General features: G+C 30.1%; 110 protein-coding genes, 1 tRNA gene and 2 rRNA genes (1 of these 113 running past the window's edge). 84 read left to right on the top strand and 29 right to left on the bottom strand.

Annotated elements, in window-relative coordinates; all coding sequences use genetic code 11:
* From BN2665_RS02595 to BN2665_RS02640, 10 genes are all read left to right on the top strand, one after another.
* Positions 1–123 (top strand): 23S ribosomal RNA (locus BN2665_RS02595); the annotation flags it as partial.
* Positions 124–188: 65 nt separating this feature from the next.
* Positions 189–305: ribosomal RNA gene (gene rrf / locus BN2665_RS02600) — 5S ribosomal RNA — on the top strand.
* Between the two features lie 33 nt (positions 306–338).
* Positions 339–413, top strand: a tRNA-Asn gene (locus BN2665_RS02605).
* Between the two features lie 291 nt (positions 414–704).
* A complete protein-coding gene (locus BN2665_RS02610; RefSeq protein ID WP_055665561.1) occupies positions 705–1691 on the top strand; it encodes a polysaccharide deacetylase family protein in 987 nt (328 codons plus the stop codon).
* A gap of 92 nt (positions 1692–1783) precedes the next feature.
* On the top strand, positions 1784–2476 hold the full coding sequence (locus BN2665_RS02615) for a response regulator transcription factor (RefSeq protein WP_055665562.1): 693 nt from the start codon (positions 1784–1786) through the stop codon (positions 2474–2476).
* The gene (locus BN2665_RS02620; RefSeq protein WP_055665563.1) at positions 2466–3875 is read left to right on the top strand and encodes a sensor histidine kinase; all 1410 of its coding nucleotides are present in this window, start codon (positions 2466–2468) and stop codon (positions 3873–3875) included. The genes BN2665_RS02615 and BN2665_RS02620 overlap by 11 nt, the downstream gene beginning before the upstream one ends.
* A 72-nt stretch (positions 3876–3947) precedes the next feature.
* Positions 3948–5441 carry a hypothetical protein gene (locus BN2665_RS02625; RefSeq protein ID WP_055665564.1) on the top strand — a complete coding sequence of 498 codons (1494 nt, stop codon included), beginning with the start codon at positions 3948–3950 and terminating at the stop codon, positions 5439–5441.
* A gap of 122 nt (positions 5442–5563) precedes the next feature.
* Complete coding sequence (locus tag BN2665_RS02630) at positions 5564–6943, top strand: TldD/PmbA family protein (protein WP_055665565.1); 1380 nt, start codon at positions 5564–5566, stop codon at positions 6941–6943.
* Positions 6944–6955: 12 nt separating this feature from the next.
* A complete protein-coding gene (locus tag BN2665_RS02635) occupies positions 6956–8308 on the top strand; it encodes a TldD/PmbA family protein (RefSeq protein ID WP_055665566.1) in 1353 nt (450 codons plus the stop codon).
* A gap of 122 nt (positions 8309–8430) precedes the next feature.
* Positions 8431–9795, top strand: coding sequence for a hypothetical protein (locus BN2665_RS02640; RefSeq protein WP_074042204.1), 1365 nt, complete (start codon positions 8431–8433; stop codon positions 9793–9795).
* A gap of 34 nt (positions 9796–9829) precedes the next feature.
* On the opposite strand, the gene BN2665_RS02645 is transcribed toward BN2665_RS02640, so the two are convergent.
* Positions 9830–11677 (bottom strand): LTA synthase family protein, encoded by a 1848-nt coding sequence (locus BN2665_RS02645; RefSeq protein WP_055665568.1) that lies wholly within the window; start codon positions 11675–11677, stop codon positions 9830–9832.
* A gap of 234 nt (positions 11678–11911) precedes the next feature.
* Here BN2665_RS02645 and yedF point away from each other — a divergent pair, with 234 nt between their 5' ends.
* Positions 11912–12490 carry a sulfurtransferase-like selenium metabolism protein YedF gene (yedF, locus tag BN2665_RS02650; RefSeq protein WP_154674846.1) on the top strand — a complete coding sequence of 193 codons (579 nt, stop codon included), beginning with the start codon at positions 11912–11914 and terminating at the stop codon, positions 12488–12490.
* A 58-nt stretch (positions 12491–12548) separates the two neighbouring features.
* Here the strand turns inward: yedF and BN2665_RS02655 are convergent, their stop codons facing one another.
* Positions 12549–13397: a hypothetical protein gene (locus BN2665_RS02655; RefSeq protein ID WP_055665570.1), complete on the bottom strand. Its 849-nt coding sequence runs from the start codon at positions 13395–13397 to the stop codon at positions 12549–12551.
* Positions 13398–13532: 135 nt separating this feature from the next.
* On the opposite strand from BN2665_RS02655, the gene BN2665_RS02660 reads away from it, so the two are divergent.
* Together BN2665_RS02660 and BN2665_RS02665 are read left to right on the top strand one after the other, a co-directional pair.
* Positions 13533–14423, top strand: a complete 891-nt coding sequence (locus BN2665_RS02660) for a diacylglycerol/lipid kinase family protein (RefSeq protein ID WP_055665571.1) — start codon at positions 13533–13535, stop codon at positions 14421–14423.
* A 161-nt stretch (positions 14424–14584) separates the two neighbouring features.
* Complete coding sequence (locus tag BN2665_RS02665) at positions 14585–16576, top strand: fructose-1,6-bisphosphatase (protein ID WP_055665572.1); 1992 nt, start codon at positions 14585–14587, stop codon at positions 16574–16576.
* Positions 16577–16603: 27 nt separating this feature from the next.
* Here BN2665_RS02665 and BN2665_RS02670 read toward each other — a convergent pair whose 3' ends face one another.
* Positions 16604–17098, bottom strand: a complete 495-nt coding sequence (locus BN2665_RS02670; protein WP_055665573.1) for a LiaI-LiaF-like domain-containing protein — start codon at positions 17096–17098, stop codon at positions 16604–16606.
* A 188-nt stretch (positions 17099–17286) separates the two neighbouring features.
* On the opposite strand from BN2665_RS02670, the gene BN2665_RS02675 reads away from it, so the two are divergent.
* The 12 genes from BN2665_RS02675 (at position 17287) to BN2665_RS02730 (ending at position 29905) form a co-directional block, all read left to right on the top strand.
* Positions 17287–18174 carry a sensor histidine kinase gene (locus BN2665_RS02675; protein WP_055665574.1) on the top strand — a complete coding sequence of 296 codons (888 nt, stop codon included), beginning with the start codon at positions 17287–17289 and terminating at the stop codon, positions 18172–18174.
* Positions 18149–18520: a response regulator gene (locus BN2665_RS02680; RefSeq protein WP_055665575.1), complete on the top strand. Its 372-nt coding sequence runs from the start codon at positions 18149–18151 to the stop codon at positions 18518–18520. The genes BN2665_RS02675 and BN2665_RS02680 overlap by 26 nt, the downstream gene beginning before the upstream one ends.
* 18 nt (positions 18521–18538) lie before the next feature.
* Entirely contained in the window at positions 18539–19282 is a 744-nt protein-coding gene (locus tag BN2665_RS02685) for a LytR/AlgR family response regulator transcription factor (protein WP_055665576.1), read from the top strand.
* 174 nt (positions 19283–19456) lie between these two features.
* Positions 19457–21484: a urocanate hydratase gene (locus BN2665_RS02690; RefSeq protein WP_055665577.1), complete on the top strand. Its 2028-nt coding sequence runs from the start codon at positions 19457–19459 to the stop codon at positions 21482–21484.
* 86 nt (positions 21485–21570) lie between these two features.
* Entirely contained in the window at positions 21571–22476 is a 906-nt protein-coding gene (gene ftcD, locus BN2665_RS02695; RefSeq protein ID WP_055665578.1) for a glutamate formimidoyltransferase, read from the top strand.
* A gap of 5 nt (positions 22477–22481) precedes the next feature.
* A complete protein-coding gene (hutI, locus tag BN2665_RS02700) occupies positions 22482–23726 on the top strand; it encodes an imidazolonepropionase (RefSeq protein WP_055665579.1) in 1245 nt (414 codons plus the stop codon).
* A 150-nt stretch (positions 23727–23876) separates the two neighbouring features.
* On the top strand, positions 23877–24314 hold the full coding sequence (locus BN2665_RS02705) for a VOC family protein (RefSeq protein WP_055665580.1): 438 nt from the start codon (positions 23877–23879) through the stop codon (positions 24312–24314).
* A 74-nt stretch (positions 24315–24388) separates the two neighbouring features.
* Positions 24389–25129 (top strand): suppressor of fused domain protein, encoded by a 741-nt coding sequence (locus tag BN2665_RS02710; RefSeq protein ID WP_055665581.1) that lies wholly within the window; start codon positions 24389–24391, stop codon positions 25127–25129.
* A 255-nt stretch (positions 25130–25384) separates the two neighbouring features.
* Positions 25385–26143 carry a YdcF family protein gene (locus BN2665_RS02715; protein ID WP_055665582.1) on the top strand — a complete coding sequence of 253 codons (759 nt, stop codon included), beginning with the start codon at positions 25385–25387 and terminating at the stop codon, positions 26141–26143.
* Positions 26144–26297: 154 nt separating this feature from the next.
* Entirely contained in the window at positions 26298–27038 is a 741-nt protein-coding gene (locus BN2665_RS02720) for a 4Fe-4S dicluster domain-containing protein (RefSeq protein ID WP_055665583.1), read from the top strand.
* A gap of 378 nt (positions 27039–27416) precedes the next feature.
* Positions 27417–28382, top strand: a complete 966-nt coding sequence (locus tag BN2665_RS02725) for a hypothetical protein (RefSeq protein WP_055665584.1) — start codon at positions 27417–27419, stop codon at positions 28380–28382.
* Positions 28383–28645: 263 nt separating this feature from the next.
* Entirely contained in the window at positions 28646–29905 is a 1260-nt protein-coding gene (locus tag BN2665_RS02730; protein ID WP_055665585.1) for an NAD(P)/FAD-dependent oxidoreductase, read from the top strand.
* 107 nt (positions 29906–30012) lie between these two features.
* On the opposite strand, the gene BN2665_RS02735 is transcribed toward BN2665_RS02730, so the two are convergent.
* Together BN2665_RS02735 and BN2665_RS02740 are read right to left on the bottom strand one after the other, a co-directional pair.
* Positions 30013–30585 carry a GDSL-type esterase/lipase family protein gene (locus BN2665_RS02735; RefSeq protein ID WP_055665586.1) on the bottom strand — a complete coding sequence of 191 codons (573 nt, stop codon included), beginning with the start codon at positions 30583–30585 and terminating at the stop codon, positions 30013–30015.
* 37 nt (positions 30586–30622) lie between these two features.
* Positions 30623–31255 carry a RusA family crossover junction endodeoxyribonuclease gene (locus BN2665_RS02740; RefSeq protein ID WP_055665587.1) on the bottom strand — a complete coding sequence of 211 codons (633 nt, stop codon included), beginning with the start codon at positions 31253–31255 and terminating at the stop codon, positions 30623–30625.
* A gap of 246 nt (positions 31256–31501) precedes the next feature.
* Here BN2665_RS02740 and tsaD point away from each other — a divergent pair, with 246 nt between their 5' ends.
* The 17 genes from tsaD (at position 31502) to BN2665_RS02825 (ending at position 49955) form a co-directional block, all read left to right on the top strand.
* On the top strand, positions 31502–32524 hold the full coding sequence (gene tsaD / locus BN2665_RS02745; RefSeq protein WP_055665588.1) for a tRNA (adenosine(37)-N6)-threonylcarbamoyltransferase complex transferase subunit TsaD: 1023 nt from the start codon (positions 31502–31504) through the stop codon (positions 32522–32524).
* A gap of 41 nt (positions 32525–32565) precedes the next feature.
* Complete coding sequence (locus tag BN2665_RS02750) at positions 32566–33600, top strand: alpha/beta hydrolase (protein WP_055665589.1); 1035 nt, start codon at positions 32566–32568, stop codon at positions 33598–33600.
* Positions 33590–35320, top strand: a complete 1731-nt coding sequence (locus BN2665_RS02755) for a MutS-related protein (RefSeq protein ID WP_055665590.1) — start codon at positions 33590–33592, stop codon at positions 35318–35320. The genes BN2665_RS02750 and BN2665_RS02755 overlap by 11 nt, the downstream gene beginning before the upstream one ends.
* A 94-nt stretch (positions 35321–35414) precedes the next feature.
* On the top strand, positions 35415–36431 hold the full coding sequence (locus BN2665_RS02760) for an ArsR/SmtB family transcription factor (RefSeq protein ID WP_055665591.1): 1017 nt from the start codon (positions 35415–35417) through the stop codon (positions 36429–36431).
* A gap of 123 nt (positions 36432–36554) precedes the next feature.
* Positions 36555–37799, top strand: coding sequence for a S1C family serine protease (locus BN2665_RS02765; protein WP_055665592.1), 1245 nt, complete (start codon positions 36555–36557; stop codon positions 37797–37799).
* A gap of 198 nt (positions 37800–37997) precedes the next feature.
* Complete coding sequence (phaZ, locus tag BN2665_RS02770) at positions 37998–38891, top strand: intracellular short-chain-length polyhydroxyalkanoate depolymerase (protein WP_055665593.1); 894 nt, start codon at positions 37998–38000, stop codon at positions 38889–38891.
* A 237-nt stretch (positions 38892–39128) separates the two neighbouring features.
* A complete protein-coding gene (locus BN2665_RS02775) occupies positions 39129–39995 on the top strand; it encodes a branched-chain amino acid ABC transporter permease (RefSeq protein WP_055665594.1) in 867 nt (288 codons plus the stop codon).
* A 4-nt stretch (positions 39996–39999) separates the two neighbouring features.
* Entirely contained in the window at positions 40000–41019 is a 1020-nt protein-coding gene (locus BN2665_RS02780; protein WP_242865890.1) for a branched-chain amino acid ABC transporter permease, read from the top strand.
* A 3-nt stretch (positions 41020–41022) separates the two neighbouring features.
* Positions 41023–41802, top strand: coding sequence for an ABC transporter ATP-binding protein (locus BN2665_RS02785; RefSeq protein WP_055665595.1), 780 nt, complete (start codon positions 41023–41025; stop codon positions 41800–41802).
* On the top strand, positions 41795–42499 hold the full coding sequence (locus BN2665_RS02790) for an ABC transporter ATP-binding protein (protein ID WP_055665596.1): 705 nt from the start codon (positions 41795–41797) through the stop codon (positions 42497–42499). The genes BN2665_RS02785 and BN2665_RS02790 overlap by 8 nt, the downstream gene beginning before the upstream one ends.
* A 64-nt stretch (positions 42500–42563) precedes the next feature.
* Positions 42564–43790, top strand: coding sequence for an ABC transporter substrate-binding protein (locus BN2665_RS02795; RefSeq protein WP_207643669.1), 1227 nt, complete (start codon positions 42564–42566; stop codon positions 43788–43790).
* Positions 43791–43889: 99 nt separating this feature from the next.
* Positions 43890–44705 carry an alpha/beta fold hydrolase gene (locus BN2665_RS02800; protein WP_055665598.1) on the top strand — a complete coding sequence of 272 codons (816 nt, stop codon included), beginning with the start codon at positions 43890–43892 and terminating at the stop codon, positions 44703–44705.
* Between the two features lie 213 nt (positions 44706–44918).
* Positions 44919–46310, top strand: coding sequence for a sigma-54 interaction domain-containing protein (locus BN2665_RS02805; protein WP_207643670.1), 1392 nt, complete (start codon positions 44919–44921; stop codon positions 46308–46310).
* Between the two features lie 192 nt (positions 46311–46502).
* A complete protein-coding gene (locus BN2665_RS02810) occupies positions 46503–47531 on the top strand; it encodes a 3-oxoacyl-ACP synthase (RefSeq protein WP_154674848.1) in 1029 nt (342 codons plus the stop codon).
* 11 nt (positions 47532–47542) lie between these two features.
* Positions 47543–48838 (top strand): acetyl-CoA hydrolase/transferase family protein, encoded by a 1296-nt coding sequence (locus tag BN2665_RS02815; protein ID WP_055665601.1) that lies wholly within the window; start codon positions 47543–47545, stop codon positions 48836–48838.
* Between the two features lie 48 nt (positions 48839–48886).
* Positions 48887–49309: a MaoC family dehydratase gene (locus tag BN2665_RS02820; protein WP_055665602.1), complete on the top strand. Its 423-nt coding sequence runs from the start codon at positions 48887–48889 to the stop codon at positions 49307–49309.
* Between the two features lie 154 nt (positions 49310–49463).
* A complete protein-coding gene (locus tag BN2665_RS02825; protein WP_055665603.1) occupies positions 49464–49955 on the top strand; it encodes a response regulator in 492 nt (163 codons plus the stop codon).
* Between the two features lie 46 nt (positions 49956–50001).
* Here BN2665_RS02825 and abc-f read toward each other — a convergent pair whose 3' ends face one another.
* Positions 50002–51915 (bottom strand): ribosomal protection-like ABC-F family protein, encoded by a 1914-nt coding sequence (gene abc-f, locus BN2665_RS02830; protein WP_055665604.1) that lies wholly within the window; start codon positions 51913–51915, stop codon positions 50002–50004.
* Between the two features lie 287 nt (positions 51916–52202).
* Between abc-f and BN2665_RS02835 the strand changes: the two genes are divergently transcribed.
* The gene (locus BN2665_RS02835; RefSeq protein ID WP_055665605.1) at positions 52203–52493 is read left to right on the top strand and encodes a DUF2325 domain-containing protein; all 291 of its coding nucleotides are present in this window, start codon (positions 52203–52205) and stop codon (positions 52491–52493) included.
* Between the two features lie 91 nt (positions 52494–52584).
* Here the strand turns inward: BN2665_RS02835 and BN2665_RS02840 are convergent, their stop codons facing one another.
* Positions 52585–53247 carry a DUF4397 domain-containing protein gene (locus tag BN2665_RS02840; RefSeq protein WP_082435775.1) on the bottom strand — a complete coding sequence of 221 codons (663 nt, stop codon included), beginning with the start codon at positions 53245–53247 and terminating at the stop codon, positions 52585–52587.
* A gap of 189 nt (positions 53248–53436) precedes the next feature.
* Between BN2665_RS02840 and BN2665_RS02845 the strand changes: the two genes are divergently transcribed.
* Positions 53437–54726 carry an aminotransferase class V-fold PLP-dependent enzyme gene (locus BN2665_RS02845; RefSeq protein ID WP_055665606.1) on the top strand — a complete coding sequence of 430 codons (1290 nt, stop codon included), beginning with the start codon at positions 53437–53439 and terminating at the stop codon, positions 54724–54726.
* 119 nt (positions 54727–54845) lie between these two features.
* Here the strand turns inward: BN2665_RS02845 and BN2665_RS02850 are convergent, their stop codons facing one another.
* Entirely contained in the window at positions 54846–56066 is a 1221-nt protein-coding gene (locus BN2665_RS02850; protein ID WP_055665607.1) for a 6-phosphofructokinase, read from the bottom strand.
* A gap of 314 nt (positions 56067–56380) precedes the next feature.
* On the opposite strand from BN2665_RS02850, the gene BN2665_RS02855 reads away from it, so the two are divergent.
* The 3 genes from BN2665_RS02855 to BN2665_RS02865 all read left to right on the top strand — a co-directional run bounded on the left by BN2665_RS02855 (position 56381) and on the right by BN2665_RS02865 (position 58539).
* On the top strand, positions 56381–56929 hold the full coding sequence (locus BN2665_RS02855; protein ID WP_055665608.1) for a manganese efflux pump MntP: 549 nt from the start codon (positions 56381–56383) through the stop codon (positions 56927–56929).
* A 39-nt stretch (positions 56930–56968) separates the two neighbouring features.
* Positions 56969–58027 carry an aromatic acid exporter family protein gene (locus BN2665_RS02860; RefSeq protein WP_055665609.1) on the top strand — a complete coding sequence of 353 codons (1059 nt, stop codon included), beginning with the start codon at positions 56969–56971 and terminating at the stop codon, positions 58025–58027.
* Positions 58028–58122: 95 nt separating this feature from the next.
* Positions 58123–58539, top strand: a complete 417-nt coding sequence (locus BN2665_RS02865) for a Fur family transcriptional regulator (protein ID WP_055665610.1) — start codon at positions 58123–58125, stop codon at positions 58537–58539.
* A gap of 37 nt (positions 58540–58576) precedes the next feature.
* On the opposite strand, the gene BN2665_RS02870 is transcribed toward BN2665_RS02865, so the two are convergent.
* Both BN2665_RS02870 and BN2665_RS02875 read right to left on the bottom strand, forming a co-directional pair.
* Positions 58577–59371: a metal ABC transporter permease gene (locus BN2665_RS02870; RefSeq protein ID WP_055665611.1), complete on the bottom strand. Its 795-nt coding sequence runs from the start codon at positions 59369–59371 to the stop codon at positions 58577–58579.
* A gap of 2 nt (positions 59372–59373) precedes the next feature.
* On the bottom strand, positions 59374–60045 hold the full coding sequence (locus tag BN2665_RS02875; RefSeq protein WP_055665612.1) for a metal ABC transporter ATP-binding protein: 672 nt from the start codon (positions 60043–60045) through the stop codon (positions 59374–59376).
* A gap of 108 nt (positions 60046–60153) precedes the next feature.
* On the opposite strand from BN2665_RS02875, the gene BN2665_RS02880 reads away from it, so the two are divergent.
* On the top strand, positions 60154–61086 hold the full coding sequence (locus BN2665_RS02880; protein WP_055665613.1) for a metal ABC transporter solute-binding protein, Zn/Mn family: 933 nt from the start codon (positions 60154–60156) through the stop codon (positions 61084–61086).
* Positions 61087–61108: 22 nt separating this feature from the next.
* On the opposite strand, the gene BN2665_RS02885 is transcribed toward BN2665_RS02880, so the two are convergent.
* Positions 61109–61417 (bottom strand): hypothetical protein, encoded by a 309-nt coding sequence (locus BN2665_RS02885; protein WP_055665614.1) that lies wholly within the window; start codon positions 61415–61417, stop codon positions 61109–61111.
* A gap of 202 nt (positions 61418–61619) precedes the next feature.
* On the opposite strand from BN2665_RS02885, the gene BN2665_RS02890 reads away from it, so the two are divergent.
* From BN2665_RS02890 to BN2665_RS02900, 3 genes are all read left to right on the top strand, one after another.
* Positions 61620–62018, top strand: a complete 399-nt coding sequence (locus tag BN2665_RS02890) for a DUF6762 family protein (RefSeq protein ID WP_055665615.1) — start codon at positions 61620–61622, stop codon at positions 62016–62018.
* Positions 62019–62120: 102 nt separating this feature from the next.
* Positions 62121–63914, top strand: a complete 1794-nt coding sequence (gene pepF / locus BN2665_RS02895) for an oligoendopeptidase F (RefSeq protein WP_055665616.1) — start codon at positions 62121–62123, stop codon at positions 63912–63914.
* A 143-nt stretch (positions 63915–64057) separates the two neighbouring features.
* Positions 64058–65116 carry an HD-GYP domain-containing protein gene (locus BN2665_RS02900; protein WP_055665617.1) on the top strand — a complete coding sequence of 353 codons (1059 nt, stop codon included), beginning with the start codon at positions 64058–64060 and terminating at the stop codon, positions 65114–65116.
* A gap of 24 nt (positions 65117–65140) precedes the next feature.
* Here the strand turns inward: BN2665_RS02900 and BN2665_RS26840 are convergent, their stop codons facing one another.
* Positions 65141–66022 (bottom strand): nucleotidyl cyclase domain-containing protein, encoded by an 882-nt coding sequence (locus BN2665_RS26840; protein WP_195892648.1) that lies wholly within the window; start codon positions 66020–66022, stop codon positions 65141–65143.
* Between the two features lie 860 nt (positions 66023–66882).
* Here BN2665_RS26840 and BN2665_RS26140 point away from each other — a divergent pair.
* Positions 66883–67875 (top strand): rhomboid family intramembrane serine protease, encoded by a 993-nt coding sequence (locus BN2665_RS26140; protein ID WP_074042205.1) that lies wholly within the window; start codon positions 66883–66885, stop codon positions 67873–67875.
* Between the two features lie 34 nt (positions 67876–67909).
* On the opposite strand, the gene BN2665_RS02915 is transcribed toward BN2665_RS26140, so the two are convergent.
* Complete coding sequence (locus tag BN2665_RS02915; RefSeq protein ID WP_055665619.1) at positions 67910–69652, bottom strand: ATP-dependent metallopeptidase FtsH/Yme1/Tma family protein; 1743 nt, start codon at positions 69650–69652, stop codon at positions 67910–67912.
* Positions 69653–69882: 230 nt separating this feature from the next.
* On the opposite strand from BN2665_RS02915, the gene BN2665_RS02920 reads away from it, so the two are divergent.
* The 8 genes from BN2665_RS02920 (at position 69883) to BN2665_RS02950 (ending at position 79700) form a co-directional block, all read left to right on the top strand.
* A complete protein-coding gene (locus BN2665_RS02920; protein ID WP_055665620.1) occupies positions 69883–70827 on the top strand; it encodes a YkvA family protein in 945 nt (314 codons plus the stop codon).
* Between the two features lie 31 nt (positions 70828–70858).
* Positions 70859–71500 carry a ribonuclease H1 domain-containing protein gene (locus BN2665_RS02925; protein ID WP_055665621.1) on the top strand — a complete coding sequence of 214 codons (642 nt, stop codon included), beginning with the start codon at positions 70859–70861 and terminating at the stop codon, positions 71498–71500.
* Between the two features lie 157 nt (positions 71501–71657).
* Entirely contained in the window at positions 71658–71834 is a 177-nt protein-coding gene (locus tag BN2665_RS26845; protein WP_154674851.1) for a YtxH domain-containing protein, read from the top strand.
* Positions 71835–72207: 373 nt separating this feature from the next.
* Positions 72208–73512: a transcriptional regulator gene (locus BN2665_RS02930; RefSeq protein WP_055665622.1), complete on the top strand. Its 1305-nt coding sequence runs from the start codon at positions 72208–72210 to the stop codon at positions 73510–73512.
* 130 nt (positions 73513–73642) lie between these two features.
* Complete coding sequence (locus BN2665_RS02935) at positions 73643–74902, top strand: helix-turn-helix domain-containing protein (protein WP_055665623.1); 1260 nt, start codon at positions 73643–73645, stop codon at positions 74900–74902.
* A gap of 176 nt (positions 74903–75078) precedes the next feature.
* Complete coding sequence (gene clpB / locus BN2665_RS02940) at positions 75079–77679, top strand: ATP-dependent chaperone ClpB (protein ID WP_055665624.1); 2601 nt, start codon at positions 75079–75081, stop codon at positions 77677–77679.
* A 190-nt stretch (positions 77680–77869) separates the two neighbouring features.
* The gene (locus BN2665_RS02945; protein WP_055665783.1) at positions 77870–78718 is read left to right on the top strand and encodes a PhzF family phenazine biosynthesis protein; all 849 of its coding nucleotides are present in this window, start codon (positions 77870–77872) and stop codon (positions 78716–78718) included.
* A gap of 67 nt (positions 78719–78785) precedes the next feature.
* Positions 78786–79700, top strand: a complete 915-nt coding sequence (locus BN2665_RS02950) for a tetratricopeptide repeat protein (RefSeq protein WP_055665625.1) — start codon at positions 78786–78788, stop codon at positions 79698–79700.
* A 3-nt stretch (positions 79701–79703) separates the two neighbouring features.
* On the opposite strand, the gene mnmA is transcribed toward BN2665_RS02950, so the two are convergent.
* On the bottom strand, positions 79704–80828 hold the full coding sequence (gene mnmA, locus BN2665_RS02955; RefSeq protein ID WP_055665626.1) for a tRNA 2-thiouridine(34) synthase MnmA: 1125 nt from the start codon (positions 80826–80828) through the stop codon (positions 79704–79706).
* Between the two features lie 176 nt (positions 80829–81004).
* Positions 81005–81193: an alpha/beta-type small acid-soluble spore protein gene (locus BN2665_RS02960; RefSeq protein WP_055665627.1), complete on the bottom strand. Its 189-nt coding sequence runs from the start codon at positions 81191–81193 to the stop codon at positions 81005–81007.
* Positions 81194–81503: 310 nt separating this feature from the next.
* Between BN2665_RS02960 and BN2665_RS02965 the strand changes: the two genes are divergently transcribed.
* Positions 81504–82091: an ECF transporter S component gene (locus BN2665_RS02965; RefSeq protein ID WP_055665628.1), complete on the top strand. Its 588-nt coding sequence runs from the start codon at positions 81504–81506 to the stop codon at positions 82089–82091.
* A gap of 54 nt (positions 82092–82145) precedes the next feature.
* Here BN2665_RS02965 and BN2665_RS02970 read toward each other — a convergent pair whose 3' ends face one another.
* On the bottom strand, positions 82146–82418 hold the full coding sequence (locus BN2665_RS02970) for a PspC domain-containing protein (protein WP_074042206.1): 273 nt from the start codon (positions 82416–82418) through the stop codon (positions 82146–82148).
* A 177-nt stretch (positions 82419–82595) separates the two neighbouring features.
* Positions 82596–83636: a tRNA dihydrouridine(20/20a) synthase DusA gene (gene dusA / locus BN2665_RS02975; protein ID WP_055665629.1), complete on the bottom strand. Its 1041-nt coding sequence runs from the start codon at positions 83634–83636 to the stop codon at positions 82596–82598.
* A 154-nt stretch (positions 83637–83790) separates the two neighbouring features.
* On the opposite strand from dusA, the gene BN2665_RS02980 reads away from it, so the two are divergent.
* Positions 83791–84438 (top strand): HD domain-containing protein, encoded by a 648-nt coding sequence (locus tag BN2665_RS02980; RefSeq protein WP_055665630.1) that lies wholly within the window; start codon positions 83791–83793, stop codon positions 84436–84438.
* A 141-nt stretch (positions 84439–84579) separates the two neighbouring features.
* On the opposite strand, the gene BN2665_RS02985 is transcribed toward BN2665_RS02980, so the two are convergent.
* Both BN2665_RS02985 and BN2665_RS02990 read right to left on the bottom strand, forming a co-directional pair.
* Positions 84580–85488, bottom strand: a complete 909-nt coding sequence (locus tag BN2665_RS02985; RefSeq protein ID WP_055665631.1) for an anti-sigma-I factor RsgI family protein — start codon at positions 85486–85488, stop codon at positions 84580–84582.
* Complete coding sequence (locus BN2665_RS02990) at positions 85481–86167, bottom strand: sigma-70 family RNA polymerase sigma factor (protein ID WP_055665632.1); 687 nt, start codon at positions 86165–86167, stop codon at positions 85481–85483. The genes BN2665_RS02985 and BN2665_RS02990 overlap by 8 nt, the downstream gene beginning before the upstream one ends.
* A 176-nt stretch (positions 86168–86343) precedes the next feature.
* Here BN2665_RS02990 and BN2665_RS02995 point away from each other — a divergent pair, with 176 nt between their 5' ends.
* The gene (locus BN2665_RS02995) at positions 86344–87336 is read left to right on the top strand and encodes a DUF5667 domain-containing protein (RefSeq protein ID WP_055665633.1); all 993 of its coding nucleotides are present in this window, start codon (positions 86344–86346) and stop codon (positions 87334–87336) included.
* Positions 87337–87464: 128 nt separating this feature from the next.
* On the opposite strand, the gene BN2665_RS03000 is transcribed toward BN2665_RS02995, so the two are convergent.
* Positions 87465–87692, bottom strand: a complete 228-nt coding sequence (locus tag BN2665_RS03000) for a DUF1450 domain-containing protein (RefSeq protein WP_055665634.1) — start codon at positions 87690–87692, stop codon at positions 87465–87467.
* 263 nt (positions 87693–87955) lie between these two features.
* Between BN2665_RS03000 and BN2665_RS03005 the strand changes: the two genes are divergently transcribed.
* The 4 genes from BN2665_RS03005 to BN2665_RS03020 all read left to right on the top strand — a co-directional run bounded on the left by BN2665_RS03005 (position 87956) and on the right by BN2665_RS03020 (position 91997).
* On the top strand, positions 87956–89095 hold the full coding sequence (locus tag BN2665_RS03005) for a cysteine desulfurase family protein (RefSeq protein WP_055665635.1): 1140 nt from the start codon (positions 87956–87958) through the stop codon (positions 89093–89095).
* On the top strand, positions 89092–90237 hold the full coding sequence (gene thiI / locus BN2665_RS03010; RefSeq protein ID WP_055665636.1) for a tRNA uracil 4-sulfurtransferase ThiI: 1146 nt from the start codon (positions 89092–89094) through the stop codon (positions 90235–90237). The genes BN2665_RS03005 and thiI overlap by 4 nt, the downstream gene beginning before the upstream one ends.
* A 112-nt stretch (positions 90238–90349) precedes the next feature.
* Entirely contained in the window at positions 90350–91462 is a 1113-nt protein-coding gene (locus BN2665_RS03015; RefSeq protein WP_055665637.1) for a DUF362 domain-containing protein, read from the top strand.
* A 118-nt stretch (positions 91463–91580) separates the two neighbouring features.
* Positions 91581–91997 (top strand): HNH endonuclease, encoded by a 417-nt coding sequence (locus tag BN2665_RS03020; protein WP_055665638.1) that lies wholly within the window; start codon positions 91581–91583, stop codon positions 91995–91997.
* Between the two features lie 68 nt (positions 91998–92065).
* Here BN2665_RS03020 and BN2665_RS27265 read toward each other — a convergent pair whose 3' ends face one another.
* A complete protein-coding gene (locus tag BN2665_RS27265) occupies positions 92066–92218 on the bottom strand; it encodes a hypothetical protein (protein WP_195892649.1) in 153 nt (50 codons plus the stop codon).
* A 234-nt stretch (positions 92219–92452) separates the two neighbouring features.
* Between BN2665_RS27265 and BN2665_RS03025 the strand changes: the two genes are divergently transcribed.
* Positions 92453–93751, top strand: coding sequence for a murein hydrolase activator EnvC family protein (locus BN2665_RS03025; protein WP_055665639.1), 1299 nt, complete (start codon positions 92453–92455; stop codon positions 93749–93751).
* Between the two features lie 146 nt (positions 93752–93897).
* Here the strand turns inward: BN2665_RS03025 and BN2665_RS03030 are convergent, their stop codons facing one another.
* Complete coding sequence (locus BN2665_RS03030; RefSeq protein ID WP_055665640.1) at positions 93898–94206, bottom strand: winged helix-turn-helix transcriptional regulator; 309 nt, start codon at positions 94204–94206, stop codon at positions 93898–93900.
* Between the two features lie 353 nt (positions 94207–94559).
* Between BN2665_RS03030 and BN2665_RS03035 the strand changes: the two genes are divergently transcribed.
* Positions 94560–94763 carry a hypothetical protein gene (locus BN2665_RS03035; protein ID WP_055665641.1) on the top strand — a complete coding sequence of 68 codons (204 nt, stop codon included), beginning with the start codon at positions 94560–94562 and terminating at the stop codon, positions 94761–94763.
* A gap of 258 nt (positions 94764–95021) precedes the next feature.
* Positions 95022–96368: an APC family permease gene (locus tag BN2665_RS03040; RefSeq protein WP_055665642.1), complete on the top strand. Its 1347-nt coding sequence runs from the start codon at positions 95022–95024 to the stop codon at positions 96366–96368.
* A gap of 45 nt (positions 96369–96413) precedes the next feature.
* On the opposite strand, the gene BN2665_RS03045 is transcribed toward BN2665_RS03040, so the two are convergent.
* The gene (locus BN2665_RS03045; protein WP_055665643.1) at positions 96414–96830 is read right to left on the bottom strand and encodes a bacteriohemerythrin; all 417 of its coding nucleotides are present in this window, start codon (positions 96828–96830) and stop codon (positions 96414–96416) included.
* Positions 96831–97106: 276 nt separating this feature from the next.
* Between BN2665_RS03045 and BN2665_RS03050 the strand changes: the two genes are divergently transcribed.
* The 11 genes from BN2665_RS03050 to BN2665_RS03100 all read left to right on the top strand — a co-directional run bounded on the left by BN2665_RS03050 (position 97107) and on the right by BN2665_RS03100 (position 108700).
* The gene (locus BN2665_RS03050; RefSeq protein WP_055665644.1) at positions 97107–97910 is read left to right on the top strand and encodes a hypothetical protein; all 804 of its coding nucleotides are present in this window, start codon (positions 97107–97109) and stop codon (positions 97908–97910) included.
* Between the two features lie 32 nt (positions 97911–97942).
* Positions 97943–98740, top strand: a complete 798-nt coding sequence (locus BN2665_RS03055; protein WP_055665645.1) for a sugar phosphate isomerase/epimerase family protein — start codon at positions 97943–97945, stop codon at positions 98738–98740.
* 153 nt (positions 98741–98893) lie between these two features.
* On the top strand, positions 98894–100186 hold the full coding sequence (gene tig, locus BN2665_RS03060) for a trigger factor (protein ID WP_055665646.1): 1293 nt from the start codon (positions 98894–98896) through the stop codon (positions 100184–100186).
* Between the two features lie 278 nt (positions 100187–100464).
* Positions 100465–101052 (top strand): ATP-dependent Clp endopeptidase proteolytic subunit ClpP, encoded by a 588-nt coding sequence (gene clpP, locus BN2665_RS03065; protein ID WP_055665647.1) that lies wholly within the window; start codon positions 100465–100467, stop codon positions 101050–101052.
* Positions 101053–101079: 27 nt separating this feature from the next.
* The gene (clpX, locus tag BN2665_RS03070; RefSeq protein ID WP_055665648.1) at positions 101080–102369 is read left to right on the top strand and encodes an ATP-dependent Clp protease ATP-binding subunit ClpX; all 1290 of its coding nucleotides are present in this window, start codon (positions 101080–101082) and stop codon (positions 102367–102369) included.
* 174 nt (positions 102370–102543) lie between these two features.
* Positions 102544–104205, top strand: a complete 1662-nt coding sequence (gene lonB / locus BN2665_RS03075; RefSeq protein WP_055665649.1) for an ATP-dependent protease LonB — start codon at positions 102544–102546, stop codon at positions 104203–104205.
* Between the two features lie 227 nt (positions 104206–104432).
* Positions 104433–106766: an endopeptidase La gene (gene lon / locus BN2665_RS03080; protein ID WP_055665650.1), complete on the top strand. Its 2334-nt coding sequence runs from the start codon at positions 104433–104435 to the stop codon at positions 106764–106766.
* On the top strand, positions 106756–107349 hold the full coding sequence (yihA, locus tag BN2665_RS03085) for a ribosome biogenesis GTP-binding protein YihA/YsxC (RefSeq protein WP_055665651.1): 594 nt from the start codon (positions 106756–106758) through the stop codon (positions 107347–107349). Before lon ends, yihA begins: the two co-directional genes overlap by 11 nt.
* A gap of 120 nt (positions 107350–107469) precedes the next feature.
* The gene (locus BN2665_RS03090; protein ID WP_195892650.1) at positions 107470–107907 is read left to right on the top strand and encodes a hypothetical protein; all 438 of its coding nucleotides are present in this window, start codon (positions 107470–107472) and stop codon (positions 107905–107907) included.
* 125 nt (positions 107908–108032) lie between these two features.
* Positions 108033–108275, top strand: coding sequence for a hypothetical protein (locus tag BN2665_RS03095; RefSeq protein WP_055665653.1), 243 nt, complete (start codon positions 108033–108035; stop codon positions 108273–108275).
* Positions 108276–108337: 62 nt separating this feature from the next.
* The gene (locus BN2665_RS03100) at positions 108338–108700 is read left to right on the top strand and encodes a hypothetical protein (protein WP_055665654.1); all 363 of its coding nucleotides are present in this window, start codon (positions 108338–108340) and stop codon (positions 108698–108700) included.
* Between the two features lie 27 nt (positions 108701–108727).
* Here BN2665_RS03100 and BN2665_RS03105 read toward each other — a convergent pair whose 3' ends face one another.
* Both BN2665_RS03105 and BN2665_RS03110 read right to left on the bottom strand, forming a co-directional pair.
* The gene (locus BN2665_RS03105) at positions 108728–109102 is read right to left on the bottom strand and encodes a bactofilin family protein (RefSeq protein ID WP_055665655.1); all 375 of its coding nucleotides are present in this window, start codon (positions 109100–109102) and stop codon (positions 108728–108730) included.
* Positions 109103–109284: 182 nt separating this feature from the next.
* On the bottom strand, positions 109285–110211 hold the full coding sequence (locus tag BN2665_RS03110; protein WP_055665656.1) for a hypothetical protein: 927 nt from the start codon (positions 110209–110211) through the stop codon (positions 109285–109287).
* Between the two features lie 136 nt (positions 110212–110347).
* Here BN2665_RS03110 and BN2665_RS03115 point away from each other — a divergent pair, with 136 nt between their 5' ends.
* Positions 110348–111610 carry an ABC transporter substrate-binding protein gene (locus BN2665_RS03115; protein ID WP_055665657.1) on the top strand — a complete coding sequence of 421 codons (1263 nt, stop codon included), beginning with the start codon at positions 110348–110350 and terminating at the stop codon, positions 111608–111610.
* Positions 111611–111700: 90 nt separating this feature from the next.
* On the opposite strand, the gene perR is transcribed toward BN2665_RS03115, so the two are convergent.
* Together perR and BN2665_RS03125 are read right to left on the bottom strand one after the other, a co-directional pair.
* Positions 111701–112123, bottom strand: coding sequence for a transcriptional regulator PerR (gene perR / locus BN2665_RS03120; protein ID WP_055665658.1), 423 nt, complete (start codon positions 112121–112123; stop codon positions 111701–111703).
* 370 nt (positions 112124–112493) lie between these two features.
* A complete protein-coding gene (locus BN2665_RS03125; protein WP_055665659.1) occupies positions 112494–112757 on the bottom strand; it encodes a DUF1294 domain-containing protein in 264 nt (87 codons plus the stop codon).
* A gap of 90 nt (positions 112758–112847) precedes the next feature.
* Here BN2665_RS03125 and BN2665_RS03130 point away from each other — a divergent pair, with 90 nt between their 5' ends.
* Both BN2665_RS03130 and BN2665_RS03135 read left to right on the top strand, forming a co-directional pair.
* Positions 112848–113327: a thioredoxin family protein gene (locus BN2665_RS03130; protein WP_055665660.1), complete on the top strand. Its 480-nt coding sequence runs from the start codon at positions 112848–112850 to the stop codon at positions 113325–113327.
* 56 nt (positions 113328–113383) lie between these two features.
* Complete coding sequence (locus BN2665_RS03135) at positions 113384–114514, top strand: DUF4317 family protein (RefSeq protein WP_055665661.1); 1131 nt, start codon at positions 113384–113386, stop codon at positions 114512–114514.
* A gap of 27 nt (positions 114515–114541) precedes the next feature.
* On the opposite strand, the gene BN2665_RS03140 is transcribed toward BN2665_RS03135, so the two are convergent.
* Both BN2665_RS03140 and BN2665_RS03145 read right to left on the bottom strand, forming a co-directional pair.
* Positions 114542–115045 carry a hypothetical protein gene (locus tag BN2665_RS03140; RefSeq protein ID WP_055665662.1) on the bottom strand — a complete coding sequence of 168 codons (504 nt, stop codon included), beginning with the start codon at positions 115043–115045 and terminating at the stop codon, positions 114542–114544.
* 23 nt (positions 115046–115068) lie between these two features.
* Positions 115069–115343: the 3' portion of a J domain-containing protein gene (locus BN2665_RS03145; protein ID WP_055665663.1), read on the bottom strand. It continues 331 nt past the right edge of the window; only the last 275 of its 606 coding nucleotides appear in the window; its start codon lies beyond the right edge, outside the window; it ends in the stop codon at positions 115069–115071.

The raw sequence follows: 115343 nt of genomic DNA on the forward strand, positions 1-115343 counted from the left end.
ATGAGATTTCCCATAGCGTTAAGCTAGTAAGATCCCTTGAAGAACACAAGGTTGATAGGTCAGGGGTGTAAGCATGGTAACATGTTCAGCTGACTGATACTAATAGATCGAGGGCTTGATCAATATATATGAATCCAATTCTATGTGCAATTTTGAAAGAACATGTTTCTTTCAAAAACTAAATAACATCTGGTGATTATGGCATAGAGGTAACACTCGTTCCCATACCGAACACGCAAGTTAAGCTCTATAGCGCCGATGGTACTGCAAGGGAGACCTTGTGGAAGAGTAGGTCGTCGCCAGGTCAATCACTACTAAAATAGTGATTACAAAAATGTTCCGCGATAGCTCAACGGTGGAGCACTCGGCTGTTAACCGATAGGTTGGAGGTTCGAGTCCTCTTCGCGGAGCCATTTTTATTTTTTGCAAATATTTAAACTTTAAGATACCTATAAAGGTATCTTTTACTTTTTCTTATGCTTAAAGTTTTTTATACATATTTATTTATATTATTACAAAATAATGCTAATTAGTAAAGAAAATATGATATAATTAAATTGAAACAATATAAGGTTTTTTTGAATATTATAAAAGCTATTGTAACAATATGTAATGAATTTTTATCAAATTGTAACTATTAATTTCGAAAAATATAATATTATAAGAATATAAATAAGTTTAATGCAATGCTAAGGGGGATAAATATGAGAAACAATAGAGGAGTAAGAAGTAAAGCTAATAAAAAGTATAGGATTGCATATATATTATTAGCTATAACTATGGTTTCAATTTTTATGGTACAAGTTATTCTAAATAAAAAAAATAATGTTGAAAAAAGCAAGTTACTTTTAGCAAATAGTCAAAATGCAAAGATAAATGAAAGTAAACAAGAAGCTCCAGATAGTAGTACTGGAAATGAAAAAAAACATGAAAATATAGTTAATAAAGAAGAAAAAAAGGAAGAAGAGTCCGTAGTGGAAGTTACATCGCTGAAGAAAGGTTCTAATACTTCCATTGAAGGAGATTCTTACACTTTTAATTCAGCAGAAGTAAAAAAGATTATAGATGGAACTTATGTTAAAGATGGAAAGAAAATAGCATTTTTAACCTTTGATGATGGTCCATCGGCTGTTACCACACCAAAAATATTGGCTACACTAAAAAAATATAATGCAAAAGCTACATTTTTTATATTAGGAAAAAATTTAGATAGTTACCCTAAAAGTAAAGAATTATTAAAAGAAATACTTCATGATGGACATGCTATCGGTAACCACAGCTATTCTCATGATTACAAATATCTTTATCCAGGTGGAAGCATAAATACAGAGAATTTAATTGCAGATTTTGATAAAAATGAGAATAAGATTAAGGAAGTATTAGGAGCTGATTTTAAAACCTCAGTAGTTAGATTGCCTGGCGGAATGATGTCATGGAAAAATAAAGATAATGCAAAACAAGCTTTAAATAGCAAAGGATTAAATTTTATTGATTGGAATAGTTTAAATGGAGATGCAGAAGGCGGAAATAAGACACCACAGCAATTATTAGAAAGAACAAAAAATACCGTTCATGGCCATGAGAAAATAATCTTATTGATGCATGATACAAAAGGTAATACAGCAGAAGCCTTAGGACCAATTATTGAGTATTTAAAGAGCCAAGGTTATGAATTTAAAACATTAAAATAGCATAGGTATAAATATAATTAATACAAATAAAATAATAAGAAGTATGATTTATAATTATACTTCTTTATTTATACGCAAAAGGAGTGGTAATTTTGCAGGGAAAAATACTTATTATTGAAGATGAAAGCAGTATAAGGGGATTTCTTAAAATAAATTTTGAGAGAAATGACTTTGAAGTTATTGAGGCCGAAAGTGGAGAAGAAGGAATTAGAAAGGCTATTCTAGAAAAGCCTAGCATAGTTCTATTAGATATTATGTTACCAGGTGTTGATGGTTTTAAAGTATGCGAAACTTTAAGGAGAGAGTTTCCTAAAATAGGCATAATCATGCTTACAGCAAAGAGTCAAGATATGGACAAGATTATGGGCTTAGAGTATGGAGCTGATGATTATGTAATAAAGCCTTTTAATCCCATGGAGGTTATACTAAGAGTGAAAGCCCTTATAAGGAGAATGGATGAGTCCTTCACTAAACAAGAGGAAGTTATAGAAAGTCCTCCGTTTAAATTAGATATATACGCGCAAAAAATTTATAAGAATGAAAAAGAAATAGATGTGACTCCTAAGGAATATGCATTAATTAAAATTTTCATAGAAAATCCTAGCAAGGCTTTCAGCAGGGATGAGCTGCTAAATTTAGTATGGGGATATACTTTTGTCGGAGACTTTAAAATAGTAGATGTTAATATAAGAAGGCTTAGAGCAAAAATAGAAGATGATTCCTCCAATCCTAAATATATTGAAACCATATGGGGGACAGGATATAGGTGGAATAATGGAAAATAGTAAACTTAAGATTAAGAGCATAAAAATAAGGATTGTAAGTAATTTCATATTAGTTATTTTTATAAGCATATTTATATTAGAAATCTTGTTAATAAGTTTTATGAGGCAATATTACTATAATAATATAGGAGAAATGTTAAGCAATCAGATAAAAACCTCTTCTGACTTTTATACAAGATATTTTTCAAATACTACTTTGGAAGAAAATATATTAGATAATGTAGATGTATTCTGGAAGCAGACTAATGCACAGGTTCAGATAATAGATTTAAATGGAAAAATATTAATGGATTCCATAGGGGTAATACCTAAAGAACACTTGGATAGCTCAGATTTTAAAAAGGCTTTAAAAGGTGAGGTAGGAAAGTGGATTGGAAAGATAGAATATGATAAGCATAATGTAATTGCTGTATCCTATCCCTTAAAAAGTGATAATAAAATTATAGGAATTATAAGATTCGTTAGTTCTCTTAAGGAAGTAAATAAGTCTATAATATCAATTTCTTTAATTTTTATTTCTATAGGCCTAATTGTATTAACTTTATCTATACTATTAATTTTGGTCTTTGCTAATAGCATTATTAATCCTATAAAAGAGGTTACAAAGGTGGCAGAAAAAATGGCTGCAGGGGATCTTAGGGTTAGAAGCGTAAAAAAGCATTCTGATGAAATAGGCAGGCTTTCGGATACATTAAATTATATGGCTGAAGAGATAATTAAAAAGGACCAACTTAAAAACGAGTTCATATCTTCTATATCTCATGAGCTTCGTACTCCTTTAACTTCTATTAAGGGATGGGCTATTACATTAAATTATGATGGTATTGATAAGAAGACTTTAAATGACGGATTAGAGATAATCCATAAAGAAACAGATAGATTAACTTATATGGTAGAAGAACTACTAGATTTTTCTAAATTTGTTTCTGGTAAAATAAATTTAGAGAAGGAAAAAGTAAATATAAATAGTTTAATAGAATATACTCAAAAGTACATCAAACCTAGAGCAGAGAGAGAAAATATATGCTTTAATATAGAAAATAAAGCAGGAGACATAGAAATATATTTAGATGTAAACAGGATAAAGCAAGCCCTTATAAATGTTTTAGATAATGCATTTAAATTTACTGCTTCTGGAGGAGAAGTGAAATTTCATATATATATTCAGGATAAATACTTAGTCATGGTTATAAAAGATACTGGATGCGGTATACCAGAAGAAGATCTTCCAAAGGTTAAAGAGAAATTTTATAAAGGAAAAAGTAGTAAATCAAAAAATGGAATTGGATTATCTATCACAGATGAGATAGTTAAATTGCATGAAGGAATTCTTGAAATTAATAGCAAATTAAACGAAGGAACAGAGGTTTATTTAAAGTTACCTTTAAGCAATCCTTAGCTATAATTGGATAGGTATTGTTTATAGGATTACTTAGTAAATCTATATATTTTGCGTATAGGAGAATGAGGAATGAAGAGAATAATTTTAGCTCTTTTTATGATACTTACAACATTATTTTCAGGCTGTAGCAATATAAAAGGAGAATCAGAAAATATCATAGTTCCACCAGCTAATAATAACATTTCTATTAAAGGATTGTGGAAGATCGAAAAATATAAAATAGTTAATAACAACTATAGTAAATTAACATTAGATAGCATTGTTGGAGAGTCAGCGCAGTTTGATGAAAAAGTTTCCTCTATAGCAAAAGAAGTATGTGTAAGCCCAAATTATAAAGTAAAAAGAGTAGATATAGATTATTATGTATTATATAAATATAAAATAGATTATAAGACCTTAGATATAAATAAAAAGGAAGTTGAGGTAATCTCCGTTAGCTCTGCAGATAAACCTTTCTATGAATTTATAAAATATGATGAAGATAAAATGCTCGTTTACTACGAGGGAGCATTTCTTTATTTAAGTAAAATTTCAGATCAGGGGCATAGCTCTAATAACATTGATATTAGTCACCAGCCAGAAAAAAATTTAGGAAATGCACAATCTAGCTATATGAAATCCTGTGCTCTAATTGGACTTAGGAGTCCAAGAGTGGTAAATGAAAAAGGAGAATTAATGGCGTCAGACTATAGAACCTTATGGATTTCAGCAGATGGAATAAATCTATATGGAGTACACGAAAGAAAGGATTTACTTGTGCCCAGAATGACTGGATTTTGGGAACTGAGGTCTAATAGAGAGATTAGAAGTGGATATATAAATGAGCAGATAATTGCATATCCCTATGATGATATAAATCAAAGTTTACCAACTAATATTTTAAAACAGAATAAGGATTATAATATTATGAGGAATATTGCCTTTGTGGGAAATGATTATGTAGCAGTGGAATACTATGAGAGCAATAACTTACTACCAAAAAACTTTAATATGCTTCAGGTCTTGCCAATGGATAATCTTCAAAATAGTAATGGCATAAAAATATCGGATATTGCAGGAGAATCTGGGAAAAATGCTTTTATAAATTCTGCTAATGCCTTCTTCACTTCTAATAGTAAAGAAACAGTAAACCCTTTAGAGAAAAATGTTAGAGAAGAAAGCTTTACCCTTACAAGAAGAAATGGTCACTGGATAATAAAAGGAAGGATAAATAGTAACTATAAAAATGATTATAGTACATACTATGATTTTAATGTAAATTTTTTGCCTCCTAAAAAATTAGTGAATTATGATGAGTTATATATATCATGGAATTCTATAAAGTGGAAAGTTCCAGATGCAGTAGATGCATATACTTCACCTAATAATCAGATTGCTTTGATTATTACAAAAAATTATATTTATATTTACGGGATAAAAGATTATGAATTAACGGATAAACCTATTAAAAAAATAAAAATCGAAGAGGGGGAAAGTGTAGTTATGGCAGAGTGGGCCACCGGTGATTTTGTTGATAAATGGGAAAAGGTTTTTAAGGTATCTAGTAAACCAATAGAAGAATAAATAATTTGTATACATTACAGTTTTGTTATTAGAAAATCATCTAACTATATTGATTTAAAAACGGGGATAAGGTAAAATTATATTAGAAAACTATCAAATACAATAATATTGGGGTGAATAATATGTTATCAAAAGATTTACTAAAAGAAGTGCTATCTGAAGCCCTAAAGACGGGTGGAGATTTTGCTGAAGTTTTTGTGGAGGATACTATTAACAATAACATTAGCATGGTAAATGGCAAGGTAGAAAATTTAGTATCTGGAAGAGACTTTGGTATAGGTATAAGAATTTTTAAGGGCTTAAAAAGTGTTTATGCTTATACAAATGATTCAAGTTTAAGGGGGCTATTAGATACTGCTTATAAGGCAGCCTGCGCTATAGGAAACTTAAAAAAAGATGTGGATGTAAATCTAATGGAGAGACTTAACGCTAATATACATCCTATAATGTATGTGCCTTCAAGTATAGTCTCAAGTAAAAAAATAGAGCTTATGAAAAAAGGCTATATTTCTGCAAAGAATTATAGTAATGAAATAGTTCAAGTAACTATTAATTATTTAGACAAGGATCAGAAGGTTCTAATAGCTAACTCAGAAGGGTTATTTACAGAGGATAGAAGAATAAGAACAAGAATAAACATCAGTTCTGTAGCTAGTGATGGCAAGGAAAACCAAATGGGTTCCGAGTCACCAGGAAGATTAATGGGCTTTGAAATGTTTAACACTGTGGATCCTGAATACTATGGAAGAGAAGCTAGTGAAAGAGCTGTTAAGATGCTTCATGCTAGAAATTGTCCTGCAGGACGCATGACTGTAGCTATAGAAAATGGTTTTGGAGGAGTAATATTCCATGAGGCTTGCGGACATTCCTTAGAAGCTACTTCAGTAGCTAAAGGTAATTCCGTGTTTGCAGGTAAATTAGGCGAACAGATAGCATCTACGAAGGTAACTGCCATTGATGATGGAACAATGCCAAATCTTTGGGGATCAATTAATATAGATGATGAAGGAACTCCTGGAAGAAAAAATATATTAATAGAAAATGGAATATTAAAAGGATATATGATAGATAAATTAAATGCTAGAAGAATGAATATGGATATTACAGGAAGTTCCAGAAGACAATCCTATAAGTTTGCTCCAACTTCAAGGATGACTAATACTTATATTGCTAATGGAAATGATGATAATGAAGCTATTATTGCTTCTATAAAAGACGGACTATATGCCAAGAAAATGGGTGGAGGATCTGTTAATCCAGTAACAGGAGAATTTAACTTTGCAGTAGCTGAAGGCTACCTTGTTAAGAACGGAAAAATATACGAGCCTGTTAGAGGAGCAAGTCTTATTGGCAAGGGTTCAGAGGTATTGATGAATATAGATATGGTGGGTAAAAATTTAGATCATGGTCAAGGTATGTGCGGTTCTTCTAGTGGTAGTGTACCAACAAATGTTGGGCAACCTCTTTTAAGAGTATCAGAAATAACAGTAGGTGGAAGGTAAGGGGGCATAGCTATGGATTTAAAACAGTTCAAGGAAAAGGTTTTTGAAAAAGCAGCTCAGGAAGGCTTTAAAGAATATGAAATATATTTTAGTAAAAGCAACGCCTTAAGTTTAGAAATATATGAAAAAGAAGTAGATAAGTACTCTGTAAACGGCTCTATGGGGGTTAGTTTTAGAGGGATATATAATGATAAAATGGGATATTCTTATACAGAAATATTAGATGCGGATTCAGTAGAGATGCTTGTACTAAAAGCAAAAGAGAATGCCCTTTGCATAGAGAATGAAGATTTAGAGGTTATATTTGGAGAGAAGCAAGATTACGCTATATTAAAATCTTACAATGAGGAGCTTGAAAATATAGGAACAGATAAAAAAATAAAATTTGCTCTAGATTTAGAGAAAGACAGCTTTGAAAGCAATAAAAAAGTAGTAAACATTGGAGATTGCGTCTTGGAGGAAAGTATTATAGAATATGGTATCATGAATTCTAAAGGATTAGACTTATATCATAGAACTAATTTTATTATTGGACTTGTGATTCCTGTCATTGATGAAAATGGAACTAAGTATAATGGAATCAGCTTTAAAATTTCAAATAATTTTTCTGATTTTAATGCTAAGGCTATGGCTGAAGAGGCAGTTAATGATGCCTTATCAAGGATAGGTGGAAAAAGCATAAAGTCAGGCAATTACAAAGTAATTATTGATAATAGAACCATGGCGTTACTGCTAGGTACTTTTTCAGGTGCTTTTAGCTCGGATAATGCTCAGAAGGGCCTATCCTTGTTAAAGAATAAAGAAGGGCAGTTTATAGCTTCAAGTAAGGTAACCATCGTTGATGATCCTCATATGAATTCTGGGGTATATTCTACACCTTTTGATGCAGAGGGAGTAGCTACTTTTAAGAAAAATATAGTAGAAGAAGGCAAATTAAATACTCTATTATATAATATAAAGACAGCTTTAAAAGAAGGAAGAAAGAGTACTGGAAATGCATTTAAAGCTTCTTATTCTGCTCCTGTTATGATATCACCAACTAATTTCTACATTCAAGCTGGTGAGAAGGCTATGGAGGAATTATTAAAGGAAGTAAAGGAAGGATTGATAATTACTGAATTAGCTGGAACTCATGCAGGAGCTAACGCGGTAACAGGCGACTTTTCCTTAGCTGCTAAAGGATTCTTAATAAAGGATGGGAAAAAGGCAGAGCCTGTAGAGCAAATAACTATAGCAGGTAACTTCTTTAAGCTATTACAAGACATTGAGGAAGTTGGAAATGATTTAGACTTTTATTTTCCTATGGAAGCTTACTTTGGAAGCCCAAGCGTTATAGTAAGCAGTCTATCCGTAGCTGGGGAATAGATATAATAGTTATATAAGAGCCAGGATTAATTCCTGGCTTTTTTATATATTTTAAATAATTAAGCATACTATAGATATAATATAAGTCTAATCGTAGAAGGTTAATGCCATAAGGAGAAATTATGAATATAGGTGCTGCTCATTTAGTTTATATATTATTTGTAATAATTATATTGATTTTCATGTTTATGAGGAAAGATGTTTTACTACCAAGCATTATTGGATTGTCTATTGTTGGTTATATATATAATAAGAACCTAGTAAAGGCAGTACAATGTATATATAAAGCAATATATATTTCAACTAGGGAACTAATAGATGTAATCATAATCATCTCACTTCTAAATGCCATGGCAAAAATGCTGAAGGCTTCTAAGGTAGATAGATATTTAATATATCCATTAATGAAAATAATCAAAGATAAAAATTCAGCTTTTTTGATTTCTGGAGTAGCTATGCTATTATGCTCCTGGGTAATATGGCCAACACCAGCCTTAGCTTTTATAGGACCTCTTCTATTAATACCTTCAGCTAAAGTCGGACTTCCAGCTCTTTGGCTTGGTATAGCTTTAAATATTTTTGGTAATGGTGCAGCGCTATCAAGCGATATTTTTATCCAGGCTGCTCCAGCAATTACGGCTAAGGCTGCTGGAATAATTAACCCTCATGATATTATTAAAAATGGATTTCCACTATGGTTAATAATGAGTGGAAGCACTTTTTCTTTGTCCTATTTTATGATGCTTAAGGATAGTAAAAATTATAAAGCAAGTGAATCAGAAGAGAGTAGTATTGATTATATTGGGGAGGGCGGAGGAAAAACAAAAATAGTTTTTTTAGTAACTATAATAATTTTTACTATTAATTTATTCCTTATGTTTTTCTATGATTTAAAAGGTAAAGATTCCACAGCTCTTATTGGAGGAACTGCGGTTATAATAACATGCACAATAGCTATAATGCTCTATGGATTTACCAGAGCATTACAGGAGGTAACAAATATTATTAAAGAAGGATTTATCAATGGAATTAAGATATTTTCTCCTGTAATTATAATAGGAGCATTTTTCTATTTAGGAAGTAAGGAAACAGCTCAACAAATTCTAGGAAGTAATACTGAAGGGCTGCTTACAGAATTAGGATTATTCATATCTAAGGGAGTATATTTAAATAAATACATAGTAATATTAGTACAATGCATTATAGCAGCAATGTTAGGAGTAGGAGGCTCAGGTTTTGCAGGGTTACCTCTAGTAGGCACCTTAGCCTCAGTTTTTTCAAGTATGGTACCTATAAATAAAGCTGGATTAGCCGCTTTAGGGCAAATAATTACTATATGGGTTGGAGGAGGAACAATTATACCCTGGATAGTAATGCCTATAGCTTCCATTTGTAATATAGATGCCTTTGATCTTATAAAAAGAAATCTAATGCCAGTTTTGGTTAGTATGGTTATAACTATAATTGCAAGTTTTTTTATTCTTTAGAGAATATAATAAAAAAGCGACGGAAGTCGCTTTTTTACTGTTGCTTTTTAAAATCCTTAAAATAGTTACTCTTAATTATTTTATCAGCAATTTCAAGACCTTTTATGACTGTTTCCTTCTCTTCTTCTGAAGCTGAGTCACCTACATAAGTTCTATTAGTTAAAACTGCAAAGCTTTTATTTGTTTTTAGAAGGTTTCTTCCCATGGTAGTGTTTAAGTATTTATCTTCTTCAACTCCCATTAAATAACATAGGGTAGGCATAGTATCAACTTGTCCACCTATAACACCAAATTCTTTAGGGTTATTATTATTTTTTTCATAGATTATAAGGGGAATATGATTTGTAACTTCAGTCCACCAAGGTTCAGGATCTTCAAGTAAAGCTATCTTGTCATTATAATATTTATGCACACCAGTATGATCACCAGTAATAGCGATAACAGAATTATCTAATAAACCTTGCTTTTCTAAGCTTTCTAAGAATATACCTAATTGCTTATCAGTATAGTGTATGCTTTCAAAGTATCCACCAAGATTGTTTGAATCCAATTCAGGAGATAATTCTAATTCCCTATATTGCTTTGGCAAATCAAAGGGACCATGGCTAGTTAAGGTTACCATAAAACTATAGAAGGGCTGTTTCTGCTTTTGCAATATAGGAACTATTTGTCTAAAATAAGAAGCATCACTTAATCCTAAACCAATAGTTTCATCTATGTTAAAATCATAGTAGTCTATACATTTTTCAAAGCCAATACCTTTTAATCCTTCCATCCAATTCCAAAAGGCTCCTTTATCAGGATGAATGGCTAAGGTAGAATAGCCTTTATCCTGCATAAGCTTAGGTAATGAATTATAGCTAGTACCAGGATAACTAAAGAAAGTACTTCCTTGCCTTAAAGGAAATACAGAGGTATTTACCATCAAGTCTGAATCAGAGCTTGTCCCTTCGTTTACTTGCTCATTTATTTTAGGGAAATATAAGCTGTTCTTTAAAAGTCTATTTAATGTAGGAGTTATTTCCTTGCCATTTACCTTTTTATTTATTACAAAAGATTCTAAGGATTCTACTTGAATTAAGATTAGATTTTTGTCTTTATAAAGTCCTTTATATTCATTATCAGATAAATTCTCTTTTTTACCTTGGAACCATTGTTCAATTTCTAGTTTTTGAGCCTCAGTAAGTTCTAGAGGCTTGGAATCCCTCCAAACAGTGTATAAGTTAAACATATGATAGCCTATAGGAGAAAAATATCTAGAAGTATCATTAGGATCGTACATGCTAAAAAGATAGCTTTTTCTATGATCCTTTTTTAATATATTTGTGGTAAAGGGAACATAGAAAATAAAGCATATAGATAAAAGAAACATCAACGCAAAATTAAATAATTTTCTTTTACCCGTAGAAAATATATTTTTATATAAAAAGGCTGCTACAACTATTAATATTATATCTAAAATAAATATTATATCATAAGGACTCATCATAGAAAGAACACTGCCAGACATACTATCTAAGTTAGCGGTTTGCTTTATTATGATAACAGATGGCACAGTATTAAAACCTCTGAAATACCATAAATCTAATAATATAAAAAATGTAAGAAAAATATTAATACCAATCAAAAACCATAATCTGCCTTTATTTTTAAATAGAAAATAAAAGGACATGAAAGCTAATATAAAAGCAGAATAGTAATTAAAAAAGTAAGAGGCTGAAGAATAACCTAAGGAAAAATTCAGGCTATAGGAATTTTTATTTAAAGTAAATCCTAAAAACAAAATACATTTAAATATTAATGCTATAAATGTAAAAAGAAAGAAAGAACTCCTTATGATAGAACTCTTATTTATCTTAGGTGCATATTTAGTTACCAGCATTTGATCATCATCCTTTATAAAATTATTTGCAACGATAAAATTATATTATATATGATTTCATAAAGCAAATAGGTTAAGAAAAAGTTAAGAAATAATTATTATTTTCATAATAATTATACCGTACTATTTATTTAATCAATAGCTTTTAAAATTCCTATTAGTAAATCAAATTATACTTTTAAATAGATATGTTATAATTATCTTGGAAGAAATTTATGAAAAGGTGGGAAATCCATTATGCATATAATTGATTGTAAGAACTTAAAATGTCCACAGCCAGTGATTAATACAAAGAAATACTTTGATTCTATAGAACAAGGGGAAGCTCTAGTAATAGTAGATAATGAAGTGGCTAAAAATAATATTTCTAAGTTTTCCGAAAGTAATGGCTTTAGCGTTGATGTGACAGAAGAGGCAGGTATATATAAAATTAAAATAACAAAGGATAATTGTGGTTGTGAAGTTATGAACTTTGATAGAAAATTAGCTATAATGATAACAAATGATAAACTTGGTCAGGGAGATGATACTTTAGGAACTACTTTAATGAAAAGCTATCTTTTTGCTTTATCTGAAAGTGATAACTTGCCAAAGGATTTAGTATTTTTAAATGCAGGAGTTAAGCTGACTTCAGAAGGATCTGAATGCATGGAGAGCCTTAAAAGGCTTAAAGATAAAGGAGTTAATATTTTAAGCTGCGGTACTTGTTTAGATTTTTATGGATTAAAAGAAAAGCTATTGATTGGTGAAATATCAAATATGTATACCATAGTGGAAATAATGAATAATGCTGATAATACTATAAAGCTGTAAAATAATGTGTAAAAAAATAATATGCCCCGTGTCCAGCACGGAACATATTATTTTTTTATTATGGGATTTTTACAATTTCACTGTCTTTATACATAGTTAAAAGAGATATGTTATTTGTGTAGCTACAGTAATATTCAGCATAAGCGTTGCCATAAGTATAGTGAGCAGCAGTATCTTTTGAGTTTTCATTGTAAAAGAAAATAAAAAATCCATCACAAGTGTTATTGGTATAAATGCTTTTGATTTCCTTAGATATAGAGGAGAAAATAGCCTTATCCTTGATATCTTTTAATACAATATTAAAGGTATAAAAGCTCTTACCTACTTGTATACTATTAATCTCATAATTATTCTCAGATACTTTTGTTTTAGACTCAGTAAAATCCCCATCTAGTGAATAATCAAAATCCTTGGCTAAAATATTAGTTTGAGAAATACTTGTAAACTGCCCCTTAGGAGGAATGGCATCAATAGGAACACTAATATTCTCTATGATTTCATTTTTATAGTTTTTTATATTAACCTTTAGATCGCCTCTAAAATCCATAGCAGAATTATTTGATATAGTAATAAAAATATTTTTGCTATTAGAGATCGAAATTCCTTTGATTTCAATGCTTGTATCAATATTTTTCAGAAGCTCTTTTTTATCTATTTTAACAGTTTCTTGTTTTTTTAAAGAATCTGCATTACTAACATTTTGAGATTGAGTAGACACTGAAGGCTTTTTCTCAGTAAAATTAATCACTGCTCCAGAAACAAGCATAGTTAGAGATAGCAGTGAAACAATCAGTGTCGGAATATTAATAAGCTTTAACTTTTTGGAGCTTCTTATAGCCATGATTATTATTGAGACTAGCATAGTAAATAAACCTACAATGTATAGAATTAACGCTAAATTTTTCATAATTACCACCAAATTAATAATATTTTAGTTACTTTTATAATTATCGTATATTTACTTTTGCCACTTTAAGTTTATATGATATAATTCTTTATGTAAAAAAAATTTAGTAAGATACCTAACACGAAGGAGCGGGCTATGAAGCACTTATTTATAATCAATCCAGTAGCTGGTAAAGGTAAAGCTATGGATTATTTAGAGAAGATACATAAGATTTTTGAAGAAAGACAAGACGAGTATATTATTGAGCTTACTAAAAATCAAGGACATGCTACTGAAATAGTAAAAAAGTATACAGAGGCCGATGATTATAGGGTATATTCCATAGGAGGAGATGGAACTCTTAATGAAGTATTAAATGGAATGGCTTTTACTAATAGTTCTTTAGCAGTGATACCTGCTGGTACAGGTAATGATTTTATAAAGAATATATATGATGAAGAAAGCTATGAAAATATATTAGAGGATACCATAAATGGTAATGAGGAGTTTTTTGATCTGGCTAAGTTAAATAATAGGTTTTATATAAATATATCTTCTGCTGGTTTGGATGCTGAAGTGGTGTATAATGCTATTAAATTAAAAAAGTTAAAGTTTATAAAAAGTAGTATGGCTTATTTATTAAGTATCTTTATTACAGTATTTAGGTTTAAAAGTATAGATATGGTGATAGAGGTAGATGGGAATATTTTAAATAGAAAAATCTTACTAATAGCAGTAGCTAATGGTAAATATTATGGAGGGGGTATGTTGGTAGCTCCTGAAGCTATTATTAATGATGGTATCTTTGACATATGTTTAGTTAACCACTTGAATATATTTAGAATACTGACCTTATTTCCTAAATTAATAAAAGGAACTCATAAGGACATAAAGGAAGTAGAATTTATAAAAGGTAAAAATATAATAATAAATAGTAAGGATTTATTTTCCGTAAATATTGATGGAGAAATCATGAGAAGTAATAAAGTGCATTTTGAAATAGTGCCTAAAGGTATAAAAGTAGTAAAGCCATTATATAATAATTAGGTAATAAGGAATTTATATTGAAATATATTTTCAATATAAATTCTTTTTTTAGTATTTATTTTCACTCTATAGAATAAAAATAAATAGTATAGTATAATAATATATGTACTATACTATTTGTATGTTTAAATAGTTTTAATAATATTATGTGGGGGATTATCATGGCATTTATAGATGAACCTTTAACGGAAGAAATAACTAAAGATTTACGATATTTAAATTTACTAGCTAATCAATATCCAACTATTGCGGAGGCTAGTACTGAGATAATAAACTTACAGGCTATTTTAAACCTACCAAAGGGTACGGAGCATTTTCTTACAGATATTCATGGAGAGTATGAACCCTTTATTCATGTATTAAAGAATGCCTCAGGAGTAATTAAAAGAAAAATCGATGATATATTTGGTAATTCTTTAAGGCATAGAGAAAAGAAAAGCCTTGCTACTTTGATATATTATCCAGAGCAAAAGCTGGAGATAATTTTAAAACAAGAGCAAAATATAGAAGATTGGTTTAGAATAACATTATATAGATTGATTGAACTATGTAGACATGTATCTTCAAAATATACCAGGTCTAAGGTAAGAAAGGCCTTGCCAAAGGATTTTGCTTATATAATTGAAGAGCTTTTGCATGAGCAGCCTGAAAAAATAAATAAACAAGAGTATTATGATGAAATAATTAATACTATAATATGTATTGATAGGGCTAAAGAATTTATTATAGCTTTAGCTAAATTGATTCAAAGATTAGTGGTAGATAGACTTCATATTATAGGGGACATTTTCGATAGAGGGCCTGGTGCTCATATTATATTAGATACTTTAATGGAATATCATGCCGTGGATATACAATGGGGAAATCATGATATTTTATGGATGGGAGCTGCGGCAGGTTCAGAGGTTTGTATGAGTAATGTGCTTAGAATATCTGCAAGATATGCTAATCTAGATACTATTGAGGATGGCTATGGGATCAATATGCTGCCTTTAGCTACTTTCGCTTTAGAATTTTATAAAAACGATCCTTGCGAAAGCTTCACTCCCAAATTTGACTGCGAAAAACAGTATAGTATAAAGGAAATTCAGCTTATATCTCAAATGCACAAGGCTATTTCTGTAATACAATTTAAGCTTGAAGGGGAAATAATCAGCAGACGCTCAGAATTTGGAATGCAGCATAGGTTATTGCTTAATAAGATAAATTATGAGGAAGGTACCATAGAGCTAAATGGAAAGATATATAGGTTAAATGATAAAAATTTTCCTACCATAGATCCAAAAGATCCATATAAACTAATTGAAGAAGAGTTGGAGTTGATTGAAAAATTAAAATCTTCCTTTATTAATAGCGAGAAGCTTCAGAAGCATATAAGCTTTCTTTTTGCAAAAGGAAGTATGTATTTAAAATGTAATTCAAATTTATTATTTCATGGATGTATTCCGTTAAATGAAGATGGTACCTTTAAAAAGGTAAGGTTAAGAGATAAAGATTTTAAAGGAAGAAAGCTCTTAGATGAATTTGAACGTTTAACTAGAGAAGGATATTTTTATAAAAACAATCCCTTGGCTAAACAATATGGTATGGATATAATCTGGTATTTATGGACTGGCCCTAACTCACCTCTCTTTGGTAAGGATCAGATGACAACCTTTGAAAGATATTTTATTGATGACAAAGAAACTCATAAGGAACAAAAGAATGCTTATTATATATATAGGGACGATGAAAAAATGTGTAATATGATTTTTGAGGAGTTTGGGTTAGATAATAGCATATCTCACATTATTAATGGACATGTGCCTGTAGAAAAGAAAAAAGGCGAAAGTCCTATCAATGCTAATGGAAAATTGCTTGTTATAGATGGAGGGTTTTCTAGAGCTTATCAAGGAAAAACAGGTATTGCAGGCTATACTTTAATATATAATTCTTATGGACTACAGCTTGTATCTCATGAACCCTTTAAGTCTACAGAAGAAGCTATAGTGGAAGAAACAGATATATTGTCTTCTATGGTGGTTTTGGAGCAGACTGTGGAAAGAAAAAGAGTTGGAGATACGGATGTGGGAGTAGAGCTTACAAAGCAAATAAAGGATTTAAAAATGCTTATGTCTGCCTATAGAAAGGGTTTAATAAAAGAAAAAAGATAGCAAAAAGCCAGCGTCAGCTGGCTTTTACTATCTTTTTGATTCATTAAATAGTATGAACAATCCTAAACCTATTAATATCACTGGGAATAATAGTTTGTAGTTTAACCAGTAGAAAAGATGACTGAACACCATGTTTAACATAGAGATAACGGATATAGAAGTTAATATAAAAACAGGTATAAGCAAGCCTTTTTCTCTATTACCAAAGATATATAATTGAAATAATCCTATGGCTACAGAAAGGGTATATATTGGCCAAGTAAAGCCTGAAAAATTCCAATTAGTAAAAGTCTCAAATAAAAAAAGTGTGCCTATAGTAGTTAATATTCCGCCAGGTACAAGTAACCCAGGATCTCTTCTGGTAGTAAAGAATCTCCACTCAAATAATAACCCTGGAATCAGTATAAATAAGGGCCATAAATTTCTTATGGAAAAAATATCAATATAAAAAACTCTATCAAGTAAAGAAAACACACCAATTAATATAAGAACTATTCCTAGCATGGATCCCCTTTTATTCATAGTAAATAACCTCCTTGTAATAATTTATATATTCATTTTAGTATATTATGAATTTAATGTAAAATGATTATAGTAATAATATTCATCATTTTACATATGACTTAAGTCATTTTCATAATTACTTATAGGTTTGATATAATTAAAGAAATTTGATAAAATGTAGTAGAATAGTGGAATAAAGGAGTATTATGATAAAAAAAATTATAAAGAAAAATAAGCTCAAATTAAATATAAAGTATACATTATCACTTTTTTTAGCTTCTATAATTATAAACTTTGCCATTGGTTTGGGAAATTATGTTTTTTATTCAAAAGCTTTTACCACTTCTACTTGTATTACTAAGAATATATTTAGTCTGATTATAAATATATTAATCACATTTTTAATTCTGTTATTATTTAGTTATATACTTATAAAAAAGCTTAAACTTGATATATACAATGATATACTTTGTAAAAATTCTAAGTCTTTATCATTAAAATCAAGGATTCAACCTCATTTTATTTTTAATTCTTTAAATACCATAACCTATTACTGCAGAGTGGATGCTTCAATTGCTAAGAGATTAGTATTAGAATTAAGCAATTATTTAAGAATAAGCCTTGAAGATTATAAGGAGATTATATCTTTAAACAAAGAGATAAGCTTTATAAAATCCTACATATATATTGAAAAATTTAGATTTGAGGATAGACTTAGTGTAACCTATGACATAGAGGATTTTGATTTAATGATACCTAGCTTTACACTAAAACCTTTAGTAGAAAATGCCATAAAACATGGTGCTCTTTCTAGAAAAGAAGGTGGACATGTTTTTATAAATATTAAAGCTTTAGAAGAGACAGTTTCTATTTGTATAAAGGATAATGGCAAGGGTATGAATAAAAAATATATAGAAGAAGTTCTTAGAAAGGATTCAAATAATTTTGTTTCCTTAAGCAATATTAATAAAAGGCTAAAGCATATTTATGGCTTAGATTTGGTAGTAGAAAGTGTTTTTAATGAGGGGACAGCTATTTATATAAATATTCCAAGGGTGTGGAGGAAAAATGAAAAGGATATTGATAGTAGATGACGAAATAAATAGTAGGAGACTACTAAAAGAAATATTATCTGATTCAGAGGTTGACTTAGATATTTTAGAAGCTAAGGATGGGGATGAAGCTATGAAACTTATTAGAGAAGAACAACCATTTTTAGTTTTGCTTGATGGAAAGATTCCTGAAATTTCAGGTTACGATATCTGTAGAATCTTAAAAAAGGATGTACAATATAAAAATATTATTATAGCACTTATTACTGGGAGTGAAAGGGAAACTAGTGATGAAAAAGATGCTTTTAATCTAGCTGACTATGTCGTTTTAAAGCCTTATGATGAGAGTGTTATTTATGATATTGTTAATGAATCTTCAAAAAGATGATTTGTAAGGAGAGTAAAAATGCTTAGTGTAGTTTTAATTGATGACGAAAGGTTAGCATTAAATGAGCTAGAATATATATTGAATAAATACGAAGAGCTAAATATAGTATCGAAGTTTATTGACCCCATAGACGCTATGGAGTATATTAAGGACTATAAGCCAGATTTAGTTTTTTTAGATATTGAAATGCCTGAACTACAAGGTATACAAGTGGCAGAAAAGATAATAGAATACCACGAAGATATAAAAATAGTCTTTGTTACTGCTTTCGATGAATATGCGCTTAAGGCTTTTGAAGTACAAGCTGTAGATTACTTGTTAAAACCCTTTTCAGAAGAAAGAGTTCATAAGTGTGTAGAGAAGATCATAAAAAGCTCTAAAGATTCTAAAAATAGTATTAAAGTTAAGGATGAAAACTCAGTTAATAAAAAGCTAAGAAAGGTATCCGTTTGGAAGGATGATATTTTAGTTTTATTAGAGGTAGATGATATATTATATTGCAAGGTAAAGGATGGAGAACTATTTATATATACAAAAAAAGAGACTTATAAGAGCCAGTATACACTAAGTCAAATGGAAAACAAACTGCAAAATTATGAGTTTATAAAATGCCATAGGAACTTTATTGTGAATTTAAATGAAATAGAAGAAATTGTTCCTTGGTTTAATGGTACTTACATATTAAAACTAAATGGTAGTAGTGATGAAATCCCAGTAAGTAGGCATTATAATAAACTGCTAAAAAATATATTTAATTTTTAAAAGAATGTTAATTATAGTTAGGATTTAAAAGCAACTTATTCTTAAAAAAGGTTGCTTTTTTTTATTTTATAAAAAATCACCTTATATTATGGATTATTATGTATTTTAAAGATAAAATAGAATTATAAGAAAATTTATAAAATAGAAATTAATTAAACAGTTAGGGGTGGAGCCATGATAAGTAATATAGAAATATCCAACGCTATGACTATTAAATTAGAATGTGAATTGCCAGAGATACCAAAGTTCATAGAAGGTATAAGAAGAGCACCAGATAGGGGATTTACTCTAACGAAGGCTCAAACAGAGGTAGCTTTAAAAAATGCTTTACGATATATTCCTGAAGAGCTGCATGAAGCTTTAGCACCGGAATTTATGGAAGAGCTTATAACTAGAGGAAGAATTTACGGATATAGGTTCAGACCAGCAGGTAGAATCTATGGAAAACCCATAGAAGAATATAAAGGTAATTGTATTGAAGGTAAAGCTTTTCAAGTAATGATTGATAATAATCTAGATTTTGACATTGCATTATATCCCTATGAATTAGTAACCTATGGAGAAACAGGTCAGGTATGTCAAAATTGGATGCAGTATAGACTTATAATGAAATATCTAGAGGTAATGACCAATGAACAAACCTTAGTAATAGAATCTGGTCATCCACTAGGATTGTTTAAATCAAAACCAGATGCTCCAAGGGTTATCATAACTAATGCTATGATGGTAGGTATGTTTGACAATTTTAAAGATTGGCATTATGCAATGCAAATGGGGGTAGCTAATTATGGACAAATGACTGCAGGAGGTTGGATGTATATAGGACCACAAGGTATTGTCCATGGAACCTTTAATACCCTTTTAAACGCTGGAAGGCAAAAATTAGGTATTGGTCCTGATGAGGATTTAAAGGGTCATATTTTTATATCTTCTGGTTTAGGCGGAATGAGTGGTGCTCAACCAAAGGCCATAGAAATCTCAGGTGGAGTGGGAATAATTGCAGAAGTTGACTATTCTAGAATTGAAACAAGATACAATCAAGGATGGGTTAGTAAAATTTCTTCAGATTTAGAAGAGATATTTAAGCTTGCTCAGGAGTATGTAAACAAGAAAGAGCCTATATCCATAGCTTATCATGGAAATATAGTGGATTTATTGGAGTATGCAGTTAAACATAATATACACATAGAACTGCTTTCAGACCAAACTTCTTGTCATGCAGTATATGAAGGAGGATATTGTCCTCAAGGCATATCCTTTGAGGCGAGAACTGAACTACTAAAGACTGATAGAGAGAAATTTAGTCAGCTAGTGGATAAGAGTTTAGTGCGTCATTTTGAATTAATAAAGATTCTTGTAGAGAGAGGCACTTATTTCTTTGATTATGGTAATTCCTTTATGAAAGCAGTTTATGATGCAGGAGCTAAGGAAATTGCTAAAAATGGAGTAGACGAAAAAGATGGATTTATATTCCCATCCTATGTAGAAGATATCATGGGACCAGAATTATTTGATTACGGCTATGGACCTTTTAGATGGGTTTGCTTAAGCGGAAATCATGAGGATTTAATTAAAACTGATAGAGCTGCTATGGAATGTATAGATCCTACTAGAAGAGCTCAAGATAGAGATAACTATGTTTGGATTAGAGATGCTGAAAATAATCAATTAGTAGTAGGTACTCAGGCTAGAATATTATATCAAGATGCTATGGGCAGAACAAAAATTGCCTTAAAGTTTAATGAAATGGTTCGAAAGGGAGAAGTAGGGCCAATTATGTTAGGAAGAGATCACCATGATGTAAGTGGAACAGATTCACCTTTTAGAGAAACTTCAAATATAAAAGACGGAAGTAATATAATGGCTGATATGGCTATACAATGCTTTGCAGGTAATGCAGCAAGAGGCATGAGCCTAATTGCTCTTCATAATGGAGGAGGAGTAGGTATAGGTAAATCTATCAATGGCGGGTTTGGCTTGGTTTTAGATGGCAGTGAAAGAATAGATAATATAATAAAAAGCTCCATGCCTTGGGATGTAATGGGTGGAGTAGCAAGAAGAGCTTGGGCAAGAAATGAGAACTCCATTTCTACAAGCATGGAATACAATAAAATCAATGAAGATACAGACCATATAACCTTACCATATATTCCAAAAGAAGATTTAATAAAGAAAGTAATTGAAAAAGCATTTAAGGCGTAGAGAAAGCAACCAGTTACAGAGGAGCTTATATTTTGAAGATGGCTAATAATAATTAAATTTATGATTAACATAAGGGGGATTAAAAAATGGCTAATGAGAAAAAAATAATAGAATGTGTACCAAATTTCAGTGAGGGAAGAGACTTAGATAAAATTGAAAAGATAGTAAATCCATTCAGAGGAAAGGATAATGTAAAATTATTAGATTATAGCAGAGACGAAGACCATAATAGAGTGGTAGTAACTGTAGTAGGAGAACCTGAGGCAGTAAAAAATGCTGTTATAGAAGCTATGGGTATAGCTGTGGAGCTTATAGATTTAAGAAAGCATGAAGGACAGCACCCAAGAATGGGAGCTATAGATGTAGTGCCATTTATCCCAATTAAGAATGTAACTATGGAAGAAGCTATAGCTTTAGCAAAAGAAGTAGCTAAAGAGGCTTCAGAAAAATATAATTTACCAATATATTTATATGAAAAGGCAGCTTCCACGCCAGCTAGAGAGAATTTAGCTAATGTGAGAAAAGGTGAGTTTGAAGGTATGGAAGAAAAATTTAAAAATCCAGAGTGGAAACCAGATTTTGGACCAGATATAGTGCATGAATCAGCAGGAGTTACAGCAGTAGGAGCTAGAATGCCTTTAGTAGCCTTCAATGTAAACTTAGATACTCCTAATTTACAAATAACAGATAAGATTGCTAAAAATGTTAGGTTCATAGGAGGAGGCTTGAGATTCTGCAAAGCTATGGGAGTAGAACTTAAGGAAAGAGGAATAACTCAAGTGTCAATGAATATGACAGATTATAGCAAAACTGCACTTTATAGAGCCTTCGAGATGGTTAAAATGGAAGCTAAAAGATATGGGGTAAATGTGGTAGGCAGCGAAGTAATAGGGCTAGTTCCTATGCAAGCTTTAGTAGACAGCGCAGTTTATTATATGGGCATAGAAGACTTTTCAATGGATCAAATATTAGAAAATAGATTGATGGAGTAATACCTATGAAAAAAAGTATTTTTATAATCAACGCTTCTCAAATAGCTAGCAGCAAGGGAGCTAAAGCTAGATTTGGTGAAGAAATGAAGGAGCTTCAAATCATTGAAGATGGTGCTGTAGTCATAGAAGAAGGAATCATAAAAGCTATTGGCACTACGGAAGAACTTTTATCAAAGTATTCAAAAGAGGATTATGAAGTTATAGATGCTAAGGGAAAGACAATATTGCCAGGCTTTGTTGACTCCCATACTCACTTTATATTCGGCGGGTATAGAGCAGAGGAATTTTCATGGAGGCTAAATGGTGTAAGCTATATGGAAATCATGGAAAGAGGGGGCGGAATCATAAATACTGTAAGAAGTACCAAAGAGACTCCCCTAGAGGAGCTCATAGAGCTAGGCAGGAAAAGATTAGACTCCATGATGAAGTTTGGAGTAACTACCGTGGAAGGAAAAAGTGGTTATGGCTTGGATTTAGACACAGAGGTAAAACAACTAGAAGCCATGAGACGCCTTAGCAGTGATCATCCTATGGATATAGTAAGCACTTTTTTAGGTGCTCATGCTGTGCCAAAAGAATATAAGGGAAAAGAAGAAGAATATGTATCCTTCATAATAGATGAGGTTCTACCTAAGGTTAATAATCTAGCAGAATTCTGCGATGTATTCTGTGAGAAAAATGTATTTAGCGTAGAGCAGTCTAGAAGGATCCTTCTAAAGGCTAAAGAGCTAGGTATGAAGTTAAAGCTTCATGCTGATGAGATAGTTCAATTAGGAGGGGCAGAATTAGCAGGAGAACTAGGAGCTACTTCTGCAGACCATTTACTTCAGGCTTCAGATAAGGGAATTGAAAGCATGAGGGAAAACGACGTTATCGCCACATTACTACCTTGTACAGCTTTTAGCCTAAGAGAGAGCTATGCTAGAGGAAGGGAAATGATTGATAGAGGCTGTGCGGTAGCTTTAGCTACAGACTTTAACCCGGGCAGCTGCTTTACTTATTCCATACCTTTACTATTTGCCTTGGCTTGTATAGAAATGAGGCTTACTATAGAAGAGGCCATTACAGCTTTAACAATAAATGGTGCAGCAGCCCTAGGAAAAGCTCATGAAATAGGAACCTTAGATATAGGAAAAAAAGCTGATTTAGTTATCCTATCCTATCCTTCCTATAAATATATACCTTATCATGTGGGCATCAATATTGTGGAAAAAGTAATCAAGAATGGTGAGATAGTAGTTAATAATTAGTGTAAGTATAAAATAGCATATTAAAAGCGTTAAATTCCTTTTGGATTTAACGCTTTTGTGCTAAATAAGACAAATTTTTTATCTAAATTGTTGTATTATAAGATTGTATATACAGACAGAAATCAGATAAAATTGAGGAGGAAAAGTGTGATGTTACATTTAGGTTCAACATATCTCATCGTTAAAAATATGGAAAAGTCTATAAATTTTTACGAAAAGCTTTTGAGGATGAAACCAACCGCAAAGAATTTTGATCGTTGGGTACAATTTGATTTTGAAGGTAAATGTATTGCGCTATATAGTGATGAGTTTGATAAAAGAATGATTGAGCGTGGAGAGAATTTAGAGCAGCATTATGATGATAGATACTTACGCTTCTATAAAGAACGTAAAATCAATTATGGCAATAATATTGTTCTAAACTTTTGGGCTGAAGACTTAAAAAAGGAGCATGAGAGAATTAAAAGGTTAAATGTAGGATCTGTGTCGGAAATTATGTATCTAAATATTTCCTCACCATATTATATGTTTATAGTTGATGATCCTGATGGAAACAGCATTGAAATAACAGGAGATTATAAAGAATAGATTATACTATTGCCAAAGATAATCACGTAAAATATAAATTTGTATAATTTAAGAATGTGAAGGAGGAACTAAAAATGTTCAAAAAAATATTTGGTGGTAAGAATGATAAAGGCAAAACAAAGGATGGAAGCAACATATATACCTATGAGAATACTGAAAACAGAAATCAGGGTAATATTGCAAAGATGATGTACACGGAAGAGATAACAGATCACTTTAACAAAATATTTCCTGGCAGAACTACTAGTGTATTTCATGAACTTATTTCAGATATAGTACATATAGATGTTCATTTTATGGAACCAACCAATGAAGAACCTTTTAGAGTTATTTATACTACTGGTATGAGTGATTTGCCCATGACCTTGCCAAGTGATATTGAAGAGGAGTGGGGGCATTTAAAGAGAGCAGAATTGATGCTTTTTCTTCCTGAGTCATGGCCAATTGATTCTGAAGATTTTAAGGATGAAAGATATTATTGGCCAATAAGACTTTTAAAACAATTAGCAAGGTTTCCACATAAGTATAATACTTGGTTAGGTTATGGACATACGATACCGAATTCTGATGAATACGATCCGTATGCTGAGAATACCCAATTGAATGGAGTTATTTTGTCGGCATTAAAAGAGGAGATAAGCTCAATTAATACGAAGGATGGAAATTTAATAAATATCTACAGCGTTATACCTTTGTATAAAGAAGAAATGGATTATAAATTAGAAAATGGAATGGATGCTTTGTTTGAAAAACTATCGGAAATTGAAGGAAGCGGCTTCTGGATTAATGTTTCAAGAAAAAATGTTTGTAAATAACTCATCTATGCTAATTTTATATGTCATAGGTATATGTAATATATAATGAAATATTATTGTTATTAAGCAATTATTTGGGTAAGACTCTATACTACATTAAAATTAAGCGACGTAAGTTTAAGCTTACGTCGCTTTTGAAATATATTCTTCAATTATCTAATATCAAGCTTTTTATCTGTATTAGTGCAATATTTAGTATAATGTTCCTTGATAAGAGCTGATATAGCTCTAAAATATAAAATGCTGGAGGACAGAATGAAAATAAATAAAAAAATTATATTTATAATAGTCCTGTTAGATATACTTTTACTAGCTATGTTTGGTACAGTATTCTCTATACTGAGTGTTATTGGAGCAATTTGGTTTGTATATGGATGGATTCTTATGCTTAGGATATCTAAGATAAAGAATAGTAGAAAGCTTAAAATATTGGCAAACTCATATACCATAGCCCTCGCTGGCTTTTTAATATCCTTTATAATAATAGAAGGGATGTTGATTACACATTTAGTAAAATTAAGGGATGTAAATGAAACTAAAAATTTTAAATATGTTATAGTGCTAGGCGCAGGGTTAGATGGAGAGGAAGTATCAAATAGATTGAAAGGAAGATTAGATAAGACCATAGAGTATTATAATAAAAACAGTGATGTTACCATCATAGTCTCAGGGGGACAAGGTAAGGATGAAAAGATTTCAGAAGCAGAAGCTATGGAAAAATATTTAATAAATAAGGGCATCAGAAGTAATCAAATAGTAAAAGAAAATAAGTCTACTTCAACTATAGAGAATATAAAATTTAGTTTAACAATACTTAAAGACTTAGGGGCTCTTGATGAGGAAGTTTTAATTATAACCAGTGATTATCATTTATTTAGGGCTCAGATGATAGCAAATAAACTAAATATTAAAAATCAAGGATTAGCAAATAGAACGTTCTTATGGACTAGAATTAATTATATGATAAGAGAGTATGCGGCAATATTAAAGGATTACGTTAAGTTAAAACTATAGTTAGGTACATATCTAACATAATACTGACTTTATTAAAAGCCTATATGTTTTTAATATATTTTATTACTTTCGTAACATAAGTTACTGTAAATAATATAAAAAGTCGCTATAATAAAGCTATAGATTTGATATAGTAGATGGGGAGGATTTATATATGAACAGAAAAATAGTTAATATAGACAAAGAAAAGTGTAATGGTTGCGGATTATGTGTTAAAGCCTGTCATGAAGGAGCTATTATTATGGTAGATGGAAAAGCTACACTTTTACATGATATGTATTGTGATGGCTTAGGAGATTGCTTACCAGAATGTCCTACAGGAGCTATAGCTATAGTAGAGAGAGAAACTGTTCCATATAATGAAGAGGCTGTAGAAAGAAGACAGCAAGAATTGGCAAAAGAGAAGGAAAAAGAAGCAGCAATGCCTTGCGGATGTCCAGGAACACATGCAAAACAATTAAAAACAATAAAGATGGGTGCGGCGCCAGCGGTTAAGAAAGAAAGTAAAGAAAATAATATTGAACTTTCTTCTCAATTAATGCAGTGGCCAGTACAATTAAAATTAGTAAACAGCAGAGCAGAATATTTTAAAAATGCAAATTTATTAGTAGCAGCAGACTGTACAGCTTATGCTTATGCAAATTTTCATAACGATTTTATAAAAGACCATATAACTGTTATAGGATGTCCTAAACTAGATGATATTAAGTATTATGAAGAAAAACTAGCTGAAATTCTAAATGCTAATGCAATTAAGAGCATAACTGTAGTTAGAATGGAAGTGCCTTGTTGCTCAGGTATAGTAAGCGCTGTGAAAAATGCTATGTTAAAAGCTCAAAAGATTGTGCCTTATAAAGAGGTAACTGTAGGGATAGATGGACAAGTTATTGAATAAGGAATAGGAAAATCGTGAAGCAATTTTCTTTAAATTTCATAGTTCGAAGAGCAAATAAGGAGAATTATCCTGTGTTATTTCTTTAAAAATCAACAATATATTTTTATTAGAACCAAGCATGACTAATTAGTAGCCATGCTTTTTTTTAATTTCTCATTTTTCATAGCATAGCGAAGAAAAAATTTCATCTTTGTAATTTTTATTTAAAAAGTAATCATTATAGTTTTTTAAGCGTATATTTTATAAAGTAACATATTAATTTATATGGAAATTAATGGTTATCTATGGTATTATTAATAATGTACACAATCTATATTCAAAAAATTAAAAAAATTTTCTCTGGGTTGATGATATAATATTTTTAAGAGGTGAGAAAATGTGATTGATACTTTACTTAATTTTTTTAATGATATAAAAAAATTTGATTATTGGAATAAGCTATGGAAAAAGAAAATAGTTAGTGATAGCAAGGGAATGATTTTAAGAATTTATGAGAGAAAGTTTAGAAATAATGATGAAATTAAAGAAATAATTAAAGATAACAAGAACAATGTATTGCATATAAAGGAATATAGATATGATGATAAAGGGCTTCTAAATAAGGTTTTATATAAAAATGGCAATGGCTCTATTGAATATGTTAATGAGATAAAATATGATAAGGACTATAACATAATTTTGATTACAGGAGAAAATTGTATTGAAGATTCAAGCTTATACAAAATTTGTGAATATGATAACGATGGTAAAATAATAAGTGATGAATTAGTAGAGAGAAGAGCTAAAAAGCAGCCTATGATTCTCACAAAGAATCAATATGAGTATAATGGAGAGGGCTTATTAGTGAAAGTTAAAGCCTCAAAAAATGTTGAAGTCACCGAGGAGTATACTTATGATGTGGATAAGACTCTTTTAAATATATTGTTTAAGGATAATAATAGAATAATAGGGAAGATTGGGTTTGTGTATAAAAATAACTTATTAAATAATACTAAACTTAGAGATAGCATAACTTTCAAAGAAGTGGATTATAACGGAGAGATAAAGGACAAGTTTTATGGTAAATATCAATATGATGATTTGAATAGAATAATCACTGATTTCCGACCTTTTCAAATCAAAGGGGTTTACGAAGAGAATAAAATAAATAATTTTAATATAGTTTTTTCAAAGGAGAACTATTGCTATAATGATAAGATTAATGAGTATTGTAGAATAGTGGAAGAGGACGAAGAGGGAAATATAAGACAAGAATGCTTTTATGGCGATAAAGATGAAATAAGTAAGATAGTATTTATGCGTAATGGGAAGATAACCTATGTAAATGAATATGTATATGAGTAAAGGTAATATAGATAAGAGAACAAGATTTAAGTAATTCTTAAATTTGTGTTCTCTTTTTGTGATAATTAAAGTTGAAAACTTTAATGTTATATAAAAATAATTGCAGCTACAAAGAAAAAATAATAGTTGAAAAGACTAAGTATGATAAAATAATATATATATGAGTTAGTAATAGGATGTAAAATAATAGATTCTATCATATTAATAAGTGAAAATAAGAATAATATTTAATATCGTATAAGTTATGAAGTGGAGGTTAAACTATGCAGGAATTTGATATAGTCATCATAGGGGGCGGACCAGCAGGAATGGCAGCGGCTATAGCTGCAAGAGAAGAAGGCATAGAAGATATACTTATTTTAGAGAGAGAAGAACAGTTAGGGGGTATGTTAAATCAATGCATTCATAACGGTTTCGGGCTACATACCTTTAAGGAAGAACTTACAGGGCCAGAGTATGCTCAAAAATTCGCAGATAAAATAAATAAGTTAAATATACAATACAAATTAAACACAATGGTACTAGAGCTTAGTAGGGATAAGATAGTAACGGCAGTTAATTCAGAAGATGGGATTTTAGAGATAAAAGCTAAAAGCATAATTTTATCCATGGGCTGTAGAGAAAGACCAAGAGGTGCTATAACCATACCAGGAAGCAGATGTGCAGGCATATATACCGCAGGTACTGCTCAAAGGTTTGTTAACATAGAGGGGTATATGCCTGGCAAGGAGGTAGTAATATTAGGCTCAGGGGATATAGGGCTTGTAATGGCTAGAAGGATGACTTTAGAAGGGGCTAAGGTTAAAGCAGTGGTAGAGATTAGGCCTTACTCTAGCGGTTTAAAAAGAAATATAATTCAATGCTTAGATGACTTTAATATTCCTTTAAAGCTGAACTATGCCGTGATAGATATAAAAGGAAAGGAAAGAGTAGAAGGAGTAACTATTGCCCAAGTTGATGAGAATAAAAAACCTATAAAAGATAGAGAAGAATTTATAGAGTGCGACACATTACTTCTAGCTGTAGGATTGTTGCCAGAAAATGAAGTATGTAGAAAAGCTAAGGTTAAACTATCTGATATAACTGGAGGTCCAGAAGTAGATGAAAGTATGCAAACAAATAGAGATGGAATATTTGCTTGTGGAAATGTACTCCATATTCATGAATTGGTAGATAATGTTACTGTTGAAGGTTATAATGCTGGAAAAAATGCAGCTAGCTATGTTAAAGGCGTTAGATTTGATGGAGAAAAAGTTGAACTCTTAGCTACAGAGGGCGTGAGATATACTGTACCTAATTATATAAATCCTAAGAATATTGATCAATCTATAGATGTACGATTTAGGGTAGAAAATGTTTATAGAAATTCCTATATTTCCATTTACTTTGATGATATAAAGGAGTGCAGCATAAGAAAGAGAATTCTGACTCCTGGAGAAGTGGAAACTTTAAAAATATCAAAAGCTATGTTAGAGAAGCATCGCAATTGCAAGCAGATTACTTTTAAAGTTGAGGAGGAATAAAGTTTCATTTTTGTATAGGAAACAGTTTCAATTGATGACTTATACATGTACCATAATGGATTAAAGGTACTATTTTGGAACATGTATAAGTTAAGTTTTTGTTTCCATTAAGAAAAATAATCAACTATTTTTTCAAAAATTACTTTATGTCCTAATTCAGTGGGATGAACTCCATCAATAAAATAATCTTTTGAATTATCTTTAGTAAGAGTTACAAATAAGCTCTGTATGTCAATAGAGGTAATAGACTTTTCAATACAAAGTTCTAGTATTAATTTTCTATAAGAAGCCAAGGAATCATTGGTACTGATGTAGTTTATATAAGGAGACCAATAAGTTTTAGCTAGATCCTCTACTATTAATGGCTGAACCAATATTACCGGGGAAATATTATTATGGACGCAATCTTCTATCATTATGCTTATATTGTCTACTACAGAATGGACTGTTCTACCTAATAAAAAATCATTAGTTCCAGCCATGACAATGCATAAATCTGGCTTTAAATTTAAAACATCTTTATTAAATCTAGAAAGCATTCCAGCAGTGGTATCTCCATTAATTCCTTTATTCACTACATCAAAGCTATTATAATGACCTTTAAGCTTTGTATACCAGCTTTTATTTAAGGATACACCAAAGCCATAGGTCAAACTATCGCCAATACATACAATTTTCATTAATTTAATCCTCCATATGAATATAGAACGGTTTAAGTTAGAAAAGCTTTTTAAAGCAATCTTTACAAATTACAATTTGTCCTTTATTAGCAGATAAGGAATTTTCCTTTTTAATTTTTTTACCACAAACCTCACAGAGTATTTTATCCTCAGTATTTTTAATATTAGGCTTTGATTTAGTTAAGTTGTTGTTAAAAGATTTTTTATTAGGGGGAGGACTATACTCAATAGGAGCTATAGGGTTTTCTAGATCAACTATTTTATACTCCATTTTATACATGCTTTCTGCAAATAGCTCCAGTTCAAATCTAGGATTTTCTTCATCGTAGAATTCTTCAATTATTAAGCGTCTTATTTGAGCATCATTGATAATAAGGCCACTCTTTTCAATGCCATCAAAGATGCTTTTTGTGATGTTATTTGTATCTGGGTGACGTTTACGGCTCTTATAATAAACCTTTAAAACAGCAATTAAAGCTTCCGTAAGTACTATATTTGGGTTTTGGCATCTTGCTTCTAAAGCTATTTGCTCCTCGTATAAAGCATATCTATCATGATATTTACCAGAATTATAAGGTAAAATTGCTCGTCCGTTAACATTGAATAGTTTAAAATTTGATTTAGAGATGGGAGAGCCTTTTATTATTACCTTAGCATAACCTTCTGTCATATTGAAAAACTCCTTTTATTTCAATCTACATAGTATTTGATTATAATTTACTTATAAAGTATAATACTTATGATAAGTAAGTTTTAAATAAAAATCAATTGAATTCGAAATTATTTATTGTATATTATAGGGAAACAAATTCAAATAATAACTTATAGATGCACCTAAATAGCATGAAGATGCTATTTGGGAACATGTATAAGCAAGTTTCATGTTTGATTCTCTTTAGATAAGGATGGATATCAGATGCAGAAGGAAGTTAAAATTTTAGCAATAGAGAGTAGTTGTGATGAAACATCGGCAGCGGTGGTGGTAGATGGAAGATATGTGTTATCAAATATAATATCTTCTCAAATAGATATACATCAAAAATTCGGAGGGGTTGTACCAGAAGTAGCCTCTAGAAAGCATATAGAAGTTATAAATTTTGTAGTGGAAGAAGCACTGAAGCAGGCAAAAATTAGCATTAAAGAAATTGATGCAGTGGCTGTAACCTATGGCCCAGGTCTTGTAGGAGCATTATTGGTAGGGCTGCAGTATGCAAAAGGTTTAGCTTATGGCTTAAAGAAGCCTTTAATTGGTGTTAATCATATAGAAGGGCATATAAGTGCCAATTTTATTGAGCACAAGGAGTTAGAACCTCCTTTCGTGTGTTTAGTGGTTTCGGGAGGGCATACTTTTATTGTTCATGTGAAGGATTATGGAAGCTATGAAGTAATAGGTCAGACTAGGGATGATGCAGCAGGGGAAGCTTATGACAAAGTAGCTAGAGCCATAGGGCTCGGATATCCAGGTGGACCTAAAATTGATAAGATTTCGAAAGAAGGCAACCCAGATGCTATAAAGTTTCCAAGGGCCAATTTTCATGATGATAGTTTAGATTTCTCTTTTAGTGGAGTGAAATCTGCAGTGCTCAATTATTTAAATAAAATGGAGATGACAGGTGGAGAAGTTAATAAGGCAGATGTAGCTGCTTCTTTTCAGAAAGCGGTAGTGGGAGTTTTAACAGATAATGTACTTAAAACTTGTCAAATAAAGAATATAAATAAAATAGCCATAGCAGGAGGGGTCGCCTCTAATTCTTCTTTAAGAGAAACTTTGATAAAGGAAGGCCAGAAAAAGGGCATAGAAGTTTTATTTCCTTCTCCAATATTATGTACAGATAATGCTGCTATGATAGGAAGTGCCGCTTATTTCGAATATTTAAGAGGAAATATTGCACCTTTGAATTTAAATGCAAAACCAAATTTAAAAATTGGAGAAAGATAATTGATTAATCATAGGATTTTTTTATTAAGGAGAGAGGAAAGTTGAGATTTTTACCCTATTCAAATAGTTTGCATAGATATAAGTTCAAACGGGAGATAAATAAGATAAAAATAATAGAATTGGTGGTAGCGCTATTATTTATTAGTATTTTTGCGGGTATAATTTATGAAAATATTTCTGATAATAGGGTCACTACAAAATTTAAAGCAAAATATAAGTATAGCAGTGTGGATAATAATAAAATTGCTTATGGAACCGCTGGGACAGGAAAATATACTGTAGTATTGGACTCAAGCGTAGGGGCTACTAGCCAAGAATGGACGAAGCTTATTAAAAGCCCTTCAAAGGATATTAGATTCTACTATTATGATAGATTTGGTTATGGATTAAGTCAGTCTACAGACAAACCATTAACACTAGAAGAGCAAGGGAAAGCTTTACACACGATACTAAAAAAGTCTGGGCTAAAGAGTCCTTATATATTGGTAGGTAATTCTTATGGAAGTTTAGTAATAACAAACTATGCTAAGAATTATCCAGAGGAAGTAGGCGGAATTATACTCATTGATCCACCTACCTCTGAAGAAATAGCTAGCGAAGAATTTATTAGCAATAATAAAAAAGAGTTAAGAAATAAAAAGGTTCAACAGTTCCTATCTTCTTTTGGAATTCTTAGAATTATGGATAAATTAAATTCCTATGGAGATGGCGGAGAACTATTGGATAGCCTTTCAGGGGAGAATAAAGAATTTTTAAAGTCTAATAGGGTAACTAGGAAGTATATTAATGCTTATAGCAATGAGTTGAGGAATACCACAGCTATTGATAAAGAGTTTATGAATAATGAAAATTTAAAGAAAGTTCCATTATTTATAATAACTAAGAAGAATAAGCTTAAGGATGAAATTAAGGAAAAGCAACGTATAGATTTCCTTGATAGTCTAAGTCAAATGTCTTCTGACGGAAAATTAGAAGTGGTGGAAGAACAAGGCAATATACCTTTAAGGCAAGCAGAGTACTTAAGTGGAGTGATAAGTAATTTAACGAAGAAAGTGATGAGAATTTATGAAAAATAACCTTAATTCAAAAGATATTATTGTCATTAGCCTGATGGGAGCTGTTTTATTAATAGCTATAGGATTTCTGGGAGATAATCTCCCAGAGTATTCTTATGGTTTAGCCTTTGGCATAATAGTATTTATAGCCTTTATATATAATACTTATAAGGAAAAAATAAAGAATAGGTATAAAGTTTTTTTACAAAATGAGGAAGAGCTAAATAAGAAAAAAAGAAATTTCTCTAATATTAGCAAGCTGCACAAGGTGTTAAAATTAAATAATGTGGAATACATTGATGATCAAACCTGGGCTGATTTAGAGATGGATAAGGTGTTTGAAAAAGTTGACTATACCTTAACTACTCCTGGTGAACAAGCACTATATGAAATTTTAAGAAAACCTCTATATAATGAAAAAGAATTAGCTAATAGAAAAGAACTAATCAATTCAATGCAAAGCAATGAAGATTTAAAAGAAGAGCTTCAAAGGATTCTTTTTAAATTAGGAATGCAATATAATGGGGATATTATTGAATTGCTATATACTCAAGGTGAAACTAAGGGCTATAAAAAATATCTTTATGATTTTTTAGCATTGCTATGTTTAATATCTATAGGCTCAATTTTCTTTATAAAGACTTATGGGGTTTTAATGTTATTATTTGTTTCTTCTATAAACATGTACATACATTATAAAATAAACAAGGATATTATAGGTAAGGTAAACAGTATAACTTATTTAGCAGAAGTTCTAGCTACTGCTAAAAAGATATGCACATTGGATAATGTTGTTCTTAATGATATTAAAGATAATTTAGAGAGGAATCTTAAGGAGTGTTCTTCCATTATTAAAAACTCTAGTTCTATAGGAAGAATAGAGGGGATAGACGCTTTAGGAGATTATATTAATATCTTGTTCCTTTCGCAGGTTAGAGGATATTATAGTGTAATTGAAAGTATAGAAAAGAAGAAAGATTTTATTAGAGAAGTCTACTATATAGTGGGAGAGGTAGATGCTTTAGTGGCAGTTGGCTTATTTAGAAAGCATTTAAGTGAATATACTGAGCCAGAATTAGGAAAAGAAATTGATATAGAGATCCAGGGGGAAGATTTAAAAAATCCTCTAGTAGAGGAATGTGTTGCTAATAGTATACACTTGAAAAATTCAGGAATAATATTAACAGGAACCAATATGTCAGGGAAGTCTACTTTTTTAAGAACTTTAGGAATAAATGCGATTTTAGCTCAGACCATATATACTACTTGCTCAAAATCTTATAAATCCTCCTATTTTAATATTTTAACATCTATAAGTCCTAAAGATGATATTTCTACAGGTAAAAGCTATTATCTAGGAGAAGCGGAATCAGTACTTAGAATTTTAAATAAATTAAATGATAAAATTCCTGTTTTGTGCATAATTGATGAAATTTTTAGAGGGACTAATCCTATAGAGAGAATAAGTGCTTCTGCAGAAATATTGAATTATATAATAGGAAGAAAAGCTATTTCTATAGTAGCTACCCATGATATAGATTTAATAAACTTAGTAGATAAGAGATATACTCCTTTCTATTTTTCAGAGGAAGTAGATGAAAGAGAAGGATTAAAGTTTGACTATAAAATAAAAAATGGAGTTTCACCTACTAGAAATGCAATAAAGCTTTTAAGATTTATTGGCTACCCAGAAGAAATAACTAAGGGAGCTGAGGAAAGAATTCTTCCTTTAGAGACCTAAGATATGTCTTAAATAACTTAAAGCAAGCAATTATGATGTTCTTCCTCGGAAGGACATTTTTTTAAAAAGTAATAATTATGGGAAGGTAGATTCTATGGCAGAAGTGTATTTTAAAAAAAATATGGTTTTGGAATTCTTGTGTTCAGTAATAAGATATGCTAGGGATGAAGAGTTTGATAAAAAGCAAAATGAGAGTAATTATAAAAAATATAGAGAGATAGATTACTGGGTAAAGTCTGTTGATAGCTCTATATCCAGATTTTTAAAGAGGGAAATAAGAATTCTATTTAAATGGTTTGGTATAAATCCTATGGTTTTAACCAGCATCATAATAAATAATAATATAAATAAAATAGATGAGTTCTTTAGTTTTATAGATAAGATATCTGGAGAGGAATATATAAAAATTTTATATATGGAATTATGCATAGAGTATCCTCTCATGGAGGAGGGTCTTAAAGAAAAATTAGAGGCTATGTATGATGAAGATGAAGTTAAATTTATAAGTGAAACAATATATAATCCGGAAGAGGCCTTATATAGAATAAGGTATGCACTGAAGAATTTTTACTATAAATTTTTTAAAGCTAAAGAAGAAATTGCAGAGGATTATATTAATAAAAAAATGACTGAACATCAAGAAAAATTCTTAGAGTTAGAAGATAGATTTACAAAGGCTGTAATTGCAATGGATAAAAAGACATTAGACAAATATGAAGAAGCGAGTTTTTACATTTCCTATTTTTTAGAATCAGGTGCTTATGCTCTAGAATTTATAAAAAACCATATAAGCATAGTCTATGGATTTAATATGGAGTATAGATTTGACAATGCTATCATTGAGGAAAAGAAAAAATTATTATTTAAGGTCTTAGCAGATGAAAAAAGAGTAGAAATATTAAAGCTCATATCAAAGCGTACCTGGTATGGAAATGAGTTAGCAAAACACTTAGGTATAACTACAGCTACGTTATCCTATCATATATCCAGATTAATAGATATTGGAGTAGTTCATTTTGAAGAAGGCGAAAATAACAGGTTTTATTACAAGTGCGATACAGAAAGATTAAAGGAAATATTTGAATATGCCTTGAAAGATATAATAGGTTAATTATTATTTTAATTTTTGTAACAACATTGACACATAACTGACACATAACTGATTTATTATTTAAATATAAACTTAATAACCACATTCATAATTTAATAATAAATACGAGGAGTGGAGACATTTATGGATAATATGAACTTTAATAATGAAAATAGAAATATACAAGAGCCTGATTTTGTAATTGTAAATGACAATAAAAATAGTGGTGCATACGGATATAAGGAAAATCATTCTCCTTATAGGGAACATGGTCCTAAAGGTAAGAAATCCTCAGGAAAAAGAGCGCTATCTTATGTAGCAATTGGATTAATCTGTGCTACCTTAGGAGGAGCAGCAGGGGCAGCGGGAACTCTTTATGTATTACCAAAGACAGAAGCTTTCAAGGAGAGTCCTCTATATAAGAGCATGTCAAACAATAAGAATGTAAGTTATGGACCTACTACCATAGCTTCAGAAAAAGATGCTTTAACTGTATCAGAAATAGTTAAAAAAGTAGGGCCAGCGGTAGTTGGTGTTTCAACAAAAAGTAAGGTATCTAGTGGATTTTTTAATCAACAGGTTCAAGAGGGAATAGGTTCAGGATTCATAATAAACGAAGAAGGGTATATACTTACTAATTTTCATGTAATTAGCGGAGCTCAAGAGGTAAAAGTAATTTTGAGCGATGGTAAGGAAGTAGCCGCAAAAGTTATAAATTATGACCAAGACAATGATGTAGCGGTGGTTAAAATAACTGATAACATAAAAGTACCAGGTGTAGCTGAACTTGGAGATTCAGAATCAGTACAAGTAGGTGAAGGTGTAGTAGCCATAGGAAACCCTCTAGGGAAAGAGTTTTTAGGTACAGTAACTAATGGAATAGTAAGTGCGTTAAATAGAGACATAGATATACAAAATAAAAAATTAAATCTTATTCAAACAAATGCTGCTATAAATCCAGGAAATAGCGGTGGACCGTTAGTAAACTCTAGAGGTCAAGTAATTGGTATAAATACTGCTAAAATTGGAGCTGAAGGTGTTGAGGGCATAGGTTTCTCTATTCCAATTAACCAAATAAAAGGTAGATTAGAGTCTCTCTCCAAACCTATATTAAAAGTAGGAATCTCTGCTAGAGAAATAACTGAAGAGATGGCAAAGACTAATAAGGTGCCTGTAGGAGTATATATATTAGAAGTACAGGAATTTAGCCCAGCTGAAAAAGCAGGCATAAGACCTGGAGATATAGTAACAAAATTTGATGGTGAAAAAGTGAAAACTGTAGGAGAGATAAATCAAATTAAAGGTAAACATAAGTCGGGAGATACTGTTAAAGTAGAAATAGTAAGAGATGGTAAAACAAAAGTATTAGATTTAACCTTATCTGAATAGTATTTTTAATGGAGAGGAATAGAAATTCCTCTCTTTTCTATGCTATTAAATATGAAATGCGGAAAGGTTTAATTTATTTTAAATATATAGTAATATGATTATAAGAATTTATATTAGAGCTACAAATATTGGCATAGTTATTGCTCAAAAAATAGTAGTAGTTAAATAAAAAAATATTATTTAAAGGGAGGGCTATATATGTCACAAACTATAGTGATCAATAAAGTGACATTGTCTAATGGTGAAACAATCGGCTACAGAGAGATTGGAAACGGTAACAAGATTCTAGTACTAGTACACGGAAACATGACATCTTCTAAGCATTTTGAAATATTAATGGAGGAGTTAAAAGAGGATTATAAGATTTACGCCATGGATTTAAGAGGCTTTGGATTATCGTCCTATAACGCAAGAATAAACTCATTAAAGGATTTTTCAGAAGATTTAAAGGAATGGGTTGATATTCTTGGACTTAAGAGATTTTCCTTAGCAGGATGGTCCACCGGAGGCGGAGTTATTATGCAATTTGCTGCGGATCATCAAGAGTATGTTGAAAAGCTTGTATTGATTGAATCAGTTGGCATTAAAGGATACCCTATGTTTATAAAGGATGAAAATGGTCAACCTATTTTAACTCAGCAAATAAAAACTAGAGAAGAGATAGCAGCAGATCCAATACAAGTAGTGCCGGTTTTAGATGCTTACGCTAGCAAAAATAAGGAATACATGAAAATGCTTTGGAACATGGTCATTTATACTCATAATAAACCTTCAGAAGAGCTTTATGATGAATATGTAGACGATATGTTTACTCAAAGAAATTTAGTAGATGTAGATTATGCATTAGTTGTATTTAACATTTCAGAGGAGCACAATGGAGTGGTTGAAGGTAATAGTTTAGTTAATAAAATAGAAGTTCCAACTCTTGTATTACAAGGGGATAGAGACTATGTAGTACCAAGATATATGGGAGAAGGAATAGCTGAAGGCATAGGAGAAAATGCTAAATTAGTTATTATTGAGAATTGTGGACATTCCCCATTAGTTGATGCTATGCCAGTCTTAGTTAAAGAGATAAAAGAGTTTATATAAATAATTAAAATATTATTTGCAAAACAGCATACATTATTATGCTGTTTTATTTTTTTGGCAAGAAAATTGCTGTATATTATTATGCAGTATTAATTTAGACAGAGAGGAGAGAGAACATTTAATTACTAGTAGCGCAAGATGATAGGTATTACATAGAGTCATCTAAGTTTAAACAAATACATAAATAATGTATTAAAAAAATACAATGTATCAATTTTTTACACAGGAGGTGCCTTCATGCTTCAGGTAATAATTAGTGGTTTAATAACCGGAAGCTTATACTCATTAGCTGCCCTAGGATTAGTAATAATATTCAAAACATCAGACATTGTTAACTTTTCTCAAGGGGAGATGGCTATGTTTAATACATTCATAGCTTTTACACTATTAACTTCATTTGGGATGCCATACTTTTTAGCTATGCTTCTTACTATGATATTTGCAGCAGTTATGGGACTAGTAATCCATAGAGTTGTTATAAAACCTTTACAAGGAGCTCCGCTAGTAAGTTCAATGATCGCTACCTTGGGATTAATAATGATATTAAATGGGGTTGCGGGAAATATATTCGGATTTGAAACAAAACAATTTCCAAAGATGTTTAATGGAAAGAACTTTGAATTTGCTGGAGTTTCCATTGATCCCAATAGTTTGCTTACTATAGTAGTGACCTTGGTCATAATGGTTGCACTTTTCTATTTCTTTAAATATACAATGACAGGACTAGCATTAAGAGCTGCCTCTCAAAATGTTGAAGCAGCTAAATTAATGGGGATTTCAGTAAATAAAATAGTTACTTTAACTTGGGTATTAAGTGCTATACTTTCATCAGTGGCTGGTATGCTTATTGCACCAACTACATTCTTAGATATAAATATGATGGCAGATATTCATTTGAAGTCTTTCTCGGCTGCTGTGCTAGGAGGATTTAATACATTCTTTGGACCAGTAGCAGGAGGATTCATATTAGGTATTACAGAGAATCTATTTGGTAAATATATTTCTTTAGCTTGGAAAACAGTATTTGCTTTTGGGTTAATAATAGTTATGCTTGTAATCAGACCAAATGGATTATTTGGTAAGGCATATAGAAAGAAGGTGTAATCCTATGGAAAAAATGAAAAACTTTTTTATGAAGAATAAAGTAAATCTAATAGTACTTGTAATAGCTATAATTTTTCCACAAATATTTTCTTTATTAGGTTCACCTCTTAAAACTAGTACATTAACACTTATAAATTTAGGAGGTATATATGTTATAGCTGCTATTGGCTACAATATATTACTTGGCTATGCTGGCCAAATTTCATTAGGACATGCTGCCTTTATCGGATTAGGAGCCTATGTAACTGCTAATTTAGCTATAAAATTCCACGCACCATTCATTATTTCTTTATTAGCATCTATAGTGGTGACCGCTATATTAGGATTTATTTTAGGACTTCCAGCACTAAGATTAGAAGGAAATTATTTAGCTATAGCTACTTTAGGCTTTGGAGTTGCCTTTGAACATATTTTTATGGAATTTGAAAAATTTACTGGAGGATTTTCTGGAATTAAAGGAATTCCACCAATTAATATCTTTGGATATGAGTTTAAAACAAGGATGAGTATGTACTATTTTATACTATGTTTCATAGTCATATCTGTAATCGTTGCCAAAAATATAATAAAAACCAAGACAGGAAGGGCCTTGATGGCGCTTAGAGACAGTGAGATTGCAGCAAACTCTTTAGGGGTAAATACATCAAAGTATAAGACTATTGCCTTTGTAATCAGTGCATCTTATGCCGGTGTGGCAGGGTGCTTATGGGCTTATCTATTTAGACAGGTATATCCTCAATCCTTTGGCATGGGGATTTCACTTAACTTGCTAGCTATGATAGTAATAGGAGGATTAGCTACCATACCAGGGTCTATTGTGGGAGCTATGTTCATGACTATGCTTCCTGAATATATGAAAAGTATTGACATAAAAAATGGAGCTACTATATTAACGGGTATATTATTGATTATTACAGTTATGTATTTCCCTCTTGGAATAGTGCAAATAGTTCAAAAAATCAAATACAAAGTTAAGGCAAGCTTTTCAAAAAAAACAAAAGCTTCTCTAAGTAAGGAGGGGTAATAAATGGCTGAAGTTCAATTAAAAGTTGAGAATTTATCTATAGCCTTCGGTGGATTAAAGGCAGTAGATGACTTGAGCTTTGATATTAGCAAGGGGCAGATATATGGACTTATAGGACCTAATGGAGCAGGAAAAACTACAGTATTTAATATGATAAGCCAATTTTATAAGCCTGATAGTGGTAAGGTAACTTTTGAGGGAAAAGTTGCTACGGAATTAAAAGTATTTCAGATGGTAGATATAGGAGTAACAAGAACTTTCCAAAATGTTGAGCTGTTTAAAAATATGACAGTTTTGGATAATCTGCTTGTAGGATATCACTCAAAAATAAAATATGGAACTTTTGCAAGTATGTTTATGCTTCCAAAAGTAATGAAGGAAGAGAAAAAGGCCAAGGAAGAAGCACTACAAATCCTTGACTTTTTAGGAATAAGAGAATACGAAAATCGTTTAGTTATAAATCTACCTTATGGAATTCAAAAATTAATTGAATTGGCTAGGGCTCTTATATCAAAGCCAAAATTAATAATATTAGATGAGCCGGCAGCGGGGATGAATGATACTGAAACTAAGGTATTGGCGGAAAGAATTAAAAATATAAGAGATAATTTAGGAATCACTATTCTCTTAGTAGAACATGATATGTCTTTAGTTATGAATATCTGTGATAGAATTACGGTTATAAATTTTGGTAAAAAGATAGCTGAGGGTACGCCTAAAGAGATACAAAATAACCCTGTGGTTATTGAGGCCTATCTAGGGGAGGGTAGTAGTGATGTTTAAGGTAAAAGATTTAGTGGTTAATTATGGGTATGTAAATGTACTTAAAGGTATAAATTTGAATATTGAAGAAGGACAAATAGTTAGTATCTTAGGTGCTAATGGAGCCGGTAAAACTACTACCTTAAAGGCTATTTCAGGGCTTGTTCCAATAATTTCTGGAGAGATAGAGTTTAAGGGTCAGAGGATCAATGGATTATCTGCAGATAAAGTAGTTTCAAGTGGAATTGTTCATTGTCCTGAAGGAAGAAAGATATTTCCTCAATTAACAGTTGAAGAGAATCTTAAAATAGGAAGCTATACAAGAAAGGACAAGGAACAAATAAAAAGAGATTTTGATATGGTTTATAACTATTTTCCACGACTGGGAGAGAGAAAAAAGCAATTAGCTGGTACCTTAAGTGGAGGAGAACAACAAATGTTAGCCATAGGAAGAGGGTTGATGGCTAGACCAAAGCTGTTCATAATGGATGAACCTTCATTGGGATTAGCGCCTATAATTGTAAAGGAAATCTTTGAAATTATAAAAGAGATAAATAAGCAGGGCGTTACTGTATTACTAGTAGAGCAAAATGCTTATCAAACTATAAAGATATCTGATTATGTTTATATACTAGAGACAGGAACCATATCAATGCATGGTAATGCAAGGGAATTAGAGAATAATGATAGTATTAAAAAATCATATTTAGGTGGTTAATAGCCCTATTTAAGAAAACTTAAATAGCTATAAAATATATATGTAAATCATGAGGAGGATTTTTATGAAAAAGAAAATATCAATTTTATTAGCAACTATTCTATCCGTATCCTTATTGGCTGGATGCAAAAAAACTGCTGAGACAGGTTCTCAAGGCACCTCAAAGGGAAAGGTAGCCCAAGGAGTAGATGAAAAGACTATTAAAGTTGGAACTATTGGACCTACTTCAGGAGCTGTGGCTGTAGTTGGAATGCCAATGTTACATGGTATGGAAGCTTATTTTAAAATGGTAAATGATGCTGGTGGAGTAAATGGCAGAAAAATAGAATTAATATCTAAGGATGATAGCTTTAAGCCAGACGTAGCTCTTCAAAAGGCAGAAGAATTAGTAGAAAAAGACAAAGTATTTGCTATTGTAGGTCAATTAGGAACACCAGGTTGCTTAGCTACTATTGATTATATGACAGAAAAAGGAATACCTGCCGTATATCAAGGTAGTGGAGCAAGTAAGTTCTCTCAAATAAAGGGAAATTACTTCCCAGTTCAACCAAACTACACTTTCGAAGGCGGATTAATAGCTAAGTATGCCGCTGATGAATTGAAAGCTAAGAAAATAGCTGTTATATATGAAAACAATGATATAGGAAAAGAAGGAGCAGATGGTATCAAAGCTAAATTAAAGAAAATGGGAAAAGACAGTTTATTAGTTGAAGAAATTGCTTATAACCCAGCAGATGTTGACTTTTCAGCTCACGTTCAAAAGCTAGCTGCTAAGGCACCAGATGTAACTGTTATATATGGTAATGCAAAGCCTACAGCAGGCATCGTTAATGAAGCTAAGAAACAAGGTTTTAAAACTCAATTTATGACTTCTTATATAGTAGCAGACGTAACTTTATTCCAATTAGCTAAAGATGCGTGGAATGGTGCTATAACAGCTGCATGGGTTGCTGATATCACAGATGCAAATAATGTAGAAGCTAAAAAGTTTATAGATACGTTTAAAAAATACTATCCAAATGAAGTTCCTAATGCTTATGCTGTAGCAGGATGGGTAGCAGCTCAAGTATTTACTGAAGGATTAAAGAAAGTAAATGGTGATTTAACTTGGGAAAACTATATTAAAGCTATGGAATCAATTAATAACTTTGGCGAAGGTATAGCAAAAGGTATAACTTATACAAAGGATAAGAGAAATGGTGTTGAAAAAATGTACTTTATGAAAGCTAAATATGTAGATGATAAGACTTTCAGCTACGAGAAAATAACTGACTTTATAGGTGCAGAATAGTATATTATGATTGTAATGCAAACAGAAAATGCTTCCCCCTTTTGGCATTCTCTGTTTGCATCAGTTTTTAAACTTTATAAAAATTAGGAGGGATGCTTTATGGCAAAAGTAACACTAAATGATTATGAGTTGAATTATGAAATTTATGGAGAAGGTGAGCCCTTAATTTTTTTAAATGGTATAATGATGAGTACCTTAAGTTGGAGACCTTTTGTAGATTTTTTTAAAGACTATAAGCTTATATTTATAGATTTGATTGATCAAGGTTCATCCAGTAAAGGTAAGGAAGGCTATACACAGGATATCCACGTGGATATGCTTGAAGAGTTTTTTAATAAGATGAATGTTAATAAAGTTCATATGCTAGGTATATCTTATGGTGGAGAGGTGGCTATGAAATTTGCTTTGAAATATCCAGAAAAACTTTATAGCTTAATTCTATCAAATACTACTAGCTATACTAATGAGCTAATGAAAGATATAGAAGATATATGGGCTTATGCTGCTGGAACATATAACGGCAGGATTTTCTTTAAAGCTACTATGCCATATATTTATTCATATAAATTCTATGAAGAGAATGCAAAGTGGTTAAAAGATAGAGAGAACTTACTAGTTAATTCTTTAACCCCAGAATGGTATGATGGCTTTATAAGGGCTATTAGAAGTGCATCTACCCTAAATATTACTGAGGCTATAGAAACTATAGAGCTTCCGACTTTAATAATAGGAGCAGATTTAGATGTTATAACACCACTACCTTATCAAGAGGTTATAAATAAGAAAATAAAAGATTCTAGATTTGTAGTTATTAAGGATTCAGGACATGCTTCCATGTATGAAAAGCCCTATGAGTTTGCAGCGTTAGTTAATGGATTCCTAAAGAATTATGATAAAAAAATAAATATTATCTAAGCCATAGTAAAAAAATTATACAGTGAAGAAGACCTAATATAAATAGCTGGCCCAATCCAGCTATTTTTTTAAGGTACCTTCCATAGTCCTATAAGTATTATTTAGATTTTAGCAGTTATACTAGTAATTTCTTGATAAAACCCCATATAAAAGTCAATTATTATTATGAAATTGGTTACATATCTAGTATAATATAAATAGGGGGAGATGAACTTGAAGAAGATAATTGGAAATAAAGAGTTTTTAGATTTTTGTTATGATGTTTTTGATAAGCTTCCTATTGCTGTAGATATATTAGATAATGAAGGTAAAATAGTTTACATGAACAAAACCTTTAGCGATTTTCTAAAGAAGCCTAGGGAAGAGCTTATAGGAAAAATTGTTACAGAAGCAAATCCTACCTCCAAATTTTTAGATACCCTAAAGAAAAAACAGGCAGAAATAGCTTGTAGGCACAAATTTGAAAATGGGAAAGAAGCTATAGTGCATAGAATTCCTATAATTGATGACAAAGGTGAAGTTGTTGGCGGATTTGGTATGGTATTGTTTGAAGAAATAAGCAAGATGCAAGAGCTTCTTAATAAATTTAAACTCTTAGATAAAGAATTAAAGCTTTATAAAAATGAGATAGCTAGATTAAATATTGCTAAATATAATTTAGACGACATTATAGGGCAATCTCAATCCATGGTTAAGAGCAAAAGCAAGGTTAAAAAATTTGCTAAGGTTAACTCAAATGTTTTAATTTTAGGGGAAAGTGGTGTAGGAAAAGAGTTATTTGCACATTCTATTCATAATGAAAGCATTAGAAGAGATAAACCATTCATTAGTGTAAATTGCTCTGCTATTCCAGAAAATTTAATGGAATCTGAATTCTTTGGCTATGAAGAAGGAACCTTTACTGGAGCTAAAAAAGGGGGAAATATAGGTAAATTTCAACTAGCCCATGGGGGTACTATTTTTTTAGATGAAATTGCTGAAACTCCCTTGCATATGCAGGCAAAGCTCCTTAGGGTGCTGCAAGAAAAAGAAGTACAACCTATAGGGGCAAAGTCACCTACAAAATTGGATGTGAGAGTAGTTTGTGCTACTCATAAAAATTTAGAGCAGATGGTTGAAGATGGCAAATTTAGAGAGGATTTATATTATAGATTAAATGTATTAACCTTAGATATACCTCCTTTAAGAGAAAGAAAGGAAGATATTCCGCAATTAATAGATACCTTCCTTACAGCGTTTTATAAAGAAACTGGAATGTATAGGCATATACCTAAAAATGTTTTTGAGGTGCTAGTTAATTATGCATGGCCGGGTAATGTTAGAGAGCTAAGAAATATTATTGAAAAAATATGTGTAAATGCAGAAGAGGTAAATATAAGCATTTCTGATTTACCACCTTATATAATAAATGGATCTATAAAGAATAGAACTACTGTATCAGGTGGAAGCTTAAAGGATATATTAGATTCCATAGAGAAGGAAGTCATAATAAATACTTTAAAAGAATGTAATTATAATAAATCTGAAACTGCAAAGAAATTAAGTATACCAAGAGCTTCCTTATATAGAAAATTGGAAGAGTACGGAATTGACGTAAAAATGTAATAAACCTATACAGTGTTACAATTTAATACAAAAGACGCCTTAGGGCGTCTTTTTTAATGCACAGTTCACAAGGCATATTTCGCAACTTTTTGCTTTGGCATGATTATTGCTAAATATATTACCAGAGATTAAATGTTAAGGATTACATTGAATTCTTTATAATTTAATGTATGTAAAATTGGAGGGATTACTGTGCATAAACATGTAGGTATAGTAGGCTTTGGAGTTTATCTTCCAGAAACTATTATGACAGCAAAAGAAGTTAGTGAAGCAACAGGAGGTAAGTGGACTGAAGAAGCAGTTATAGAGAAGCTTGGGTTTGAAAAGAAAACTATTGCAGCAGCCAATGACGGTACTCAAGAAATGGGATATTTAGCTGCAATGGATTGCCTAAAAAATACAGGAGTTGATCCAAAAGATATAGATTTAATTATTTGTATTGGAGAAGAGTGGAAGGAGTATCCATTAACTACTTCTGCAATGTACATTCAACATAAAATTGGTGCTGTTAATGCTTTTGGATTTGATATTGCTCAAAGATGCTGTACACAAATTACTTCTATGAAAATAGCTAAGGATATGATGATGTCCGATGACAATATAAATACAGTCCTAATTGCTGGTGGATATAGAAATGGAGACTTTATTGATTATAAGAATCAAAGAGTAAGTTTTATGTTTAATTTAGCTGCAGGTGGTGGAGCTGTTATATTAAAGAAAAACTATGGCCAAAATGAATTGCTAGAATCATCAATCATAACTGATGGGTCTTTCTCAAGGGATGTAGGTGTAGTATATGGAGGAACTGAAACTTTAATTAACAATGACAATCTAGAAGTAGCTTATAAGTCTTTAGATGTTATGGATGTTGAAGGAATGAAGAGCAGATTAAATGAAAAATCAACTCCAAATTTCTTAAAGGTTATAAGAGAATCTTTAAAAAAGAGTGGATATAGTCAAGAGGATATAGATTATATAGCTATGATTCACTTTAAATATTCAGCTCATAAGTTTATATTAAGTGAGCTAGGAGTTCCAGAATCAAAATCTATTTATTTAAAGGATTATGGTCATATGGGACAAATTGATCAAATATTGTCAATGAAATTAGCGTTAGAACAAGGAAAAATTAAAAACGGAGATATCGTTGTAACTGTAGGTGCAGGTATTGGTTATGCATGGGCTGCTAATACAATTAAGTGGGGATATATATACGAATAGAGGTGACTTAAATGGATTATAAAGAGCAATATAAAAGAAAGCTCATAAATGTGGAAGAAGCTCTAGAAAAAGTTAAGTCCGGAGACGAATTAGTTGTAGCCATGGCTGGAGCGGAACCAAAGAGTTTTTTAGAAAGACTTCATGAAATAAAAGATAAGGTAGAGGATGTTTCGGTAATAACTTGTTTAAACATGAACGATTATAAATTTTGTTCTGAACCAGAGATGAAGGGGCACTTTTTAAATGAAACTTGGTTTTATAGTCCTTTAACAAGAAAAGCTCATAGCTTTGGTACAGCTACTTTTATTCCTAATCATCTTCATTTATCTGCTATTAAAAGATTAGATTACAAAAGACCTAATATATTTGTAGGAACAGCTACTCCTATGGATAAGCATGGATATTTTTCTTTGTCCTTGTCTGTAACCTACGAGAGAGACTATATTGAAAAAGCTGATATTGTTGTATTAGAAATAAACGATAAGCTTCCAAGGGTTTACGGCGACACAGCCGTACACATTAGTGAAGTAGACTTTGTATATGAAAATTCCGTAGAAGTGCCCGAACTAGCTATAGTGGAACCAAGCCAAAAGGATATGGTTATAGGCAATTATATTGCTGATTTAGTTGAGGATGGCTCAACAATTCAACTTGGTATTGGAGGTATTCCTAATGCTGTAGCTAAAGCCTTAGTAAATAAAAAAGATCTTGGAGTTCATACAGAAATGATAACTGATGGAATGTATGATCTTTATGAAGCTGGGGTTATAACTAATAGAAGAAAAACTCTTCACAAAAATAAGTTAATTGGTACCTTTGCCCTTGGAACTAAAAAACTATATGATTTTATTGATGATAATTTAGCAGTGGAGCTAAAGAGAGGTAGTTATACCAATGACCCTTATGTAATAGGACAGAACTATAAGATGGTATCAATTAATACTTCCTTACAAATAGATTTGACAGGACAATGCTGTTCAGAATCCTTAGGATCTAAACAGTATAGCGGTACTGGCGGACAATCGGATACTGCAGTAGGAGCACAAAATAGCTTAGGTGGAAAATCAATAATTGCTTTATATTCTACTGCGAAAAAAGATACTATTTCTACTATTGTTCCATTCTTGACTTTAGGGGCAGTAGTATCCTTCTCAAGAAATGATGTAGATTATGTGGTTACTGAGTATGGAGTAGCACCTTTAAGAGGAAGATCTGTTAGGGAGAGAGTAAACAATCTTATATCCATAGCTCATCCTAACTTTAAGGAAGAATTAAAAAAGGAAGCCCAAAAGAATTTAATATGGTAATAAATACATTGTATTTTAAAAATATAATTAATGAAAGGCGGTATAGCTATGATAGGAAAAACCATAGACGAAATTAAAATAGGAGATAAAGCTTGTTTTGAAAAAACTATATCAGAAACAGATGTATATCTGTTTGCAGGCATAACAGGGGATTTAAATCCTGCACATATTAATCAAGTAGCTTCAGAGCAAACTATGTTCAAAGGGAGAATTGCTCACGGCATATTAGTAAGCGGATTGATTTCCACAGTTTTGGGAATGTATCTTCCAGGGCCAGGAACTATTTATTTAGGACAAGAATTAAAATTTACTGCGCCTGTTAAAATTGGAGATACTATAAAAGCTGAAGTTGAAGTTATAGAAATGGTTACAGAGAAAAATAGAATCAAGCTAAGAACTGTTTGTACAAATCAAGATGGGAAAGTTGTTATTGATGGTGTGGCAACAGTAATGCCTCCCAAAAGGGCATAACTTAAAAATATAGATAGAGATAAATAATAAAAATTCACATGGACGGAATACAGCTGATAGTTAATATCGGCTGTATTTATTTTTGATTTCAATTGAATTATGGGAATATATAGGGTAAAATTTATATATCATGAATAATAGGAGTGATTATAGTATGGATAGAGTACTCCTTGTAAATGATTGCAGATTTGAGAGTATGATCATAAAGGATATTCTGGAGGATTTGGGGTATGAGGTTAACATTTCCAGTGAAATTAGTGCTTTAGAAGATATAAGTAATTATAGGCCCAATGTAGTTATCTGTAACCTTATAATGAAAAAAACTACAGGAGATAAGTTAATTCAAAAATTTAAAGAAAGAGATCCAAAACTAAAATGTATACTCTCATCTAGTAATGATTTAAAAGTTGAGGATTTTAAGAAATATAATGTTGATAGTATAATAAAAACCCCTATAACAAAGGACAAGCTAAAAGAAGTGATTGAAAAAAATAAAGCAGTCAATAACGCAGATTTAGAGCTTTTAAAAAGCATTATAGCTGAAAATAAAAAAGAAATGAAAAAAGAATTTACTTTCTGTCCTTATTGTGGAGAGAAGCTAAATGGAGTTTATAAATTCTGCCCATATTGCGGTAGCAAAATATAAAAAATTCACAGTGCCCAATTGCGAATTGTGCACTGTGAATTGTGAATTATACGAGTTCTTCCCATTCTAAATATAGTTCGTCAATTTCATTTTGAATTGCTTGAATCTTTTTACTGATTTCTTCACTTTTTGCAGAATTTGAATAGACCTCTTCTAGACAGAGCATACCTTGTAACTCTAATAAATTAGATTCTTTATCAGCGATAGTCTTTTCTATATTTTTTAACCTTTGAAGAGCTTCTTTAGCCTGCTTTTCTGATTCCCTCTTTTTTCTTTTCTCTTCTGAAATTTGAGTTTTAGTTTTACCTGTATATTCTTCTACACCTTCATATCTATTAGGATTCTTCTTTTTTTCTACATAATAATTATAGTTTCCAAGGTACTCCTTTATGCCATCTTCATTAAGCTCCAAAATTTTATTTATAACCTTATTAAGGAAATATCTATCATGAGAGATAACTAGTATGGTGCCATCATAATCTAGAATAGCTTCTTCTAAAGCTTCTCTCGACATTATATCTAAATGGTTAGTGGGCTCATCTAGTAGTAAAAAGTTAGATTTGGAGAGCATGAGCTTCAATAAATTAATTCTACATTTTTCTCCACCACTTAAATGGGATATCTTCTTAAATACATCATCACCCGTGAAAAGAAATGCAGCTAAAGCATTCCTAACTTGGGTAGTAGTTAGATCAGGAAAGTCATCCCAAACTTCATCTAATACGGTTTTATCATCATTTAGATTAGACTGCTCTTGGTCATAGTATCCTAGGAATACATTTTTGCCCAAGACCTTGATACCCTCATTAGGAACTTCTCTATCCATAATTATTCTAAATAGAGTAGTTTTACCTCTACCGTTTTCACCTATAAGTGCTAGTTTTTCATTTCTTTTAATATCTAAAAATACATTAGAAAATAATTTTTTGTCTCCAAAGCTTTTACTTAAATTCTCTACATGAAGTACATCATTACCGCTTTTTATTTGAGTTTCAAATTTAATTTTTGAAGCCTTTTGCTCTTTATCAGGAGCTTCTATTCTTTCTATTTTTGCTAAGGCCTTTTCTCTGCTTTCTGCAGCTCTAATACTTTTTTCCCTATTGAAAGATCTATATTTTTCAATAATATCTTCTTGTCTTTTGATTTCTATTTGTTGAAGATTATAAGCTTTTAACTGAGTTTCATAGTCTTTTTTCTTTAATTCTAAAAATTTAGTATAATTTGCATTGTAACAATTAACATGACCATTTATTAGTTCATAGGTATGTGAGGTTATAGAGTCGAGGAAAAATCTATCATGAGATATTAATATAATGGTACCTTTATAGCCTTTTAAATATTCCTCTAGCCATTCGATAGCTTCCAAATCCAAATGGTTAGTTGGTTCATCTAGCAGCAATATATCTGGCTTTATTAATAGGAGCTTACATAGAGCTACCCTGGTTTTTTGCCCACCACTTAATATATTTATACTTTTATTAAAATCTTCTTCAGTAAAACCCAATCCTTTTAGTATTCTGTTTATTTCTCCTTTGTAGGTGTATCCACCTCTGTGAGTATATAATTCAGAAAAGGTAGTATAGTCCTTAATCAGCCTATTATGATAAGAGGCATTATTTTCATCATAGGGCTCATTTAATTTTAATTCCAGTTCCTTTAGCCTTTCTTCTAGCTCAATCAAATCCATGAAGACTTTTAACATTTCCTCATAAAGCGTATTACTCATTTCTAAGGATAGATGCTGAGATAAATAACCAATGGTTTTATTCTTATCTATAAATATATCCCCATTATCTTGGCTTAATTCACCAGTTAACAATTTAAACAAGGTAGATTTTCCAGCTCCGTTGGCTCCTATAAATCCAACCTTATCCCCTTCATTTATGTTAAAAGTTATATCCTTTAATATGGTATCTATACCATAACTCTTTTGAACAGATTTACATGAAATAACAATCATAGCTATAACTCCTTTTATGTACTTTTTTAAGAAAAAATAATTTAAATATGCAAAATATAATATTATTACATAAAAGCATAATTTATCAGTTTAATTATACTATATGCATTACAAAAATTCTATTATATATATGGTTATAAATATATATGGTTATAAATATATATGGTTATAAATATATATGTATTTACAGAAAATAAATTATGGTATATAATATAAATGATAATAATTATCATTATTAATTAGAAAAATAAATGTTTATATATAAATAATGAGAAAGGAAGAGAATCATGAGTGTATTAGTTGTAGGCGGAGACAAATTAGGAAATATAAAGGATTATTTGAAGGATCGTGGATTCATGAAGATTAATCATGTTACTGGAAGAAAGAAGGGAGACTTAAAATTAGAGATTCCTGCGGATACGGATCTTGTACTAGTACTTACAGATTTTATAGGACATCAAATGACAAAGACTATAAAAGAAAGAAGTAAATTGACCAATGCAAAAATAATGTATTCCAGGAGAGCTATTAGTCATTTAGAGCAGAACATAAAAGAATTTTTTGATAGCAAAAATTAGTTTTGAAAGGGATTTAGAATTGAATAATAAGTGTATTTATGTCTGTATAGAAAAAGCTTGCTAAGATTTTAGCAAGCTTTTTTTGTGGATCTTATTTTAAGTAGGTATTACCATCTAAAGGTATTAATACTTCCAATGGTGGATTATCGTTTAATAAACCTACGGCATAGATTGTATAGAACCTATTAGGTTTTAAGTTTATGTTTGGAACATTTAAAATTATAGTATTGGTACCTGTAGGCCTAGCCTGAAGAGTATAATTTCCAGGAGCAAGAGGAAGATAGCCTGTTACTTCTTTATATCCTACATCCTTAAATACTTTTTTGCCATCAGGTAGAGTAATATCTACATTGGGAGTATTTGGAGACAAGTGACCAAATCTTACAAAAGCCACGCTTGGGCTTAAGGCTCTATGAGGTTCTATAATAGGGAATAATTGCAAGTCTTTTAACATATTTATTGCAGCTACAGTATATATTGAATTTGGAGCTATTTCAATAGTTGTATTTAAAATCGGTTTATTATAAGTACCAGCAGGATACACCTGTACTTTATATTCCCCTGGAGCTACATTAAGGTATTCAGTAAATTTTTTATAGGGGAGATTCTTGGCAATCAATTTATTATTTGCATAAATATCTACTGCAGGAGCATTAGGGGAAGCATGTAGGATTCTAATATAAGATTTAAGGTTAGGCATATTTTGCATTCTATAATAGTTGTTATTATAATAATTGGAAAAGTTTGGATACATAAAAACCTCCAAATATAAAACTACAATATTATAATATGAGGAATTATTAATAAGGTTACAGGCTATTCAGGAAAATTCAACAGAGCAGCCATAGTAAACATCTCTATAATTTTTAACTATTTAGCTCTCTTCATAGGACTTATGCACAATTTTAAATTTTCCTTCATAAAATAATAAGGAGGGAATTTTATGCTAGCAAACTATAGAAATTTGTTTTTAGGTTTGGATGAAGCTATTAAATTAAATAATGGAAGATGGACAAAATATGTAAATTTTGATAATGCGGCTACCACTCCGCCTTTTAGATGTGTACTGGAAAATATACGTGACTTTGCACCTTGCTATTCATCCGTGCATAGAGGAGCTGGGGTTAAATCCGAAATATGTTCAAGCTTATATGAAAATGGTAGAGAAGTCATTTTGAAATTCTTTAATGCTTCTTCGCTAAAATATGATGTTATTTTTGTAAAGAATACTACAGAGGGTATAAATAAATTAGCCTGTAGATTGATAGGTAGTAAAAGGGATAAGGTATTATCAACCCTGATGGAGCATCACTCTAACGATTTACCTTGGAGAGAAAGATGCGATTTAGATTATGTTAATATAGATTCTAAAGGGAAATTGGATTTAGACAATTTGGAGGAAAAACTTCATAAGGGTAGAGGGGAGATAAAATTTTTAACCTTAACGGGAGCTTCTAATGTAACTGGTTATATAAATGATATACATGGCATTGCAAGGCTTTGCCACAATCATGGTGCCAAAATAATTGTTGACGGAGCACAATTAGTTCCACATAAAACTATTAATTTACAAGGAGGAAATGAGGAAGAAAGTATAGATTTTTTAGTTTTTTCAGCTCATAAAATGTATGCTCCCTTTGGAACAGGTGTGATTATTGCCAAAAAGGATAGTTTCGTTGACGGTATGCCAGAATGTAGGGGCGGCGGTACTGTGAAGGTAGTTACTTTAGATAAAGTAATATGGGATGAGGAGCCTTTTAAAGATGAAGCAGGAACTCCTAATATTATGGGAGTGGTGGCCTTACTATCAGCTATAAGGCAGATTAATTATATAGGTATGAGTAATATTGAAATGGTGGAAAGAGAATTAACTCAGTATCTATTGAATAATTTAAAAAGGCTCGATTATATAAATGTATATGGCAGTGAAGACTTTGAAGAGGATAGACTAGGTATTGTGACCTTAAATATGAGAGGACTCTATCATGAGATACTATCAGAGGAACTTTCTAAAAAATATGGCATATCAGTTAGAAATGGATGCTTTTGTGCACAACCTTATGCACAAAGGCTACTAGGTATAGATAAGAGTGAAATAGATAGGTATGTTAAAAATCCTGATTTGAAAAAGCCGGGTATGGTAAGAGCCAGTTTTGGCCTTTATAATACTTTAGAAGAAATTAATACATTCATCGAGGCTTTAGAGCGAATTTATAAATCTAATGGATTATAGTAATATGAAGAAGTAATTGTAGATTAAAGAGAGCATGTGTAGGAACTAACTGCAGTAATTTTAAGAGTGGATAAGGATAAATATGGGTATATAAAATAATAAAGGAAGCATAGCTTCCTTTATTTACTAAACACTTTAAATTTAGGCATATATTTATCATAATCCAGTGAAACACTACCTTCAATCAAAGGAGCTATATAATTAAATGCCTCTTCAGTAACATTATTATTTTCTTTATTAATCCATTCCGAAGGAAAATATTTTATGCTATTAGCTACCTTACTAGCTTCTACTGGGAAAGTTTCAGAGACATAAGGATTTTCAGAAACTCTCTTAATAGCTGCCATATATCCATTTAACCCTTCTATAGCTAATTCAAGAGCTTTTTCTCCAACTCTATAAGCCTCATCTAAATCTGTTTTAGAAGCTAAATGCATAGCACATCTTTGTATAACTCCTAGTTCTAAGGCTTTGACTCTTTTTGTAATTCCACTATTTATTATAATGTTTTTTAAGAAAGATCCTACGCCACCCAATTGAGCATGTCCAAAATTATCGTGTCCAGAGCTAGTCCCCAGTTCGCTTAGGAATTTTCCATTAGAGTCCTTTAAACCTTCAGAAGCTACAATATATACTTGATTCTTTTCTTTAAATCTTGCGGCTACATCCTTAATGAACTTTTCCCCGTTAAAGGCTACTTCTGGTAAATATATAAAATCTGCTACAGGATGTCCATATAGTTTTGAAATACAAGCGCTAGCTGCTAACCACCCTGTATCCCTACCCATAGTTTCCAATATGAAAATACCATTATTAGTATATACAGAGGCATCTAGATAAGTTTCCAATGCTATAGTAGATATTAATTTAGCAGCGCTACCAAAACCAGGAGTATGATCTGTAATTGGAAGGTCATTGTCTATAGTTTTAGGTATACCAATAACATTTATGGATATATTATTTTCTTTCATATAAGCACTTAGCTTGGCTACAGTGTCCATAGAGTCATTTCCACCTATGTAAAAGAAAGTAGTTATATTATATTCTTTTAATATACTAATTAATTTTTTATATTCGCTGTCATCAATCTCATAACCCTTCATTTTATATCTACAAGATCCTAATCCAGAGGATGGGGTATTCATAAAATGCTTAATATCTTCGCTATTTTCATGAGATAAATTGATTATTTTTTTATTTAGTATACCTTCTATTCCATTAATGCCAGCATAGACATTTTCAAAATATTTAACTTCCTCATTTTTTCTAAATAAGCCTGCTGCGCTAGCATTAATTACAGTGGTTGGACCTCCAGATTGAGCAATTATACAATTAGCCATAAAAAAACTCCCTTCATTAAATATTATATATAGAGTATACGATATATTAAATTTTAAAGATATATCTAAGATGAGTATAATATTTAATTAATTAAACCAGATATTTTAATATAATATATATCATTAAGCTATATATTATATGCGTATAAACCATATTTAGTATAACATATATCTGCGCATATGCAACATTGATATAAGAAAAATTTTTTATTCTTTTTATTACAAATCAATAGTATAATTATTAAGGATAAATAATTATAGAACATTACTAACTGTTTATCTAATAAGGGTACATTTAAGAAAGGGGAAAAGGGATGACTTTATACACTATATTGATTATTGCGTTAGCACTCTCTTTAGATGCTTTTGGAGTAGCACTTAGTATAGGATTAAATTGTGAAGTAAAGACTACAAATAAAGCATATTTTTGCCTATCCTTTGGATTTTTTCAATTTTTATTTGCATTTGTAGGAGCATTTGCAGGGGTGATATTTAATACCTATATTGCATCTATTCCTAGTCTCATAGGGGGAATAGTAATTGCTATTGTTGGAGCATTGATGATTAAGGAAGGAATGGAAGAAAAAGAGGAGTGTATTTTATTAAAGCCACAGATGTATGCTGTGTTAGGTATATCTGTTAGTATAGATGCCTTAGTGGTAGGATTTACTGCTTTAAACACATTATCTAGCAACCTAATGCTATCTTATACAATTCTTATTGGAGTTATTACTTTTATACTATGTATAATGGCTTTTATACTTTCTAAATTTCTACATAAAATTCAATTTATATGTAAATATGCTGATTATATTGGTGGTGTCATTTTAATGTTTTTCGGATTGAAAATGATATTTCTATAAGTATTAATAAATATATTAAGGGTAAGGTGAACAGCTTATATGAAAAATTATTTATCTAAGCTTAGATTAACTAAAGAGGCTCGATTATTAGATTCAAAACTATATATGATAAAAGCCTTTTTTGCTATTGCCACAGCCTATACTATTGCTGCCAATAATTCTATTGCTAAATTAGATATTATATCTGTTCTCTTTGGTTTAATGCTTACTTTGGAGCCTGTGAATTTTACAGGAGTAAGAAGTGGATTAAATCAATTGTATGCATCTATTCTAGGAGTTATTTGCACAGCAGCAATAATTTATGTAGGTGGAATAAATATATTTACTATTGCTTTTTCAATGTCTTTTACACTATATGTATGTCTAAAGCTAAGTTGGCGAGAAGTTTCACCCGTAGCCATATTTACATCCATATATATGACTCAGTATATTCAAAAAACTCCAGAAGGGATTCCTAGTATTCTGCTCACAGCAAGATTAAGGCTTACAGCTTTAGGTGTAGGAGTTTTAATAGCTATAGTATATAATTTTATTTTTTCTATTTTTTCTTATAAGAAGATGGTATATAAAAGAATTTTATTTGTTCTGAATAGTATTGTAGATAATCTAAGAAGCACAAATAATATTTTTTCAGAGGTAGATTACAATTTATTAATAAATCTAAAGGTTAATGTAACTAACTCCTTTATAAATACTGATTGGATATTTTCTCAATTTAAAGATATAGAGAAAGAGAATAAAATTAAGTTTAAATGGACTAAAATTAAAAATATAAAAAAATTACAAGTTATCTTATTAAACCTTAAGCTTATAAGTCATTTAAATTATGATATTTGCTATATTTTAGATGAAAAAATCTCTAACAATATAGGTATTAATAGAGAAGAATATATGACAAAAGAACTAAGTGCTCTAATAGAAGCTTTAGAAAAAATAATTAGTATATTTGAAAGCAGAATAAAAATTAAAAAGATAACTACTGAGAATGTGGATTTGTTTGAATCCTTGAGAGAATTTAATGACAATCGAATTAATGCAAATATAGTGGCTATGGAGAAAGCTCTTAATATAATTGTTAATGAAATGAAGGATATATGATATAATAAATATATGTAGGAATATAAACTAAGCTAATAATTTATATATGTACTAAAATTCCTTATAATACCATTAGTAATATGTAGGTGAAGATAATGAAGATTTTAGAATTGTTTAAGAGCAAAAAAATAAAGATAACAAAGGCCAGGATAGAAATTTATAACATAATTAGCAGCAGTGAAAATGGAATTTCAGCAGATTTTATATATACTAAATGCATAGAAGCGGGGATAAATATAAATCTATCTACCGTATATAGATGTTTAGATTTATTTGAAGAAAAAGATATTATAGAAAAATTTGATTTAGGTCAAGGTAAATACAGCTATGCTATAAAAAAGCACGACCATAAACATGTTTTAGAGTGTGATATCTGCCATAAGGAAGTAGAACTTCAATGCCCCATGCAGCAGATAGAAGAGATGGTTAAAAATAGAACTGGTTTTACATTAACAGAGCATCAACTTTTTATGAAAGGTGTATGTAATGAGTGTAAGGATAAGAAAAAGTAATACTTATTAAAAAAGACGACTTCTGTCGTCTTTTCACTTAGCGTATAAAAACTTTTTTTATAATAATTGTGATCAATAAAGTTATTACTGAGGTAACAGCAATAGTTCCACCAGGGGCACTATTTATGTAATAAGAGGCTATAAGACCTATAAAAACATCTATAAATCCAAAAATCATAGAATATATTAATGTCCATTTAAAACCTTTGCCTAACTGTAAGGCTGTAGCTACTGGCACTACTATCATAGAGGAAATAACTAAAACCCCAGTTATTCTTAAAGACACTGAAATAGTAGCTCCTACTAAAAGAGTAAAAATATAATTTATTAGAGAAACATTTATGCCAGCGGTTTTAGCACCTTCTTCATCAAAGGTAGAGTATATTAGTTTATTATAAAGTAAGCTTAAGGTAAATATTGAGATAATACTTATTATAGCTATATATAAAAGATCTTTTTTTGATACTGTTAAAATACTCCCAAACAAGATGGAGTTTATATTAGCTCCAGTCTTTCCCGTGCTTACTATAATTATAGCTATACCTATACTTAAAGTTAAAACTATAGACATTACTAATTCTGAATATTGTTTATAATAACTTCTTAAAACCTCAATAAATAATCCACATAAAGTGGTAAAAGCGAAGGCGCTTAATAGCGGATCTATACCCAAAATAAAACCTAAGGCTATACCCGCAAAAGAGGCATGGGATAGAGTATCCCCCATCATTGAATATCTTTTTAAAACTAAAAACACCCCTACCATAGGACATAATATGGATATTATAAGACCTGCCATCATGGCGTTTTGCATAAATTCATATTGAAGCATATCTATTCAACCTTTCTTAATTCATCCTCATATATTTTATTTTTAAATTCTTTCACAGTATATAAATGTCCTTTACCACTAGATAATTCATATATATGAGTTGAATTATGCAAAGCAGCTTCTAAATTATGCTCAACAGAAATTACTGTTATGCCAAGTTCTAAATTAAGGGTTCTAATTAAGGAGTATATTTCCTTTTGACTCTGTATATCAATACCAGTAGAAGGTTCATCAAAAATCAATAAGTCTGGACTTCCCATTAAAGCTCTGCAAATAAATATCTTTTGTTGCTGTCCACCAGATAGGTTACCAATTAGCGCGTTAGAAAAGCTTAGCATATTAACTTTTTCTAAGCTATTTTCAATTATGGACTTATCCTTTAATTTAAGAGCTTTTAAGTGGCATGATAGCATTTCCTTAACAGAAAGAGGAAATTGCTTGTTAAAGCCTTCCATTCTCTGAGGAACATAACCTATACTTGATGCCTCAAAAGAAATGTTTCCTTTATTAGGTTTTAATATATTTAATATTAATTTAATTAAAGTACTTTTAGCACTTCCATTTTCACCTACGATGGTAACATAATCCCCTCTATTTATATGTAAGTCTATATCATTTAGTATATAAGGAGCAGAAGAGGTATAGGAAAAGCTAAGATTTTTTATATTTAACAAAGAATCATCTCCTGTAATGTATTATATTATAAAATTATTGACAAGAATTATTACAAATATTATTATATACTTAAATGCAAATGATTTGCAATAGGAGGTTTTCTTTGTATGTTAAAAAAAATTACTGGTATTTTTGCAGCTCTAGTATTATGCTTGAGCATGGCTGCATGCAATTCACAAAAGGATAAGAGTTTAGAAGCTAATAATATAGATTCTTCAAGTAAAATTAATGTGGTAGTTAGTTTTAATCCTATGAAAGAGCTTGCCGAAGCTATAGGAGGAGATAAGATTCAAATGTCAGTTATGGTTCCTTCAGGAGTAGAGGCCCATGATTTCGAACCTAAACCTAGAGATATGGAAGCCTTGAATAAGGCCAAAGTATTTGTATATAATGGATTAGGCATGGAAGGTTGGGTAGATGGAGCTCTAAAGTCTGTTAATAATAAGAGTTTAGAATTAGTAGATGCCTCTAAAGGTGCTAATTTAATAAAAATTGAAAAGCATGAGGAGGAACATAAGGAAAATTCTAAAGAAGTACATGGAGAATATGATCCTCATATATGGTTAAGTATTAAAGAGGTTAAAATTCAAGCAAAAAATATAAAAGAAGCATTGATTAAAGTAGATGAGAAGAATAAAGATTATTACGAAAGTAATTACAATAGTTTTATTTCTAAAGCAGATGATTTATTTAAGGAATATGAAACAAAATTTAATAGTATAGCTAATAAGAACTTTGTAACAGGTCATGCTGCATTTGGATACTTATGTAGAGATTTTAACTTAAGTCAAAATAGTGTTGAGGATGTATTTGCTGAAGGAGAAGCCACTGCTGTAAAGATTAAAGATTTAGTAGAGTATTGCAAAAAAAATAACATAAAAACTATTTTTATGGAAGAAATGGCGAGTCCTAAAGTTTCTGAAACTCTTGCTAAGGAAGTAGGAGCGAAGGTTGAAGTGATAAATACCTTGGAAAATGAGGGAGATTATCTAGAAACTATGAAACAAAATTATGAAAAAATTTATAATAGCTTAAAGTAAGGGAGAAATTATCTCCCTTTTTTCATTGAGTATATATTTTTTTTACATTCCAAAGTCCCTTTTTATTCTTTTCTAATAATACTTTATATTTAATGTTGGGATTAGGAGGTCTTTTTTCTTTGCCTGTTACCTCCACTACAGAAACATTGTTATCAGAGTAGCTAATATGCATGGAATCTACATTAATAAGCTTGTGTTTTGTAAAAATACCTGAAGTCATGTAGTGCTCTACTACATAACTAATATCCTTTGATTTATTTAAACTCACTGTATAGGTTAAGTAAGATAAGATTAGTAAAACAGATAAAAATATTGCAAAGAATTTTTTCATAATCTTCCTCCCACATAGGTTTCAAATTATTTATATGTATAAATAGTTTTATAAATGATTATTATAATTAAAAATAATAATATTGAAATTTATATTTAATGAGCTATGATAAATATATACATATTTTTAGGCATCGTAAAAAATAACTAGTCTAAGATGCAAAGTATATTTTGGAGATGCCTTAAGGAAAGGATGATATAAAATGGATTTTTCTTCTTTAGTATTAATGGAGATTGAAAAAGATACAAATTTATTTTTAAGAGAATTAGGAAGTTATGAGGTAGGAGAAGGAGCTAAATTTGTTAAGAAGCTATATTGCATAGATAAAGAAGTGTTTATTTACTTTGATACTGATAAAGATGTAGAAGAGTGGGAATATACTGCAATATTTGATTGTTTTAATTTAGAATTATTTGAAAAAAAAGATATAGATATTGAAGAAATTGATGATGAATATAACCCTACCTGGAAGATAAAAATAATCTATATGGAAGATCATATGGAAATGAAAGAAAAATTAAATGAAATCTGCTCTTTGATTAGTGAAGAGATACATAGGGTCTTTGAGGAAGTTAAGAATAAAAAAGAAGAGTATTTGTAAAAACTATAATGGAACAGAATATTTTATTTTTCAATGGAAAAATGAGGGAAAATATTTTATAATACATAGTAATACTGTTTATTTTTATAGGAGGGTTGTATTATGGGTGAAGTAAAAAAGTTGAAGACTAGAGAGGAAATAAGTTCTGAATGCAAATGGGATATAGAAAAAGTTTATGCTACAAATGAAGCTTGGGAAAAAGATTTTGAAATATTGAAGAAAAAAGCTGAAAAAATAAAAGATTTTTCAGGAAAACTATCTCAGCCTACGGTATTGCTAGATTATTTTAAAGTAAAAGAGGATATATCAAGATTAGCAGATAAATTATTTATATTTGCCCATTTAAAGAGTGATGAAGACAGAGCTAATAGTACTTATCAATCTCTAAAGGATAAAATAGATACTTATTTAGCAGAGCTTAGAAGCTTAGGGGCTTTTTTTGTGCCTGAAATATTATCATTACCCGAAGATTACATAGAAAAATCTATAGCTGAAGTTAAAGATTTAGAAATGTATAAATTCTTATTAGAAGATATTTTAAAGATGAAGCCTCATGTGCTTTCGAAAGAATTAGAAGAGCTTGTAGCTTCTGTTTCAGATTGCTTAGAAGCTCCGGGAAATATTTTTAGTATGCTTACAAATGCAGATATGACCTTTCCCATTATAAAAGATGAAAGTGGGAATGATATAGAATTAACTGAAGGAAATTATTCCGGGTTTGTAAGATCAAAGGATAGAAGTGTTAGGGAGGCTGCTTTTAAAGCGCTATTTTCTGCCTATGATAAATTTAAAAATACTATTGCTACATCCTTAACTTCTTCCATAAAAAATAATGTGTTTATAGCCAAAACACGAAAATATAGCTCTGCTTTAGAAAGCTCTTTAAAGCCTAATAATATACCTTTAGAGGTTTATGATAATGCTATTAATACAATAAATAGCAATATAGAGTCTCTTCACAGATATGTTAGAATTAAAAAGAAACTTTTAGGATTAGAAGAAATTCATATGTATGATTTGTATGTACCGGTAATTGATATAGAAAAAGAAAATATTGAGTTTAAGAAAGGTGTAGAAATAGTAAAAGAAGGTTTGCATCCACTAGGAAAAGAATATCTTTCAATCTTTGATGAAGGTATTAAAGAGGGGTGGATAGACGTTTATGAGAATAAAGGGAAAAGAGGCGGAGCCTATTCTTGGGGATGCTATGATACTATGCCTTATGTGTTACTAAACTATAATAATGATTTAAATGATGTATCCACCTTAGCCCATGAAATGGGTCATTCCATTCATTCCTATTATTCAAGGAAAACTCAGCCTTATATTTATGCTGATTATGAATTATTCTGTGCCGAAGTTGCATCTACTACTAATGAAGCTTTATTGATTCATTACTTAATTAATAGGGAGACACAAAAGAGTAAAAAGCTATATTTAATCAATCAAGAGTTAGAACAAATAAGAACTACAGTATTTAGGCAATTAATGTTTGCGGAGTTTGAGAAAATCACACATGAGTCTATAGAAAAAGGTAATCCTTTAACGGCTAAGGATTTGTGTAGTATATGGCATGAATTAAATGTGAAATATTTTGGACCAGATATGATAGTTGATGAAGAAATAGATATGGAATGGGCAAGAATACCTCATTTTTACTCCGATTTCTATGTATATCAATATGCTACAGGTTATGCTGCTGCCAGTGCTTTTGCTAAGAGTATCCTTGAGCAGGGTAATGAAGCGGTAAATAAATATATTGGCTTCTTAAAAAGTGGAGGAAGCGACTATCCAATAAATATTTTAAAGAAAGCTGGAGTAGATATGACAACACCAGCACCTTTAGAAGCCACTCTTCAAAGATTTAATGAATTATTAGATATGTTAGAACAGTAATAAAATAAGTGTGCTTTTGCTAAAATAGTGGAATTTGTTTCCCTATATTTAGTGTAAGCACATTTTTTTATTGTAATAAAATGCTGAAATTTATATTATAAAATAGTATAATAATACATAGAAAAATATTTTTGAGGTGGAGCATGAGACTTGAATTTATTAATAGGATAATGGTAGGAGATGTTTTAGCTAAAAGTATTTTAACCAGTGATGGGAAGATACTATTAAGATCAGGAGTTTCTCTTACGGAGACTTACATAGAAAAGTTAAAAGAATTGGATGTTTACTATGTGTATGTGGAAGATGATAGGCTGGATGATATTTATATAGAAGATGAAAAACTTAATGAGTTAAAAAGAAGCACTATGAAGAATATGGCTACCATAGTGAAGAACCTGACAAATAATAGCAAGGTAAATCTAAAGGATTCTCTTTCAAGAGTAGAGGAATTAATGGAGTATATTATCGAAATGGGAGATGTGAATAAAAGTTTACATGATATTAAGACCCATGATAATTATACATATATGCATAGTATTGATACTGGAATAATGGCGGCATTTATAGGAATGAATATGAAACTGAGTAAGGAAGAATTAAGAAACTTAGGTGTAGGTGCCATACTGCATGATATTGGAAAGGTGAAGGTAAAGTCTGACATAATAAATAAAAATGGGGCTCTAACCGAGGAAGAATTAACGGAGATAAAAAGACATCCTATATATGGTGCAGAAATATTAAAAAAGAACATATATATTCCAGATGCTGTGATAAATGCAGTATTGCAACATCATGAGAGAATAGATGGATTAGGATATCCTTATGGGCTAGAAGGCAATCAAATTAGTAGACTAGCTAAGATAGTTTGTATTTGTGATGTGTATGATGCTGTAAGTAGCGATAGAAGTTATAGAAAAAAATTTAGTCCTAATGAAGCATATGAACTAGTTTTATCGGGTAATGGATCTATGTTTGATGAGAGCATAGTAAAGATTTTTAAGGATACCTTTGCGGTTTATCCCTTAGGATGCTGCTTAAAGCTTTCTAATGGGGTAGAGGGGTATGTAATTAACCAAAATAAAGGATTTCCTGATAGGCCTATATTAAGGGTGTTATATGATAGTGAAACTAGAAAACCAATACCTTTTTATGAGATTAATTTATTAGAGCATACTAACATTACGGTAGTAGATACAGTATAAGAAACTTACAAATTAAAAAACACCTTATAAGGTGTTTTTTAATTTATATAAATTTTTGTAGGTTTTATTTATAATTTCTTCTTTATTAATACCATCTATAGGGTATTCAGAATAAGAAAACATAATATTTGCACTAATTTTGTTTTTAAATTTATATTGCTCAAAGTGTTTACTGATCTCATATAGTTTTTCTCTTGCATTCAAGGAATCTTGGAGGTTAAAGCAAAGAAAAATATCGTCTTTTCCATAATAAAGAATACTATCATAAGGAGAAAGCATAGAATGTATAATATTTGCTACGTCTTTTTTTAAGCTTTGGAAAACCTCTAAGTTATACTTATCAATTATGTGAGAATAATCTTTGATTTCAATTATCGCTAGAGTAAATATTAATTTTTGGTTTATATTTCTATCAAGAAGCTCCAAAAATTCATTATACTTTGTAAAAGGTTTATGGTAAGTTTTACAATTGTTAATAGTATCTTCACATAATAATGATAAATTCTTATTTAAAGAGCTTATTAAATCCATTTTATCCTCTATATTTTTATATTTATTAAAAGCAATAAAGGTACAACCAACAGTGCCTTCAGAGGTTTTTATAGGAAAAACCAATATAGATTTTATTCTATTTTCATATTGAAAAATAGGTAATGAGGATATTAACTCTTTATTATTAGTATATAAAGGTTTTCCAGTAGTTATTATATTGAAAGCTTCATTACAACATAAGTTTTTAAATTTATAGGAACTTGGTTCTAAATTAAATTTGCTCTTATAACATAGGGGATATACGTATTCATGATTATTTATAAATAGATATATTCCACAATAAGAAAAAGGCAAAATAGTCTCAATACTTTCAATAGCATTATATAACTTATTCATATAATTCGTGTTAGACATTAAAGTGTTGCTACAGCTTACTATAGCTAGCAGGTAAGAATTTTTTGTTTTTAAATAGCCTATTCTATTTAGTGAATAGTTTAAAAATATTAGGAATAAAGTAAGCACAATAACTAAGGCATATTGAAATATATTATAAAGGTACAGGGATAAATAAGAAAAAGTGGCTGACAGTATAAAATTTATTGAAAAATATATAAATTCATCATAAAATGAAGACAATACAAAAGCACTTTTTCTTACAAAGTTGTCAATAAAGAAAAGACAGTAGTTAAAAATTAAAAATGTAAATGAAAAGATTGCTATTTGAAATAGTAGGTCTAAATTTACTAAGTAGGAATTTATAAAAAAGTTTAAGCATATATGAGCTAAAAACGAGGATATAATCAGTAATGATAGATTAAAGATATGGCGATTATCTATAATTGGATTATCCTCATAGGAATATTTTAAATCCATTATCATTAGTAGAATATTACTTAAAATCAATACTATAAAAACAATTTTTATATTAAAAATAAAATAGCATATTATAATGATATAATCAGAAAAGGATATGTAAGAGCCTTTTAACTCAATACTATATCTTGATATTAATGTATAGGATAAAATAAGAATTATTATAAATATTATATCTTCTAATCCAATATGTATTTTTAAAGGTGAAAAAAAAGATGATACTAATATAATTGACGTAAAAAGAAGATAGCTTATACGCAACAACTTATATTGATTATTAATACTCATTTGTAAACCTACTTTCTATGAAATATAAAGATATAATTTATTATACTAAAGTTTCTATTGCATATAAATAATAAGCATAAAAAATGTATATATTAAACTTAAGGGGAATAGCTATGAGAGAAAAATATATTAAGAATATAATCAATAATCTAATAACAAATTATGGATTCATGGTAGAAGAATATGATGTGTTGCATAGTAATGGAAAAAAAGATTGGATAGTAATGAAGTATTTTGAGAATGGAGTATATGCAATTATTTTTACAAATACTGATGATTACTTATATAAAGTTAATAGTGCAAAACAATTCTTATATAGAAAAGCAGAATTATTTACAATAAATAATATTATATTATTAGAAGAGGAACAAGACATAAGTTATATATGCCAAGGCAGCGACTATAATACTATAGTTTTGAATATTAAGCAAAATGCTATTATAAAGTATTCAGAAGGAAGTGAAGGCTTCGTAAGACTATTACAAGACATGATACAAGATAAAAAAAATTCTAATGGACATGAACAAAGGGATGCCAGTAAATATTTAAATTTTACAAACTTACTTATATTGATAAATATATTATTTTTTATAGTATCAGCCTATTTATCAAAAAGTATATTAGATATGAATACGGCTGTTCTTGTGGCCTTAGGAGCTAAGTATAATGTTCTTATAGCCCAAGGGGAATATTATAGGTTAATTACAGCTATGTTTTTACATGGAGGTATATTACATTTAGTTTTAAATATGTATGCCTTAAAGGCTACAGGAGAAATTGTGGAAAAATTTTATGGGAAAGGCAGATTTTTATTAATATACTTTTTTTCGGGGATTTTTTCTTCTGTAGCTAGCTATATTTTTTCTGATTCCATATCAGTGGGGGCCTCAGGAGCTATTTTTGGATTATTAGGAGCCTGTCTGATTATAGGAATAAAAATTAGAAATTTAGCAGGAAAAGATTTTTTGAGAAATATTTTGTCTGTAATTTTTGTGAATATTTTCATAGGATTAAATATTAAAAATATAGATAATTTTGGGCACTTTGGAGGTTTAGTAGGCGGAATTTTACTGTCTATAATAGTATATAGAAACAATAATACTTAATTTAATAAAAAAGCGACGTTGGTCGCTTTTTTATTTATTGTGTTGCAATATTTTCTATATCTTCATAATAAAGAGTTTCTTTTTCAAGTAGTGCAACGGAAATATCTCTTAAAAGTTTTATATTAGATTTTAACAAGCTTTTCGTTTCAATATAGAGCTCTTCTACGGTGTTTTTACATTCCTTAAGTATTTCTTCAGAGTTAATGTTTGCTATATTTGATAGCTGAGAAAGATTTAGCAATCCCAAGGTTTTGCCCATTCCATATTCTGTAATCATATTGCCTATTAAAGAGGTTACATGTTGAATATCGCTATAGGCTCCTGTAGTAATTTTATCTTCACCAAAAATTATTTCCTCAGCGGCTCTTCCACCAAGGAGCACCATTATTCTATTTCTAAGATATTGAAGATTTTGATAAGCTCTATCTTCAGGTATGCTAAGAGTATATCCACCGGCACCTTTTGAGCTAGGGATTATAGTAACCTTTGAAAGTTTCTCATTAGGTAATAAGCTTCTGGATATGACAGCATGTCCAGCTTCATGATATGCAGTTATTTTTTTATCTTCATCTTTCATACTATCTCTATTTATTTTCTCATAACCTGCTAAAACAATGGAAAAAGCTTTGTCAAAATGGACATTTTCTATATAATCACTATTTTCCTTACAGGCTAATATAGCGGCCTCATTCACTAAATTTTCAAGCTTTGCGCCAGAGAAATAAGAGGTTTTATGGGCCCATTCTCTAATATCTAGACTTTGATAAGGTTTATTTTTTAGGTGAAGATTTAGAATCTCTTCTCTAGCATTTATATCTGGAAGAGTAACTTCTATATGTCTATCAAATCTTCCTGGTCTTAGTAAGGCTGCATCTAGCATGTCTAAACGATTGGTAGCCGCCATAACCACGATGCCCTCTTGTTCATTGAAGCCCGACATTTCTGTTAATAAGGCGTTTAATGTTTGATCTCTTTCATCAGAGCCCCCATTTTTTCCACCGTCTCTTTTTTTACCTATAGCATCAATTTCATCTATAAAAATCACAGCCTTACCATGAGTCTTTGCTTTTTTAAAGAGGTTTCGAACTCTGCTAGCACCTACTCCTACATACACTTGTACAAAGTCTGATCCAGACATGGCATAGAAGGGAACGCCAGCTTCACCAGCTACGGCTTTTGCTAAAAGAGTTTTACCTGTTCCAGGTTCCCCGTATAATATTATACCTTTGGGCATTCTAGCTCCATAAGCAGCATATTTTTCAGGATTTTTAAGAAAATCTACTATATCTTTTACACTCTCTTTTGCCTCTTCATTTCCAGCCATACTATTGAAATTATATTTATAATCTTTTATAGCATTTGCGTCCAAGATATCTACGGATAGCATGCCTTTAGCGCCTATCTTATTTCCTTTTAAGGCTATAAATAAGATAGATAATAAGGATAATCCAAGTAATAGGGAAGGAATTATCTCTTTTGGTGATGAATCAGGTTTTTCCTTAACCTTAACATTATTCATTAGGAGCTTTTCTTTTAAGTCAAGACTTCTAGGATTATCAGTATTATATTTTTCCCCAGATTTTAGTGTAATATATATTTTGTCTGCATTAGAAATATATACTTCATCAATATTTCCTTTTGAAATATCTTCTTGAAATGTAGAGTAAGCCTTAGAAGGCAACGCCTTGCTATTAATATTGTTAAATATTAAAAAAGCAGCACAAAGAATAGATATTATTATAGGGAAAATTATATACTTATTTTTTAATTTGTTCATTATATCATTTTCCTCCTTAGTTTAAAGTAATTACCCACATAAATAGTTTACATAATATATTATAAGGCTTTATTTTTAATTGTCTAATTTTATACATAAAAACTTCCATAGTAAGTTATGGACGAATTTATAAAGATTTATCATATTACTTATTTAAGTTAGGATAGCTTATGTGATATACTTAAATTTAGTATTATTGTATGTATTTCATAAAGAAGGAGCTTAGGAAAATGAATATAAGTGAAATAAAAGCTAAATTAACCCCTAAGGACATTTTAACTATAATAAATGACTATTTAGATGTTCCTGCATTGAATATAAATGAGGTAGCTATTAACGAATTTTTGGACCTATTTATAGAGTATAATTTAATTTTTAATGTTAAGGTAAAGGTGACATTAGCCTTTGGAAGTATAAAGGATAATCAGATATGCTTGAAGATTTTATCTGTTAAGGTAGGAAAGCTTCCTATTTTTAATTTTATTACAAATAAGATAGTGAAAAAAATTATTGATAACTTAAAGGCTAAAGGAATTTTGGTACAAGATAGCAGTATAACCGTAGATTTAAATGAAATTTTAAAGGCTCTACCCTTTATTAATTTTAAATTGGACAGCTTATCTATGAAAAAGGATTACGTGGAAGTTCAGCTCTTTGATATTAATTTCAATATGAATAAAAAGGTAGAGGATATTAAGTTGGTTGAGGAGGAGACTTTAGAAGCTAATGAACAAGTTAAGATTGAAAAGGTAGTAGATGGATATACTAAAGCTAAAGGTTATATACAAGATAAAGTTCCAGATAAATATAGTATGCTTTTAAAATATGCCATGATATTACCAGATATAATTGCTCTCTTTATTAGGTTATTTAAGGATAAGAGGGTACCCTTGAAAACCAAATTAGTTGTTGGAACAGCTATTGGATACTTGGCATCACCCCTAGATATATTACCAGATTTTATACCTTTTATAGGTCAAATAGATGATATGGCTATAGCTTTTTTTGCTATTAATAAGATAATAAATAAGATACCAATAAATATAATTATAGAAAATTGGGAAGGTGAAGAGGATATAATACTTATAATCAAAGAAGCTTTAACTTACTTTAACAGGATTACTGGAGGAACTAATGTAGATAAAATTTATGATAGCCTTGATAAGTTTATTTAGAAAATACAAAGAATTTTGAGGAGTTTTTATTATGGGAAAGTATTATGCTGTGGCAAAAGGAAAAAGTAATATGCCAAAAATTTATGATAATTGGGAACAGTGTAAGCTCGAAGTTATAGGAGCAAAAGGTGCAATTTATAAAAGTTTTACTAAGGAAGAGGAAGCCATAGAGTTTATCAAAAGCTATTTATGTAGCACTAGTAGTCATGAGGAGATATTTAGTAAAGAAGAAAAGCAAGAAGAGAAGGTTCAAGAGGACTATTTACATATATATGTTGACGGTAGTTTTAAGGAAGATAAAGAAAATTATTCTTATGGATTAGTGGCAGTTCATAATGAGGAAGTTATATATAAAGAAAGTGGTGTGGGTGAAGAAAAAGAAGCAATATCTATGAGAAATGTAGCAGGAGAGGTTTTAGGAGCTATGAAGGCTGTAGATTATGCACTAAAGCATGATTATAAAAAAATTAAAATTTTTTTTGACTACCAAGGAATAGAAAGCTGGGCCTTAGGAATGTGGAAAAGAAATAATTTTTTAACTCAAAGATATTATGAATATATGCATGAAAAAATGAAGCAAATTGAAATTAAGTTTGTCAAAGTAAAAGGACATAGCGGAGTAAAATATAATGAGTTAGCAGATGAACTTGCTTCTTCAGCTTTGAACGGATAAAAAATAACTAGTCAGTATAATGCTATATTGGCTAGTTATTTTTCTTTAAAGAGTTAAATTTTTAAGTGGCTTATAAAAACTGTAAATAATTTCAATGATTAATATTATTTAAACTACATATTCTATACATATAAATCTTATAAAAGGAGTGTGTAATATGAATAACAGATTTATAACAGGAATAACAACAGGAGCTATCATAGGAGCAGCTGTAGGAATGATGGTAATGCCTGAACTGGATAGAAATACTAAAAGGAAGATTAGAAGAACAGGAAAAATGGCAAGACATATGGCTGGAGATATGTATAGTAATATGATACGTTTTATGAGATAAAGAGAAATAAAATGTAGTAAGAATGTATAAAAAAATGAATAGTAAAAGTTCATTTAATTTATTTTCATTTAGTTATTACAAATTGTTTCTCTATAAATAAAAGCTCGAAAAGTGTTTCGAGCTTTTATTTTTTTGTGAAGAAATAGCAGTTTATCTAATTTTATTAAGATACGTGAAACTGTTTAGTTTTTTTAAAAAATATAACTAAAAGCTAAATATATTTACTAAATTAATAGAATATTTAATAAAATGTAAAAAAAAAATTCAAAAATTCTGTGGTTTATTTTAAAAATGTGTTATAATAAAACAGAACTTTATCATAATCTTTAATGATATTAAATTTAATGTATACTTCAGTAAAGGAAGAGTGATTATGGAGATATTGTCTTTAGGAGAAAAAATAAAAAGAAGAAGAAAAGAGTTAGATATGACCTTAAAGGATTTAGCAGGGGATAGAATAACTCCGGGACAAATAAGCTTGGTAGAATCTGGTAAATCCAATCCTAGCATGGACTTGCTTGAGTATTTGGCTAATTCTTTAAAAACTTCAGTTGAATACTTGATGGAATCAGAGGAAACTCAAGCTGAAAAAATATGTTTATATTTTGAAAATATTGCTGAAGCATATATTTTAAATGAAGATTTACATTATGGAGAACAATACATAGAAAGAGCTCTTTATTATGCAGAAAAGTATAATTTGGAATATAGAAAAGCTAGGAACTTATATTTAAGAGCAAAAATATATATGACAAAAGAGGAGTATGGAGCCGCTCAGCAGTTCTTTTTATCATCAAATGTAATATTTATTAAAAATAGCAAATTTGAAGAGGTAGTAAATACCTTTTTAAATTTAGGAAAAATAACCTATGAGCTTAAGGCATACCATTCTTCTAATAGTTATCTTCAGCAAGCAGAAAAAGTATTTTTAGATAATGACATTGGAAACGATGCACTTTTAGGAGAAATTTATTTTTATATAGCTAGTACATATTTTAAATTGGACAATTTGGATAAGTCCATTAACTATTCCTATTTAGCAAAAGAAAAGTTTAATCAACTTGATAATAAAAAAGAATATGCCAAATCATTATTACTATTAGCAGAACAATATAATAAAAAAGGCGATGTTGATAATGCAATAAAGTATTCAAAGAAGACTTTAGATGTATTTAGAGAACTTGAGGATTCCATACAATTATCTCAAATAGAGAACAACTTAGGAAAGCTATTCTATGAATTTGAAAATATAGAAGAGTCCTTTAAACATTTTAATAAAGCCATGGAATTAAGAAAAAATAATAAAGATGCAAAATTGGTGGAAACTTTAACAAATGTTTGTGAAAATTATATTAAGCTAAAGGATATTGAAAATTGCAGAAAATTGTTAGAGGAAGTTTTGCAAAATATTAAAGATGGAGACAACCAGGTATTAATAGATTATTATTTATTAAAATATAGGGTTGAATTGTTAGACAATAATTTTAATGAAGCAGAGAATACACTAATTATTGCTTTAAATTTTGCTAAGAACATGGATTGCCTAAAGCAAGCTGCTGAAATTGCTATTTTGCTAGGGAAATTCTATATAGATAATAAAGATGATTCGAGTGCAGCAAAATATTTAAATGATGGTGTAGCTATATTTAAGCAACTAGGGATTCTTAGGGAAGTTTAAATAGGTTGACTTTAAAATTATTTTATTGATTAAGTAAATTATATTAATATAATGAAATTTCGTATTATGTATTGGGGAATTATTACTTACTAAAGGAAAGCTTTATTATTTTGGATAGGTGTGAGGAATCATGGAGATATTGTCTACAGGGGAAAAGATAAAGAGGGCTAGGATATATAAAGGAGCTACATTAAAAGATATATGTGAAGATAAAATATCTGTATCTAAAATGAGCTGTATAGAAAACGATAAGGTAAAAGCAGAGCCCTGGATTTTAGAGTTTATTTCTAAGAAATTAGATATAGATATCGATTACTTAAGGAAAGATGTAAGAGATCAAATTAAAGATAATATATCAGTAGTAAAGGAACAGAAGTTTACTACTGATATAGAAGATAGATTACAATACAACTTAGAATATGCTTTAGAATATAATTATTATGACTTAGCTTTTAAGATATTACATATACTATTTAGCAATTATTTAATGTCTAAGAAATTTGAAAATATACAAGTAATTACATCGAAGTATTATGATATGTGTCAAAAGTCAAATATTGAAGAAAATAATCTTATTTATAGTAAGGATATGGCAAGATATTTTTATATGAATAAGGAATATGAACAAGCAGCATCCTACTATAATAACGTAAGAAAAGTTATAAGCAATACTGAGGATTGCGACAAAGAAACCTTAGCAGTGGTAACCTATAATGAGGCAGCTTGTTATTTGATGTTAGAAAATTATGAGAGAGCTTATGAAATTGCCATAAGGTTATTAGATTTAATAGATCATGTAAAAGTAGATATAAAAAAGGCAGAAATGTACCATGTATTAGCAATATTATCCTTAAAAATTGGAAAAGACAATTTTGAAGAGTATGAGCTAAAATCTTACGAATATTATAAAGATGATGCAAGTTATAAATCAAAGGCTATGTTAAATTATGCTATTTTAATGTTTCAAGGAGAAATGAATGATAGAGCCATAGAATATGTAAAAAAGGGATTGAATAATTTTCCAAAGCAAAACAAAGAAGAACTTGTTGAGTATATGTTAAGATGTGTAGAAGAATTAACTACCTATGGAGCGTTAAGTGAAGCACAAAAGATATGTGACGAAGCACTGAACAGCGCTATAGGTTGCGATAATATAAGATATATTGAAAAGGCCTATTATTTTAAAGCTATTATATTACAAAAGCAAGATATGTATCTTCAGTCAGAAATGTATATGAATTTATCCTTAGATGCTTTGTTTAAATTTGGGAATAAGCAGGAAAGACACAAAAGATATTTAGAGATGGGGAATATGTATCATAAATTAGGAGAAACCTCAGAAGCCCTTAAATATTTTACGTTAGCTATGGGAATAGAGAAAAAAATATAGTGAAACTATAATGCATAAAGAATTCTATTTTTAATAGAAAAGGTCTTTATGCATTTTTATTTTTACTTTAAATAATAGGCTGAATAGTTTGTTTAAAAAATTGTAAGTGTTATATAATATTAGTATGAAATTGTATAAATAAAGGAGGGAAGTTCAGCTTTCAAGCTGATATTTGTATGAATATAGAAAAGTTAACAATTAAGGTGCAACAGTCTCTAAATGATGCTCAATCAATAGCCATTAGGTTTAACCATCAACAGATAGACATATTACATTTATTTTCAGCCCTTGTTAATCAGGAAGATGGCTTAATTCCTAGTATTTTTGAAAGAATGAACATAAGTTTAAAATCTCTTAAAGAGGAAATTAAAAGCCAGTTAGATAGATTGCCAAAGGTATTAGGAGAGGGAGCGCAAAGTTCTGGGGTTTATGCTACCAGAAGAATTGAAGAGATCTTTTTAAAAGCTGAGGATATAGCAGAAGAGTTTAAAGATTCCTACATAAGTGTTGAACATGTAATGCTAGCCATTATGGACATTGATTATAATGGCGCTGTAGGGAGAATTCTAAGTAAGTTTAATATAAATAAAAAAATTTTTCTATCAGAACTATCTATGGTTAGAGGAAATCAAAAGGTAGAAGGACAGGATCCCGAAGAAACCTATGATGCCTTGAATAAGTATGGTATTAACTTAGTGGAAGAAGCAAAAAAACATAAGTTAGATCCAGTAGTTGGAAGAGATGAAGAAATAAGAAGAACTATAAGAATATTATCTAGAAGAACTAAGAATAATCCAGTGTTAATCGGAGAGCCCGGCGTAGGTAAAACGGCTATCGTTGAAGGTTTAGCTGAGAGAATAGTAAGAGGAGATGTACCTGAGGGCTTAAAGGATAAAATCATTTTTTCATTAGACATGGGAGCGCTAATAGCGGGAGCAAAATATAGGGGAGAATTTGAAGAACGATTAAAAGCTGTATTAAAAGAAGTTCAAAGTAGTGAAGGACGGATAATGTTATTCATTGATGAAATTCATACTATTGTAGGAGCAGGAAAAACAGAGGGGGCTATGGATGCAGGGAATTTAATTAAACCTCTTTTAGCAAGAGGAGAACTAAGATGTATTGGAGCCACTACCTTTGATGAATACAGAAAATATGTAGAAAAGGACAAAGCTTTAGAAAGAAGATTCCAGCCTATAGTGGTAGATGAGCCTAGCATAGAAGACACCGTTTCTATACTTAGAGGCTTGAAAGAGAGATTTGAGATTCATCATGGTATAAGAATTCATGATTCTGCTATAGTAGCAGCGGCAAAATTATCTCATAGATATATAACAGACAGATACTTACCAGACAAGGCTATTGATTTAATTGACGAAGCAGGAGCGATGATAAGAACTGAAATAGATAGTCTACCTTCTGAATTGGATAGCGTAAGGAGAAAAATATTACAGATAGAAATTGAAAAAGAAGCCTTGATTAGAGAAATAGATAAGCCATCTCAGGAGAGAGTAAGACTTTTAGAAAAAGAACTTAGTAATTTGCAGGATAGAAATAAAGAAATGACTGCAAAATATGAAAAAGAAAAAGCTTACATTCTAGATATAAGAGATTTAAAGACAAGGTTAGAAGAAGCCAAAGGAAAAATAGAAAAATATGAGCGAGAATATGATTTAAACAAGGTAGCAGAATTAAGATATGGAGTTATACCTGAATTAGAGATAGCTTTAAAAGAGAAAGAAGAGATATTAAAGCAAAATTATGAAGGAGCTTTGCTTAAAGAAGAAGTAACAGAACAAGAAATTTCAGAGATTGTTTCTAAATGGACAGGAATACCTGTATCAAAACTTGTAGAAGGAGAAAGGCAAAAACTATTAAGGCTGGAAGAGGAATTAAGGAAAAGGGTAATAGGACAGGAAGAAGCTATAAAATCCGTATCAAATGCAGTTGTTAGGGCTAGAGCGGGATTAAAGGATAGTAGAAGACCCATAGGATCCTTTATATTTCTAGGGCCCACAGGAGTGGGAAAAACTGAATTAGCTAAATCTTTGGCAAGAGTCATTTTTGACAGTGAAGAGAATATTATTAGAATTGACATGTCAGAATATATGGAGAAATATTCTGTATCAAGATTAATAGGAGCGCCTCCAGGATATATAGGATACGAAGAAGGGGGACAGCTGACGGAAGCAGTAAGAAGAAATCCTTATAGTGTTATATTATTTGATGAAATTGAAAAGGCTCATGAGGATGTGTTTAATATATTTTTGCAAATATTAGATGATGGAAGGTTAACTGATAATAAAGGGAAAGTAATTGATTTTAAAAATTCAATTATTATAATGACGTCTAACATAGGAAGTTCTTACTTACTTGAAAATATAATGGAAAGAAAAGTTAAGGAAGAAGTTAAAGATGTTATAATGATGGAAATGAAAAGTAGGTTTAAACCAGAGTTTTTAAATAGATTAGATGATATTATTATTTTCTCGCCTTTGAACATGGAAAATATAAAGAATATAATCAATATCTTTTTGCAGCAAGTTAATATAAGGCTTTTGGATAGGAACATTATACTTAAGGTTACAGAAAATGCAAAGGAAATTATGGCTGAGGAAGGTTATGATCCATATTATGGAGCAAGGCCATTAAAAAGATATATAGAAAATATTTTAGAAACGGAAATAGCTAAGAAAATAATTTCTGGAGAATTTTATGATGGGTGTACTATCGGTATAGATGCAAAAGCAGACCGTATAGTAATTGAAAGAATATAATAATTATTATTTACTATTGTTAAATGTAAGTAAAAAAATATAAATAAGTTTTTATAGGAGGTATAATAGGTTTAAGCATCTTTAAAAATAGTTGCTTGGCCTTCTTATTTATGTTGAGGTTTTGAGTATATGCACGCAGCTATTTTTCTTAAGATGCTTTATAAAAACATTAATGGAAGGAAATGAAAGCATGATAAGGCATCATAATAAAAAAATTAAAATATATCAGGTAGATGCTTTTACTAATGAAAATTTTAAGGGAAATCCTGCAGGAGTGTGTATACTTAAAAAACCAATACCTGAATATAAAATGCAGCTTATAGCTAGAGAGATGAATTTATCCGAGACTGCTTTTGCAATGCCTATGCATAAGAACAAAAATGATATAAAGAATAATTATATACTTAGATGGTTTACCCCTGAGAAAGAGGTAGATTTGTGTGGACATGCTACTCTTGCCACTTCTAAGGTCCTGTTTGAGGCCCTTTCTCTAGAAGGTGAAGAGATAAACTATGAAACTAAAAGTGGGAAGCTTGTGGCTAAGAAAGATGAAGAAGGAATAATTCTTAATTTTCCATTAGATGAGGCGATAAATTTTAATATTAAAGCAGAGGAACTTTTACAGGCTTTAGGTGTTAAAAATTATATTAATATTTTTTTAGGTAGAAATACTAAAAAGCTTATTATTCATGTGGGAAAAGAAGAGGATGTAAGGGCACTTAGTCCTAATTTTTCTCAAATGATAAAATGGAATCTATCTTCACATATAAAGGGTGTAGCTGTCACTGCACTATCGGAAAAATATGATTTTGTATCAAGGTACTTTAATCCTTGGGTTGGAGTTAATGAAGATCCTGTAACTGGATCAGTGCATACTGTGCTAGCCTCTTATTGGAGAAATATTTTAGGTAAAGATATACTAAAAGCTTATCAAGCATCACCGAGAGGTGGAGAGATAATTTTGAAGGTATTAGATGGAAAAAGAGTCAATTTAATAGGGGATGGAGTTATAATTATAGAAGGCTATATGTATATATAAAGCATATATTGTGTCATTAGATATAATGGATTATAATTAGCTTAGTCTTTATATTATAGGAGATAAAATGGAAGAAAATATAGATCTTTTAAATAATTATAAAATCTTAGGAGAAAAGAGTTATTCAAAAAATCATTTAGATAAGGCATTAAATTATTATCTAAAAGCCTATAGTCTTTTAGAGGGAAGAAGGAATATTGATTTATTGATGGATATGGCTTTAACATATGATAAACTTGGAAACTATGATGAGGCCATTAATAAATATATGGAAATAATAAATATTGATCCAATGGAAGCCAGGGCCTATTATGGAATTGGGGTAATATATGATAATAAGGAAGAGTATTTAGAAGCTATAAAGTATTACCACAGGGCTATCGAGCTAGATACAAAATATGATAGAGCTTATTTTTTCCTTGCTTATGCCTATGATGAGATTGGAGAAAAGAAAAAAGCTTTAGAATATTACCATAAACTTTTAGAAATTGAACCCTTTGATTTTTGGGCTAATATAAATATAGGATCATTATATGAAGAGACTAATGAAAATGAAAAAGCCTTAAGTTTTTTTCAAAAGGCTTTAAGAATAATACCAAACCACTACATGGCCTTATTTAATATAGGAGTTATAAATAAAAAGTTAGGCTGCTATGAAGAGGCCATGGTCTATTATAATAAATCTATAATAGAAAAGTCCGATTATTACTATAGCTTTTTAAATTTAGCTGTATTGTATAAAGAAATGGATAAATATACTGAAGCTATTAAAGTAATTAGTAAAGGAATTTTCTGTAATCCTACTAGTGCAGCCTTGTACTATAATAGAGCTTGTTTTTATGCACATGAAAAAAATTATGATAAAGCTTTGAAGGATATAGATAAAGCTTTATGCTTATATCCTGAGTTTATTGATTATATTAAAGAGGATGAAGATTTAACTACTATTTGGACCATAATAAAAAAAAATAAAGGCTTATAACCTTTATTTTTTTTCTACTTCTTTCAAAATAAATTGCTTATTTTTATAATATTTATCAATTATTCCTCCACCTAAACATACAGTGCCATCATAGAATACCACTGCTTGACCTGGAGTGATAGCTTTTTGAGGATCTTTAAATTCTACAAAACAAGAATTATCTTCTTTTAAGTAAACAACTACCTCTTGGTCGGGCTGCCTATACCTGAATTTAGCTGTACATTGGAATTTATCAGCTTTAGGCTTTTTGCTTATCCAGTTTAAGTCAGTAGCAAGTAGGCCAAAGGAATAAAGATTAGGATTATCTTCTCCTTGTACAACATATAGTGTATTTGTCTTTAAATTTTTATCTACTACAAACCAAGGATCTCCTTCTCCGCCTATACCAAGACCTTTTCTTTGCCCTAAAGTATAGTGCATTAAGCCGAAATGCTCACCTTTGATTTTACCCTCTAAGGTTTTTATGGGACCAGATTTTGCAGGCAAATAATTATTAAGAAATTCTCTAAAATTTCTTTCACCAATGAAACAAACTCCCGTACTGTCCTTTTTAGTAGCAGTAGATAAACCAGCTTTCTTTGCAATTTCTCTTACTTCAGGCTTTGTAAGGTGACCTATTGGAAACATACTCTTAGATAACTGATATTGATTTAATTCACATAAGAAATAACTTTGATCCTTATTTGAGTCAGAACCTCTTAATAATCGATATTCGTCGTCAAAATAATCCAACTGGGCATAATGACCCATAGCAATGTAATCAGCCCCTATTTTTAGAGCGAAATCTAAAAAAGCTTTAAATTTTATTTCTTTATTACACATAACATCAGGATTTGGCGTTCTACCTTTTTTATATTCTGATAGAAAATACTCGAAGACCCTATCCCAATATTCCTTTACAAAATTTATTGTATAATAAGGAATTCCTATATTATCACAGACTCTTCTTACATCTTCATAATCATCAACAGCAGTACAAGCTCCATTGTCGTCTTTTTCATCCCAGTTTTTCATAAATACACCAACAACATTATAGCCTTGTTCTTTTAGTAGCAAAGCAGCGACAGATGAATCAACGCCGCCGGACATACCAATAACAACCTTAGTATCCTTAGGATCTTTTAACATTTATATAAATCAACCTTTCTCTTTAAAATTTATTTCACTTTATTAATGATAATATTATTAAATTTATTTATCAATACATATTTAATAATATCTATATATTATTAAACAATCATAGGCAAAATAAATAAAAATAGACATTCCATAATATATTATGGAATGCCTATTTGGTAAAATGATTATAAGTTTCTTTCGTATTGTTCAACCATTTTCTTAACCATTTCTCCGCCAACAGAACCGTTTTCTCTTGAAGTTAAATCTCCATTGTAACCTTCTTTAAGATTAACTCCTAATTCTCTAGCTGTCTCCATCTTGAATTGGTTTAATCCTTTTCTAGCTTCTGGTACTAATTTTCTATTATTTGCCATGACTATTACCTCCTTTTTTTTATTTAGATATTTAATCTTTGTAGTTTTAAATATTAAATATCTTGTAGTACTATTTTGTCGCAATAAAATTAAAATACCCTATTTAATTTGAGGGAAGAGAGGAAATAGAATATTATGATGGAATAAAATGTTAAAGAGTTGAAAAAAATTTCACAAACTATATTAACATTTGGCTTAAAACATGCTAAAATACAACTAGTCAGTATTCTAAATGAAACTGAACTAAAAAATAAAAAATTTTTAATATCAACTTATATCCTTTTAAGGAATAAGAGTGAGGAGGATTATTATGGAAAGAAATTCAGTAAGAGTTTCAAATACTAAAGTTAGGCAGCTAACTTTGGTAGGTATGCTATCTGCCATATCAATTATTTTAGGTGCTACAGGTTATGGTTTTATACCCTTACCTATGGCTAAGATCACAATTATGCACATACCTGTAATAATTGGAGCTATATTAGAAGGACCTAAGGTGGGTATGTTAATAGGATTAATGTTTGGATGCTTTAGTATAATACAGAATATAATGTCACCTTCATTATTATCCTTTGCATTTTTTAATCCTTTGGTTTCAGTTTTACCTAGAGTATTAATTGGAGCTACTTCTTATTACAGCTATAAATTGATAAAGATTAAAAACGAGTCAGTAAGAGTAGCTATTGGAGCAGCAGTAGGTTCTTTAACCAATACAGTAGGTGTTTTGGGAATGATCTATCTGCTATATGTAGAAAGATATGCGCAGGTAAAAAATATGGCTATAGATAAAGCTACAAAAGCTATTTTTGGGATAGCCTATACTAATGGTATATTAGAAGCTATTGCAGCGGTAATTATTACAGTATCAGTTGTTTTAGCAGTTAAAAAGATTAAAAAATAATTTGTAATAAAAAAGGTCAAGCATTTACTTGATGAAATGCTTGACCTTTATATATTACTGATCTTTATCCTTAGGATTTTCGTGGTAAAATTCAGCATCTTGATAAGGTCTCCCGTAATTAGGATCTTGTCTGTATACATCTCTTTTTTCAGGAAGAATTATTACTGCAGCAATATAAGCTAGTATTCCAGAGCCTCCGAGAAATGTAAAGCCTAACCATACAAGTCTTATTATAGAAACATCTACCTGCAAATATTCAGCAATTCCTGCGCAAACACCAGAAACCATTGCTTGTTCTTTAATTTTATATAATCTTTTAGCGCTCATTGATACATACCTCCATATAATTTTTTTATTAATATAAGCTTATTAATAAGTTTACTTTTAATATAATCATCTCTATGTTTTAATTATATTTTTTTTATTGATTTATGACTAGTTATTCTAGTAATAAAAAAGGATGACCAAGGTAATAATAAAAATCAATATAGGAGTCATGATTAATTACACAAATGAGTTTAAAGTCTCTTTTGGTAGGGAGTCAAGAGCATATTTAATAAAGTTCTTTGCGGTAATACCTTCTTTGCAGGAAGTATCAATCAATTGTTTCCAATACCTGCTTCCCTTACAATTGTTAAATAAGGTTAAAGTATGCCTCAGTATAAGATGCATACCAATTTTGTTATCTTGAAGTTCCTCAAGATAAGGAAGCATTTTTTCTAAAATCTCCCTTCTGCTTATGCTGGAGGTTGTTCCCTTCATAAAAAGATTGTCTACCTTTGTAAGAACATATGAATTTTCATAGGATACCCTTCCTAACATTACGCCGTCCACATGTTTTAAGTGGTCTTTCATGGCATCTATAGTTTTTATGCCACCATTAATTTCTATATTAAGATGAGGTAAATCTTTTTTTATTTTATGAACTTCATCATATTTTAAAGGTGGAATTTCTCTATTTTCTTTAGGACTTAGTCCGGATAGAATGGCTGTTCTTGCATGGATAATAAATCTATCTATTTTAGATTTCTCAATAGTTTGCATAAAATGCTTCATATAGTCATAATTATCTAATATTGTATTCTTAAAGGAAGTTGGCAATACATTATTGCCGTTAATACCAATTCTGTGCTTTACTGTTATAGGCTTCTTTGTAGCTTCCCTCATAGCCGTTACCATATCAGCTACTAATTCTGGATAGGCCATAAGAATTGCACCCATTGCATTTCCAGAGATTCGGTCTGAAGGGCAACCTACGTTTAGATTAAGCTCATTATAGTCCCAATCTTCAGCTATTTTAACAGCTTTATATATCTCTTCTGGATCACAACCTGCAATCTGAAGAGATAGGGGCTTTTCTATGGAATTAAAATCTAAAAGTTTATGTCTGTCTCCATATATTATAGAGTGAGCAGTTATCATTTCAGTATATAAAAGAGATTTTTTTGTCATAAGTCTGCAAAAATATCTAAAATGCCTATCAGTCCGATCCACCATAGGAGCTATACTAACCTTTGGCGGGATGATATTTGATAAGTATTTCATAAACACCTCCAAAAATTTTAATACATATAATTATTACAACGTAATAATTCATATAGTATATATTAATTAATAATGATTGTCAAAAACTATTGCATATAGATCTTTAATATGTAAATAATAAAAATATAAGATATATGAAGCAGGAGGATTTTGTATGAAAGAATTATTTTTAGATATAGAATCTCATATATTGGAAGATGAGAAGCCCTCTATTTATCTTCAAAAGCTACTTGAAGAAGGAGATTTAAATGAATCCCCTTTTACTATGATAAGGGATATGAAAGAAACACCACAAGAGCCTAAGCATCACCCAGAGGGTAATGTATGGAATCATGTGATGATGGTATTAGATAGAGCCGCTAAATATAGAGTTTTAAGTAAGGATAAGAGAGTTTTTATGTGGGCTGCTTTGTTGCATGATATAGGTAAGTTTCCAACTACAAAATTAAGGAAAGGTAGAATAACCTCTTATGATCACGATAAAATAGGAGAGCAGATGTCTATTGACTTTCTTAAGTGTTTTACAGAGGATAAAGAAACTATTTATAAAATTTCTAAGCTTATTAGATACCACATGCATTCTCTATTTGTATTAAATAAATTGCCCTTTGCTAATATTTCAAAAATGGTAGAAGAAACTTCTTTGTATGAATTAGGTTTGTTATCTCTTTGTGATAGATTAGGGAGAGGTGGCATTAACAAGGACAAGGAAAAAGAAGTTGAGAATAATATTAATGAATTCTTACACATTGTATCAGAAACTACTGGAGATTTACCAATAAAACTATCTTTACTAATTTAGGATGTTTGAAAAAATAATAGTCGCTCTACTGATTAGTTTGAATGTTTGCATATAATTGTTTTTCAAGAAGTTTTACAAGAATATATCTTTAGAATAATTAAAAAAGTCGAAGTAATAAAAAATTACTACGACTTTTCTTTTTTAGCGTTTTTTATCTTTTTCTTTAGGTTGATTCTTATCATTTTTGTCTTTATTATCGTTTTTATTATTATTTTTATCGTCGGAACCTTTACCTTTATCCTTTGATTGGCCAAAGTTATTATCTTTTTGATTTAATTCAGAATTATTAGTATTTTTTTGCTCAGGAACATTTTTATTGTTAGAATTATTATCTTTGAAAGTACCATTTTCTTTGTTTTTGCCATTGTTTTCTTTATCTTTGTTATTGCCATTACTATTTTCTTTAGTTTTAGAATTGTTATCATTTTCTTTTTCACTTGGAGATGTAGACTTTTCAGAATTATTATCTTTTTTTATTTCTTTATCTTTGCTGATATCAATAATGATATTAATGCCATCATCCTCGATTTTCTTTTCAACCTTTGATAAATCTAATTGGTGATTTTTAAGATTGCTTACTTGTATGTTTATAGCCTTATCTTTTTTGTAATCTTCAGTTATATAATTCTCACTTTTGCATTTTTCATATATTTTTTCTATACCATTTGATATGTCTAAGTTCTTTATATTAAGTTCATTTACTAAATTTTTTCCATCATCATTTAACGGAACTACCTTTACAATTTTATTCCATCTATTTACATAAAGTTCAACAGAAGGGTTAATATCGATAGTTACAGCAGAGACAGGCTCATTGTATAAAAATATGCCACTAGATAGGAAAACTAAAAGTAAAAAGGATGCTGCCATCAAAAATAGCCTTTTTACATTAATACTTTTTTTCTTAGTACCATTAAAGATTTCCTCAGAGTACAGTTCTCCCATAGTAACAGATTTAGAATTTCTTTTAACATACGCAAATTCTCCAGAGGGAGTTAAAATGCCTATATTACTATCATTGATTTCCATAACAATACCGGTTTTAGTCATCTACATCACCAACTTTCTTTATATTTAAATAGGATCTTAGATATAAATATTCATCATTGTCTAATATTAAAATAAGCGCAATAATATATTTCCTCCATTTTTCAATTAATTTTCTATTGCAACTTGTAAGTAAACATATTTCCTTAATGGGAAGTATCTTTTTTGATTTTATATAATCTGTTATATAAGTTTTTTTTGTACAAGCAGTAGCTATATTTAAAAGATTATTCCTAGTATCCTTATGAGAAGGAGAAGCTTCTACTAAATCTGAAAATTTAAGATTATATTTTGTCAACTCTTTAATAAAATAAGAAATTTCTTCAGATAAAAGTTCCTTTTCTTTGGATTGATTATATTCATTGATTGACAATGTATTATCGATATAATCAAAGTTATCCTCCTCTACGGAGAAGGACAACACTATATTTTTATTTGATTTTCTGAAAAAATCTATTAAAGCATTTCTAATTATAGTTGAAGCATAAGAATGAAAATTAACCTTAATATTATTATATGTATCGCAAGCTTTATTAAAAGCAATAAGTGCAATGCTAAGCTCGTCATCATTTTCAGAAGATAGAGGTCTTTTACATATGTTATAAGCTACTGATTTTACAAAACTCATATTTTCGCTTATAAAATTATCTCTATTTTCTTTTTTCAAAAGATCTAAATCCATCTTTTCACCTCGAGATGTTCATAAATTTATAAAAGAAGCTTCTTATATTGTTATATATATAATTATATACGAAGATTAATTTAATTTTAAGGGCATATTTAGTGGAAAAAGGCACCCCCTAATAAATATATTAGCTGCCGTATATATAAGCAAATGATATAAAAGGAGGAATTCAAATGAAAAAGACTATGTTAATAGCTTTATTATCCATATTTATTTTAGGAGGAACGGTGAAAGCCGCAGAGGTTTCATCTAATAAGGAGTATGCGGGCATAACCCCAGATAATATATTGTATCCTTTAGATAAAGGAATGGAATCTTTAAAATTAGCATTGACTTCATCAGAAGAAAAGAAAGCTGAAATTATTGCAAACATAGCAGAAGAGAGGCTAGGAGAAAGTGAAGTTATGACAGAGAAAGGAAAGGAAGAGTTAGCAGAAAAAGCTCTTGAGGAGTATAAAGAAAAAATTGAAGAAGCTCAAGGTAAATTAGAAGATATATTAAAGGATGTAAAAGATAGTGAAGATGCAAAAAAAATAGAAAAGGTAAAAAAGCTTGGTGATACTTTACTAAATAAGACTGAAAAGTCTATTGAAGTATTAAAGGCCTTAGAAGAAAAACTTCCGGAAGAAGCAAAGGAAAACATTCAAAGGGTAATAGAGATGCAAAGTGAGAAAAAAGAAGCTGTAAGAGCTATGGTAGAAAAAAGACATGAATTTAATGAAGCAAAGAAAGCTTACAATGAAGCTAAAGTTCAATTGAAGAAGGTAGAAAAATCAGGAGACGAAGAGGCTATAAATAAGGCAAAAACTGTCTTAAATGAAGCTCAAGCTGCCATGGATAGTAAAGGGGAAGAACTTAAAAAAGCCATTGAGGAAAAGGCTGCAGCGGTAAAGAAAGACTATAAAGAAGATATTAAAAATAATGAAGATAAATCTCAAGAAGGTAATAAGGTAGAGGAGCCTAAAAAAGAGCCAGCTACCGAGGTGAAGCAGAAAGCTGAATCTAAAGAGACAGATAAAGCTAAAGGAACAGAAAAGAAGGAAGAAAAAGCTGTTGAAAGCAAGGAGCAGAAAAAAGAGAATAAGGATAAAAGTGAAGAACAAAAAGATAAACAAGTTAAAGAGGATAAAGGTAATAGTCAAAAGGGTAATAACGGTAAAAAATAGTTGATGCTTTATAGAAAATATTGTTAACTAAAAAAGCAAAAAAATTCACACTTTGAATTTTTTTGCTTTTTTTATTTAATATTATTTATAGTTATTAAAAATAAGCTTAAGTAGCTAAAGATAGATTTTTATTGTTTATTATCTCCTTCAAGAGCCTTGACAATTTTATTGAAAAGCTTATCCTTATCAGAGGATTTTAAAAAATTGTCTCCTATTAAAGCTGTATACTTCTCTTTACAAGTTTTGCAAAAACCTAAGCAAGATTTAACTTTAATTTCAATATCTTTATCATACTCTTTAAGCATTTTTTCAATCTGTGAATGAGCTTTATTATTTTTACAAAGTTTTACTTTCAATAGAAACACCTCCAAGGGGGAATGATTTAATTTTACATATAAAAAATATATAGTTAGTATTTCACTATAATTATAGTATAAATATAAATAAAAGAAAATAATTATTTTTTAATATTTATTATGAAGTATCGATAGAATTTGTTGAATATACTATTTTAGCAATTTAAAATTGACATAGTTTTTTAATTAATGATACACTATAAGTCGTATGGAAAGTAATATAAATTTTTCTACTGGAAATAATAATAAAGAAGGTGAGAGAAATGGAAGTATATTTAGATAATGCAGCTACTACTATGCCTTATGATGAGGTAATTAATACAGTAGCTTTTAATATGAAAAATAATTTTGCAAATCCCTCTGCTAAGCATTTATTAGGTATTAAGGCGGAAAGACTATTAAATGATAGCAGAGAAAAAATTGCTTATACATTAAATTGTAGCAAGGATGAAATTATTTTTACTTCCGGTGGAAGTGAAAGTAATAACTTAGCAATAAAAGGCTTTGCTAAACCTGGTTGTCATATGATTACAAGTGTTATAGAGCACTCTAGCGTTCTAAAGACCTTCAAGGAACTAGAAGATGAAGGAGTTAGTGTTAGTTATATTAAGGTGGATGATAAAGGCAGACTAGATTTACATGAGCTAGAAAATAGTATAAATAAAGATACTGTGCTTATAAGCATTATGCATGTCAATAATGAAGTTGGCACCATTCAGGATTTAGAAGCTATTGGAGCTCTTATAAGAAAGAAAAGCCAAAGAGCAAAATTCCATGTGGATGCTGTTCAAAGTTATGGGAAATTTAATATAGATGTACAAAGATGTAATATTGATTTATTATCTATAAGTGCACATAAGTTTCATGGGCCAAGAGGTGTAGGTGCAATTTACATAAAAAAGGCACTATATCCTAAAACATTGATTACTGGTGGAGGACAAGAAAAGGGATATAGATCTGGCACTGAAAATGTAGCTGGCACTTCAGGCATGGCAATGGCTAGCGAAATGATGTATGAAAATATTATAGAAAACTATAATAAAGTAACTAGTATAAAAGCTTATTTTATTGATAAACTTCAAGAGGTTAAAGATATCAGCATTAATAGTCCTTTAGAAGAACACATAAGTTCTTATATATTAAATGTTAGCTTTAAAGGAGTAAGAGGTGAGGTGCTTTTGCATCTACTAGAAGAAAAGGGGATTTACGTCTCTACGGGCTCCGCATGTTCCTCTAAAAGTAAGAAGAGTGCCTCTGTTTTAAAAGCGTTAGGATTAAGTGATAAAGACATTGAAGGAACTTTAAGATTCAGCTTTAATGAAAAAAATACTAAAGAAGAGATAGATTATGTTATTGAAAATTTAAAGCAATCATTGAATTTTTTAAGGAGAGTTAGAAAATGAGAGAATTGATATTAGTGAAGTACGCCCCTGAAATATTTTTAAAGGGTTTAAATAGAAATAAGTTTGAGAGACAATTACAAAAAAATATAACTAAGGTTTTAAAGGGAGTACAATACCAATTTGTAGTAGATCAAAATAGATGGTTTATATATTCTGAAAATCTTCAAGAAGTAATAAATAGGGTTAAAAGGGTATTTGGGGTTTCAGAATTATGTATTGTAAAAGAAGTTGAAGCAAAATTAGAAGATATAGAAGGAGCCGCATTGGAAAGGGTAGTAAATTCTAAGGCTGATACCTTTAAGATAGAAACTAATAGGGCAAATAAGACGTTCCCTTTGAATTCAATGGAAACTAGTAGAACTGTAGGGGCTTATGTATTAAAAAATGCTGAACATATAAAGGTTAATGTTACAAATCCTCAATGCGTTGTAAATATAGAAATCAGAGGGAAGGCATATATTTATCAAGAAAAGATTAAAGCTGTAGGTGGATTGCCTTATGGAATGAATGGAAGTACTATGCTTATGCTCTCTGGAGGTATAGACTCTCCAGTGGCAGGATATCTAATGGCAAGAAGAGGAGTAGAGCTTAACTGCGTTTATTACCATAGCCATCCATATACTAGTGAAAGGGCTAAGGATAAGGTAAAACATTTAGCAAGGATATTAAGTGAGTACACAGGAAAGATTAATCTTTATGTGGTACCTTTTACTGAAATACAAATGCAGATTATTGAAAAGTGTAGAGAAGACGAGTTAACTATTATTATGAGAAGATTCATGATGAGAATTGCATGTGAATTAGCAGAACTAAAGAAATCTAATTCTGTTACCACTGGAGAAAGCATCGGTCAGGTTGCAAGTCAAACCATGGAAAGCTTAGTGGTAAGTGATGATGTGTCAGATAGACCTGTATTTAGACCATTAGTAGCTATGGATAAGGGTGATATTATGAATCTAGCTAAAGACATAGGTACCTACGATACATCAATATTACCTTATGAAGATTGTTGTACTATATTTGTTCCAAAACATCCAAAAACAAAACCAAGATTAAAAGAGATAATAACTTCAGAAGAGGCTTTACAGAGTGATGAACTTGTTAAGAAAGCTATAGAGGATATGGAAGTTTACGAGCTTTAAAATTCGAATTTAAAAAAGCGACCAAGGTCGCTTTTTTCTTATATATTGAAGTATATCAAATTATGGGATAATATAGAAATATGGGAACATAAAATTTGAATGAGGTGATTTTATGGAAAAGTCTAAGGTTTATTTTACTAATTTAAGGACGAAACCAGGTTATAATTTACTAGACAAGCTAGAAAAATTAATAAAGGAGGCAGGCGTTAACAGCATAGATTTTAAAGATAAATTTGTAGCTATTAAGATACATTTTGGAGAGCCAGGAAATTTAGCATATATTAGACCTAACTATGCCGCCCGTGTGGTAGAATTGATAAAGAAATCCGGTGGAAAGCCTTTTTTGACAGACTCTAATACCTTATATTCTGGAAGGAGATCAAATGCAGTTGATCATATTCAATCTGCCATGGAGAATGGATTTAATCCTTTAGCTGTAGGATGTAATGTAATAATAGCTGATGGACTAAAAGGTACAGAATATAGAGAAATTGAAGTTGATTTAAAGCATTGTAAAAAGGCAAAGATAGGATCAGCTATAGCTGATGCGGATATAGTAATATCTATGAACCATTTTAAAGGACATGAGATGACTGGCTTTGGAGGAGCTATAAAAAATTTAGGGATGGGGTCTGGTTCTGTGGGTGGTAAGCTAGAGATGCACTCAGCTTCTCAACCTAAAATAGTTGAAAAAAATTGTGTAGGTTGTAGACAATGTATTAAAAGCTGCTCTCAGCAAGCTATTTCTCTTGATGAGAATAGAAAAGCTTGTATTGATTATGAAAAGTGTGTTGGATGCGGACAATGTGTAGCTGTCTGTCAATTTGATGCAGCACAAGTGGTTTGGAACGAATCAGCTGATACTGCTAATGAAAAAATTGCAGAGTATGCTTTAGCAGTAGTTAAAGATAAACCAAGTTTTCATATTAACTTTATCATGAATATATCACCTAACTGTGATTGTTGGAGCTGTAATGATATACCTATAGTACCGGACATAGGTATTGCGGCATCCTTTGACCCAATAGCTCTAGACAAGGCCTGTGTAGATATGGTTAATAAAGCTTCAGTAATTAAGGGTAGTGAATTGGATGAAAAACATTATCATGAAGGAACAGATAAGTTTTCCCATATACATGTTAATACTAATTGGAAGGTAGGCCTTGAACATGGTGAAAAAATTGGATTAGGTATATTAGATTATGAAATTATTGAATTAAAATAGACTAAAGTATATATTAAACATACTCTCCAATGGTTTCAATCTATTAATTAGTATAAAAATCTTGTATAATAGAATTAAGAAGACACAAAAGATTTTATATTTTAAAGGAGTTGAAAGAGTGAAGTATTGTGAAGTATGTGGTAATCCTAATGCAGAAGTCCACCATATAATATTTAGAAGTGAAGCAAGTTACTTATCTAATGTTTCTATAAACTATAAGTATTTATGCTCTAGATGCCATAGGGGTAAAAACGGACCACATATAAATGCTGATGTAGATTTAAAATATAAAAGAGAACTACAGGATAAACTGTTTTCCTTGTTTAGCTATAAGGAGTATTATAGTGAGGAAGAGATTAAGAAAATATTAAATTTAAGCTCTAGCGAAGTAATAAGAATATTTAAAGATTTAAAAAAGTATAAAGAAGGATACAAAAAGGAAGAAATAATATCCATGTGTATGGGGGGACGCTTATATATGGATGAGGCCGAGAAGGAGCTAATGGAATTAATTGAGAGAGTAAAAGTAGTTTAGATAGTACGCATTTAATTAATTATTTTTACTCATATGTTAAAAAGCAAGGTTTTGCCTTGCTTTTACTATTATTCTCTAGTATGGTCTTTACTATTTGCATAGGACCCTATCTTTACACCATTTTTAACGCCTATGTCCTCTCCACCCTTAGGAAACATTTTTCTCATTTCTGCGTTAGTGATATCATCAGTCTTTTTATGATTTTTATTATTATGAACCAAAAGAATCACTCCTCGTAAATTATTCAAATATAATATAACCAATTTAAAATTATATATTCTTTATAGATGCAAATATTTACCATTATTTTACATAAAACAATAAATAGTAGTGTTTTTATACTTAAATATATTTTATATTTAAAAAAAATATTAAAAAAATGAATTTTTTAAGGAATTTTTATTTATTATGTTGTATAATAAATAAAAAGAAACTTAAAAAATAGGGTGATGTGTATGAAGATAAAAAGTATTGCAATAGTTTTAAGTGCGCTTGCAGTTTTTAATGTAGGGAGTATGGCTTATGCAGCTAATGTAAGCACTAATGATAAGGAACAACAAATCAATGAAAATAATAGTAAGATAAAAGAACTAGAAAATGAAAAGAATCAGGTAAAGAGTGAAAAAAATAATACTCAAAAGGAAATTGATGATTTACATAACAAAATAAATGAAAAGGGTAAAACCCTTCAAGAATCTCAAAGTAAAATCAGTGACTATGAGAATAAAATCAATGCTTTAAAAAGCAATATTAAAACTGTGCAGGATAGTATAAGCAAAAAGCAAAAGGAAATAGATGATAAAATTAAAGAAATAGAGCTTAAGCAAAAGGAGCAAGAAGAAAAACAGGACATGCTAGGAAAAAGACTTAGAAGCATGTATAAATCCAATCCTTTCGATGCCATGATATTCTTAATGCTTGAGAGTGATAGTTTATTGGAATTAGTAAATAAGGCTTCAACTATGAGTAGAATAATAAAAAATGATAAGGAACTAATTAATGAAGTACAACAGTTAAAAAATGAACTTGAAGCGAAGAAAAAGATGCTTGAAGAAGATAGCAAATTATTATTATCACAAAAGGAAAATTTACAAAAGGAACAAAATGCTTTAAAACAAACACAAGATACTTTATTAGCTCAAAAGAAAGAGCAAGAAAAAACTTTGGATGATATAAAAGTTATAGAAAAACAAAAAAATTCAAAATATAGTAGTTTAAATGCTTCTGAGAAAAAGCTTCAAGACGAGATTGCTGCATTAAATGAAGATAATGAGCAGCTTCAAAACGAGTTAAAGCAATTATTAGATTCTTTGAATAACAATTCTAATAATCAGAAGCCTGACTCTGGTAATAATAATGCAAATCCTTCTGGGTACATAAGACCAGTGTCAGGACCTATTACTTCGCCTTTTGGACAAAGAATACACCCTGTAACAGGTAAATCTAGTTTTCATCATGGAGTAGATTTTGGAGCGCCTTTTGGTACTGGCATAAAGGCTGCTAGAGCTGGACAAGTTGCTTTTGCGGGATGGTATAATGAAATATATGGAAATGTGGTTATCGTAAATCATGGTGGTGGTATGCAAACTTTATATGCTCACGCTAGTAGTGTAGCCGTAAGCCCAGGTGCTTCAGTTAATCAAGGGCAAGTGGTTGCTTATGTTGGCTCTACAGGGTGGAGTACAGGAGCTCATTTGCATTTTGAAGTAAGACAAAATGGACAATCCGTTAACCCAATGAACTACGTAAAATAAATAAAAGACGACGAAAGTCGTCTTTTTGAATGCGCAATTATAGTTGATTTTTCTCCCATACTCTACGAAAAAGCTATAATTATATTGTTTAATGGCTAGGCAAAATTACATGCATTAAATAAAAGCTGTGTAGCAACTTTTATTTATCAGGCCCATTTTTCAGCCCACTTTTGAATTTCCTCCATAGCCTTTTCTAATTCAATACCTTTTTCTGTTAATTCATATTCAATGCGTACAGGAATTTCAGGATATACATTTCTTTTTATTATCCCTTCACACTCAAGTTCCTTTAATCGCTCAGTTAACATTCTATCACTTAATTCATTAATAACCTGCTTTATATCTGAAAATCTTTTTGGTCCATTGAGAAGAACCCGAATAATTAGACCAGTCCATTTCTTTCCTAATAACTCAAAAGCATGTTCAAACTTTGGACATAAATGAAAATCTGACATAAGAATATTCACCACCTTTAAATATATTTTATACAGTTAATATATAAAAGTAAATATTTATATATTTATATGCTTTTACTAAAATGACTAATTAAAATTAGAATTATTTCAATTAAAAGTATGGTTCCTAATGCTATCATTAATTTAGCGAAGATAGACAAATTTTTAGTTTTAAAAAATTTCATTTCAAACCTTCCTATTATATTGCTATAGAACATATACTTTATTTTATGAATACTTTTTTAGTTATATCCTATAAATATGGTATTTTTAAAATAGATTATTGTTTATAATATGAGTGATATGATAATATTTATCATAAGATAATTATTTCAGAGGAGTTGCATATTATTATGAATAAAAATAATACCAATATAGATAAAGAGTATATATCTTATTTAAAAGATAGTGAAGAACATGGCTTTGAAGATTATACGGATAATGTAGTAAAACAAAAAGTAATCACTACCTTTGGAGGTGGTTGTGGTTGCAGTGGAACTAAGGATAAAAAAAGTGGTGGCTGTGGAGGAAATTGTGGTTGTGGAAAGAAAAAATAGTTTAGCCTAATTTAATTTATGGATAATTATACATGTATGATGGTATCTGATATCATACATGTATTTTTTAATTTAGAGGTTATAAATAAAATCTAAATATTTTCTATGAATAATTATAAAAAAATATTGACTACTTATGAATCAGGCTATAAAATAGCTAAAGTAAGCGTAAAAGTGAGGAAGGTTAAAATAGTTTCAAATAGTTAATGATATTGTCAAGTTTTGATTAATTTTACTTGGTTAATGGAGGAATAACAAATGGAGGAAAAAAATGAATTGAGGAAAGAGCTTGGCCTTTTTATGGCTACAGCTTTGGTTATAGGTAATATGGTGGGCTCTGGAATTTTTATGCTACCAGCTACTTTGGCTCAAAAATCTGGTCCAGGAGCAACTATGATTGCTTGGATTTTGACTGGAATTGGTTCAATATTTTTAGCTCTTTCCTATGCTAATTTGGGATCTAGAATACCAAAAACTGGAGGACCTTATGAGTACTCTAAGTTAGCCTTTGGAGATTTTACTGGATATATGAATGCATGGCTATATTGGAATGGATGTTGGATAGGAAATGCAGCTATTATAATTGCTGTTACAAGCTATTTAGGGTTTTTGGTGCCGCAAATAGCCTCAAATTCTATTATAGGATTTATAAGTTCCTCAGCTATTCTTTGGATATTTACGTTGCTGAATATTTTCGGGGTTAAACCTGCAGCGCAAGTTCAAACAGCTAGTACCATAATAAAACTGATACTATTTATTTTATTTATAATATTAGCGGGAATGAGCTTTAATGTAGAGAATATATTTCCTTTATTTCCCCAAGGAAAAGGAATAAATACTATACCTGCTGCGGCTACAGCTACTCTTTGGGCGTTTACAGGACTAGAGACTGCTTCTGTAACTGGTGGAGAAATTAAAAATGGAGAAAAAAACATTAAGTTAAGCACAATTTTAGGAATGATTGTAGCTGTAATATTATATATGTTAATAAGTTTCTTTTCCATGGGAGCCATGAGTCAATCAGAGCTGGCAGTAAGCACTACTCCTATTGTAGATATTTTTTCAAAAATCTTAGGAACTGATATAGGCATATATATTGGTATTCTAGCATTATTAAGCATTGTAGGTACGACTATAGGATGGATACTTTCTACAGCTAGGGTTTCCTACGCAGCTGCTTTAGATGGTATGTTCCCAAAGTGCTTTGGAAAAGTACATCCAAAATTTAAAACACCGTATGTTTCCCTAATAATAAGTGGAGTATTAGTTAATATACTGCTATTGATGAATTATACAAAAGGATTTAGCTCAGCGTTTACTTTTGTATCTTTGCTAGCCACTTTATCATATTTGCCCATATATGCCATCACTGCAGCTGCGGAGATATTATTGGTGATAAAGCATAAGGCTAAGATTAATTTATGGAATTTCCTAAGAAGTTCTATAGTTCCTCTGATGGGTTTTATATATGCTGTTTGGGCCATATATGGTTCTGGTGCAGAAATAATTATGTACGGATTTTTACTCATGCTATTTGGAATACCATTTTATTTATATATTACTGTAAAAAATAAAGATAGAATTAAATCTTTAAGAGAGTTTTAAAAATACAAGGGTTTATATTGCTAAAAATATAAACCCTTAACTTTTTCAAAATATTCCATTTTCTTTAAATTGATTTGTATAAGCCATATCACTTTTTAATATATGTTTACTGATCCAATCTAAAATAAAAGTTAATATATTCATCATAGCATTTTTTTGATTAATATAAATATCCTGCTTTTGAAGCTCACTAATCTTTTCAATAAAAGCGTCATGCTCAGCTTTGTGATTTTCGTAATTGGCATAACCTATTTTTCTCATTATGGATTCCTCATGTTGGAAGTGATAAACAGTATAACTTTTAAGTTCATTAATAAGTCTTACAATTTCATCATAATGATCTGTTTCTGTATCAGAAATTTTAATGGCTGTAGCTAAGTTCTCGCCTATTTTAAATAACTGCTTATGCTGTGAGTCAATTTCAGAAATTTTTACACTATAAACGTCCTTCCATTCGAACATATGTATTTCCCTCCTAAATTAAAAACCATATATAATGCATTATAGCATAAATTATATAACAATACTTTAATTTTTATCACAGACTTTTACATTTTTTTTACGTATAACTATTAAATATAGTATTATTATCTATAAAAAGTTAATATTTGCATAATTAATAATAATTTATAAGTTAACAAAAAAGTATTATTAATTTATACACTTATGAGTTATAATATATATTAGTGTTAAATTATGATATAAAATTATTGTTAAAATCTAGGAGGGATTTACAAGGTGGGTAAGCCTAGTATTTTCAGCAGAGAATATGAAAGAAGAATGAAAAAAAGAAAAAGCATAATATTATTAATCATATTGATATTAATTATTACTTCTATAATAATCTTCTTTAGAAAAAATATATATAGTTTTTACGGTAATATAAGATATAAATATAGCAAAGACATAAATAAAGAAAACTTAAAGAATGATGATAAATCTCAAAGTTCTGAGGACAAGGAAAAAGGCAAAAGTGAGCAGAGTCCTCCAGAAAATAAAGAGGTGGTGGAAGAAGAAAAATTTTATGAAATTAAGCTAGAAGGGGGAATCCCCGTTAAGGTATCTTATGAAGAACAGGGCAAAGATAAAAAGTTTAAGTATGCCTTTTGTGCAGAAAGAAAGATTTATTTTGATTTGAGTCCAACCTCTCAAGCTATGTTGATTTTAGATGAAAAAACTCAAAGTATCATTTATATAGATATTAACGGTAAAACTACAGATGTGACACAAAAAGCTTATAGTTCTTCAACCACACAAAATACATATACAAAAGAAAATACTTTACATACTACTCCTACTTATATATGGAGTGGTAATCCTAAATTTTTGGATGACAACAGGATTTTTTATATAAGTCAATTGCCATATTTTGGAATGAATGATAAATATGTTTGGATATTAGATTTAGTCACTCTACAACATAGGAATACTAATATTAAAGGTCAGGATATAGTTTTTGGGGATAGAAACGAAAGAGGACTTCAAATAACTATAGATGGTGTAAAAAAATATATTAATAGTGAGGGTGTTTTATTTGAATAATTTACAAGATACTCTTACAAGTGAGGAATATAATGGAGATTGGATTTTCTTCAGCGAGTTTTTATCCTCTAATCCCTACAGAACAAAGCTTAAGTACATTAAATACCATGGGATTTAAGGTAGCAGAATTATTTTTAAATAGTTTTAGCGAATACGAAACAGATTTTATTAATATTTTAGAGGAAGAAAAAAATAAAAATAGTATTACTATTAATTCTATACATGCCTTCAGCTCTTCTTTTGAACCGTATATTTTTGATGCTTACGAAAGAAGGAGAAAGGACATGATAAATATATTTAAAAAAGTATGCAAGGCTGCAAGGCTGTTAAACTGTAATATATACAATTTTCATGGAATGAGAAAGATGGATTTTAACAGTATTAATAAAAAAATGGTTTTAGATATTTATAATGAGCTCTGTTATATAGCATCAGAAAACCAAGTATACCTTTCTCAAGAGAATGTATGTTGGTGTATGTCCGCAGATTTAGACTTCATGAATTTTTTAAAACAGGAGCTTAGGTATCCTATTAAGTTTACATTGGATTTAAAACAAGCTTATAAGGCTGGTATTGATCCTATAACCTATCTAAACATCATGGGGGATGATCTAGTTAATTTTCATATAAATGATAAGGATAAAGCAAACTCTTGCCTATTGCCTGGAAAAGGTGAGATAGATTACAAAAAAATATTTAGAGAGCTAAAGAAAAATAATTATAAAGGTAATGCTATTATCGAGATATATAAAGAAAATTTTAATACTTTTCATGAAATAACTGAATCAAAGCTGTATTTGGAGGATATAATCCATGGGATAGGATTGTAATTTCTCTAAATAGCATCCCTTGATAAAGCTTATTATAATAAAAGTTTTAAATATTTTACAATAATATTTGAAATGAATTTTATATATATGTTATAATATCCTAGTTAGTACTTGAAACACAATATTATAGAGGTTTTTAGGAGGAGTCACGTAATGAATGTTAAGATTGAAAAAATAGAAACTAATGTGGTTAAATTAGAGATTGTAGTTGATGCTAAGAAGTTTAGCGAGGCATTAAAGAAATCATATAATAAAAATGTGAAAAGATATAATATACCTGGATTTAGAAAAGGAAAGGCACCGATGAATATAATCAAGAAGTATTATGGTATAGAAGTACTTTATGAAGATGCTATAAACTTCTGTTGCGAAGATACATATCCAAAAGCTTTAGATGAAAATAATATAAAACCAGTAGATTATCCAGAAATCGATGTTGTAGAAATTGGAGAAGGAAAAGACTTTGTATACACTGCAAAGGTTGTTGTTATGCCTGAAGTAGAACTTGGTGAATATAAAGGATTAGAAGTTAAAAAAGTTGAATATGCTGCTTCAGAAGAAGAGGTTGAAAGACAACTTAAAGCAATGCAACAAAAGAATGCAAGAGTTGAAACCAAAACTGAAGGTAAGGTTGAAGACGGAAATATAGCAGTTATAGACTTTAAAGGCTATGTTGATGGAATAGCTTTTGAGGGAGGAGAAGGACAGGATTACCCATTAGAAATAGGTTCAGGTACTTTTATAGGAGATTTTGAACAGCAACTAATTGGTGCTGAGGTAGGAGAAAAGAAAGACGTAAATGTAGCTTTCCCAGAAAACTATGGTAAAGAGGAGTTAAACGGAAAGCCAGCATTATTTGAAGTTACTATAAAAGAAATTAAGGTTAAAGAATTACCTGAGTTAGATGATGAATTTGCTAAAGAAGTTTCAGAATTCGATACTTTAGAAGAATTAAAGACTGATATAAAGAGCAAGATTCAAGAGTCTAATGATTTAAGAGCAAAAAGAGAGTACGAAGAGGCTGTAATTGAAGCTGTTTGCAATAATGTAAAAGTAGAAATTCCAGAAGTTATGATAAGTAAAGAAATAGATAATATGATTAGAGATTTAGAAATGAGATTAAAATACCAAGGACTAGATCTAGAAACTTATTATGCTTATACAAATAATACCGAACAAAAAATGAGAGACTTCATGAAGGAAAGCGCAGAAAAGAAGGTAAAAACTGATTTAGTAATTGAAGAGATAAGCAAGGTAGAAAAAATTGAAGCTAGTGAAGAAGAAATTAAAGAAAGAGCTTTAGAAATAGCAAAGCAATATGGTGATAAAGATTTAGATAAGACAGCAGATTTAATAATTAAAGCGCAAGGGCATTTGATTAAAACTGATGTAATAAACGAGAAGACATTAAAATTATTAGTTGAAAGCAGCAAAACTATAGCGTAATTATAAAACCAATTGCCAGAAAATTTTTCTGGCAATTGTTTTAAACTAAATTTAAATACTAGTATTTAAATTTAGTTAGGATAAAATTAAATTTTATATTAACAATAATTACGATATATATATATTTTATTTTCTTTAGTGTATAATATATTAAAATAAATAAATTTTAATAATAAACTTATTTTTAATTTATTTATTTTTAGTTACAAATTAAAAAAAGTGGTTATATTATATATTATGAATTTAACATTAGGTATAATATAGAGGAGGGAAGAATTATGAGTTTAGTACCAATTGTTGTTGAACAAACCAATAGAGGAGAGAGATCTTATGATATCTATTCTAGACTTTTAAAGGATAGAATAATATTTTTAGGTGAAGAGGTAAATGATACTACTGCAAGTTTAATAGTAGCTCAATTATTGTTTTTAGAAGGCGAAGATCCAGATAAAGATATACATTTATACATAAATAGTCCTGGTGGATCTATAACTGCAGGTATGGCTATTTATGACACAATGCAATATATAAAGCCAGATGTTTCTACAATATGCATAGGAATGGCTGCTTCTATGGGATCTTTCCTATTGACAGCAGGTGCAAAAGGAAAAAGATTTGCCTTACCTAACAGCGAAATAATGATTCATCAGCCTTTAGGTGGATTTAGAGGTCAGGCAACGGATATAGATATACATGCTAAAAGAATTTTACAAATAAAAGATAACTTAAATAAGATTTTAAGTGAAAGAACAGGGCAACCGTTAGAGAAAATAAAAGCGGATGTAGAAAGAGATTATTTCATGACAGCAGAAGAAGCTAAAAATTATGGAATAATAGATGAAGTAATAACAAAAAGTATAAGATAATGTATTAACCTTTAGTGAGGTGTAACAATGGTAAAATATGATGATAAAAAGCAGCTGAAATGTTCTTTCTGCGGTAAGAATCAAGACCAAGTAAGAAGACTTATTGCAGGACCAGGAGTTTATATATGTGATGAGTGTATAGAACTATGTTCAGAAATTATTGCAGATGAATTTGAAGAAAGCTTACAATTAGATGTTAGTTCGCTACCAAGGCCTGCTGAAATTAAAAATTATCTTGATCAATATGTCATCGGTCAAGATAGTGCAAAGAAATCTTTAGCAGTAGCCGTATATAATCACTACAAAAGAATTAATTCTAATGAAAGTGATGCTGATGTTGAGTTACAGAAGAGTAATATCTTATTACTTGGACCTACAGGATCAGGTAAAACTCTGCTAGCTCAAACACTAGCAAAATTTTTAAATGTACCTTTTGCTATAGCAGATGCTACTACATTGACAGAAGCAGGATATGTAGGAGAGGACGTAGAAAATATTTTATTAAAGTTAATTCAGAATGCAGATTATGATATAGAAAGAGCAGAAAAAGGTATAGTATATATAGATGAAATTGATAAGATTGCTAGGAAGTCAGAAAATCCTTCTATTACAAGAGATGTTTCAGGAGAAGGTGTTCAGCAAGCCTTATTAAAAATCTTAGAGGGCACAGTAGCTTCTGTACCTCCGCAAGGGGGAAGAAAGCACCCTCATCAGGAATTTATTCAAATCAACACCACCAATATACTATTTATTTGTGGTGGAGCTTTTGATGGTATTGATAAGATAATCGAAAAAAGAACAAGACAAAGTTCTATGGGATTTGGAGCACAAATTCAATCAAAGAAAGAAAAAGATATTGGTAAATTATTGAAAGATATTATGCCGGGAGATCTTTTAAAATTTGGATTAATTCCTGAATTTGTAGGTAGACTACCCATAGTGGTGACTTTAGAAGCTTTAGATAGAAGTACCTTAGTAAGTATATTAAGTGAACCTAAAAATGCTTTAGTTAAACAATATAAGAAATTATTTGAACTAGATAATGTAGAGTTAGATTTTGAACAAGAAGCTCTTGAAGCTATTGCAGATGAAGCTCTAAGTAGAAATACTGGAGCCAGAGGACTGAGAGCTATTATTGAAGAGATAATGAGAGACGTAATGTTTGATGTACCTTCTAATGAAGAAATCTCTAAGGTTTCCATTACAAAAGATACTGTTAGTGATAAAAAACCTATAGTCACCATAACAGAAGGACAAAAAAGGGCAGCCATAAAGCCTAAAAAAGCTAAAAGTAGAAAAGGAATAGAGAGTGCATAAGAAAGCTTACTGACAAATACTATATTTGTCAGTAAGCTTTTATTTTTATTTGTTTTCACTAGTTACTTTATTTCAGCTGTATTGGAATATAAACTATACTTTATGCTAATAATAAAATGTAGAGATAAATAAGAAAGGAGGATACATTTAGTTTGGAACTAAGTGTTCTTTAATATGATTAATTTTCTTATTATAGCAAATCTAGCTTTTACAATCTTTTTATTTCTTTATTTTTCAAGCAACGTAAAAGGACATCAAAACAATAAAATAGTAATTGATAGAGAGAATAAAAAAGAAATGGAAAAGCTAAAAAATTTAAGAAGTATAGCTTTAACAGAACCTTTAACAGAAAAGAGCAGACCATCTAATTTTAATGAAATAGTTGGTCAAGAGAAGGGAATATTAGCTCTAAAAGCTGCTCTATGTGGACCAAATCCTCAGCATGTAATAATCTATGGTCCTCCAGGTGTGGGAAAGACTGCAGCAGCTAGATTAGTATTAGAGGAAGCAAAGAAGAAACCATTTTCTCCTTTTAAGCCTAGTTCAAAATTTGTAGAGATCGATGCTACTACCATAAGATTTGATGATAGGGGTATAGCTGATCCTTTAATTGGTTCTGTGCATGATCCTATATATCAAGGAGCTGGGGCCTTAGGTATAGCTGGAATACCACAACCTAAACCAGGGGCTGTTACTAAGGCACATGGAGGAGTTTTATTCATCGATGAAATAGGAGAATTACATCCAATAGAACTTAATAAATTGTTAAAGGTACTTGAAGATAGAAAGGTATTTTTGGATAGTGCATATTACAGTTCGGAAGATCCTAATATACCAACTTACATAAGAGAGATTTTCGAGAAGGGTTTACCAGCAGATTTTAGACTAATAGGTGCTACCACAAGGAGTCCTGAGGAAATTGCTCCAGCTATTAGGTCCAGATGTGTCGAAATATTCTTTAGAGCATTATTGCCTGAGGAGATAGAAATCATAGCTCAAAATGCTGTAAAAAAGGTGAGTTTAGAAATAGAAGATAGCGGAGTTAAACTCATAAGTAAGTATTGTAGCAATGGAAGAGAAGTAGTAAATATAATTCAATTAAGTTCAGGCATTGCAATAAATGAGGATAGAAAAATCATTACGCTACAAGATGTAGAATGGGTAATTGAGCAAGGAGAATACTCTCCAAGACCTGAAAAAACAATTCCGAGTGCTCCACAGGTAGGTTATGTAAATGGGCTAGCTGTATATGGAACTAATTTAGGGATAATCATGGAAATTGAAGCTAGTGCTAAAAAAGTTCAAGGAAGAAAAGGACAGTTAAAAATAACTGGAATTGTAGAAGAAGAAGAAATCAGTAGCACTAATAAAAAGGTAAAAAGAAAGAGCATGGCAGGATGTTCTATAGAAAATGTGGTAACGGTATTAAGTAAATTATATGATATAAATTTTGATGAATATGATATACATATAAATTTCCCCGGAGGAACATTAGTAGATGGACCTTCAGCAGGAATAAGTATGGCAACTGCAATTTATAGCTCTGTAAAAGGAATTTTGGTAGATAATCATGTAGCTATGACAGGAGAAATTTCTTTAAGTGGTGAAGTAAAGCCCATAGGCGGAGTAAATGCTAAAATAGCTGCTGCTAAAAAAGCTGGCGCAACAAAGGTGTTAATACCTAAAGATAATTGGAGCGATAAATATAATGATTATGAAGGACTTAATATTATAGCTGTATCTAATATTAAAGAAGTAATAAAAAATTCAATTATGGAAGAGATGCTAGAGCAGGAGAGTAATGTGGAAATACTTTCTGCTAAATCAGTAAATTAAAATATAAGCTGTTTAAGATAATAAAAGTAATTTTAAATATCTTGGCAGCTTTATTTTATTAAGCATTTTATTTGTATATTGACTAATGATAAAAATTGATATTTAATTAAATATAATAATTGAAAATTAGACATAATATGTGTATACTAAATTAGTCTGGGTATATTTTCAAAAACAAATTAATTAAATATAAATACACAATATAATTTAGAAGTGAGGGGAGAAATATGAATAGTGAATTTAGAGTTCTTCCGTTAATTCCTTTAAGAGGGATTATCATTTTTCCCTACATGGTTCTGCATTTTGATGTAGGTAGAGAAAAATCTATATTATCATTAGAAGAAGCTATGATAAATGGTCAAGAGATTTTTTTAGCAGCTCAAAAGGATGCAAAAGAAGAAGAGCCAGAACAGGAAGATATTTATGACGTAGGGACTGTTTGCACAATAAAACAATTATTAAAGCTTCCAGGAGATACAGTAAGGGTACTGGTAGAAGGTATAAGTAGAGCAAAAATTACTAGTTATGTTCAACAAGAACCTTTTTATAAAGTTGAAATAGATGTTTTGCAAGAACAAGAGTGTGCCGAAGATAATAAATGTGAAGCTTTAATGAGAACAGTAAAGACTACCTTTGATAACTATATGAAATTATCAGGAAATATGCCTACAGAGGTATTAATTACTCTTGATGATTTAGATAGTCCAGGAAGATTAGCGGATATAGTAAGTTCTTACTTAATGTTAAAGGGCGAAGTAAAGCAGGAGCTCCTAGAAGCTTTTGATGCTTCAAAACGTCTTGAAAAGCTGTTAGTTGTTATGAATAACGAAATAGAAATATTAAAGTTAGAAAAGAAAATCGGTGTAAGGGTAAAAAATAAAATAGATAAGGTTCAGAAAGAATATTATCTAAGAGAACAATTAAAGGCTATTCAAGAAGAGCTAGGAGAGGATGACGAAGACAAAAAGGAAATAAATAAGTATAAAAATAAAATAAGTAAAGCTAAACTACCTAAGGCTGTTAAAGAAAGAGCACTATATGAGGTTGATAGACTTAAAAATAGTGGATCTTACTCTTCAGAAGGTGGAATTATTAGAACTTATTTAGATTGGATACTTGAATTACCTTGGAATACTGAAACTAAGGATAATTTAGATATAAAGAAGGCAAGAGAAATATTAGAAGCTGAACACTATGGTTTAAAAGATGTTAAGGATAGAATAATTGAATATTTAGCTGTAAAGAAAATGAGTAATTCTTTAAAAGGGCCTATATTATGTTTAGTAGGACCTCCAGGAGTAGGAAAGACTTCTATAGCTAAATCAGTGGCTCATGCTACTAACAGAAATTTTGTAAGAATGTCTTTAGGCGGAGTAAGGGACGAAGCTGAAATAAGAGGACATAGAAGAACCTATGTAGGCGCTATTCCAGGAAGAGTAATCTATGGAATGAGGCAGGCAAAATCAAAAAACCCATTATTTTTATTAGATGAGATAGATAAAATGAGCAATGATTTCAGAGGAGATCCAGCAGATGCTTTATTAGAAGTTCTAGATTCTGAACAAAATAGTACTTTTAGAGACCATTATCTGGAGTTAGAGATGAACCTATCTAATGTAATGTTTATAACCACTGCTAACTCATTAGATACAATACCTAGACCATTATTAGATAGAATGGAAGTTATAGAAGTTTCAGGATATAGTTATGATGAAAAGCTAAGTATTTGCAAAAGGCATTTGATACCAAAGCAGTTAAAAGAGCATAGCCTAGAAGAAGGAAAAATCAGCTTCTCTGATAGTGCTATAAGCTATATAATTGAAGGATATACTAGAGAATCTGGTGTAAGAAGTCTTGAACGTCAAGTAGGAACTGTAGTTAGAAAAGCCTTAACTGAAATGCTGGAAAAGGATAAAGATACTATTAATTTAACCATTAATCATGTTAAGAAATATCTAGGAGTGCCTAGATTTACCTATGAAAAAGCAGACAAGGAAGACAAAATAGGTGTAGTGACAGGAATGGCATGGACTGCATATGGTGGAGATATTCTGCCTGTTGAGGTTAGTGTGATGAATGGCAGCGGTAAGTTAGAGCTAACAGGACAATTAGGAGATGTAATGAAGGAATCCGCTAGAGCTGGTTATAGTTATGTTAGGTCTAATGCTGGGAAGTATGGAGTTAATGCAGAATTCTATAAAGATAAAGATTTACACATACATGTACCGGAAGGAGCGGTTCCCAAAGATGGGCCTTCAGCGGGAGTTACTATGATAACCGCCATAGTGTCAGCCTTATCTAATAGAAAAGTAAAGCATAATGTGGCCATGACTGGAGAAATAACTTTAACTGGTAGAGTTTTACCTATAGGTGGATTAAAGGAAAAATGTCTTGCTGCTTATAGGGCGGGCATAGATACTGTAATAATACCTAAAGAGAATGAGAAAGACATGGAAAAGATACCTAAGGCTATTAAGGCAAAATTAAACTTTGTTTCAGCTAGCTCTATAGATGAAGTTATAAATAATGCATTAGTAGGAGATATAAAAAATGATAATTAAGAATTCTGAATTTATTACTTCTGCCACTAGAAAAGAGCAGTATCCACAGGATAATCTAGTAGAAATTGCTTTTGTAGGTAGATCAAATGTAGGTAAATCTTCAATCATAAATGCCATTACTAATAGGAGAAATTTAGCTAGGGTGAGTGGTACTCCTGGCAGGACTAGATTAGTTAATTTTTTCTTAATAAACAAGGAATTCTATCTTGTAGATTTACCTGGATATGGCTATGCTAAAGTATCAAAGAGTGAAAAGCAAAACTGGGGAAATATTATAGAGACTTATTTAAAAGATAGACCTCAGTTAAAGAGAGTTGTTTTACTAGTAGATTGTAGGCATAAGCCTACGGAAGATGATATTCTAATGTATCAATGGATAAAGTATTATGGATACGATGTGGTTGTGGTTGGAACAAAAAGAGATAAGATTTCAAACAATCAATTAAAGGCCAGTGAGAAGGTAATTAAGGAAACTCTCAAATTATCAGATGAAGATTTATTAACATTTTATTCTTCTCTAAATAAAAAAGGTACTGAAGAGTTAAATAGTATAATATTCAAAGGTTACTATATTGAAGATTAAAAAATAACATCACTAATTTTTAGTGATGTTATTTTTTTGTGTCAATTTAGTAAGGATAGAATAATATATACTATGAAACTAAAGAAGAGAAAATATAGAGAGAAGAAAGGGGGAAGTAAAGTGGATATAAACAATTTGTTAAGTGAGTTAACAGGCAAAATGGATAAGAATACGCTCCAAGGTTTGGGTGGGCTTTTTGGCAAAGGAGAAAATAATTTCTTTCTTATAATCATACTTCTTCTATTGTGCTGCTGTAATGGAGGAGGATCCTTCTGTGGTAATAACTTTGGTGGTTCTTTGTGCTGCTGTGATCCTTGCTGTGATCCTTGCTGCTGTGGAAGACGTAGAAGACGTAGAAGAAGATGCTGTGATATATGTTGCTGCGATCCTTGTTGCTGTAACTTTGGAGGATTCCGAGGCGGATGTGGATTCGGAGGCTTCGGTGGAGGCTGTGGTTTTGGTGGAGGATGCGATATAATCTTCATAATTATAATTCTTGTACTACTAGGCGGATTTTTTAGGCCAAGACATTGTGGAACAGCACTTGCTGAAAATTAATTAGAGCTTAAGTAATTAATATAAATCGCTAAAGAAAAAGCTTGAATTTACACTTAAGCTGCAATATTAACTAAAGATAAAATTTAATAAACAAAAAACCATAGCCCAAGAAAGGGGGGTTTCATATGTCAAGAAGACACAGACGCGACAGAGATTTTGATTTTGATTGCGGATGCGGATGCGGATTCGGATTCGGAAGAGGGTTCGGGTTTGGAGGATGTGGAAATGGCTTAAATATATGCACCTTGCTACCATTCTTAATAATTTTAGGCAACACTGGTTTACTAGAAAATAAGAATGCTTTCACATTAATACTTCTATTCTGGGCCTGCTGCGGCGGTTTCTGCGGAAAAACACTCTGCTGCTAGACAAGAGAAGTTGGAGGGCGAATGCCCTCCAAAAATTTATTATTATGGAGGAGGAGAATTAGATGTCTAAACATAGAAGTAGAAGAAGAGAAGAATATCAAGGACCTCAAGGACCTCAAGGACCTCAAGGGCCTCAAGGACAGAATATGTTCAATCAAAACCCACTTATGCAAATGTTAAACAATATAGATATAAGTCAATTAACCTCTCTCCTAGGAGCTTTAAATACAAATGGCTTAAATTTAAATAATTTAAATTTAAACGATTTTAAGTTAAAACCTACAGTGGGAGAGAGTAGAGATTTAGAGGATGGAGATAATACTGTAAAATTGCTTAATGCTATAAGGCCTTTTTTAACTCCCAAGCGTGCTCAGCTCATAGATAAGATGATCGACATGTACATGTCTGGAGAGTTTGAAGATTAATAAAATAAGAGCCAAGAGGCTCTTTTTTTAGTCTAATATTTCATTTATATTTTTTGATACTACCATAGTACATTTACCATCTAGGCATCCGCCTTCTTTTATTATTATATTTTTTACAGTTATATCTCCACTTACTTTTCCTGTAGATTCAATGATCAATGATTCGTCACAGATGACATTTCCTCTAACTCTACCGAATAGAGTAGCATTTCTACAGGTTATATTTCCTTTATATAATGCACTACTGCCTAATATAATATCATCTTGCCAAGTTAAATCCCCCTCCACAGAACCATCAATTTTTATAAGCCCTTCTCCAGATAGATTCCCTACTATATTGCACTGCTCACCAATAAGAGTTTCAATTCTATCCATGCTTTTACTTTCTTTTTCAGAAAACATAACATTACCTCCTAAGTATTAAATTTTTTATTTTACTATGTATAAAAATAAAACTATAGGTTAATAATATAAATGTAACAGGAGAGTAAAATCTCCAAAGCTAAAATACATAAAATTTTAGCTAAAACCCCCCATCCCCCTTAGGGCTGCTATGCAGCCCTTTTGTTTTTTAGAATTAAGCTTTAATTTAATGACATATAATAAATTCTAAAATCATTATTAAAGGAGGTACAGGGTTTTAATAAGACCATTATAGAGTAGTATTTAGGATCAGTATTTGTATTTTTAGGTATAGCTTTAAAGTTTAGAGTCCACTTGAACTCCGTAGCTTGGCCTGCTTTATTACATTTGCTATCCATAAAAATGCCATCTTCAAATATATAAGTGTTTTCTTCTCCTGCTAGTCTTCCTAAAATAGCTAAGTCTTTACCGGTGAGACCATCATAAAAAATATCAGGCTTGTTTGCTTCACTGTAAGGAAAACCTTCAATATACTTTATTAAGCTCAGTACCGCATTTTTACCAGGTATTTCGTAATTATCATAAGAAAAATTTTTTAGCTTATTATTTAAAAGTATATAATAATTAAAGTCCATCTGACCATTTTTATAGTTTGCAGAGATAAATTTAGTACTTTTATTATTTTTATAATCAATAAAGCCTACTATATTATTATTGCTACAGTGAATATCCTCGAATTTACCCTTGTTCCATATAAAGGCATGTTGTATTGGATTACCATTTTGAGAAGCTTGAGTGAATATTTCGGGAATTTTATCTCTAGATATATCTACAAGATTTATTTTCATTGGCCAATAAGGGTAGTAATGACCAATTGTATTCATTTTTTTACTAGGTTCCAAATATAAGCTATCCTCTCTTGTATTTATCTGTACATAATATTTATCTCCTTCAGTTTTTATGTAGAGTATGTCTTCATTTCCATCTCCAGTAAAGTCCATTTTAATGGATTTTGAATCCTTTACTACGTTAAAAGTAGTCATAATCTTTTTTTGCTTGTAAAAAATAACTAAAAATATTAGTAAAAGGGCTATAAGTAACAAATAAATTAAATGCTTTTTCTCAATAAACAGCACTTTAAATTTCATAAAATCACCTCTATTAAATTATATGATGATATTATATATTTATTTATTTTACATAAAATATATTTAAAGATTTTTATATTTATGATTAAAGATATGTAACTTTACAATTAAATATTGTAGGTAGGAGGAGATTAAAGTGAAAAGAAAGATAAGGATAATTGTTTTGATATTTATATATATTTTTACCTTAACTGCCTGTTCTAGTGGTCAAGGAGATAAATCTAAGGGTGGGGCGAAAAAGGAAGAAAAGCAGAAAATAACTATATATACTGATGTAAAGGATAAATATACATTAGATATAATGAAATATGTTACAGAGGAGTATAAAAAGGAAAATACTAAGATAGACATTAATATTAATAATGCTATGTATAAAAATGGATTAAAAGATGAATTAAAAAAAGATAGTAACATAGATATAGTTTTTACCAATAGATCGAATATAATTGATTTGAGCAAAAACGGTTTTTTATCTGATATATCTAATTTTTACTCTAAAAGCAATATAAGCGAAAAATTTTATAATATTATGTCCTCCTATGGTATGGTAGGAGATAAATATTACGGCATAGGATTAATCCCATATACTTTGGAAATATTGTACAATGAAGATGCTTTAAAGAAAATAAATCTGCCAAAACCAACAAATTTAAAAGAGGTACAGCAGTTGCTAATTAAAGTTAATGAAAAGAATATTAAAATACCTATAGCTTTGACCGATGATATTGAACCATTGATAGCAGTTTCTTCTATATATGCTAGCAATGTAATTAGTAATCTTCAGCTAGAGAAACTATATAATTCTAGTATTGAAAAATATAAACAATTTTCTAATATGCAAAATTATTTTACAGAATTAGATAAACTTTATAAAAATAAAGTTATTTTAAAAGATACCTTTGAAAAGGCTGATGAAAATATTGTAAGTAAGGTGGAAGGAAATGAATTACCTATAGCTATAGTTTTTTCGTATTTAAATAAAGATATAATGAATTCTAAATTACAACTATTATCTGACTATAGCTTATCAGATGTAAAAATAAATATACCAGTAATAATCAACGGATTATTTAGCATATGTACTAATTCAAAAAATGCAGAGTCCGCAAATGACTTTTTAGAGTTTGTCTATAGTGATAAGTTTCAGAGCAAATTATCAGAGCAAGGATTCATAACAGGAAATAAAAAAGCTAATGCGGAGCTAAAAGGAAGCAGTAAAATTATATCGGAGCATTTAGCTAAAGCCAATAATGATAATATATTATTCTTTTACAATTTACCTCAGAAGATTAATAGTCTTTTATTAGTAGAAGTAGAAAAGATATTTAAAGGAAATTATGATGGAAAGGAATGGGATAGAGTAGTTGAAAATTATAGTAAGGCATCAGAAAAAAAATAATTATATGCAATAACAAGCGTCCAAATAAAAAAGAAGAGATTAAGTTACTAAAGTAGCTTTATCTCTTTATTTTTAATATAAGCCAAATTATTAATGAATATTTTGAGTTTTGCAGTGGTTACAAACTCCATAAAAATAGGTTTTGCTTGTAACGATTTCATAGTCTGTATGACTTCTCACCATTTCGTTTAAATTAGAAAAAGATATACCTTCAATGTCATCAACTCTTCCACAGCACATACATTGGACGTGAGAATGAAAGTCCATGTTCCCATCATATCTGAAATTACCCTCACCTACATTGATTTCTTTTATAAGGTCTACTTCTACTAAAGTTTTCAGAGCCTTGTACACAGTAGCTAAACTCATAGTAGGATAAGAGGGTTGAAGAGCCTTATATATAGTTTCAGCTGATGGATGCTCTTTAGTGGATTTTAAGTATTTATATACTGCAATTCTTTGAGGTGTTAACTTTAATTTTTTTTCTCTGAAAATGTTTGTGATGTTATCCATAAGCACCATCCTTATTATTTAATCAATAATATTATATAATAAAAATTATTACAAGTCAAAAAATATTTGTAAATTATCTTTTAAATTTATAAAAAGATGTAATCACGATTAATAATTATAACCTAATCTGTCACTATTAACAATAAATTATTTTGTACAAAAACTATAAATATTATATTTTGATTATTGCTAGAATTTAAATAATTCTATATAATAATGATATTAAGAAAAAAACAAGAAAAAGGTCTTGTAATTTTTTAAAAATCTGATAAAATTTAATTAAAGGCTGTTAAGAAATTAACAAACAATCGTCCATGTTCATTTTTATTATTTATTTCTTAAGAACAGTATTACTGTTCTTATATTTTTTTTATTTAATTATGTAATTAAATAGTATATAAACTTGTGAAAATAACATTATAGGTACTCCTATTATAAATTTTGTATGTTTTGTTTTATGTCTAAATAATATCATTCCTAAAAGAATACCTAAGCTTCCGAACATCAGGCTAATAAACATCAATGCGTTTTCTGAAATTCTCCATTGATGCTTTTTTGCCCTTTTTTTATCTTTTCGCATTATAAATAGTCCATATAGATTAACTACTACAATATAACATATAAAAAGATACATAACATTCTCTCCTAACATTAAATATAAATATTGAACACTCCTTATTAAATGATATAATAAAAGTATAATTTTTAAAAGGAGGAAATATATATGTTTGGATTAAAAGGAGCAATTGATATAGAAGAATATATGAAAACTTTAGATAAGCATCATGAAGAGGCGTATCTAAATACTATTCTTAGTGGAGAGGCTAAGGACAAACTTAAGGATTTAAAGGAAGAAATTATAGTATTGGCTTTTACAGAAGGATTTTGTCCAGATTGTACTGTATCAATTCCTTTCGTTAAAAGATTGAAAGAGGAAAATGATAAGATATCAGTAAGCATTTTGCCTCGAACAGGTAATGAAGCTTTTTTAGAAGAAAATTTAGGCGAGGCTAGAATACCAACTATTATGGTATTTTCAAAGGATTTAACTCCTAAAGGTGTTTATTTAGAGTTTCCTGAAAAACTAAAAAATAATATAGCAATAGTAACTATGGATGAAAAGAAAGAATTAATTAAAGAATATAGAGGGGGAAAATACAATAATTTTATCGAAGAAGAGTTATTAAACTTAATATTGAAATAGCTAAGGTGGCTCAGTCCACCTTTTATAAGGGGAAAGGGAGGAAAAAAAATCAAATTATGGGCAAAAAAGATATTAGTTCACTTAAGAAATCTTTAAAAATTAACAGCAAAAATATTAGCTTTAATAAATTATATACTTTTTATTTTAAAGAGCATTCAAAAGATATCATAAATAGTGAAGAAAAAGTATTTGACCTATTAGAGGAAGATGTACAAGAATTATATATTGAAAATTGTAAAAAAATACTAACGGGAAATATTGGAGAAAAATTATTTGAATTAGATTTCGTAATTAGCGAAAGTGAAATTGAAGATTTTAGAAGCCAATTATTATATGTAACTAATGAACAACCAGAGAATAAAATCAATGTTTTAGAATCTATAGCTAAAGATATATGTATAAACAATCAGTATGACAGCGATGTAATAATAAATTTTATTGATTTTAAATATTGGAATAAAAATATTGATAATAAAACTTTTTTGTTATGTAGTGTTAATAAAATATCTCCAAATAAAAAAGCAGTTAAATATGATTATGATAGTAACACTTTTAGCGCTTCCTCTAGTTTAGAGCTAGTAGTTGAATTAAAATATCCACTGCAGGGTTTTTTATTTCCTTATATTGATGAAAATGATTTGATTGATTATAAATTATTATATAATAATGGTAAATCAAAAACCTTGGATGGTTCATTTATAAATGAAACCCTAAATTGTATATTTAAAGATAGCAATATACAGCAAAAGGAACAGTTTAATAACATTATTAAATTTATGAATAAAGAAGGTATTGATCTAGATAAATTACAAAGCTTTTTTGAGGATATTTTAGAGAGAGAGGAGATAGAAGAGGAGCAATTTATAGGACTTAAAGATATAAAGCAGTATGCCAGTGCTCAATCAGGTATACATCTGGAGGATGTAGAAAAGATTTTTACTATGGTTGTTGGTAGTAAGCAATATGAATTTAATTCGGAAAGCATTATTCCAAATTTTAAAGGTAAATCTATAAAGATTGAGAATAATAATATTTCTTTAAATTTAAATCCACAAAACCTTAAAGATGTTAAGCAATATATGAATCAAAAAGGAGAGTTATTTTTAGTAGTGAAGTTAAGGGAAAAGGTTTATTATGAGGATATTGAAATAGCAATAAAGAACTTTAAAGATATTTGTGAAGAATAAAAAAATCAGAGTTATGACTCTGATTTTTTATTTTAAAATATTTGATAGTCTTTTATTTATATAAGCTATAATTAGAGTAAGTGCATAGTCGTAAAAAATAAATGCTATTTGTAGTCCTATGGCTAAAAGGTAAAAGGATACTTTAACAGTAGGTATTTCTATAAAAAAAAGCTTGTAAGCTATATAGCTTATAAAAACAGTAACATTAAAAAAAGCTAGTTTTAGAAATATTTCTAGAATGGGCTTTCTTAATGCTTCACAATAATACTTAATAAATCCATAGGAACCAAAAAATAAGGTATATACTAGAGCAGAACCCTTTAAACCTAGAAGGAGACTTAAAATGCTAGAGGCAGCATATACTATAACTGCACTTTTTACACCAAGCATTAAAAGTGATAAAGGGATAATGCAAGAGGCCAAGGTTAAGAACGCTAGCTTATTAGTAGGCATAATACTGCCAAGATATAAAAATATTAAGGATAAAGCAGTTAAAAGCCCACCTTTTGCTATATTATAGCTTTTATTCAATTCTTCATCACCTCAACTATATTTTAGCAGCAACTGATAAGGTCTCCACCAAAGCATTCACAGAAAGTGTCTAAGCACCAAAGTTTTAAACAAATATCACACATATCATTATCTCTGCCTTGTCTTCCATAATAGGATTGCCTATAGCTGTTATTTCTTTGGTTTATCATATTAAGAGTGTTTCTATATTCAGAGTTTGTGGGATCTAAATTACAGGCATTTACTAAATAATTATAAGCGCTATCATGCCATCCCTTTTGCATATGTACAACTCCCATTAAAAAATTCCACTCAGCGT

Source organism: Desnuesiella massiliensis, from assembly GCF_001403615.1.
In the GTDB taxonomy this organism is placed as follows: domain Bacteria; phylum Bacillota; class Clostridia; order Clostridiales; family Clostridiaceae; genus Desnuesiella; species Desnuesiella massiliensis.

Coding starts and splice junctions, on each gene's coding strand:
- phaZ (WP_055665593.1), top strand. CDS start 37,998: ATGTCACAAACTATAGTGATCAATAAAGTGACATTGTCTAATGGTGAA.
- BN2665_RS02705 (WP_055665580.1), top strand. CDS start 23,877: ATGTTACATTTAGGTTCAACATATCTCATCGTTAAAAATATGGAAAAG.
- BN2665_RS02825 (WP_055665603.1), top strand. CDS start 49,464: ATGGATAGAGTACTCCTTGTAAATGATTGCAGATTTGAGAGTATGATC.
- BN2665_RS02690 (WP_055665577.1), top strand. CDS start 19,457: ATGATAAGTAATATAGAAATATCCAACGCTATGACTATTAAATTAGAA.
- lonB (WP_055665649.1), top strand. CDS start 102,544: ATGATTAATTTTCTTATTATAGCAAATCTAGCTTTTACAATCTTTTTA.
- BN2665_RS02760 (WP_055665591.1), top strand. CDS start 35,415: ATGGCAGAAGTGTATTTTAAAAAAAATATGGTTTTGGAATTCTTGTGT.
- BN2665_RS02970 (WP_074042206.1), bottom strand. CDS start 82,418: ATGAGCGCTAAAAGATTATATAAAATTAAAGAACAAGCAATGGTTTCT.
- BN2665_RS02740 (WP_055665587.1), bottom strand. CDS start 31,255: ATGACAGAAGGTTATGCTAAGGTAATAATAAAAGGCTCTCCCATCTCT.
- BN2665_RS03040 (WP_055665642.1), top strand. CDS start 95,022: ATGGAGGAAAAAAATGAATTGAGGAAAGAGCTTGGCCTTTTTATGGCT.
- BN2665_RS02735 (WP_055665586.1), bottom strand. CDS start 30,585: ATGAAAATTGTATGTATTGGCGATAGTTTGACCTATGGCTTTGGTGTA.
- BN2665_RS02670 (WP_055665573.1), bottom strand. CDS start 17,098: ATGAATAAAAGGGGATCCATGCTAGGAATAGTTCTTATATTAATTGGT.
- BN2665_RS02900 (WP_055665617.1), top strand. CDS start 64,058: ATGAGACTTGAATTTATTAATAGGATAATGGTAGGAGATGTTTTAGCT.
- BN2665_RS02710 (WP_055665581.1), top strand. CDS start 24,389: ATGTTCAAAAAAATATTTGGTGGTAAGAATGATAAAGGCAAAACAAAG.
- BN2665_RS02925 (WP_055665621.1), top strand. CDS start 70,859: ATGGGAAAGTATTATGCTGTGGCAAAAGGAAAAAGTAATATGCCAAAA.
- BN2665_RS02880 (WP_055665613.1), top strand. CDS start 60,154: ATGTTAAAAAAAATTACTGGTATTTTTGCAGCTCTAGTATTATGCTTG.
- BN2665_RS02640 (WP_074042204.1), top strand. CDS start 8,431: ATGAATATAGGTGCTGCTCATTTAGTTTATATATTATTTGTAATAATT.
- BN2665_RS02890 (WP_055665615.1), top strand. CDS start 61,620: ATGGATTTTTCTTCTTTAGTATTAATGGAGATTGAAAAAGATACAAAT.
- BN2665_RS26140 (WP_074042205.1), top strand. CDS start 66,883: ATGAGAGAAAAATATATTAAGAATATAATCAATAATCTAATAACAAAT.
- BN2665_RS02965 (WP_055665628.1), top strand. CDS start 81,504: ATGGAAAGAAATTCAGTAAGAGTTTCAAATACTAAAGTTAGGCAGCTA.
- BN2665_RS02860 (WP_055665609.1), top strand. CDS start 56,969: ATGAAAAATTATTTATCTAAGCTTAGATTAACTAAAGAGGCTCGATTA.
- tig (WP_055665646.1), top strand. CDS start 98,894: ATGAATGTTAAGATTGAAAAAATAGAAACTAATGTGGTTAAATTAGAG.
- BN2665_RS02840 (WP_082435775.1), bottom strand. CDS start 53,247: ATGTATCCAAACTTTTCCAATTATTATAATAACAACTATTATAGAATG.
- BN2665_RS02800 (WP_055665598.1), top strand. CDS start 43,890: ATGGCAAAAGTAACACTAAATGATTATGAGTTGAATTATGAAATTTAT.
- BN2665_RS02865 (WP_055665610.1), top strand. CDS start 58,123: ATGAAGATTTTAGAATTGTTTAAGAGCAAAAAAATAAAGATAACAAAG.
- BN2665_RS03045 (WP_055665643.1), bottom strand. CDS start 96,830: ATGTTCGAATGGAAGGACGTTTATAGTGTAAAAATTTCTGAAATTGAC.
- BN2665_RS02660 (WP_055665571.1), top strand. CDS start 13,533: ATGAAGCACTTATTTATAATCAATCCAGTAGCTGGTAAAGGTAAAGCT.
- BN2665_RS02755 (WP_055665590.1), top strand. CDS start 33,590: ATGAAAAATAACCTTAATTCAAAAGATATTATTGTCATTAGCCTGATG.
- BN2665_RS02950 (WP_055665625.1), top strand. CDS start 78,786: ATGGAAGAAAATATAGATCTTTTAAATAATTATAAAATCTTAGGAGAA.
- BN2665_RS02850 (WP_055665607.1), bottom strand. CDS start 56,066: ATGGCTAATTGTATAATTGCTCAATCTGGAGGTCCAACCACTGTAATT.
- BN2665_RS02990 (WP_055665632.1), bottom strand. CDS start 86,167: ATGGATTTAGATCTTTTGAAAAAAGAAAATAGAGATAATTTTATAAGC.
- BN2665_RS26840 (WP_195892648.1), bottom strand. CDS start 66,022: ATGTCTAACACGAATTATATGAATAAGTTATATAATGCTATTGAAAGT.
- BN2665_RS02680 (WP_055665575.1), top strand. CDS start 18,149: ATGAAAAGGATATTGATAGTAGATGACGAAATAAATAGTAGGAGACTA.
- BN2665_RS02780 (WP_242865890.1), top strand. CDS start 40,000: ATGGAAAAAATGAAAAACTTTTTTATGAAGAATAAAGTAAATCTAATA.
- pepF (WP_055665616.1), top strand. CDS start 62,121: ATGGGTGAAGTAAAAAAGTTGAAGACTAGAGAGGAAATAAGTTCTGAA.
- BN2665_RS03025 (WP_055665639.1), top strand. CDS start 92,453: ATGAAGATAAAAAGTATTGCAATAGTTTTAAGTGCGCTTGCAGTTTTT.
- BN2665_RS02625 (WP_055665564.1), top strand. CDS start 3,948: ATGAAGAGAATAATTTTAGCTCTTTTTATGATACTTACAACATTATTT.
- BN2665_RS03110 (WP_055665656.1), bottom strand. CDS start 110,211: ATGAAATTTAAAGTGCTGTTTATTGAGAAAAAGCATTTAATTTATTTG.
- BN2665_RS02775 (WP_055665594.1), top strand. CDS start 39,129: ATGCTTCAGGTAATAATTAGTGGTTTAATAACCGGAAGCTTATACTCA.
- abc-f (WP_055665604.1), bottom strand. CDS start 51,915: ATGATTGTTATTTCATGTAAATCTGTTCAAAAGAGTTATGGTATAGAT.
- BN2665_RS03100 (WP_055665654.1), top strand. CDS start 108,338: ATGTCTAAACATAGAAGTAGAAGAAGAGAAGAATATCAAGGACCTCAA.
- BN2665_RS03135 (WP_055665661.1), top strand. CDS start 113,384: ATGGGCAAAAAAGATATTAGTTCACTTAAGAAATCTTTAAAAATTAAC.
- BN2665_RS02845 (WP_055665606.1), top strand. CDS start 53,437: ATGCTAGCAAACTATAGAAATTTGTTTTTAGGTTTGGATGAAGCTATT.
- BN2665_RS02935 (WP_055665623.1), top strand. CDS start 73,643: ATGGAGATATTGTCTACAGGGGAAAAGATAAAGAGGGCTAGGATATAT.
- BN2665_RS02635 (WP_055665566.1), top strand. CDS start 6,956: ATGGATTTAAAACAGTTCAAGGAAAAGGTTTTTGAAAAAGCAGCTCAG.
- BN2665_RS02870 (WP_055665611.1), bottom strand. CDS start 59,371: ATGCTTCAATATGAATTTATGCAAAACGCCATGATGGCAGGTCTTATA.
- hutI (WP_055665579.1), top strand. CDS start 22,482: ATGAAAAAAAGTATTTTTATAATCAACGCTTCTCAAATAGCTAGCAGC.
- BN2665_RS02765 (WP_055665592.1), top strand. CDS start 36,555: ATGGATAATATGAACTTTAATAATGAAAATAGAAATATACAAGAGCCT.
- BN2665_RS03015 (WP_055665637.1), top strand. CDS start 90,350: ATGGAAAAGTCTAAGGTTTATTTTACTAATTTAAGGACGAAACCAGGT.
- BN2665_RS02995 (WP_055665633.1), top strand. CDS start 86,344: ATGAAAAAGACTATGTTAATAGCTTTATTATCCATATTTATTTTAGGA.
- BN2665_RS03030 (WP_055665640.1), bottom strand. CDS start 94,206: ATGTCAGATTTTCATTTATGTCCAAAGTTTGAACATGCTTTTGAGTTA.
- BN2665_RS02885 (WP_055665614.1), bottom strand. CDS start 61,417: ATGAAAAAATTCTTTGCAATATTTTTATCTGTTTTACTAATCTTATCT.
- BN2665_RS02720 (WP_055665583.1), top strand. CDS start 26,298: ATGAACAGAAAAATAGTTAATATAGACAAAGAAAAGTGTAATGGTTGC.
- BN2665_RS02820 (WP_055665602.1), top strand. CDS start 48,887: ATGATAGGAAAAACCATAGACGAAATTAAAATAGGAGATAAAGCTTGT.
- tsaD (WP_055665588.1), top strand. CDS start 31,502: ATGCAGAAGGAAGTTAAAATTTTAGCAATAGAGAGTAGTTGTGATGAA.
- BN2665_RS02630 (WP_055665565.1), top strand. CDS start 5,564: ATGTTATCAAAAGATTTACTAAAAGAAGTGCTATCTGAAGCCCTAAAG.
- dusA (WP_055665629.1), bottom strand. CDS start 83,636: ATGAAATACTTATCAAATATCATCCCGCCAAAGGTTAGTATAGCTCCT.
- BN2665_RS02815 (WP_055665601.1), top strand. CDS start 47,543: ATGGATTATAAAGAGCAATATAAAAGAAAGCTCATAAATGTGGAAGAA.
- BN2665_RS03055 (WP_055665645.1), top strand. CDS start 97,943: ATGGAGATTGGATTTTCTTCAGCGAGTTTTTATCCTCTAATCCCTACA.
- BN2665_RS03130 (WP_055665660.1), top strand. CDS start 112,848: ATGTTTGGATTAAAAGGAGCAATTGATATAGAAGAATATATGAAAACT.
- ftcD (WP_055665578.1), top strand. CDS start 21,571: ATGGCTAATGAGAAAAAAATAATAGAATGTGTACCAAATTTCAGTGAG.
- BN2665_RS02920 (WP_055665620.1), top strand. CDS start 69,883: ATGAATATAAGTGAAATAAAAGCTAAATTAACCCCTAAGGACATTTTA.
- BN2665_RS02855 (WP_055665608.1), top strand. CDS start 56,381: ATGACTTTATACACTATATTGATTATTGCGTTAGCACTCTCTTTAGAT.
- BN2665_RS02655 (WP_055665570.1), bottom strand. CDS start 13,397: ATGAAAAATTTAGCGTTAATTCTATACATTGTAGGTTTATTTACTATG.
- clpP (WP_055665647.1), top strand. CDS start 100,465: ATGAGTTTAGTACCAATTGTTGTTGAACAAACCAATAGAGGAGAGAGA.
- BN2665_RS02980 (WP_055665630.1), top strand. CDS start 83,791: ATGAAAGAATTATTTTTAGATATAGAATCTCATATATTGGAAGATGAG.
- BN2665_RS02785 (WP_055665595.1), top strand. CDS start 41,023: ATGGCTGAAGTTCAATTAAAAGTTGAGAATTTATCTATAGCCTTCGGT.
- mnmA (WP_055665626.1), bottom strand. CDS start 80,828: ATGTTAAAAGATCCTAAGGATACTAAGGTTGTTATTGGTATGTCCGGC.
- BN2665_RS02665 (WP_055665572.1), top strand. CDS start 14,585: ATGGCATTTATAGATGAACCTTTAACGGAAGAAATAACTAAAGATTTA.
- clpX (WP_055665648.1), top strand. CDS start 101,080: ATGGTAAAATATGATGATAAAAAGCAGCTGAAATGTTCTTTCTGCGGT.
- BN2665_RS02730 (WP_055665585.1), top strand. CDS start 28,646: ATGCAGGAATTTGATATAGTCATCATAGGGGGCGGACCAGCAGGAATG.
- perR (WP_055665658.1), bottom strand. CDS start 112,123: ATGGATAACATCACAAACATTTTCAGAGAAAAAAAATTAAAGTTAACA.
- BN2665_RS02915 (WP_055665619.1), bottom strand. CDS start 69,652: ATGAACAAATTAAAAAATAAGTATATAATTTTCCCTATAATAATATCT.
- BN2665_RS26845 (WP_154674851.1), top strand. CDS start 71,658: ATGAATAACAGATTTATAACAGGAATAACAACAGGAGCTATCATAGGA.
- BN2665_RS02715 (WP_055665582.1), top strand. CDS start 25,385: ATGAAAATAAATAAAAAAATTATATTTATAATAGTCCTGTTAGATATA.
- BN2665_RS02610 (WP_055665561.1), top strand. CDS start 705: ATGAGAAACAATAGAGGAGTAAGAAGTAAAGCTAATAAAAAGTATAGG.
- yihA (WP_055665651.1), top strand. CDS start 106,756: ATGATAATTAAGAATTCTGAATTTATTACTTCTGCCACTAGAAAAGAG.
- BN2665_RS03105 (WP_055665655.1), bottom strand. CDS start 109,102: ATGTTTTCTGAAAAAGAAAGTAAAAGCATGGATAGAATTGAAACTCTT.
- BN2665_RS03095 (WP_055665653.1), top strand. CDS start 108,033: ATGTCAAGAAGACACAGACGCGACAGAGATTTTGATTTTGATTGCGGA.
- BN2665_RS02675 (WP_055665574.1), top strand. CDS start 17,287: ATGATAAAAAAAATTATAAAGAAAAATAAGCTCAAATTAAATATAAAG.
- BN2665_RS02620 (WP_055665563.1), top strand. CDS start 2,466: ATGGAAAATAGTAAACTTAAGATTAAGAGCATAAAAATAAGGATTGTA.
- BN2665_RS03125 (WP_055665659.1), bottom strand. CDS start 112,757: ATGTATCTTTTTATATGTTATATTGTAGTAGTTAATCTATATGGACTA.
- BN2665_RS03005 (WP_055665635.1), top strand. CDS start 87,956: ATGGAAGTATATTTAGATAATGCAGCTACTACTATGCCTTATGATGAG.
- thiI (WP_055665636.1), top strand. CDS start 89,092: ATGAGAGAATTGATATTAGTGAAGTACGCCCCTGAAATATTTTTAAAG.
- BN2665_RS02685 (WP_055665576.1), top strand. CDS start 18,539: ATGCTTAGTGTAGTTTTAATTGATGACGAAAGGTTAGCATTAAATGAG.
- BN2665_RS03035 (WP_055665641.1), top strand. CDS start 94,560: ATGAATAAAAATAATACCAATATAGATAAAGAGTATATATCTTATTTA.
- lon (WP_055665650.1), top strand. CDS start 104,433: ATGAATAGTGAATTTAGAGTTCTTCCGTTAATTCCTTTAAGAGGGATT.
- BN2665_RS02945 (WP_055665783.1), top strand. CDS start 77,870: ATGATAAGGCATCATAATAAAAAAATTAAAATATATCAGGTAGATGCT.
- BN2665_RS02835 (WP_055665605.1), top strand. CDS start 52,203: ATGAGTGTATTAGTTGTAGGCGGAGACAAATTAGGAAATATAAAGGAT.
- BN2665_RS02645 (WP_055665568.1), bottom strand. CDS start 11,677: ATGCTGGTAACTAAATATGCACCTAAGATAAATAAGAGTTCTATCATA.
- BN2665_RS02930 (WP_055665622.1), top strand. CDS start 72,208: ATGGAGATATTGTCTTTAGGAGAAAAAATAAAAAGAAGAAGAAAAGAG.
- BN2665_RS02985 (WP_055665631.1), bottom strand. CDS start 85,488: ATGACTAAAACCGGTATTGTTATGGAAATCAATGATAGTAATATAGGC.
- BN2665_RS02795 (WP_207643669.1), top strand. CDS start 42,564: ATGAAAAAGAAAATATCAATTTTATTAGCAACTATTCTATCCGTATCC.
- BN2665_RS02790 (WP_055665596.1), top strand. CDS start 41,795: ATGTTTAAGGTAAAAGATTTAGTGGTTAATTATGGGTATGTAAATGTA.
- BN2665_RS02960 (WP_055665627.1), bottom strand. CDS start 81,193: ATGGCAAATAATAGAAAATTAGTACCAGAAGCTAGAAAAGGATTAAAC.
- clpB (WP_055665624.1), top strand. CDS start 75,079: ATGAATATAGAAAAGTTAACAATTAAGGTGCAACAGTCTCTAAATGAT.